The 106,251-nt window shown below is 43.3% G+C and carries 115 protein-coding genes, 1 pseudogene, 2 riboswitches and 2 other annotated features; of the genes and pseudogenes, 98 read left to right on the top strand and 18 right to left on the bottom strand.

The genetic code is table 11. The features are described 5' to 3' along the window. Positions 1–86 precede the first annotated feature (86 nt). Positions 87–1,003: pseudogene (gene hprK / locus R2B77_RS13930) on the top strand (HPr(Ser) kinase/phosphatase). Positions 1,004–1,053: 50 nt separating this feature from the next. Here the strand turns inward: hprK and R2B77_RS13925 are convergent. Beyond that, entirely contained in the window at positions 1,054–1,833 is a 780-nt protein-coding gene (locus tag R2B77_RS13925; RefSeq protein ID WP_203247809.1) for a Cof-type HAD-IIB family hydrolase, read from the bottom strand. A 469-nt stretch (positions 1,834–2,302) separates the two neighbouring features. On the opposite strand from R2B77_RS13925, the gene R2B77_RS13920 reads away from it, so the two are divergent. After that, positions 2,303–2,839 (top strand): histidine phosphatase family protein, encoded by a 537-nt coding sequence (locus R2B77_RS13920; protein ID WP_203247810.1) that lies wholly within the window; start codon positions 2,303–2,305, stop codon positions 2,837–2,839. A gap of 406 nt (positions 2,840–3,245) precedes the next feature. After that, positions 3,246–4,922 (top strand): ribosomal protection-like ABC-F family protein, encoded by a 1,677-nt coding sequence (gene abc-f / locus R2B77_RS13915; RefSeq protein WP_203247811.1) that lies wholly within the window; start codon positions 3,246–3,248, stop codon positions 4,920–4,922. Positions 4,923–5,018: 96 nt separating this feature from the next. Here the strand turns inward: abc-f and thiW are convergent, their stop codons facing one another. The 5 genes from thiW to tenA are packed head-to-tail and all read right to left on the bottom strand — an operon-like array spanning position 5,019 to position 8,421. After that, the gene (thiW, locus tag R2B77_RS13910) at positions 5,019–5,516 is read right to left on the bottom strand and encodes an energy coupling factor transporter S component ThiW (RefSeq protein ID WP_322555728.1); all 498 of its coding nucleotides are present in this window, start codon (positions 5,514–5,516) and stop codon (positions 5,019–5,021) included. Continuing rightward, complete coding sequence (thiE, locus tag R2B77_RS13905; RefSeq protein WP_203247813.1) at positions 5,513–6,196, bottom strand: thiamine phosphate synthase; 684 nt, start codon at positions 6,194–6,196, stop codon at positions 5,513–5,515. The genes thiW and thiE overlap by 4 nt, the downstream gene beginning before the upstream one ends. Further along, entirely contained in the window at positions 6,159–6,995 is an 837-nt protein-coding gene (gene thiD / locus R2B77_RS13900) for a bifunctional hydroxymethylpyrimidine kinase/phosphomethylpyrimidine kinase (RefSeq protein ID WP_203247814.1), read from the bottom strand. The genes thiE and thiD overlap by 38 nt, the downstream gene beginning before the upstream one ends. Next, positions 6,992–7,735 (bottom strand): hydroxyethylthiazole kinase, encoded by a 744-nt coding sequence (thiM, locus tag R2B77_RS13895; protein ID WP_203247815.1) that lies wholly within the window; start codon positions 7,733–7,735, stop codon positions 6,992–6,994. The genes thiD and thiM overlap by 4 nt, the downstream gene beginning before the upstream one ends. Then, entirely contained in the window at positions 7,732–8,421 is a 690-nt protein-coding gene (tenA, locus tag R2B77_RS13890; RefSeq protein WP_203247816.1) for a thiaminase II, read from the bottom strand. Before tenA ends, thiM begins: the two co-directional genes overlap by 4 nt. Before the next feature lie 94 nt (positions 8,422–8,515). Next, a riboswitch (TPP riboswitch) is annotated at positions 8,516–8,622 on the bottom strand. Positions 8,623–8,827: 205 nt separating this feature from the next. On the opposite strand from tenA, the gene R2B77_RS13885 reads away from it, so the two are divergent. From R2B77_RS13885 to glpK, 12 genes are all read left to right on the top strand, one after another. Further along, positions 8,828–11,029, top strand: coding sequence for a choice-of-anchor I family protein (locus tag R2B77_RS13885; RefSeq protein ID WP_203247817.1), 2,202 nt, complete (start codon positions 8,828–8,830; stop codon positions 11,027–11,029). A 234-nt stretch (positions 11,030–11,263) separates the two neighbouring features. After that, positions 11,264–12,949 (top strand): methyl-accepting chemotaxis protein, encoded by a 1,686-nt coding sequence (locus R2B77_RS13880; protein ID WP_203247818.1) that lies wholly within the window; start codon positions 11,264–11,266, stop codon positions 12,947–12,949. A gap of 268 nt (positions 12,950–13,217) precedes the next feature. Then, a complete protein-coding gene (locus R2B77_RS13875) occupies positions 13,218–14,114 on the top strand; it encodes a DMT family transporter (RefSeq protein ID WP_203247819.1) in 897 nt (298 codons plus the stop codon). A 51-nt stretch (positions 14,115–14,165) separates the two neighbouring features. Continuing rightward, positions 14,166–14,717, top strand: a complete 552-nt coding sequence (locus R2B77_RS13870; protein ID WP_203247820.1) for a hypothetical protein — start codon at positions 14,166–14,168, stop codon at positions 14,715–14,717. 54 nt (positions 14,718–14,771) lie between these two features. Next, entirely contained in the window at positions 14,772–15,206 is a 435-nt protein-coding gene (locus R2B77_RS13865) for an SRPBCC family protein (RefSeq protein WP_203247821.1), read from the top strand. 87 nt (positions 15,207–15,293) lie between these two features. Next, positions 15,294–16,181: a hypothetical protein gene (locus tag R2B77_RS13860; RefSeq protein ID WP_203247822.1), complete on the top strand. Its 888-nt coding sequence runs from the start codon at positions 15,294–15,296 to the stop codon at positions 16,179–16,181. Between the two features lie 15 nt (positions 16,182–16,196). Further along, positions 16,197–16,487 carry a DUF3238 domain-containing protein gene (locus R2B77_RS13855; RefSeq protein ID WP_322555726.1) on the top strand — a complete coding sequence of 97 codons (291 nt, stop codon included), beginning with the start codon at positions 16,197–16,199 and terminating at the stop codon, positions 16,485–16,487. A gap of 133 nt (positions 16,488–16,620) precedes the next feature. Further along, positions 16,621–17,232: an alpha/beta hydrolase gene (locus R2B77_RS13850; protein WP_203247824.1), complete on the top strand. Its 612-nt coding sequence runs from the start codon at positions 16,621–16,623 to the stop codon at positions 17,230–17,232. 209 nt (positions 17,233–17,441) lie between these two features. Continuing rightward, on the top strand, positions 17,442–19,091 hold the full coding sequence (locus tag R2B77_RS13845; RefSeq protein ID WP_203247825.1) for a glycerol-3-phosphate dehydrogenase/oxidase: 1,650 nt from the start codon (positions 17,442–17,444) through the stop codon (positions 19,089–19,091). A gap of 28 nt (positions 19,092–19,119) precedes the next feature. Beyond that, the gene (locus tag R2B77_RS13840; protein WP_203247826.1) at positions 19,120–19,689 is read left to right on the top strand and encodes a glycerol-3-phosphate responsive antiterminator; all 570 of its coding nucleotides are present in this window, start codon (positions 19,120–19,122) and stop codon (positions 19,687–19,689) included. 189 nt (positions 19,690–19,878) lie between these two features. Continuing rightward, on the top strand, positions 19,879–20,709 hold the full coding sequence (locus R2B77_RS13835) for an MIP/aquaporin family protein (RefSeq protein WP_203247827.1): 831 nt from the start codon (positions 19,879–19,881) through the stop codon (positions 20,707–20,709). Positions 20,710–20,737: 28 nt separating this feature from the next. Then, the gene (gene glpK, locus R2B77_RS13830) at positions 20,738–22,231 is read left to right on the top strand and encodes a glycerol kinase GlpK (RefSeq protein WP_203247828.1); all 1,494 of its coding nucleotides are present in this window, start codon (positions 20,738–20,740) and stop codon (positions 22,229–22,231) included. Positions 22,232–22,292: 61 nt separating this feature from the next. On the opposite strand, the gene R2B77_RS13825 is transcribed toward glpK, so the two are convergent. From R2B77_RS13825 to R2B77_RS13800, 6 genes are all read right to left on the bottom strand, one after another. Then, positions 22,293–22,832, bottom strand: a complete 540-nt coding sequence (locus R2B77_RS13825; protein ID WP_203247829.1) for a hypothetical protein — start codon at positions 22,830–22,832, stop codon at positions 22,293–22,295. A 142-nt stretch (positions 22,833–22,974) separates the two neighbouring features. Then, positions 22,975–23,844, bottom strand: coding sequence for a peptidylprolyl isomerase (locus R2B77_RS13820; protein WP_203247830.1), 870 nt, complete (start codon positions 23,842–23,844; stop codon positions 22,975–22,977). Positions 23,845–23,915: 71 nt separating this feature from the next. Beyond that, positions 23,916–25,322, bottom strand: coding sequence for a HAMP domain-containing sensor histidine kinase (locus tag R2B77_RS13815; RefSeq protein ID WP_203247831.1), 1,407 nt, complete (start codon positions 25,320–25,322; stop codon positions 23,916–23,918). After that, positions 25,319–26,020, bottom strand: a complete 702-nt coding sequence (locus tag R2B77_RS13810) for a winged helix-turn-helix domain-containing protein (protein WP_203247832.1) — start codon at positions 26,018–26,020, stop codon at positions 25,319–25,321. Before R2B77_RS13810 ends, R2B77_RS13815 begins: the two co-directional genes overlap by 4 nt. Before the next feature lie 168 nt (positions 26,021–26,188). Continuing rightward, positions 26,189–27,838, bottom strand: a complete 1,650-nt coding sequence (locus R2B77_RS13805) for a peptide ABC transporter substrate-binding protein (protein WP_203247833.1) — start codon at positions 27,836–27,838, stop codon at positions 26,189–26,191. A 60-nt stretch (positions 27,839–27,898) separates the two neighbouring features. Continuing rightward, complete coding sequence (locus R2B77_RS13800; RefSeq protein WP_212391575.1) at positions 27,899–28,843, bottom strand: dipeptidase; 945 nt, start codon at positions 28,841–28,843, stop codon at positions 27,899–27,901. 188 nt (positions 28,844–29,031) lie between these two features. On the opposite strand from R2B77_RS13800, the gene R2B77_RS13795 reads away from it, so the two are divergent. The 5 genes from R2B77_RS13795 to R2B77_RS13775 all read left to right on the top strand — a co-directional run bounded on the left by R2B77_RS13795 (position 29,032) and on the right by R2B77_RS13775 (position 35,051). Next, complete coding sequence (locus R2B77_RS13795; RefSeq protein ID WP_203247835.1) at positions 29,032–30,039, top strand: asparaginase; 1,008 nt, start codon at positions 29,032–29,034, stop codon at positions 30,037–30,039. Positions 30,040–30,110: 71 nt separating this feature from the next. Next, positions 30,111–31,046 (top strand): ABC transporter permease, encoded by a 936-nt coding sequence (locus R2B77_RS13790; RefSeq protein ID WP_203247836.1) that lies wholly within the window; start codon positions 30,111–30,113, stop codon positions 31,044–31,046. A gap of 5 nt (positions 31,047–31,051) precedes the next feature. Then, a complete protein-coding gene (locus tag R2B77_RS13785) occupies positions 31,052–32,008 on the top strand; it encodes an ABC transporter permease (protein WP_212391556.1) in 957 nt (318 codons plus the stop codon). Between the two features lie 25 nt (positions 32,009–32,033). Beyond that, the gene (locus R2B77_RS13780; RefSeq protein WP_322555725.1) at positions 32,034–34,040 is read left to right on the top strand and encodes an ABC transporter ATP-binding protein; all 2,007 of its coding nucleotides are present in this window, start codon (positions 32,034–32,036) and stop codon (positions 34,038–34,040) included. 63 nt (positions 34,041–34,103) lie between these two features. Next, on the top strand, positions 34,104–35,051 hold the full coding sequence (locus R2B77_RS13775) for a hypothetical protein (protein ID WP_203247837.1): 948 nt from the start codon (positions 34,104–34,106) through the stop codon (positions 35,049–35,051). Between the two features lie 117 nt (positions 35,052–35,168). On the opposite strand, the gene R2B77_RS13770 is transcribed toward R2B77_RS13775, so the two are convergent. Then, complete coding sequence (locus R2B77_RS13770) at positions 35,169–36,395, bottom strand: S1C family serine protease (protein ID WP_203247838.1); 1,227 nt, start codon at positions 36,393–36,395, stop codon at positions 35,169–35,171. A gap of 272 nt (positions 36,396–36,667) precedes the next feature. On the opposite strand from R2B77_RS13770, the gene adh reads away from it, so the two are divergent. Both adh and R2B77_RS13760 read left to right on the top strand, forming a co-directional pair. Beyond that, positions 36,668–38,209 carry an aldehyde dehydrogenase gene (adh, locus tag R2B77_RS13765; protein WP_203247839.1) on the top strand — a complete coding sequence of 514 codons (1,542 nt, stop codon included), beginning with the start codon at positions 36,668–36,670 and terminating at the stop codon, positions 38,207–38,209. 21 nt (positions 38,210–38,230) lie between these two features. Next, positions 38,231–38,587 carry a DUF779 domain-containing protein gene (locus tag R2B77_RS13760; RefSeq protein ID WP_203247840.1) on the top strand — a complete coding sequence of 119 codons (357 nt, stop codon included), beginning with the start codon at positions 38,231–38,233 and terminating at the stop codon, positions 38,585–38,587. Between the two features lie 141 nt (positions 38,588–38,728). Here the strand turns inward: R2B77_RS13760 and R2B77_RS13755 are convergent, their stop codons facing one another. Next, a complete protein-coding gene (locus tag R2B77_RS13755; protein ID WP_203247841.1) occupies positions 38,729–39,121 on the bottom strand; it encodes a thiol-disulfide oxidoreductase DCC family protein in 393 nt (130 codons plus the stop codon). A gap of 175 nt (positions 39,122–39,296) precedes the next feature. Here R2B77_RS13755 and R2B77_RS13750 point away from each other — a divergent pair, with 175 nt between their 5' ends. Further along, positions 39,297–39,485, top strand: a complete 189-nt coding sequence (locus R2B77_RS13750) for a hypothetical protein (RefSeq protein WP_203247842.1) — start codon at positions 39,297–39,299, stop codon at positions 39,483–39,485. A gap of 397 nt (positions 39,486–39,882) precedes the next feature. After that, entirely contained in the window at positions 39,883–40,284 is a 402-nt protein-coding gene (locus tag R2B77_RS13745; protein WP_203247843.1) for a hypothetical protein, read from the top strand. A 144-nt stretch (positions 40,285–40,428) separates the two neighbouring features. Here the strand turns inward: R2B77_RS13745 and metH are convergent, their stop codons facing one another. Next, positions 40,429–43,881 (bottom strand): methionine synthase, encoded by a 3,453-nt coding sequence (gene metH / locus R2B77_RS13740; protein ID WP_203247844.1) that lies wholly within the window; start codon positions 43,879–43,881, stop codon positions 40,429–40,431. A 99-nt stretch (positions 43,882–43,980) separates the two neighbouring features. Next, a riboswitch (SAM riboswitch) is annotated at positions 43,981–44,088 on the bottom strand. Between the two features lie 161 nt (positions 44,089–44,249). Between metH and R2B77_RS13735 the strand changes: the two genes are divergently transcribed. From R2B77_RS13735 to R2B77_RS13390, 70 genes are all read left to right on the top strand, one after another. Beyond that, positions 44,250–44,435, top strand: coding sequence for a hypothetical protein (locus R2B77_RS13735; protein ID WP_203247845.1), 186 nt, complete (start codon positions 44,250–44,252; stop codon positions 44,433–44,435). 136 nt (positions 44,436–44,571) lie between these two features. After that, entirely contained in the window at positions 44,572–46,254 is a 1,683-nt protein-coding gene (locus tag R2B77_RS13730; RefSeq protein ID WP_203247846.1) for a hypothetical protein, read from the top strand. 189 nt (positions 46,255–46,443) lie between these two features. After that, entirely contained in the window at positions 46,444–46,914 is a 471-nt protein-coding gene (locus R2B77_RS13725) for a CtsR family transcriptional regulator (RefSeq protein WP_203247847.1), read from the top strand. 30 nt (positions 46,915–46,944) lie between these two features. Beyond that, on the top strand, positions 46,945–47,499 hold the full coding sequence (locus tag R2B77_RS13720) for a UvrB/UvrC motif-containing protein (RefSeq protein WP_203247848.1): 555 nt from the start codon (positions 46,945–46,947) through the stop codon (positions 47,497–47,499). Then, positions 47,489–48,577: a protein arginine kinase gene (locus tag R2B77_RS13715; protein WP_203247849.1), complete on the top strand. Its 1,089-nt coding sequence runs from the start codon at positions 47,489–47,491 to the stop codon at positions 48,575–48,577. Before R2B77_RS13720 ends, R2B77_RS13715 begins: the two co-directional genes overlap by 11 nt. A 182-nt stretch (positions 48,578–48,759) precedes the next feature. Beyond that, a complete protein-coding gene (locus tag R2B77_RS13710) occupies positions 48,760–51,219 on the top strand; it encodes an ATP-dependent Clp protease ATP-binding subunit (RefSeq protein WP_203247850.1) in 2,460 nt (819 codons plus the stop codon). A gap of 206 nt (positions 51,220–51,425) precedes the next feature. Next, positions 51,426–52,799, top strand: a complete 1,374-nt coding sequence (gene radA, locus R2B77_RS13705; RefSeq protein WP_203247851.1) for a DNA repair protein RadA — start codon at positions 51,426–51,428, stop codon at positions 52,797–52,799. Between the two features lie 162 nt (positions 52,800–52,961). Continuing rightward, the gene (locus R2B77_RS13700) at positions 52,962–54,065 is read left to right on the top strand and encodes a PIN/TRAM domain-containing protein (protein WP_203247852.1); all 1,104 of its coding nucleotides are present in this window, start codon (positions 52,962–52,964) and stop codon (positions 54,063–54,065) included. A gap of 38 nt (positions 54,066–54,103) precedes the next feature. Further along, positions 54,104–54,784, top strand: coding sequence for a 2-C-methyl-D-erythritol 4-phosphate cytidylyltransferase (ispD, locus tag R2B77_RS13695; protein ID WP_203247853.1), 681 nt, complete (start codon positions 54,104–54,106; stop codon positions 54,782–54,784). Between the two features lie 59 nt (positions 54,785–54,843). Next, entirely contained in the window at positions 54,844–55,320 is a 477-nt protein-coding gene (ispF, locus tag R2B77_RS13690; RefSeq protein WP_203247854.1) for a 2-C-methyl-D-erythritol 2,4-cyclodiphosphate synthase, read from the top strand. A 75-nt stretch (positions 55,321–55,395) separates the two neighbouring features. Further along, positions 55,396–56,856, top strand: a complete 1,461-nt coding sequence (gltX, locus tag R2B77_RS13685; RefSeq protein ID WP_203247855.1) for a glutamate--tRNA ligase — start codon at positions 55,396–55,398, stop codon at positions 56,854–56,856. A gap of 76 nt (positions 56,857–56,932) precedes the next feature. Beyond that, positions 56,933–57,150 (top strand) — a binding site (T-box leader). Between the two features lie 91 nt (positions 57,151–57,241). Next, the gene (gene cysE, locus R2B77_RS13680; protein WP_203247856.1) at positions 57,242–57,904 is read left to right on the top strand and encodes a serine O-acetyltransferase; all 663 of its coding nucleotides are present in this window, start codon (positions 57,242–57,244) and stop codon (positions 57,902–57,904) included. Further along, a complete protein-coding gene (gene cysS, locus R2B77_RS13675) occupies positions 57,901–59,301 on the top strand; it encodes a cysteine--tRNA ligase (protein ID WP_203247857.1) in 1,401 nt (466 codons plus the stop codon). The genes cysE and cysS overlap by 4 nt, the downstream gene beginning before the upstream one ends. A 5-nt stretch (positions 59,302–59,306) precedes the next feature. Further along, on the top strand, positions 59,307–59,729 hold the full coding sequence (locus R2B77_RS13670; protein WP_203247858.1) for a Mini-ribonuclease 3: 423 nt from the start codon (positions 59,307–59,309) through the stop codon (positions 59,727–59,729). Then, on the top strand, positions 59,726–60,484 hold the full coding sequence (gene rlmB / locus R2B77_RS13665) for a 23S rRNA (guanosine(2251)-2'-O)-methyltransferase RlmB (protein ID WP_203247859.1): 759 nt from the start codon (positions 59,726–59,728) through the stop codon (positions 60,482–60,484). Before R2B77_RS13670 ends, rlmB begins: the two co-directional genes overlap by 4 nt. Continuing rightward, a complete protein-coding gene (locus R2B77_RS13660) occupies positions 60,481–60,996 on the top strand; it encodes an NYN domain-containing protein (protein ID WP_203247860.1) in 516 nt (171 codons plus the stop codon). Before rlmB ends, R2B77_RS13660 begins: the two co-directional genes overlap by 4 nt. Positions 60,997–61,097: 101 nt before the next feature. Then, on the top strand, positions 61,098–61,718 hold the full coding sequence (gene sigH / locus R2B77_RS13655) for an RNA polymerase sporulation sigma factor SigH (protein ID WP_203247938.1): 621 nt from the start codon (positions 61,098–61,100) through the stop codon (positions 61,716–61,718). A gap of 79 nt (positions 61,719–61,797) precedes the next feature. Then, a complete protein-coding gene (rpmG, locus tag R2B77_RS13650; RefSeq protein ID WP_203247861.1) occupies positions 61,798–61,947 on the top strand; it encodes a 50S ribosomal protein L33 in 150 nt (49 codons plus the stop codon). A 53-nt stretch (positions 61,948–62,000) separates the two neighbouring features. Beyond that, positions 62,001–62,186 (top strand): preprotein translocase subunit SecE, encoded by a 186-nt coding sequence (secE, locus tag R2B77_RS13645; RefSeq protein ID WP_203247862.1) that lies wholly within the window; start codon positions 62,001–62,003, stop codon positions 62,184–62,186. A gap of 158 nt (positions 62,187–62,344) precedes the next feature. Next, positions 62,345–62,878, top strand: a complete 534-nt coding sequence (nusG, locus tag R2B77_RS13640; protein ID WP_203247939.1) for a transcription termination/antitermination protein NusG — start codon at positions 62,345–62,347, stop codon at positions 62,876–62,878. Between the two features lie 170 nt (positions 62,879–63,048). Beyond that, positions 63,049–63,474 (top strand): 50S ribosomal protein L11, encoded by a 426-nt coding sequence (gene rplK / locus R2B77_RS13635; protein WP_203247863.1) that lies wholly within the window; start codon positions 63,049–63,051, stop codon positions 63,472–63,474. A 120-nt stretch (positions 63,475–63,594) separates the two neighbouring features. Further along, a complete protein-coding gene (gene rplA / locus R2B77_RS13630) occupies positions 63,595–64,296 on the top strand; it encodes a 50S ribosomal protein L1 (protein WP_203247864.1) in 702 nt (233 codons plus the stop codon). A 42-nt stretch (positions 64,297–64,338) separates the two neighbouring features. Further along, positions 64,339–64,486 (top strand) — a sequence feature (ribosomal protein L10 leader region). A 33-nt stretch (positions 64,487–64,519) separates the two neighbouring features. After that, positions 64,520–65,020: a 50S ribosomal protein L10 gene (gene rplJ / locus R2B77_RS13625; RefSeq protein ID WP_203247865.1), complete on the top strand. Its 501-nt coding sequence runs from the start codon at positions 64,520–64,522 to the stop codon at positions 65,018–65,020. Positions 65,021–65,085: 65 nt separating this feature from the next. Then, the gene (gene rplL, locus R2B77_RS13620) at positions 65,086–65,451 is read left to right on the top strand and encodes a 50S ribosomal protein L7/L12 (RefSeq protein ID WP_212391562.1); all 366 of its coding nucleotides are present in this window, start codon (positions 65,086–65,088) and stop codon (positions 65,449–65,451) included. 129 nt (positions 65,452–65,580) lie between these two features. After that, positions 65,581–66,183 carry a class I SAM-dependent methyltransferase gene (locus R2B77_RS13615; protein WP_203247866.1) on the top strand — a complete coding sequence of 201 codons (603 nt, stop codon included), beginning with the start codon at positions 65,581–65,583 and terminating at the stop codon, positions 66,181–66,183. A gap of 400 nt (positions 66,184–66,583) precedes the next feature. Further along, positions 66,584–70,126 (top strand): DNA-directed RNA polymerase subunit beta, encoded by a 3,543-nt coding sequence (gene rpoB / locus R2B77_RS13610; protein ID WP_203247867.1) that lies wholly within the window; start codon positions 66,584–66,586, stop codon positions 70,124–70,126. A gap of 128 nt (positions 70,127–70,254) precedes the next feature. Further along, positions 70,255–73,857 (top strand): DNA-directed RNA polymerase subunit beta', encoded by a 3,603-nt coding sequence (rpoC, locus tag R2B77_RS13605; RefSeq protein ID WP_203247868.1) that lies wholly within the window; start codon positions 70,255–70,257, stop codon positions 73,855–73,857. A 124-nt stretch (positions 73,858–73,981) separates the two neighbouring features. Beyond that, the gene (locus R2B77_RS13600; protein ID WP_203247869.1) at positions 73,982–74,230 is read left to right on the top strand and encodes a ribosomal L7Ae/L30e/S12e/Gadd45 family protein; all 249 of its coding nucleotides are present in this window, start codon (positions 73,982–73,984) and stop codon (positions 74,228–74,230) included. 101 nt (positions 74,231–74,331) lie between these two features. Then, entirely contained in the window at positions 74,332–74,754 is a 423-nt protein-coding gene (rpsL, locus tag R2B77_RS13595; protein ID WP_203247870.1) for a 30S ribosomal protein S12, read from the top strand. Between the two features lie 72 nt (positions 74,755–74,826). Next, on the top strand, positions 74,827–75,297 hold the full coding sequence (gene rpsG, locus R2B77_RS13590) for a 30S ribosomal protein S7 (RefSeq protein WP_067407705.1): 471 nt from the start codon (positions 74,827–74,829) through the stop codon (positions 75,295–75,297). A 113-nt stretch (positions 75,298–75,410) separates the two neighbouring features. Then, the gene (gene fusA / locus R2B77_RS13585; RefSeq protein ID WP_203247871.1) at positions 75,411–77,489 is read left to right on the top strand and encodes an elongation factor G; all 2,079 of its coding nucleotides are present in this window, start codon (positions 75,411–75,413) and stop codon (positions 77,487–77,489) included. A gap of 123 nt (positions 77,490–77,612) precedes the next feature. Next, the gene (tuf, locus tag R2B77_RS13580; protein ID WP_203247872.1) at positions 77,613–78,800 is read left to right on the top strand and encodes an elongation factor Tu; all 1,188 of its coding nucleotides are present in this window, start codon (positions 77,613–77,615) and stop codon (positions 78,798–78,800) included. 367 nt (positions 78,801–79,167) lie between these two features. Then, entirely contained in the window at positions 79,168–79,476 is a 309-nt protein-coding gene (rpsJ, locus tag R2B77_RS13575; RefSeq protein ID WP_042478628.1) for a 30S ribosomal protein S10, read from the top strand. A 43-nt stretch (positions 79,477–79,519) separates the two neighbouring features. Then, complete coding sequence (gene rplC / locus R2B77_RS13570; RefSeq protein WP_203247873.1) at positions 79,520–80,149, top strand: 50S ribosomal protein L3; 630 nt, start codon at positions 79,520–79,522, stop codon at positions 80,147–80,149. 25 nt (positions 80,150–80,174) lie between these two features. Next, a complete protein-coding gene (gene rplD / locus R2B77_RS13565) occupies positions 80,175–80,798 on the top strand; it encodes a 50S ribosomal protein L4 (protein WP_203247874.1) in 624 nt (207 codons plus the stop codon). Further along, a complete protein-coding gene (gene rplW / locus R2B77_RS13560; RefSeq protein ID WP_203247875.1) occupies positions 80,798–81,082 on the top strand; it encodes a 50S ribosomal protein L23 in 285 nt (94 codons plus the stop codon). Before rplD ends, rplW begins: the two co-directional genes overlap by 1 nt. A gap of 44 nt (positions 81,083–81,126) precedes the next feature. Then, positions 81,127–81,957: a 50S ribosomal protein L2 gene (gene rplB / locus R2B77_RS13555; RefSeq protein ID WP_203247876.1), complete on the top strand. Its 831-nt coding sequence runs from the start codon at positions 81,127–81,129 to the stop codon at positions 81,955–81,957. 60 nt (positions 81,958–82,017) lie between these two features. Beyond that, a complete protein-coding gene (rpsS, locus tag R2B77_RS13550; protein WP_203247877.1) occupies positions 82,018–82,296 on the top strand; it encodes a 30S ribosomal protein S19 in 279 nt (92 codons plus the stop codon). Positions 82,297–82,315: 19 nt separating this feature from the next. Then, positions 82,316–82,660 carry a 50S ribosomal protein L22 gene (rplV, locus tag R2B77_RS13545; RefSeq protein ID WP_203247878.1) on the top strand — a complete coding sequence of 115 codons (345 nt, stop codon included), beginning with the start codon at positions 82,316–82,318 and terminating at the stop codon, positions 82,658–82,660. Positions 82,661–82,663: 3 nt separating this feature from the next. Next, a complete protein-coding gene (gene rpsC / locus R2B77_RS13540; RefSeq protein WP_203247879.1) occupies positions 82,664–83,323 on the top strand; it encodes a 30S ribosomal protein S3 in 660 nt (219 codons plus the stop codon). A 1-nt stretch (position 83,324) separates the two neighbouring features. Then, positions 83,325–83,759 carry a 50S ribosomal protein L16 gene (gene rplP / locus R2B77_RS13535; protein WP_203247880.1) on the top strand — a complete coding sequence of 145 codons (435 nt, stop codon included), beginning with the start codon at positions 83,325–83,327 and terminating at the stop codon, positions 83,757–83,759. Continuing rightward, positions 83,749–83,949: a 50S ribosomal protein L29 gene (gene rpmC / locus R2B77_RS13530; RefSeq protein WP_025783856.1), complete on the top strand. Its 201-nt coding sequence runs from the start codon at positions 83,749–83,751 to the stop codon at positions 83,947–83,949. The genes rplP and rpmC overlap by 11 nt, the downstream gene beginning before the upstream one ends. 17 nt (positions 83,950–83,966) lie before the next feature. Next, complete coding sequence (gene rpsQ, locus R2B77_RS13525) at positions 83,967–84,230, top strand: 30S ribosomal protein S17 (protein ID WP_322555724.1); 264 nt, start codon at positions 83,967–83,969, stop codon at positions 84,228–84,230. A 39-nt stretch (positions 84,231–84,269) separates the two neighbouring features. Further along, entirely contained in the window at positions 84,270–84,638 is a 369-nt protein-coding gene (gene rplN / locus R2B77_RS13520) for a 50S ribosomal protein L14 (RefSeq protein WP_067204773.1), read from the top strand. Positions 84,639–84,674: 36 nt separating this feature from the next. Then, a complete protein-coding gene (gene rplX / locus R2B77_RS13515) occupies positions 84,675–84,986 on the top strand; it encodes a 50S ribosomal protein L24 (protein WP_203247882.1) in 312 nt (103 codons plus the stop codon). 26 nt (positions 84,987–85,012) lie between these two features. Further along, entirely contained in the window at positions 85,013–85,552 is a 540-nt protein-coding gene (rplE, locus tag R2B77_RS13510; protein WP_203247883.1) for a 50S ribosomal protein L5, read from the top strand. Between the two features lie 19 nt (positions 85,553–85,571). Beyond that, positions 85,572–85,757, top strand: a complete 186-nt coding sequence (locus tag R2B77_RS13505) for a type Z 30S ribosomal protein S14 (RefSeq protein ID WP_203247884.1) — start codon at positions 85,572–85,574, stop codon at positions 85,755–85,757. 30 nt (positions 85,758–85,787) lie between these two features. Continuing rightward, the gene (rpsH, locus tag R2B77_RS13500) at positions 85,788–86,186 is read left to right on the top strand and encodes a 30S ribosomal protein S8 (RefSeq protein ID WP_203247885.1); all 399 of its coding nucleotides are present in this window, start codon (positions 85,788–85,790) and stop codon (positions 86,184–86,186) included. Between the two features lie 30 nt (positions 86,187–86,216). Beyond that, complete coding sequence (rplF, locus tag R2B77_RS13495) at positions 86,217–86,756, top strand: 50S ribosomal protein L6 (RefSeq protein ID WP_203247886.1); 540 nt, start codon at positions 86,217–86,219, stop codon at positions 86,754–86,756. Between the two features lie 34 nt (positions 86,757–86,790). Next, a complete protein-coding gene (gene rplR / locus R2B77_RS13490) occupies positions 86,791–87,153 on the top strand; it encodes a 50S ribosomal protein L18 (RefSeq protein WP_203247887.1) in 363 nt (120 codons plus the stop codon). 22 nt (positions 87,154–87,175) lie between these two features. Next, on the top strand, positions 87,176–87,676 hold the full coding sequence (rpsE, locus tag R2B77_RS13485; RefSeq protein ID WP_203247888.1) for a 30S ribosomal protein S5: 501 nt from the start codon (positions 87,176–87,178) through the stop codon (positions 87,674–87,676). A 13-nt stretch (positions 87,677–87,689) separates the two neighbouring features. Further along, entirely contained in the window at positions 87,690–87,872 is a 183-nt protein-coding gene (rpmD, locus tag R2B77_RS13480; RefSeq protein WP_203247889.1) for a 50S ribosomal protein L30, read from the top strand. 32 nt (positions 87,873–87,904) lie between these two features. Then, positions 87,905–88,345 carry a 50S ribosomal protein L15 gene (gene rplO / locus R2B77_RS13475; RefSeq protein WP_203247890.1) on the top strand — a complete coding sequence of 147 codons (441 nt, stop codon included), beginning with the start codon at positions 87,905–87,907 and terminating at the stop codon, positions 88,343–88,345. Further along, entirely contained in the window at positions 88,345–89,637 is a 1,293-nt protein-coding gene (gene secY / locus R2B77_RS13470; protein ID WP_203247891.1) for a preprotein translocase subunit SecY, read from the top strand. Before rplO ends, secY begins: the two co-directional genes overlap by 1 nt. Positions 89,638–89,686: 49 nt before the next feature. Further along, a complete protein-coding gene (locus tag R2B77_RS13465) occupies positions 89,687–90,340 on the top strand; it encodes an adenylate kinase (RefSeq protein ID WP_203247892.1) in 654 nt (217 codons plus the stop codon). A gap of 610 nt (positions 90,341–90,950) precedes the next feature. Further along, positions 90,951–91,169: a translation initiation factor IF-1 gene (gene infA, locus R2B77_RS13460; protein WP_060203457.1), complete on the top strand. Its 219-nt coding sequence runs from the start codon at positions 90,951–90,953 to the stop codon at positions 91,167–91,169. Between the two features lie 38 nt (positions 91,170–91,207). Further along, positions 91,208–91,321 (top strand): 50S ribosomal protein L36, encoded by a 114-nt coding sequence (gene rpmJ / locus R2B77_RS13455; protein WP_084212378.1) that lies wholly within the window; start codon positions 91,208–91,210, stop codon positions 91,319–91,321. A 24-nt stretch (positions 91,322–91,345) separates the two neighbouring features. Continuing rightward, a complete protein-coding gene (gene rpsM, locus R2B77_RS13450; protein ID WP_192596926.1) occupies positions 91,346–91,711 on the top strand; it encodes a 30S ribosomal protein S13 in 366 nt (121 codons plus the stop codon). 25 nt (positions 91,712–91,736) lie between these two features. Further along, positions 91,737–92,126, top strand: coding sequence for a 30S ribosomal protein S11 (gene rpsK, locus R2B77_RS13445; RefSeq protein ID WP_203247893.1), 390 nt, complete (start codon positions 91,737–91,739; stop codon positions 92,124–92,126). Positions 92,127–92,260: 134 nt separating this feature from the next. Beyond that, positions 92,261–93,205: a DNA-directed RNA polymerase subunit alpha gene (locus tag R2B77_RS13440; RefSeq protein ID WP_203247894.1), complete on the top strand. Its 945-nt coding sequence runs from the start codon at positions 92,261–92,263 to the stop codon at positions 93,203–93,205. 32 nt (positions 93,206–93,237) lie between these two features. After that, positions 93,238–93,618 (top strand): 50S ribosomal protein L17, encoded by a 381-nt coding sequence (rplQ, locus tag R2B77_RS13435; RefSeq protein ID WP_203247895.1) that lies wholly within the window; start codon positions 93,238–93,240, stop codon positions 93,616–93,618. Positions 93,619–93,968: 350 nt separating this feature from the next. After that, entirely contained in the window at positions 93,969–94,814 is an 846-nt protein-coding gene (locus R2B77_RS13430; RefSeq protein WP_212391593.1) for an energy-coupling factor ABC transporter ATP-binding protein, read from the top strand. Then, the gene (locus tag R2B77_RS13425) at positions 94,790–95,665 is read left to right on the top strand and encodes an energy-coupling factor ABC transporter ATP-binding protein (protein WP_203247897.1); all 876 of its coding nucleotides are present in this window, start codon (positions 94,790–94,792) and stop codon (positions 95,663–95,665) included. The genes R2B77_RS13430 and R2B77_RS13425 overlap by 25 nt, the downstream gene beginning before the upstream one ends. Beyond that, positions 95,659–96,456 carry an energy-coupling factor transporter transmembrane component T family protein gene (locus R2B77_RS13420; RefSeq protein ID WP_203247898.1) on the top strand — a complete coding sequence of 266 codons (798 nt, stop codon included), beginning with the start codon at positions 95,659–95,661 and terminating at the stop codon, positions 96,454–96,456. Before R2B77_RS13425 ends, R2B77_RS13420 begins: the two co-directional genes overlap by 7 nt. Positions 96,457–96,469: 13 nt before the next feature. After that, positions 96,470–97,216 carry a tRNA pseudouridine(38-40) synthase TruA gene (truA, locus tag R2B77_RS13415; protein ID WP_203247899.1) on the top strand — a complete coding sequence of 249 codons (747 nt, stop codon included), beginning with the start codon at positions 96,470–96,472 and terminating at the stop codon, positions 97,214–97,216. A 171-nt stretch (positions 97,217–97,387) separates the two neighbouring features. Next, positions 97,388–97,825, top strand: coding sequence for a 50S ribosomal protein L13 (rplM, locus tag R2B77_RS13410; protein WP_203247900.1), 438 nt, complete (start codon positions 97,388–97,390; stop codon positions 97,823–97,825). A gap of 19 nt (positions 97,826–97,844) precedes the next feature. Beyond that, positions 97,845–98,237 (top strand): 30S ribosomal protein S9, encoded by a 393-nt coding sequence (rpsI, locus tag R2B77_RS13405; RefSeq protein ID WP_203247901.1) that lies wholly within the window; start codon positions 97,845–97,847, stop codon positions 98,235–98,237. Positions 98,238–98,414: 177 nt separating this feature from the next. Beyond that, the gene (gene modA / locus R2B77_RS13400) at positions 98,415–99,191 is read left to right on the top strand and encodes a molybdate ABC transporter substrate-binding protein (RefSeq protein ID WP_203247902.1); all 777 of its coding nucleotides are present in this window, start codon (positions 98,415–98,417) and stop codon (positions 99,189–99,191) included. A gap of 21 nt (positions 99,192–99,212) precedes the next feature. After that, entirely contained in the window at positions 99,213–99,896 is a 684-nt protein-coding gene (gene modB / locus R2B77_RS13395; RefSeq protein WP_212391601.1) for a molybdate ABC transporter permease subunit, read from the top strand. 12 nt (positions 99,897–99,908) lie between these two features. After that, positions 99,909–100,544: an ATP-binding cassette domain-containing protein gene (locus R2B77_RS13390; protein WP_203247904.1), complete on the top strand. Its 636-nt coding sequence runs from the start codon at positions 99,909–99,911 to the stop codon at positions 100,542–100,544. On the opposite strand, the gene R2B77_RS13385 is transcribed toward R2B77_RS13390, so the two are convergent. Continuing rightward, positions 100,525–101,466 carry a substrate-binding domain-containing protein gene (locus R2B77_RS13385; protein WP_203247905.1) on the bottom strand — a complete coding sequence of 314 codons (942 nt, stop codon included), beginning with the start codon at positions 101,464–101,466 and terminating at the stop codon, positions 100,525–100,527. The genes R2B77_RS13390 and R2B77_RS13385 overlap by 20 nt on opposite strands. Before the next feature lie 144 nt (positions 101,467–101,610). On the opposite strand from R2B77_RS13385, the gene R2B77_RS13380 reads away from it, so the two are divergent. The 3 genes from R2B77_RS13380 (at position 101,611) to R2B77_RS13370 (ending at position 103,860) form a co-directional block, all read left to right on the top strand. After that, a complete protein-coding gene (locus tag R2B77_RS13380) occupies positions 101,611–101,907 on the top strand; it encodes a rhodanese-like domain-containing protein (protein ID WP_203247941.1) in 297 nt (98 codons plus the stop codon). 101 nt (positions 101,908–102,008) lie between these two features. Continuing rightward, complete coding sequence (locus R2B77_RS13375; RefSeq protein ID WP_203247906.1) at positions 102,009–102,722, top strand: N-acetylmuramoyl-L-alanine amidase; 714 nt, start codon at positions 102,009–102,011, stop codon at positions 102,720–102,722. Between the two features lie 76 nt (positions 102,723–102,798). Continuing rightward, positions 102,799–103,860, top strand: coding sequence for an Mrp/NBP35 family ATP-binding protein (locus tag R2B77_RS13370; protein ID WP_203247907.1), 1,062 nt, complete (start codon positions 102,799–102,801; stop codon positions 103,858–103,860). 18 nt (positions 103,861–103,878) lie between these two features. On the opposite strand, the gene gerD is transcribed toward R2B77_RS13370, so the two are convergent. Further along, complete coding sequence (gerD, locus tag R2B77_RS13365) at positions 103,879–104,508, bottom strand: spore germination lipoprotein GerD (protein WP_203247908.1); 630 nt, start codon at positions 104,506–104,508, stop codon at positions 103,879–103,881. 144 nt (positions 104,509–104,652) lie between these two features. Between gerD and R2B77_RS13360 the strand changes: the two genes are divergently transcribed. Continuing rightward, positions 104,653–105,321, top strand: coding sequence for a KinB-signaling pathway activation protein (locus tag R2B77_RS13360; protein ID WP_203247909.1), 669 nt, complete (start codon positions 104,653–104,655; stop codon positions 105,319–105,321). An 85-nt stretch (positions 105,322–105,406) separates the two neighbouring features. Here the strand turns inward: R2B77_RS13360 and R2B77_RS13355 are convergent, their stop codons facing one another. Further along, positions 105,407–106,069 (bottom strand): polysaccharide deacetylase family protein, encoded by a 663-nt coding sequence (locus tag R2B77_RS13355; RefSeq protein WP_203247910.1) that lies wholly within the window; start codon positions 106,067–106,069, stop codon positions 105,407–105,409. Positions 106,070–106,251 lie beyond the last annotated feature (182 nt).

The following is a 106,251-nucleotide window of genomic DNA, read 5'->3' as shown; positions in this document are numbered from 1 at the left end:
TTACGAAGGTGTTCTTAGGAATCCCCCACTTCTAAATGAAGTGAAGGTGGGGGTAGTTCAATAATGGAGAAGAATAGAGGGCTGTCATGAGGACCATTACGATTGAAGAGGTTAGCCAAAAGTTTTCGTTAGAAGTGTTGAGCGGACAGGACCAATTGCAGCGTGTGATAAAAAGAACTAGAGTCCGTCGTCCTGGGTTAGAGTTTATGGATAAATTCGATTTCATGGGAATGGAATACATCCAAGTGCTAGGCAAGAATGAAGTGAACTATTTGCATACGCTGACAGCTGAAGAACGAAAGTTACGGATTGCTAATATTGTTCAATATGCTCCGCCTTGTATGATCATTACGTCTCAGCAAAAGGAGCCATTGGGCTTGATTGAGTATTGTGAGCAAGAAAAATTCCTGTGTTACGAACTGGGGATTCCATGAGTGAGTTGGTCGCCAAGTTGGATGCATATACAGTGAAAGCGATGGCTCCAGAAATTGCGGTACATGGCGTTTGCCTCAATGTATCAGGGATTGGAATTTTGTTGCGTGGTAAGTCTGGCTTAGGTAAAAGTGAGACGGCGCATACGTTGATTTGTCGTGGACATCGGCTTATCGCGGACGATATCGTCGTGCTGAAAAAGCTGAGTCCCCAAACGCTTATTGGTACGCATGATGAAAAAAACAAAGAATTCCTTGCACTGCGTAGCATTGGTTTGTTAAATGTAGTGCGTCTTTACGGGCAAGCTGCTTTCCAAGAAGAAACGCGAATTGCACTGGATATTGAATTGACTGAGTGGGAAGACAATGCGTTAAATAATGAGTTAGAATTGGAGAACAAATTTGTGGAATACATGGACGTGAAAATTCCGTATATCCAAATACAACTCCAGCCTGGTCGTGATATTGCGAGCTTGATTGAAGCGGCGGCGAATAACTGGTATCTTCACCAGCAAGGTTATAGTGCTGCGGAGGAATTTATCAAGCGGATTGAAGAGGATATGGCAGAATAAAATAGGTCCCTCGTTCTAAAAGACTTTTTAGAATGAGGGACCTTCTATTGTTAATCGAGTAAACCAACCATCTTTAAACCGTTGACAATACCGTCTTCGGTGACATTTGTTGTGACATGTTTTGCTGCTTTTTTTGCTTCTTCCCTTCCGTCGCCCATTGCAACGCTATTGACAACGGTTTTAAGCATTTCGACGTCGTTTAAACCATCACCGAATGCGTAAATATTTTCAGGGGCGATACCTAACTGATCGATAACTTTTTGAATGCCTTTTGCTTTCGAACCTCCAGCAGGTATGATATCGACAGCGAATGGATGCCAGCGGATGAAATCGAATTCGGGAAATAATTTTTCATATTCCTTATCTTTGGGATCCTGGCAAAATAATAGTGACTGATAGAGTTCGCGTCCTTCATGAAATGCTGGGTCATGTGCTGGGAAGTGGCTGATTTTCAACGACTGGATACCCGCAGCGATATGTTCATGGTCCAATGTGTTTGTTTTCATGTCCTCGTGGTCCATATAGACAATGGGATGCTTATTCTCTTCTGCAAGAGCGGCTAGACGAAGAAGTGCCTCTTTGTCTAGTGCGTTTTTATAAATTGGTTCGCCTTTAAATACGACATATTGTCCGTTGTAGCTGACGAATGTTTCAATCCCGAGTTCCTCTAGTAAATCTTCAAACATAAATGGCGCGCGTCCTGTGGCAATCGCTACCTCATGTCCTTTTTCCTGTAATTGGAGAATGGCCTTTTTGGTTGAAGCAGGTAGTTTTTTATCGTGATCGTATAATGTACCGTCTATATCGAAGAAAATTATTTTTTTAGTCATGTGTTGCTCCTTTGTACTTTATTTGTTGAGTATAGCTTAGCAGACATTGTTTGATAGAACAATTTAAGCGTTTAGAGTCAAATTTAAAACAGGCTGATTGCATGTCAGCCTGTTTAGGAGTGGTAGGAATTGTTATCTCATTAGATCATTTATGATGACGCCGGCGATAATAATACAAGCCCCTAAAAGACTGAGCCACATAGATTTGTCAGGGTTGTAAGGTCTATGATCCGTATCATGCTCATGCATAGTGATGCGCCTTCTTTCGATTAGTTGATATACATGTATTGTTCCCTTATGGTTAGTGAAGTAAACGATTGAATAGGGACTTTATGTGAAACACCAACAACTTTATTGAAAAGGAATCGACGGGTGGATGTTGTTATAACCAATTTTTGATGTTTTATCGAAGATTACAAGGGAAAAAGAATAGAGAGGTAGACATTTTACGAATGGGGGTAGAGGCATTTTGGAGAAAATAATTTACATTGTGCGCCATTGTTCAGCGGAAGGGCAACCGCCGCATGCGGATTTGACCGCTAAAGGTGTTTTGCAGGCCGAAGAGCTTGGGAAATTTTTTGACGGGATTGAGGTCAATCGTATTATTTCGAGTCCGTTCAAGCGGGCACGACGCTCAGCTTGGCCAATTGCTGAAAGGAAAAAGCTGCATGTAGAAGTGGATAGCCGACTTACGGAGCGTGTGCTAAGTTCACGTGATTTCGGAGATTGGTTGGTGAAGCTGGAGGATACTTTTTCTGACCAAGACTTGAAATATGAGGGCGGGGAGTCTTCTAGCGAAGCAATGTCACGCGCATGTAATGTGGTTGATGAGCTAGGGGCTGGCTCCCGAACTGTGCTTGTGACGCATGGGAATTTGATGGCGTTGTTGTTAAAGCGTTATGATGAGCAGTTTAGTTTTGAGGGGTGGCAAGCACTGTCGAATCCGGATGTATATCGGGTGCGAATTACGGATGATGGAGCCGAAGTGAAGAGGATTTGGCATTAATTTTTAATACCCGTAATACTATGATATACTTTCTGTAATTGATTGAGAAGGGAATGACGGGTGGACGATGGATAACTAATCTTTGATTCCGAGAAATTGAATTTTTTATCTTCATACGGAAAATAGGATTAGTCTGTCTACTTTTAAGTCATTTCATTTCTCATTGCGCATGCAACGGGTTTTTTTAGAGAACTTTTAACTTGATTCAGCAGAAGTTCACTGCTGAATCAAGTTAAAGCCTCCGGCGGATGTCACAGATTTTGAAGGGAGTTACTTGAGCTTTGCTCAATTCAAAATCTGGACGCAAATCCGCCAAGGCGTATTTGATTTGGGCACATAGCGACTAATCCTTCCGATTACTTTTTCGGAGGGATTTTTTAATCTCTCCGTACTTGGAGGAATGGCTATGCTTTTAGGAACATTGCATCAATTGTCAGTTGTATACGGTGAGACGGTGATTTTGGATCGGTTGTCTGCGGATATTCCGGAGGGAGCTTGTATTGCCATTGTTGGTGCGAATGGTGCGGGTAAAACGACATTGTTATCGCTGTTGGCAGGGGAGATATTACCGACTTCGGGCTCGATTGGTTGGAGTAATAAGGCACCGTCTATTACGTATTCCAGGCAGGAGCAGGAAGACGAGGGGCAAGTGAACTGGGAACAGTCAGAGATGCATTTGTATCGTAGCAAGTGGAAGTTGCCGGAGCGGGCGGAGTATGTGTCTGCAAGTGGTGGTGAGCGGATGAAGATGAGGCTTGCGGTGGCACTTGCTGATGAGAGTCAGCTTGTTTTGTTGGATGAGCCGACGAATCACTTGGACAGTGACAGTGTGGAGGAATTGATTCGGATTATTAATGAAGGTAAGCGGACGTATATGATTGTTTCGCATGATCGGCATTTCATTGACCGAACGGCGGATATTGTTTTTGAGATTGAGCACGGCAAATTGACGGTGTATACGGGGAATTATTCGGATTACCGCAAGAAGAAAGAGGCGGATCGAGAAGCGCAACAGAAGCATTACGAGCAGCAGCAACGGAAAATTGCACTAGTGGAGGAACAGATTGAGGCGTTAGGAAATTGGTCAGCGAAGGCGCATGCGGAATCGACGAAAAAGGGCGGAGGAGTGATGGGAGGAAAGGAATACTTTCGGATGAAGGCGAAAAAGCGTGACGTGCAGATTCGCTCGAAACGAAAGCGGCTGGAAGGAGAATTGGAGAAAAATCGTATCGATAAGCCAGAAGACGAAATTGGCGTGTCTTTTGACGTCAAGGGGCGCAAGAAGAAAGGAAAACGGGTGCTGGAGTTGAAGGGGGTTCGAAAGGTATTTGGGGGGCAGGAATTGTTTGCAGATGTGTCGTTTACAGTTCAGGCTGGTGAGCGTATTGGTCTTATTGGTTCGAATGGTGCCGGGAAATCAACACTATTTCGGATGATACTTGGTGAAGAGGCGTATGATGGAGACTTATGGACAACGGCTGGAATGACGATTGGTTATTTGAGTCAGACGGTGCTGGATTTGCCTGAGGACATGACGATGGCGGAGTATTTTTATGTCGATACGTTTCAGGAACGGGGATTGATTCGCACCAATTTGATGAATCTTGGGTTTACGAAAGAGCATTGGCAATTACCATTGTCGGCGTTAAGTATGGGGGAGCGCGTGAAGGTGAAGCTGATGCAGTTTATCCTTGAAGGAGTAGATGTATTGGTGTTGGATGAGCCGACGAATCATCTGGATTTACCATCGAGGGAAGAACTTGAAAAGACGTTGGAGTCGTTTCCGGGAACGCTGTTGTTTGCCTCACATGACCGTTATTTTACGGAACGGATGGCAGGCGGGTTATTGGTATTTAACAAGGGAACGATACGAAAAGTACCAATGACGTTGGCGGAGTGGCAAGCACGTGGGACTATGGTGCGACCGGAAGAAACGGCGCAGGAGCGATTGCGTCTGGAAACAGAATTACAGGCGGTGCTTGGACAGTTGAGTTTGATGAGGCCGGGGGATAAGAAGTATGTGGAGTTGGATAAGGTTTTTAATGAATTGAGTAGGCGGTTGAGAGAACTACCTGGGAAATAATTTTGGGAAACGATAGATTTCACAAGTAAATATTTACGTTGAGCAAGCAGCCGCCCAGTTATAATGAGGCGGCTGCTTGTTTTTATTGAAATAGATCTACAAAGTATCCCCAATCCTACCGCCAACCCGCGTATGTTGTAACCGTACGACAAGCACTAAACCAAGTGCTGCACCACTGATACTTGATACAAGAAATGGCGGTACAAAAAAGAACGCAGTCATTGTTGTACCCATTAGTATTTTGGCGTAGGGAACGGCAATAAGTGACGCAATGCCGCCGGTCCCGATGACTTCACCGATGGCTGCGAGCCAAGTTTTGCCGAACTGCTTATACAAAATGCCAGCTAGGAAAGCCCCAATCATACCACCTGGAAATGCGAGCAATGAGCCCGTGCCAGTGAGGAGGCGAACGAGCCCGGTCACAAAGGCGATCATGACGGCGGGGATAGGTCCAAGCATAATAGCGGCAACGACATTGACCGCATGTTGAACAGGATAGGCGCGTGCGATGCCTGCTGGGAATGATACGAATGTGGAGCCGGCAACCGCAATGGCAACGAACATCGTCATAATGACCATTTTTCTAGTTGTTATGATGAAAAAACCTCCTTGCTTATCGCAATCTTGAAACGGCGAACTGTGATATAGGGATCAATAGCTGAGGCGATGGCTGAAATAATGGAGACGCCCGAAGCACCTGCTTCTAAGACTGGTTCAAAGTTAGCGACTGTAATGCCGCCAATCCCGACAATCGGCATAGCGGGATAAAGGCTACTCATTTGTTGGATAAGAGCTGTCCCGCTGACGGGTTTTGCGTCTGCTTTGGATGAAGTTATATAGACTGGTCCCATTCCAACATAATCAGCACCCACCTTGATTGCCGCTAACATTTCAGACTCATTGTGCACGGAAACGCCTAGTATTTTATCTTTACCAATCCGCTCCCGTACTATTGCGGCTGTTTCGTCATCCTGTCCGACGTGCACGCCATCTGCATTGATGGCAATTGCCAACTCCACATCATCATTGACGATGAATGGCACATTGTAGTGCTGACAAAGTGTTTGACAGGCTTCAGCAAATGCCCGTTTTTCATTACCAACTAAAGCGTTGTTGCCTTTTTCCCGTAATTGAAAACAAGTTACGCCACCCCGCAGTGCTTCCTCCAATACTTTCAGCGGGTCAGACACCCCGGTATTGACACTGCCCATGATGAAATACAATTGTAGTTGTTGTTTAATCAATGAACACTGCCTCCTTTTTCGCCGCTGCATTCTGTTGTTGATATGCCCAGTGATTGGTGGGTCCATGTCCTGCCGAGCCAAGAGTTAGCCCGTCTGAAATGGCTGCTTGGATAAACCGTTTGGCATCGATAACCGCCTTGGAAATGGGCATGCCTTGCGCAACCCGTGCGGTAATCGCAGCAGAAAAGGTACAGCCAGTGCCATGTGTATTTTGGGTGTAGATCCATTCGGAACGAAGGGCAAGGCGTTCACCATCTGCAGATAACAATAAATCCTCCGCATAGTGAGCCCCTTGTCGATGTCCGCCTTTCATGACAACCGCTCCTGCTCCTAGCTGCAAAATGCGGTTCGCGGCTTCCTCGATATCTTCATCCGATTCGATTGTCATCCCGGCAAGCACTTCCGCTTCTGGAATGTTCGGTGTGATGACAGACGCCATTGGGATTAAAAATGTTTTCAATGCATCGACCGCCTCCTCTAATAAAAGTGAAGCGCCACCTTTCGCTATCATGACAGGGTCGATAATGAGCGTGGGGGAGTCGTATGATTGTAGTGTTTCTGCCACAGCACGGATGATGTCTGCAGAAAACAGCATGCCTGTTTTCACTGCTCCAACATTGAAGTCGTCTAGTACTGCCCGTATTTGTGCGGTCACACCAGCCGCATCAATCGGATAAACACTGTGTACGCCGAGTGTGTTTTGTGCCGTTACAGCTGTCAAGGCAGATGTACCAAAGACGCCTAACTCTTGAAAGGTTTTCAAATCGGCTTGAATGCCTGCGCCGCCCCCACTATCGGAGCCTGCAACTGTTAAAGCGATAGCTGTCATCCGGCTTCACCTCCAAGAGCATTCAAAAACTGAACTTGAAAATCGCCAGGTCCCTCGGATTTTTCAGCCGCCTGTTGTCCAGCTTGTTTATAAAAAGTACATGCAGTTACCACTGCACCTAACTGATTTCCATTGGCGACAGCCAAAAATGCCCCTGCAACGGCACTTAGTAGGCAGCCGCTACCTGTAATTTTGGCCATCAATGGATGCCCGCCTGTAATGTGAAGCGTTTTGTTGCCGTCGGTGACAATATCGACCACGCCAGTAACGGCAACGATACAATGATGCCTATGCGCAACTTCTTCTGCAAGTGCCGTCAAATCTGCCTCACCTTCACCTGCATCGACGCCTTTCGCCTCCCAGTTTGCACCCGCAATCGCCGCCAGCTCACCCGCATTACAGCGGATGAGCGTGACATCGACTTCATCTAAAATCCCTAAAACGGATTCTTTACGAAAAGCGGTCGCTCCCGCACCGACAGGATCGAGGACGATAGGTTTTCCATGCTGATTGGCACTTTTTCCAGCAAGCAGCATCGCTTTTACGGTTTCTCGTTTTAATGTACCGATATTCAGCACGGTACAAGACGAGATGCTAGCGATTTCGGCAGCTTCCTCTACGGCGTCCGCCATGACAGGAGAAGCGCCGAGTGCTAGAAGACCGTTCGCTTGGAAGTTAGCAACGACAATATTTGTGATGCAGTGTATGAGTGGTTGATTGTCCCGTAGTTTTTGTATCATTGGCTTGCCGCCACTTCGTATGAGTGAATGGCCCACTGTTGTTGTGTCCAGGCCATTTCCCAGAACTGCCATTCATAATAGCTACTCTTGCGGAAATGTTCTTTAAGCTGAGTACGTCTTTCAGGTGAAACGGCTTCCGCAAGTTCATTCATCCGAGAAATTTGTTCTTGTACAAGCTCCGCGAACCATTCTGAACCGTATGTTTGAATCCATTTATCGTAAACAGGGTGATTTGGTTTCGCGTCTTTGAGTCTTTCGCCAATTTCATAATACAACCAGTAACACGGTAACAATGCAGCAAGTGTATCCGCCAAATCACCTTCATGAGCTGCACGGTACATATGCGAAACGTATTGATAAGCTGTCGGTGCAGGTTGGAACGTCGAGCGTTCTTCCTCGGTTATTCCTAACATGCCGAAAAAAGACTCATGCAAGGACATTTCTGCACTACACGTCTGCTCCGCATGAGCTGCAAAACGTTGTGTTGTCAATAAATCCTGTGCTTTTACTGCACCAAGCGCCTGGATTTTTGCAAAATGTGATAAATAATAAGAATCCTGTTGCACATAAAACTTGAACACATCTAACGGCAACGTGCCGTCCGCAACTCCTTTGACAAATGGATGGTCAAAACTCCCTTGCCATAACGCATCACATTCTGACCGCACTTCTTCACAAAATGTCATCCTGTCCACTCCCTATATTTCTTATATTGAAAATGAAAAAGCCGCCTCCTGAATTAGCTCAGGAAGCGGCCCACGATGGTTTGGTTCATAAATAAACAGCGCGGTCCCACTTCCCTACGCTGGTATGATCCAGATCAGGTTCCAAGGGTCCGCATATCTATATGCGTCTCAGCCTTTTACAAGACTCCCCTAGTGGCGATAAATATTCGATTTTCATCACAACTATAACATAATTCGGACAATTAGCAAGGTATAAAACGATTGTTTGTCGTTTTGCCACTCCGAATAAAAAGTTACTAAACGCTTCTGGCACCTACGCATGAAAAAACACAATAAATTAATACTAGCTTAATAATAGACAGCTAGAATTGGTGATAGGAAGATAACATATTTGGAGGGCAAACAGATGACAATGAGAAAGAAAATAATTACAGGCATTGCGGCAGCGAGTATTCTTTTTGGTGCAAGTCAGCCACATAATGTATTTGCGGAACAATCGTCTTTATTTCAATATAAAGGGGATGATTTGAAGGTGACGCAAATTGGTCAATATGACAGCACTGTAGGCATTGGCGGTACTGAAATTATGGCTTATGATGAGACACTAAAACGTGCCTTTGTAACAAATGGTGTCGTATCTGGAATTGATATTCTTTCTTTTGAATCATTAACGTCTGGTGAATTTACAAAAGTAAGAGCATTAAAACGCATATTTTTAGCGGAGTTTGGAATTGAAAATGTAACAGATATTACGAGCGTGGCATCACACCCGACAAAAGATTTAGTTGCTGTTTCTGTTGTGAGCAATCCGAAAACAGACCCTGGTTATATTGTTTTTCTATCGAAAGACGGGGCATACATATCGAACGTGCAAGTCGGTTCGTTGCCTGACATGGTGACATTTACACCGGACGGAACAAAGGCCATCGTTGCAAATGAAGGAGAGCCGAGTGATGATTACGCGGTTGATCCGGAAGGTACGATTTCGATCATTGACGTCACGAAAGAACCAAGTGATTTCACAGCAAATACGCTTTCATTTAAAGATGTAGAAATCGATGGAAAAGTTCGAGTGAATTCTAAAGGCACAGTTCTTCAACAATTGGAGCCTGAATATGTAGCGGTTTCAGAAGACAGTAAACTAGCGTATGTATCGATGCAAGAAAATAATGCCATCGCTACAGTTGACCTTGTAGCAGAAAAAATCCTTCATGTGAAAGGGCTTGGGGTGAAGGACCACTCCATTCCTGGGAACGAGCTCGATGGGAAGCGCAATGATGAAACAACAATTGAACGCCTTCCACTTCTAGGTTTTTACATGCCAGATGCCATTGATACGTTTACCTCCGGTGGAAAAACGTATATTTTAACACCTAATGAAGGAGACGCCCGAGATTACGATCCGTATTCTGAAGAGGCGGAAATCGGTGATATCGCTGATAAGATTAAATTGAATGCCAATCATTATAAAGGGTTCACCCAAGAAGAACTCGATCAGTTAGTGGCAGATGGATTATTTGATGAAATGAAGAAAACAAAAATTACACTCGAGCAAGGTATGACTGCAGATGGTTCTTACGAGGCCCTTCATTCGTACGGCGGACGCAGTTTCTCGATCTTTAATGCTGAAACAATGGAGCTCGTTTTTGATAGTGGAAGTGAATTCGAGAAAATTACAGCTGAGGCACTTCCTAAGTTTTTTAATACGGATAACGAGGAAATTGCCTACGACAAACGGAGCTCGGCAAAAGGTCCAGAACCAGAAACTGTTGTCAGTGGAGAAATTGACGGTAAACAGTATGCATTTATCGCTTTGGAGCGAGTGAGCGGAATTATGGTCTATGACCTCGCAAACCCATTGAAACCCGAATTCGTTACATTTATAACAAGTAGGGATTATAGTGGGGATATTAAAGGGGATGTATCACCTGAAGGCTTGCGCTTTATTTCAGCTGATAAGAGCCCTACAGGTCATGCCCTATTAGCGGCGACTCATGAAGTGTCCGGCACTGTCGCAATCTATGAATTTGGCGGAAAAGACATGAACAAATCGAATTTGTTTGAAGATGTTGGAGAGAGCCACTGGGCACATCCATTTATTAATGACCTGTACCAACGCGGAGTTATCAGAGGCAAAACGGAAACGACTTTTGCACCTCAAGAATCCGTAACGCGCGCACAGTTTGCGGTTATGTTAGCAAATGCCCTTGATTTAAAGCCCGCTTCTAATGGTCAACAATTTTCTGATGTTCCAAGCTGGGCGCAGGATGGGGTACAAGCTGTTTTTGAAGCGAAAATTAGTAACGGTAAATCAGAAAGACGATTTGATCCAAGTGCAAAACTTACACGTGAACAAATGGCTGTGATGGCGATAAATGCATATGAATTTGCAACAAAAACAACAGTTCCAGTGGCGGGTAAACAGAACTATAACGATCTAAAAAGCGTGAGTGATTATGTACGTGAAGCTGTTCAAAAAGCATATACGCTAGGGATAATGGAGGGCGAAGGGAATAAGTTCCAACCGAAAGAATCTTCTACGCGTGCACAAGCTGCAAAAGTGATGTCAACTTTGCTGAAGCAAATAGAAAGTGAACCGCAAAAGTAATAGTTAGTGCCTGCCACCCTTCGAACCTACGATGTGGACAGGCACTTTTTTATCTGGATTGATGACTATGCTTTTGGATGAAAGGATAAAGAGGAATTGTGGCAGGGGTGCAAGATATGAAAAGGATTTGTAAAAATTATTTCAAATAGATACTTAGGTCCCTTTTATTCCTCCCGATTTGATATAATTCCTTAGGCCTGAAAAAGCCATGAAAACAGATTGGGGAGAGAAAATATGCGCATCAAGACGCGGCTTATACTTGTGATTTCTATCTTGATTTTATCGATTTCGATTGTGGGGATATTATCTACACGGTCTTTACAAGATAATGTAGAAGGCAATAAGAACCTGAATACGTTGATGGACATGCAAACTATTTCAAAGCATATTCAATATCGACTGGCAGGTCTTTCAAACGATGAAAGAGCTCTGCTAATCACGGGAGATGAAACGTTTGCGGAGCAAATGGAAGAAAAGTCAATGGACATACTCGCTCAATTTGATAAATTAAGTGAGCTATCCAAAACCTCTTTGGATAAAGAGAGAGTTGATGAAATAAAGAGGAATTATGAAACATATTGGTCTCAAAGTCAATCGGTTATCAAGACGTTTGCTACAAGTCCAGATAAAGCGAAAGAAATTCATTTTGGAGAAGAGCGAAGAATTCGCAAAGAAGTGTTAGATCCATCCTTCGAAGGTTTTATTGCAGAATTGGATCAAGAGACAGCCTACGTCGATACGAGTATTCATGATCAATCCAAAGTAAGGTTGGTTATTTTGGTTGTCATTACGGTTGCAGCAATATTGTTTGGCCTAATAGTAGGCGCACTCCTTTTGAGAGCCATTGTCATTCCTTTGCGTCAGTTGAAGGAGCAAATGAATGATATTTCTAACGGTGACGGTGATTTGACAAAGACAATCCATGTGAAAGGTAAAGATGAATTGGGGGAAGTAGCAGGCTCGTTTAACCAATTCCTTGGTTCGTTAAGAGACATGATTATGCAAATTGGCGAATCTTCTCAGCAAGCGGCCGCTTCGTCACAACAGTTCTCGGCGAGTGCAGAAGAAACAAAATTCTCAGCGAATCATATAACGGATCGCCTGCAAACAATCTCTACAAGCATGGATCAGCAATCAGAATTCCTTGATGAGAGCTCACATGCTGTTGAGGAGTCTTTACAAAGATTACTTCGCATGACATCTCGCACAGCAAAGGTTGCGGATGCCACTTCTGTAGTGACGGAGCAAGCCGGTCGTGGAGAGAAGTCTGTGGAGGAAATCGTTGCATCTATGGAATTTATTCACCAATCCGTAGCTGAGGCAGATGACAATATTAACTCATTAGCTGAGGATACAGTAAAGGTTGGAGAAATTACAACCATCATTAATGACATTGCGGCACAGACGAATCTATTAGCTTTGAATGCAGCAATTGAGGCAGCTCGGGCAGGGGAGCATGGAAAAGGCTTTGCAGTTGTAGCAGAAGAAGTCCGTACATTGGCTGATCAATCGAGTCAATCAGCGAATGAGATTCGACAATTAATCACACGCATACAAGGGACAACAAATGATACCGTTCATACCATTAACATTGTCAAAGAGAATGTTAATGAAGGGAATCGTTTAACGACGGCGACTTCTGTTCAATTTAGCGAAATATTGAATTCAATCTCCGATGTATCCGTAAAAATACAGGAAATTGACGCATCGACTGAACGGCTCACTGCAGATTTCAAGATGGTGGCTGAAAAACATGAGGATGTATCGAGATTATCTGAGGAAAACGCTAGGAATACAAATGAAATTGCTGCCGCTTCTGAAGAGCAGGTAGCTTCTATGGAAGAAATTCAATCTGCTTCGCATTCTTTAAGCGAGATTTCAGAGGCATTGAACGAGATGGTTCTGCGTTTTAAAATTTAACTTGATTTAGCCGGGGTCCCCCCGGCTAAATCAAGTTAAAGCCTCCGGCGGATGTCACAGATTTTGTAGGGAGTCAATTGAGGAAGCTCAATTCAAAATCTGGACGCAATTACGCCGAGGCGTGATTGATCTTAATTCAGCCGAAGCCCCCACTTTTAATATAAGTAGGGGCTTTTATAATTGCCGCTTCGCTTACAGTGAATAAGTTTGTTAACAATGATATTGTTAGAGTATTATGAAAGTATTAATGAAGTATAGGGTGATCAATATGAATGGAGTTCCGATGCTACAAATGACACTGGCGATGGCGATTTTTGGTTCAATCGGATTTTTTACGGGCAAGACGGGGATTCCAGCGGCTGAATTGGTATTTGTTCGGTGTATTTGTGCCACACTTTTTTTAGGTTTTTGTTGGATTGTCGCAGGTCAGCATAAAGTGGAGGTTTGGCGAAAACGGGAAATTGTACAAACGATTATTTGCGGTGTTTTCTTAGTTTTGAATTGGGTGTTTTTATTCAAAGCATTCGAAGAAATGTCCATTACGGTTGCTATTACACTCTATAATTTAGCGCCCATTTTCGTGCTGATCATAGGGAGCTTGTTTTTGAAAGAGAAGATGACAGTAACGGCTTTGCTAGCGATTGTTACTTGTTTTTTAGGAAGTGTCTTCATTATCGGTATACAAAGTTTCACTTCACTGACGGATTTCGTTAGTTCAGGTTTTGGCTGGGCCATCCTCTCGGCTGTGTGCTATGCAATGACGATGCTAATTGGGAAGGGAATCACGGGACTAAGTGCGTACGCGATGACATTTGTTCAAACTTCAATCGGCATTTTGATGTTATTCCCGTTTATGAACTTTACTGTATTTATAGGGTTAAGTGATGCGAATTGGCTGTACATCATTGGGACAGGCTTAATACATACGGGATTTGTCTATTATTTATTTTTCAATAGCCTTCGGAAATTAACGACAGTCGTCATTTCTGCTTTAGTATTTGTCGACCCAGTTGTTGCCATTCTATTGGATGTCATTATTCTAGATTTCCATCCATCTATTTTACAAACGGTTGGCATCCTTCTGATTTTCGGAGGAATTGTCTATACAATAATAGGGGCACCTGTACGAGAAATAAAAACAGAGTCTGCTTCTAAAGTAATGTAGCATTGATCCAGAAACATTACCAAAAACTTAGTTAGGAGATGGCGTCATAACATGGATAAAATCATTCAATCTTATTTTGAAAATTTAGAGGTCGAAGACAAAGATGCTCAATTCGAGGCCTTTGAAAATATCGTTGCGGCTACAAGTAAAGAAGTAGATTGGGCCTATGAGGTTTGGGACTCATTAAAGGAGTGGCTAACAGACTCCGATAATCACCGAAGGTCTAGAGGTGCTCAATTCCTTTGTCGGTTAGCAATTAGTGACCCGGAAAAACGAATCCTCGCTGATTATCAGGCGATTTGGGAAGTAACAAAAGATAAAAAATTCGTCACTGCAAGACATACTCTACAAGCAGTTTGGAGAATTGGTCTAGCGGGCACAGAGCAAAAAGTGCTGGTCGTAAAAAGCCTAATCGACCGGTTTGTAAATGGAACGGATGAAAAAAACTATACATTAATTCGTTATGATATTCTTCAAGGTCTTCGGAATTTGTATGATGAAATAAAGGACGAGGAAATAAAGAAGATCGCTTTAGATTTAATTGAACAAGAAGAGGATCCAAAATATAAAAAGAAGTATGCGACTGTGTGGAAAAAGGCGTAAACTTTTGACCATGCTATTTAGTGATAATACATCGAAAGCAGGAGGGTTCAGGTTATGAACAACGTTACGAAATTTAACATAGTAAAGCCAGCCAATGAAGTATTTGAAGCATTCGTAGATCCCTCGAAAATCGGGAATTTTTGGTTCTCGTCGAGCTCTGAAAGATGGGAACAAGGCAAGACGATTACATTGCGATATGACGAATACGATGCACAAGGGGATATAGAAGTATTGGAAATTGTAGTAAATCAGAAAATCGTGTTCCGATGGGGTGCTAATGGGGAAGGTCATATTGTTACGATTACATTAACAGAGCTGGATAAATCGAGCACACTCATTGAAGTTGTTGAGTCGGGTTTTGTTGAAAATGATGAAGAATTTATAAGTCAATTGATCGATAACAAAGAGGGCTGGGTTTACATGCTAACTTGTTTAAAGGGTTATTTGGAATTCGGGGTCAAGGAATTGAGAGCAGGAATCGTTAAATAATTGGGTGTTTAAGTAAGCCCCACTTTCAATATATCTGTTTAGCTGACGCTAAAATGTCTCACACTTGGCATAAGGAAGGTGAGTGCATTGTTTTTTGAAATGAAAACCGTTATGCATCAGACAGATGTTATATCATTCGCGTGGAATGATATAGGTGGGGTTTATCACGTTTATAAAGATGGAAATCATGTTTACGAGGGAACTGTACCCGAATTTAATGACGGTGATTTTAAGCACGCAAGATTGTATAACTACGCGATTGAACGCACGGAAGATGGCGAAGTGGTCGATGTTATCGCGCTGCAAACATCGGCGTTTGCTGAACAAAAAAGTAAGGATAATCCCCTTCAATCGCTCGTCATGACAACGATTGTTGCGAGGTCACAAATCGCATTGTCGTGGGAGGAAATTAGCGATGTAGATGAATATGAAGTGTTTCGAAATGGTGTGCATATGAAAACAGTGAAGGAGAATTACTATAGCGACCGGGATTTTTCATTGGATGAAACCTATCGCTATACCATTCGTTTGAAGCGCCCGATTGCTAGATCGGAAGACCGATTTAATAGGAGTAAATCAATGTCTTCAACCATTTTTGGTATGTTGAATCCGGTAGCATCGAAAGAAGAGGCGGCTGTTGAGGTGTTTGAGGTGACAAAGTGGATTGCGCAGCCGCAACAATTATTGACGCCTATTCAAGATCGAATTCGCCGTCCGAATGTGGACAGATGGAAATTGCGCTATACGACTTTTTTGGCTGATAAATGGGTGGAAAATCCAAATGTCTTGGCATGGAATCATTATTTTAAAGGGGATGGCAGAGGTTTTGATGTAGATGGGGAGGGCTTTCGAACTCGCGTTCATATTGAACTGGCATATGATCAGCCAAATGCGCCATTGACGTTTACAAAAGCTGTTGGACCATCGATTGCCTATAGTCGTTTGAAGCGATTCCGTGAACAAGCGACTGCTTAGCATGAAGGAATTGTTTTGAAACGTTTGGATTATGGACGGGGAGAATCGGGGTTTACACTCACACATGCAGTCGGTAATCCCTTGACGCCTGCACCGAAAATAGACTATGAAATGCAGGCTGTTTTACGACGAGATGGACCGTTTGATATGACAGGTTACCATGACCAGGCGCCACATCACGAAGTTTATATGATGCGCGGCGAAGGAAATGAGTGGCTGCCGATTCACCAGGCGGAAAGTAAAGGCCTTGCCTGGCTTTCACCGGTCATCGCTTGGCAATATTGGCGTTGCTCGAGTTTTGGCTGAAGGTTAATTGTCAGAGTAAAAGTCGGAACTGTGAGCGCGATGCCAAGCAGGCTCTTTGACAATTGTAATTCTATTTGATAAAGTTATCTTGAATTCAAGATAAGTATTTTATCCGAAATAGGAGTGATAGATCATGAAACATATATTCAAACAAGGAACGAATGCTTCGAAACCAGTGTTGCTAATGCTTCACGGAACAGGTGGAACTGAAAATGATTTGCTGCCACTTGCAGATTTGATTGACCCGGAAGCGTCAGTACTGAGTGTGCGAGGAAATGTCCTTGAAAATGGGATGCCACGCTTTTTCCGAAGATTAGCGGAAGGTGTTTTCGACGAGGAGGATTTGATTTTCCGAACGAAGGAATTGAATGAGTTTCTCGATGAAGCAGCTCAAAAATATGGTTTCGACCGATTGAATATCATGGCAATTGGTTATTCCAATGGAGCGAACATTGCGGCGAGCCTGTTGTTCCATTATGCAGGCGCTTTGAAAGGTGCGATTTTACATCACCCGATGGTGCCAAGGCGTGGCATTGACTTGCCAGATTTGACTGGCACTCCGGTGTTTATTGCCGCTGGGAAAAATGATCCGATGTGTTCCGCGGAGGAATCTGAGGACCTGGACGAACTATTGACAGCTGCAGGGGCACAAGTGAAGGTGCATTGGGAAATGAATGGTCATTCGTTGACGCGAACAGAAGTGGACGCAGCAGCGGAATGGTATCGAGCACTATTTAACGATTGAAGAAGTAAAAATGTGGCACTATTGAAAAACGATTCAAAGCGAGGGAGTTTCCAAAATCGTCTGTATATGCTAGACTGAAATTAAGTTAATAGAAACGGTTTGAGCCAATGAGAGACCTGACGACATTATTGCGAATATGCAGTAGTATGCGTTCAGGTCTCTTTTTGTTAAATAAAATACTAAATAGACAGCAAAAGGAGACGATTAATATGGGTACATTTTCGGCGCTAGAAAGACAGGCTACGTTTGACAGAATGGCAGACGAATCATTCGATTTACTCGTCATTGGTGGAGGAATTACGGGCGCGGGTATTGCTTTAGACGCCGCAACCCGCGGTTTGAAGGTGGCGCTCGTGGAGATGCAGGATTTTGCATCTGGTACGTCAAGTCGTTCGACGAAATTGGTGCATGGGGGATTACGTTATTTAAAGCAGTTTGAAATTAAGGAAGTGGCGGAGCTCGGTAAAGAGCGTGCGATTGTTTACGAAAACGGTCCTCATGTGACGACGCCAGAATGGATGTTATTACCGTTTCATAAAGGGGGTACCTTCGGCAAATTGTCGACGTCATTTGGACTGCGTGTTTATGACTTTTTGGCGGGTGTTAAGAAACAGGAAAGAAGAACAATGCTGTCGCTAGCAGAAACCATTCGTAAGGTGCCGATTGTCAAAAAAGATGGCTTACTTGGCGGTGGCGTTTACGTGGAATACCGCACAGATGATGCACGCTTGACGATGGAAGTAATCAAGGCGGCAGTGGAAAATGGCGCAGTGATTACGAATTATGCCAAGGCGGCGCAGTTTATTTACGATGATAGGGAGCAGGTAATAGGTGCTGATATAAAGGATATGCTGACGGATAAGACAGTGTCAGTGCAGGCAAAAAAAATTGTCAATGCAACAGGACCATGGGTAGATGACGTACGAGAAATGGATGGCTCTAAGAGCGAAAAGCACTTGATTTTATCCAAAGGAGTCCACTTGGTGTTCGATCAATCTACCTTCCCATTGCAACAAGCGGTCTATTTCGATACGCCTGACAAACGCATGGTGTTTGCAATTCCTCGGGATGGCAAAACGTATGTAGGGACGACGGATACATTTTACGATGCGAGCCGTGCGACGATCAAGATTACGACAGATGATCGCGCGTATATTATGGGGGCGATTCACTATATGTTCCCAGATTTACAAATTGCAGAAAAAGATATTGAGTCGGGCTGGGCAGGGATTCGTCCGCTCATTCACGAAGAAGGTAAAAGCCCTTCTGAAATTTCAAGAAAAGATGAAATTTGGCAATCAGATACAGGATTAATTACTATTGCAGGTGGGAAATTAACGGGTTATCGTAAAATGGCAGAAACCGTAGTGAGCATGGTTGTAGAAAATATGGCTGCAACAGACAATAAACAATTTGGTCCATGTGTCACCAAACATTTCCCGATTTCTGGCGGAGATGTTGGCGGTTCGGCAAGGCTGCAACAATTTTTATACGCCAAGAATAAGCAAGCGCAGCGTTTAGGGTTGAATGAACAGCAAGGCCTCAAATTGGCGAAGATGTATGGGTCCAATGTCGATACGGTGTTTGGTTATGTGGAGGTCAATGATACGTTGCTTCCCCCTGTGTTATATGCTCAATTAATGTATGCGATTCATCATGAAATGGCCGTTAAGCCAACTGATTTCTTTATTAGAAGGACGGGGGCTTTATTATTCGATATTGCTACTGTTATGGAATGGAAGGAGCAAGTGATGGCAGAAATGGCGACAACTTTTGGCTGGACTACAGATCAGCAGACACGCTATGCGAAAGAATTACAGCAAGAAATCGTGTGTGCGACGACTGCGGTCGAGGTATAATAAGGCTCGGAGGGAGAGGGGAAATACAATGCCTTTTCGTGAACAAAAAATCTTACCTGCTTTGCGTAATCTGAAGCAGCTCGAACCATTGCTGAGCAGCCCCTATGAGTATATTGTCTTGTTGGAAGTGCATATAAGTAATCTCAAAACGATTAAAAATGAGGCAGATCGCTATTGTAAAAAGATTATTATTCATGCGGATTTAATTCAAGGGTTAAAAACAGATGATTTTGCCGCAGAGTTTCTTTGTAATGATATTCGGCCAGCGGGTATTATTTCTACCCGGTCGAATATGATTATGAAAGCGAAGGCCAAAGGGATTATTGCGATTCAACGAATGTTTTTATTGGATACGATTGCTTTGGAAAAGAGTTATTCGCTCATTGAAAGGACGAAGCCAGACTATATTGAAATTCTTCCTGGTGTCATTCCCCAAATCATTAGTGAAGTTCATGAAAGAACGGGGATTTCAATTATTAGTGGGGGACTTATTCGGTCAGAAGACCATGTCCGTGCTGCATTGGATGCGGGTGCAAAAGCTGTAACGACGTCCAATCAACAGCTGTGGGCAGCGTTTGCGAAAGATAGAAAAGCGTAATGTTCATATTATTTTTAGAAAAGTATTGACAATAGTTTGAATCTTTACTAGACTATGGATAGGTTAATAAAAAGTGGTTGAGCATTGAGGTCCACATTTATTCATTCCGCACAAAGCGGGTGATTAAATGTGGACTTTTTTATGATTCCACACGTAACCGCTTACAAAAAATCAAAGGAGGAAGAGGAAATGACACCATTTTTAGGGGAGTTAATTGGTACAATGATTTTAATCATCTTTGGAGCGGGTGTAGTCGGCGGAGTGTTAATGAAAGATTCGAAGGCTGAGGGTGCTGGCTGGATAGTCATTACACTTGGATGGGGGCTTGCTGTGACGATGGGCGTTTATGCAGTTGGAAATTTCAGTGGAGCTCATTTGAACCCAGCGGTTACAATTGGATTGGCATCTATCGGAGAATTTCCATGGGCTGATGTTCCAAACTATATATTTGCACAAATGACGGGAGCTATTCTAGGGGCAGTCATCATTTATTTCCAATACCTACCTCATTGGAGTAAGACAGAGGACCAGGGTGCGAAACTCGCGGTGTTTGCAACGTCGCCTGCAATTCGTCATCCACTATCGAATTTAGCGAGTGAAATGATTGGTACGTTTGTCTTGCTATTAGGTCTGTTGATGATTGGTGCAAATGAATTTACAGAAGGATTGAACCCGTTAATTGTCGGTGCACTTATCGTTGCAATTGGTATGTCACTGGGCGGAACAACTGGTTATGCGATTAATCCGGCACGTGATTTAGGGCCAAGAATTGCTCATTTCTTCTTGCCGATTGCGGGTAAAGGATCATCAGACTGGAGTTATGCATGGGTACCTATCGTAGGACCAATTCTTGGCGGTGCGTTCGGTGCGCTATTCTATCAACAATTTTTCACGGGTGTAAATAGTGTTGCGTTTTGGGTAGTTGGAGCTGTTGTATTAGTAGTTCTGTTGGGCGCTCAATTTACGCTTAAACAAGAAACTGCAGTAGTCGTAAAACAAAGAGTTGCAAAAGGGGCATAAGACTAAAAAATAGAGGGGGAGAACAAATATGACTGAGAAATATATTTTAGCACTTGACCAAGGGACGACGAGCTCACGAGCCATTTTATTTGATCAACAAGGAGAGATTTTTCATACCTCTCAACAGGAATTTACGCAATATTTCCCACAGTCTGGGTGGGTTGAGCATCGAGCGGATGAAATTTGGAGTTCGATTTTAGCTGTTATTGCAGGTGTGTTGTCTGAGAAAAATATCAATGCCAATCAAATTGCGGGGATTGGTATTACGAACCAGCGTGAAACGACTGTTGTGTGGGATAAGCATACAGGTGATCCTGTTTACAACGCAATCGTTTGGCAATCGCGACAAACGGCTGACATCTGTGAAGCGTTAAAAGCGCAAGGGCATGATGATATGGTTCGCGATAAGACGGGTCTACTCATTGATGCTTACTTTTCAGGCACGAAGGTGAAGTGGATTTTGGACAATGTTGAGGGTGCAAGAGAAAGAGCGGAGCGGGGCGATCTGTTATTTGGCACAATCGACACATGGTTAGTTTGGAAGCTATCCGGTGGCAAGACACATGTGACGGATTATTCCAATGCTTCAAGAACACTAATGTACAATATTTACAATTTAGAATGGGATCAAGAATTGCTCGATATGTTAGGTGTACCGGCATCCATGCTTCCGGAAGTTCGCCCATCCTCTGAGGTCTATGCACATACAGATGAGGATTTATTCTTTGGTCACGCGGCTCCACTTGCGGGCATCGCAGGCGATCAGCAGGCGGCACTATTTGGTCAGGCGTGTTTCGATAGCGGTATGGTGAAAAACACATACGGAACAGGTTGCTTTATGCTCATGAATACGGGTGAAAAAGCAGTGAAATCGGAGCATGGCTTATTGACGACGCTTGCATGGGGAATAGATGGCAAAGTGGAATATGCACTTGAAGGTAGTATCTTTGTTGCAGGCTCAGCGATTCAGTGGCTACGAGATGGACTGCGGATGTTCAGAGATTCGGCAGAAAGTGAACGTTATGCTAATCGCGTAGAATCAACAGAAGGTGTTTACGTTGTACCTGCATTTGTTGGATTAGGTGCACCCTATTGGGACAGTGATGTAAGAGGAGCTGTATTTGGATTAACGAGAGGTACATCGAAAGAGCATTTTGTTCGGGCAACGTTGGAATCACTTGCTTATCAGACGAAAGATGTATTGGATGCAATGGAAGCAGATTCCGGGATTTCATTGAAAAAGTTACGTGTAGATGGCGGAGCAGTTGCGAATAATTTCTTAATGCAGTTCCAAAGTGACTTGTTGAATGTACCAGTGGAACGTCCAGTCATTAGTGAAACAACGGCATTAGGTGCAGCCTATTTAGCCGGTTTGGCAGTTGGATTCTGGAAGGATCGTTCAGAAATTGCGAAGCATTGGCATCTCGATAAACAATTCCAGCCTGAAATGGAGCAAGACGTGCGTGAAGAAATTTATGGCGGCTGGCAAAAAGCCATTCGTGCGACGATGGCTTATAAATAACTTGAAAAGGCTAGCAAGTATCGCTTATAGCGTGCTTGCTAGCTTTTTTTCAATAGATATATTAGGCTTTCTTAGGCCGAGGCCAAATAAAATATGAAATGGAGATGACGAGGTCGATGCCAAGGACGATGGCCCATACTTTCAGCGTTCCGGATAATGCTTCTGTTTTTGTTGGATTATCGATGAAGTAAATCATGGCCATTAGGAATGCGGCACCAATGATATAGGCGAGTCCATGCTGCAGGGAGCCTTTCAAAGAATGACGGGCGTGTGCCAATCCGGTTTTCCTTATCGGTTTTTGTCCCTGTTTCTGAATATAATAAACAAAACGTTCATCTGCCCAGCGAATCATACTTTTTCCGAAAGCGACGGATACCCCGAGGTAGATAGCCGCAAGAGCATGTACTTGGGTGGCAGTTGCTCCGTTGTATAGGTTAGTTGCTGTGACGATCAGTAAAATTAAATCAATAACGGGTGTTAAAGCGAGCAAGAAAAAACCGAGTTTTTCACGCTTAAATAGATAACGTGTGATAAGTCCGAGTAAGATGACGACCCAAAATCCGATTTCACACGCGACGATTGTCCATGCGATGAAATTCATATGAATACTCCTTTTTAACCTATTTGTATTGAATAATCCTATATTACCATTTCAATTCAATTTGTAGCGAATAATTTGGTGTATGACCGACACTCAAAAAAAAACGGAAAAGCCACTTTAGCTTTTCCGTTTCATTGTTCATTTATTTCCCTACCAATGAATTCTCAATATCATATTTCTCTTTCACTTCGTCTAGCCAGTCAGTATACGCTGTCTGCATTTGCTCCTCGACTAACAGCTTTTGGATGTCTTCTTTCTTATCCTCATAAACAGCCTCTTTCGCCGCTTTTTTATCGGTGACATGAATGATATGGTAGCCATGTTCTGTTTTCACGGGCTCACTAATTGCATCAATCTCCATTGAAAATGCAGCCTCTTCAAATTCGGCAACCATTTTACCATGGCCAAAGTAGCCTAATTCGCCACCTTTTTCTGCACTACCTGTATCCGTCGAATATTCTTTCGCCAGTGTTGCAAAATCCTCGCCATCTGCCAGTTTTTTCGCAACTTCTTTTGCTGTGGCTTCATCCTCAACTAAAATATGACTCGCTTCAACCTGATCCTCTGTGCTAAGTGTTTCCTTGTTTTCATCGAAATAAGTTTTAGTATCCTCGTCTGTTATGTCGATGCGTGGTTCAACCACTTTTCGAATCGATAAATATTCAGTGATACTCGCTTTGAATTCCTTCTCAGTGATACCGCCTTGCTCCAATGCAGCAGCAAAGGCTTCCTCTCCGCCGGCGCTTTCAATTTGCGTGACAAGCTCGGCTTCTACTTCCTCATCAGAAACGGTCACTTTTTCTTTTTTCAGCTCCATAGCAATGACTTTATCTTCAATCATCATATCAAGGGCTTGTTGTCCGGAAGCTTTGACAAGTGTGTCATATAATTCTTCCTTAGTGATTTTTTCATTGCCCACTTTCGCTACGACTTCTTCGTTCCCTTTTGAACACCCCGCTACCATCACAAGGATGACGGCAATTATTAGTGGGTATAGCCATTTCTTAGACATGTATTCTCCTCCAAAATCTTTGATTACTCATATGGTACATCGTAAATATGAACAAATTATTACGGAGGAGGTTAGTTCGGTAATAAAATCGTAAATTTCGTGCCTTTCCCTTGTTCACTAAACACTTCAATTGTCCCATTATGCATGGTGACGAGCTGTTTGACGATGGATAGACCGAGCCCAAATTCTCCATATGGATTCGTAGTCCGTGACACAATCGCCTTATAAAACCGTCCCCAAATTTTTTCGACATCTTCTGGATCAATGCCGACACCGGTATCTTCAATTTCAATCACGGTCATATCGTTCTGCACATAGCCACGTAAAAAGATAGACCCGTTTTCAGTAAATTGAATACTGTTTTTCGTAATGTTAATCAAAATCTGGGTGAGCCGATCATAATCAGCATGTACAGTTACGTGAGGTGCTACATCGACGATTATCCTATCCTGCTGTTCAACCGCGACTCCTTCAAGCTGATCCTTAATAATTTCTAATAGTTCAGCGAGCTGGATGTCTTGTTTAAATAATGTAATTTGGTTGGAACGTATTTTTTCATAATCCAGGTTTTCATTGACGAGGCGGATGAGTCGCATCGTTTCATTACTGGCGAGCTGGAATCCTTTTTCTTTTTCCGTTTCTGAAATCATGTCATTTCTCATGCCCTCGATGATGCCGCGGATCGTTGTCAGTGGTGTTCGTAGTTCATGGGAAACATCTGCCATGAACTGGCGTCGACGGTTTTCTAGGCTTTCGATTTCTTCCATGGATATATTTAATGTCTCGACCATTTTGTTGAAATCCTCGGCAAGTTCACCAATCTCGTCGACATTAGCCGATGGAATACGGACAGAGTAATCTCCTTGTGCCACAAGTGAGGTTGCTTCACGAAGCCGCTTGATACGCTTCCCATGGAAATTCGATAAAATCCAGCTGAGTAATAGTGCGACCGCAAGCGCGAGCACCATTGTGAATAGCAAATAGGTATTCATCTGCGTAATAACTTCCTTTGAGCCTTTAATCGGCGACGTCAATAGAATGCCCCCGACAAACTGGTTGTTTTGGACATAGGGAAGTAGGACGAAGGTGACCGCTTCGTCGAAACGCTTGAAATCCTGTTTAACTGTGACTGTTTTACCGTTTTTAATCTCCTGCCATTCGTCCTCACTTAATAGTCCGATGACAGGTGCCTTTAGCTCGGTGGTATAAATGATAGCAGATTGCTCGTCGAATAAAATGTATTGAATATCACGGCCGTTTAACACATGTTCATAGGCTTGTAGCGTACTCGTCGAATTGCGAGGGTTGCGATTTAGGTCGCGTAAAATAGTTTGTCCATACGTCGCCAGTTCTTCCGTTTTATTGTTATAGACAAATTGTTCAACATAATGAGTGAATAGCACACTTAGTATTAAAAAGGCGATGACGATAACGCTGACATGGCTCGCGAGCTGCTGGTATAAGTATTTGACTTTCACTTGGACTCACCTATTGTTTCATCAAAACGATAACCGACGCCCCAAACGGTGTGGAAAAAGGGTTGCTCCTCTGTCGCGATTTTCGTGCGAAGTCGCTTAATATGGACGTCCACGGTACGGTCATCCCCGTAGAAATCATAGCCCCAGACGTTGTCTAATAATTGCTCGCGTGAAAAGACTTGTTTCGGGTGTTGGGCAAAATGGGACAGTAAATCAAATTCTTTTGGCGTTAAGTTAAGGACGGGCTTGCCGTCTAATCGCACTTCGCGTGTGTTGTGATTGATGTTGAAATGCACGGTTTCGATGATGCCTTCTTGCTGCTCATTGACTTGTTGAGGTGTGTACCTGCGTGTCACGGCTTTAATACGTGCCATGAGCGCGAGTGGGCTAAACGGTTTCGTGACATAATCATCCGCTCCCATCTCAAGTCCGAGTACTTGGTCAGATTCACTGTCCTTGGCGGTTAGCATAATCATCGGGCCTGTGTAATTGTCTTGTCTTAATTTTCGGCAAATCGAAACGCCATCCATTCCGGGGAGCATCCAGTCGACAATGAGGCAGTCCCAATTCTCCTCACTTGCACGGCGATAGCCTTCTAAACCGTCTTTGACGAAATGTCCTTCGATGCCTTCTTTGGAGAAAAAGAGTTCAATCATCGAAGAGACACTTTCGTTGTCTTCAATTACTAAGATTTTCATAAAATCGCCTCCGCTTTAGCAATATCTTATATCCATTATGATAGCGAATGTTACAAGGCTGCAACCGTAAATACTTACGAACTTAAATAAGGGCGGCTAAATTGAAACAATCCGCCTCCGATGCATGCCAATGGTCATGCTCCGAAAGTGGATTGTGTGTTAAAAGGCTTATTCAACGAATTTAATTGTTTTCAATTCAATGGAAGCACCATATGGATGGATGATTACATCTTTCACATGTGGTTTTTGCAAATATGCTTTACCCTCAAAATAGAGTGGTCCTAATGCGCCGTCATCTGCGAGCATTAATTCTTCTGCATCAATCAACATTTGGAGTCGTTTGCTTTCATCGGGCTCTACAAGTGCATTATCGATAAGATTTTTAAAGTCCTCATTATAGTAGTTTCCGCGAAGTCCTTTTAACGGTTCTCCAATCCAAAGACTTAAAATATCCATTGCATCGTTATAATCGGCGCCCCAACGGGAAATTCCCATTTGGAACTCATTTGCTCTCATTGCATCTAAGCGGCCGCTATATGGTTTCGTTTCAATTTGCACGTCAATACCAAGATTTTTTTTGAATTCACTCTGAAGGAAAATGGCAGTGTCTTTGGCAATCGTATCATCCGCCGTTAAGATTTTGAGTGCTGGTAGTTCACCGATTTCTTCCAGTCCTTTTTCCAAAAACTCATTTGCTTTAGCGACGTCCATCTTCACGTGATCACCACTTAACTCGCGGAACGTTTTGTTTCCATCGCCGTGTACGCCAGCAGCGACTAGTCCATAAGCAGGTGCCGATCCATTATTAAGGATTGTTTTCGTTAATATATCTTGATCATATGCTAGTTGGAACGCTTTTCTAATATTCAAGTTGTCGAACGGTTTTTCGAGGAAGTTAAATTGTAGATACCAAGAGATGAACTCGGTTTCTGTTCCGAACTCATCGCTATTACTGTACGAATCAACGTCCGATGAAGCTAAATAGACTCGATCCAGTTCTCCGGCTTCGTACAGATTTAATGCTGTGCTTTGTTCTTTAATGACCTTCATCGTAACTTTATCAAGGTCAACATTGTCTAAATCCCAGTATTCTTTGTTTTTTAATAAAGTGACGCCCTGTGCTTGGTTATATTCTGTCATGACAAAAGGACCGTTGTATAAAATGGTATCGTAGGAAAGTGCAAATTTGTCTTCGCCTACTTCATTGATGAAATTTTCGTTCAATGGGAAGTACGTAACAAAAGCTGTTAGACCAAGAAAGAATGGCGTAGGCGATTTGATTGTCACTACTAACGTTTTATCATCCTGTGCTTCAATTCCGACAGCAGATTCATCCGCCTCTCCATCTGCAAATTCCTGGCCACCAACGATGTAATTGGCAAGAATGTCAAAGTAAGCGCCCGCTGTGTCTGGATGCATTGCACGTAACCATGAATATTGAAAGTCATAAGCTGTTACAGCCTCTCCATTACTCCACTTAATGCCATCACGAAGGTGGAAGGTGTACGTTAACTTGTCGTCGGAAATATCAACGCTTTTCGCCATAGCTGGTTGTGGCTCATTATTCTTATCTAATCGGAAAAGTCCCTCCATGACATTATTCAAAACAGAGAAAGAGATACCATCTGTCGTTAATACTTGGTTCAAGTCGGGAATATCATTGGCTAAACTTAAATTTACAACCTTTTCTTTCGCGCTACTTTTGGATTCATCTGTTTTACCCTCGTCCACTTTCGGTGAATCAGTAAATCCACACCCGCTCAAAAAGACTGCTAATACAAGCGATAACGCCATTACTAAATTGAATCTTTTCTTCATAGAAATTTCCCCCTCTTTTTTAAATAAAATTGCATCGTATTGAAGTAGCATCTAACTTCCTTATTTGTGGCTAACAGTCAAACCGGGACGATGATCCAAAAAGTTTTGATAAGCAAATCCTTTCACTTCGTCCTCACTGAATTTCTTCAACAACTCATTTATCAAATTGGGATGCATCGACGCATCTTCCAAACTGACAATCTTTCTTGAAATTCCATCGAAATCAGAGCCTAACCCAATTTGCTGTATGCCGCCAAGTGAACAGAAGTGGTCGATATGCTCAATTAAGTCGGAAATGGATACTGATTCTTTTTCATTTACAAAAGGTGGGTTATAGACAACGTGAATCATACCCTTTTTATCAAACATCGCTTTTGCTTGCTCATCCGTTAAATTTCTGATGTGGTTGCATAACGTTTTCGAGTTTGAATGACTTGCAATCGGGAATTTTGCCTCGTTCATGACATCCCAAAATGCCTTTTCACTTAGATGGGAGACATCAGTAAGGATTTTATGGTCGTTATTGAATGCGATGATTTCACTGCCAAATGAGGTGATGCCTGCACCACGTTTTTCACCGGCGCCATCCGCGGCTAAATTTGCATTGTTCCAAGTCAATCCAATCGAACGAACGCCTAATTCGTAAAGGATTGATAATTTATGCATGTCGTTTCCGATTGCATCGACCCCTTCAAGAGTCAAAAAGGCACCTATTTCATGCTCTTTCAGATGATCGAAGTCTGTCCATTCTTTCAAGATTTTCATGTTCGGATTTTTTCCGAGAACTTCTGTATAGAAATAATGGACCTGATCCAAAGCAGCTTGAAACTTATGGTCGGACTTAACAGAAGGGGAAATGAAAATAGCGAATGCTTGAACTTTCACACCTCCTTTTTTGAGCTTTTCATAGTTTGCATCGAGTTCGGAAGCATTTTGGAAATTCAATTCCCCCTGCCCTGAAGCTAAACGTAGCAGGACATCGCAGTGTAAATCGATAATTTGCATAGTCAATTTCTCATTCCTTTCCAATTGATTTTGTAATAGTCTGACGACTGAGTTGTTATAACCTTATCAAACCTGAAAGAACCTTTCAACATATTTTTTAATTATTTAAAATTATATGAATATATGGTTGTAATGGGGTGTTCTAGGGTTTATACTAATTTGAAAATGAAGAAAGTAGGGGTGAGAATATGTCATCAGAAGTACTTGTAAATGTAGAACGAGGCGACCTCGTCGAAAGTATCCACAGGGGTCATATTGTAATTGTCAATTCAAAGGGGGAGGTAGTTGCTTCGAAGGGGGATATAAACAAGGTTGTGTATGCACGCTCCTCTATGAAACCATTGCAAGCAATCCCAATTGTTGAAACAGGGGCAATGGATCACTATGATTTCGATGAATGGGACTTGTCGCTTACCTGTGCTTCGCATAACGGAGAAGATCAACATACGGATAGGGTCACTTCGATATTGCAACGATTGGATTTGGGTGCATCGGATTTACAATGCGGAATGCACAGTCCACGTTGGCCGGAAGCCTATGAAAATCTAATTAAATCGGGTAAGAAATTAACGCCAGTTTATAATAACTGTTCCGGCAAGCATAGCGGAATGCTAGCAACGGCAAAGCATATGCATGAGACGCTAGAAGATTATTATAAACTTGACCATCCAGTACAACAGAGAATCCTTTCGGTCATCAGCGAAATGACGGAGACTTCACGTGATGACATTGCGATTGGAATCGATGGATGTGGCGTACCAGTTCATGGAGTACCTTTGAAAAACTTAGCAGTTGGATTTGCGAAGTTAGCAGATCCAAGCGAACTGAGTGAGGCAAGGCAGCAAGCGATTCAGAAAATTACTTCAGCGATGATGAAGACTCCGGAAATGGTCGGCGGAACAGAGCGTTTTTGTACAGATTTCATGAAAGTAATGCAAGGAAAAATGTTCGGAAAGTCGGGTGCTGAAGGCGTGTATTGCATCGGAGTGCCGGAAATGGGCATTGGAATCGCATTAAAAATTGAAGATGGTAATGGTCGGGCTACTTCGTCAGTCGCAATTGAAACGCTTAGTCAACTGAATTTAATAAATGAAGAAGAGAAAAAGCAATTAGAAATCCACCATCTCCCAAAACTTCTGAATGCAAGAAAAGAAATCATTGGATTATTGAGACCGGTTTTTTCCATCAATCGATAATTCACGAAGATCTAATCTTTTTAGTCCAATCCACGAATGTACTTCATTATTTATATAAAGAGGTGAATCGTTTGAAAAAGTTTATCGCGGTAAGAGTAGTGAACATCATCTTGACATTACTTGTCATTGCTACGGCCACGTTTTTTCTTATGAAGTTATTGCCGGGATCGCCGTTCGATGAAGAGAAACTAGCTGGCCTGTCGGATGAGGCGCGAATGGAGTTCTATACGAGATACGGACTGGATAAACCGGTATTTGTGCAATACGGTAAATATATGGGGAATCTCGTTCAAGGCGACTTGGGGACTTCCTTTTATTTTAAAGGACAAAAAGTGGAATCCCTTATCAAAAGTAGGATCGGTCCCTCTGCTTTGTTGGGTTTACAAGCAGTCCTTTTAGGTATGTCGATTGGTCTTCTATTAGGGATGATAGCTGCATTTCGGCATAATACGGCATGGGATTACTTCACGATGTTTATCGCAGTGATAGGTGTATCCATTCCAAACTTTGTATTTGCGGCATTGCTGCAATATTATGTCGGATTGAAGTGGGGGATTTTTCCTGTAGCATTTTGGAACAGTTATAGTAGTTCCGTTTTGCCGACCATTGCCCTTTCGATGATGGTAATCGCACTTATTGCCCGTTTCACTCGAAATGAAATGTTAGAAGTTTTGCAACAAGATTATATTTTAACCGCTAAAGCTAAAGGTTTATCGCAGTGGAATGTGATTTTTCATCATACGTTGCGGAATTCGTTGATCCCGATTATTACCATCTTGGGACCGATTACAGTTAGTTTGTTGACGGGCTCACTTGTCATCGAAAATATCTTCGGAATTCCTGGTATAGGAAGTCTGTTTGTTGATTCGATTAAAGTGAATGATTATACAACGATTATGGGACTGACACTTTTCTACAGTGCCTTTTATATTTTGATAGTACTCATTGTAGACCTACTTTATGGGGTTATTGACCCACGAATACGCTTAACTGAGTCAAAGGGGTGAGGCAGATGGCGAACAACAGTCTAAAAGAATATGAACTTAATCATGATGACTTGATTCGGGAAGATTCGTTTAAGGTGGTTGGTGAGAAGAAAGATTCACAAGATCTTGTATCAAGACCCCAGATAAGTATGGCGAAAGAAAGCTGGCTGCGTTTAACAAAAAATAAAGGGGCCATTTTAAGTTTGTTCATACTAGCTATTCTCATCGTTTTGGCTATTGTGGGTCCTTACATGAATGATTACACCTATGAACAAACCGATTATGACCAGGTTTTCCAAAAACCAAACAACGAGCACTGGTTAGGCACTGATCGGTTTGGACGAGATCAGTGGACGCGTGTTTGGGAAGGTACACGAATTTCGCTTTATATTGCTCTATTGGCGACAGCTCTTGATTTGATGATCGGAGTAGCATATGGTTCCATTTCTGCCTTGATTGGTGGACGTGTTGATAATGTTATGCAACGTGTAATCGAGGTATTGGTCGGGATTCCGAATCTTATTCTTATTATCTTACTAATCATGCTTATGAGACCGGGTATTATGACAATTACAATCGCCATGGTTATTACAGGGTGGGTGAATATGGCAAGGCTTGTTCGGTCGCAAGTATTCAAATTGAAAACACAGGAATTCATCTTGGCTTCCAGGGCATTGGGAGCTTCGAATAGTAGGCTTATCAAGGAGCATTTTATTCCGAATACGCTAGGCCTTATTATTGTCAACATGATGTTTACGATTCCGGCAGCTATTTTTACCGAAGCGTTTCTTAGTTTTATTGGTCTAGGGTTACAGGAACCGTTAGCGTCATTGGGCGTATTGATTAATGATGGATTTCAGGCAATGCGAAATCACTTTTATCTGTTGTTATTTCCAGCCCTTGTCATAGTCGCTTTAATGGTCTGTTTTAATTTACTAGCGGATGGTCTACGGGATGCTCTCGACCCTAAAATGAGAAAATAATACATCAACTTGGAGGTGATAGATGATGAAGCCATTATTAGAAGTGAAGGACTTGCATATTTCTTTTCATACTCAGTCAGGCACTGTAAAGGCGGTACGGGGTGTGAATTTCACTATGAATAAAGGTGAAACCTTGGCGATCGTTGGGGAATCAGGATCTGGGAAATCGGTTACCTCTAAAGCGATTATGCAGTTACTTCCATCCCAATCGGCGACTTACGATCGGGGACAAATCTTATTTGAAGGACAGAATCTTTTGGAAGTCTCAGATAAAAAGATGGAATCGATTCGCGGTTCGGAAATAGCGATGGTGTTTCAGGATCCGATGACGGCACTTAATCCTACCATGACAATCGGAAAGCAGGTTGCGGAAAGTGCGGTTAAACACGGGGGAGTTTCGAAAAAAGATGCGCTAAAAAAGGCGATTGAAATATTGGAGCTCGTCGGAATTCCTGAGCCATCAACGAGGGTGAATCAATATCCTCATCAATTTTCTGGTGGCATGAGACAGCGTGTTGTCATTGCGATTGCGATTGCTTGCAACCCTAGGCTACTCATTGCGGATGAACCCACAACAGCATTGGACGTGACGATTCAAGCGCAGATTTTAGATTTGTTAAGAGATATTCAAAAGAAAATGGACACTTCGATTGTGTTAATTACCCATGATTTAGGTGTCGTTGCAAATATGGCTGACAAGGTTGCGGTTATGTATGCAGGAAAGATTGTGGAGGAAGGCACTGTTAACGAAGTTTTTTACGAGTCACAACACCCATATACTCGGGGGTTGCTCAAATCGATACCAGACTTAAGTTCAAATATGGAACTCTATTCAATTCCTGGGTCTCCTCCGGATCTTATGAATCCGCCTCAAGGTGATGCATTTGCCGCTCGAAATGAGTTTGCCCTTGCAATTGATTATGAAGTTCAACCTCCAATGTTTAAAGTATCTCAGACACATTCCGCTGCAACATGGCTATTGCATCCAAAAGCGCCAAGTCTCTCTTCGATTGTTAAAGTGAGAGAGAAAGAAGTAGTTGCGGTAGAAAAAAAGAAAAGAACCGACTTTTCTGCTACAGATTCCATTATCCAAGTGCACAACTTGCAAAAGCACTTTCATATCTCCGGAGATACATACTTGAAGGCTGTAGACGGGGTATCTTTTGATATTAAAAAAGGTGAGACACTCGGTTTGGTTGGAGAGTCGGGCTGTGGGAAATCGACAATTGGGCGGACCATTATACGATTATATGAACCTACTGGCGGTGAAGTCTATTATAACGATAGTCCGATACACGGTCATTTAAAGAAAGAAAGTGAAAGTAGAATTAGGCAAAAGCTTCAAATGATCTTCCAAGACCCCTATGCTTCACTGAATCCTAGGAAGAAAGTGATTGACTCAGTTGCTGAAGGAATTGACATCCATCAATTAGCTGCGAGCCCAAAAGATCGAAAAGATATTGTACAAAACTTACTGGAAATTGTCGGGTTGAATAAAGATTTTATGAATCGGTATCCGCATGAATTCTCGGGTGGTCAAAGACAGAGGGTCGGAATTGCACGTGCATTGGCAGTCAATCCGGAAGTCATTATTGCGGACGAGCCTATTTCGGCACTGGATGTTTCGATTCAAGCTCAAGTAGTGAATTTGTTAAAAGATTTACAACACGAAAAAGAATTGACATATTTATTTATAGCACATGATATTTCAATGGTGAAATACATTAGTGATCGCATTGGAGTCATGTACCTAGGAAACTTGGTTGAACTTGCTTCAACGGATGATTTAAGTAGAGAACCGTTACATCCGTATACACAGGCACTCATGTCGGCGGTTCCTGTCCCGGATCCGAAAATAGAGCGGGAGCGTGGACGAATTGTGTTAACTGGAGATCTTCCAAACCCGATGAATCCGCCAACGGGTTGCCGATTCAGAACGCGTTGTCCGTTTGCTATGGATAAATGTAAGGAAACGCCGGTTTGGAAGGAAGCGCAACCGAACCATTGGGTAGCTTGCCATCTTATTGAATAGAGGATGGATCATTGATAGTATCATGGAAAATAGTTGAGTTATGCAGGAAGACGAGGAGAAATAATGAAAAAGAAAATTCATATCATCTCGATTCAAGAAGGATATTTAACAACAATCTCTAAGCAATTGGAGCTTGTATTTGGAGATAGAGCATCTATTTCCAAGCTAATTGTGAAGGATCTTGAAATGGGAATGATTGCCGAGAAGGATCTTGTCATTTTATCAAGATCTATTCTAATGGGGGTTGCTCGCCCTTTTATCCCGAAATCATGCAGTATCATTTTTTCGACCAGGGAAGTAAATATTGCGAATGCAAAAAGAATAATAGATCTACCGCCGGGTCAAAAAATGTTAGTTATCAATGATACGATGGAAAATGCTCAGGAGACGGTAGATTCGTTGCAAAATCTTTTCTTCACTCACACGTATTTTATGGTTGATGAAACGAATCCAAATCAAAGTATTCCAGAGGATATTGATTATATTATTACACCTGGTGAAATGGATTATGTCCCGAATCAATTCTCCAATGTCATTGATATTGGACCGAGATTATTATCCTACGGCACATTGTGGGAAACTGCCCAAGCCCTAAATGAAGATTTCACGCATGAACAACTCGTGAATCGTTTTGTTAAATCACAGGTATTTCTTGCTGAAGAAGGATTCAATGATAAGGAGGGAACTTCGGGGTCAAATGAGGCTTCTCCAAGAATTAGACTTACCAATGCCGAAATTCAAACGATAAACCTGAAAATTGAGGAGCATGGATTCTTGGAGGAAAGTGTCAGAATCCTAGAGCTTTATGCGGAAGGAAAGCGTAGTTTAAAAACGTTCGGACGCTTGAAATTGAAAGACCTACTAGAGGAGTACACTATTTTTCTGTCCGAGCAGCAGCTAAGACTGCGCTTAGAAATTCTTCAAGAGCTAGGGTTGTTGAATGCCCGACAAGGAAGAGGTGGTACAATGATTACCGCCTTGGGAGAAAATTATTTGCAAAATAGGATGTAGATTATATATAAGTATGTACACGAAGCACCCCCAGCCTTTATTGAGGGGGAGGTACTTCGTGTTTTTTCTAGTGGTGGGAATATTTAAATCCTATGTTCCCGGCGGGACGTATGCGCGTTATTTTGCCATGGATTGGTTGCTTGTGAGTGTGATGGCGATTGTTTTTAATTCCGCGCCGCGGTAAATCGTAAACGTAGCTGTATCGCCAACCTTTAGTTGTGCATATAGAAACTTGCGTAGTTCCGTTGGGTTATTGATATTAGTGCCGTTAATGGCGGTGATCACATCTTCCACTTCAAGTCCAGCTTTGCCAGCAGCAGATAAAGGATCGACGTTTGCGACCATTACGCCACCTTTTACTTCTTGAGGAAGCTGTTGTAGGTACATAGGCGGTACTTGTGCAAGGTCAGCAAGTCCAATACCGATGTAAGGACGTTCAATTTGTCCATGCAATGTCATTTCTTCAATCAGTGGAATGACTTCGTTACTTGGAATGGCAAAGCCAAGTCCTTCAACGCCGTTTTCGGCAATTTTCAAGCTGTTAATGCCGATGACTTGTCCCGCTGAATTCAGTAGCGCACCACCACTATTCCCAGGGTTAATGGCTGCATCTGTTTGAATGACGTTCATCTCCCATTCACCAGCGGATGTATTGACGTTAATGGCCCGATTGACTGCACTAACAATCCCTTGCGTTACAGTACCAGAAAAATCAAGTCCAAGCGGGTTACCGATGGCAACGACTGCATCACCTGCGCGTAATTGATCAGAGTCCCCGAATTCAAGAACGGACTTGGCGTATTTTGCATCGATCGTTAGTACAGCCAAATCGCTTAGTGCGTCTTTACCGACTAGTTCTGCTGTTGTCTTTTCTCCACTTTCTAACGAGACTTCAAGTTTTTCAGCTCCTTCAATGACGTGATTGTTTGTGACGATGTAAGCTTTATCGTCGACGATTTTGTAAACAACACCTGAGCCTGTGCCGCTTTTCACTGCCTCAGAATTTTGGGCGAAGCGATTAACGGAAGTTTTGTAATTGACAATTCCGACGATTGCACTGGATGCCTGTTCTACCATATCTGCTAGTGACGTTGGGTCTTTTACGGTTGTTTGCTGCACATTATAAGGAGCAGTAGTTGAAGTAACAGGAACGGTTCCTTCAGAACTTGCCTGTAGGAGATCGGTATTGGTCACGACCCCCAATGTTAGCATAGACCCGATGATACCAGCTCCAATTGTTGATAAAAAACGTTTACCTGACTTGTTTTTGTTCTTTGGGGGTTTCACTATTTCTTGTACAGTTTCTACCTCAGTTTCTTGAATTGTTTCTAACTCTTTATCCATCATTTATTCCTCCCGTTCAATCTGATTATTTTCATTCTAAAAGGAAAATATGAACAAACTATTACCGAGAGGTTAACAATTGGTGAATAAATGTACGGCTTGTCGAAATATCACAAAAACAAATAGTTGAACCATTCAATAGAGGCGTGGGGCAATCCTGTTTTATTGAAAGTGTATTGGTCGTGTTTATCTTACGATTGATGCATATTGAGGGAGTTTGCAACGTATAGTGTCGGGGGGTAACAAATACAACTCACAAGGAGGAATGGAAAATGGTTCAAGCGGTAGAAAACCTAGTTTATGCTTTTCCGAACACAGAAGGAGCAAAGGTGAATTTTAAAGAGCGATATGAGAATTTTATCGGTGGTAAATGGACATCCCCGATGAATGGCCAATACTTTGACAATCCAACTCCAGTGACAGGGAAGGTATTTACACAAGTAGCTCGATCAACTGCAGAAGATATTGAATTAGCGTTGGATGCTGCACACGCCGCAAAAGATGCTTGGGGGAAAACGTCTGTTACAGAACGCTCCAATATTTTATTAAAAATTGCAGATCGTATGGAGAAAAATCTAGAAATGCTGGCCGTTGCTGAAACGTGGGAGAATGGTAAAGCGGTTCGTGAAACATTGAATGCGGACTTGCCACTTGCCATCGACCATTTTCGCTATTTTGCTAGTGCGATTCGGGCACAAGAAGGCGGCGTCAGCCAGATTGACAATGACACAGTGGCGTACCATTTCCATGAGCCGATTGGTGTTGTTGGACAAATTATTCCGTGGAACTTCCCAATTTTAATGGCCGTGTGGAAGCTTGCACCCGCACTCGCCGCAGGAAATTGCGTCGTGTTAAAACCAGCAGAACAGACACCGGCATCGATTTTAGTGTTGATGGAACTCATTGAAGACTTGTTGCCGGCAGGTGTTGTTAACATTGTAAATGGTTTTGGTTTAGAAGCTGGAAAGCCGCTTGCGTCAAGCTCGCGCATCGGTAAAATTGCGTTTACGGGTGAAACGACGACAGGTCGTCTCATCATGCAATACGCTTCACAAGCTGCTATTCCTGTAACGCTTGAGTTAGGTGGAAAATCACCAAATATTTTCTTTGAAGATGTGATGGATCAGGACGATGCATTTTTGGATAAAGCTGTAGAAGGCTTTGTCATGTTTGCCCTAAATCAAGGGGAAGTGTGCACATGCCCTTCACGTGCGTTAATTCAAGAATCGATTTACGATAAATTTATGGAACGCGCACTCGAGCGAGTGAAAGCTATTAAAGTGGGGAATCCACTGGATCCGACAGTGATGATGGGCGCGCAAGCCTCAACGGAGCAGCTGGAGAAAATTCTATCCTATTTAGATATTGGTAAACAAGAAGGTGCAGAGTGCCTAATTGGTGGTGAGCAAAATCAACTAGAAGGCGAGTTAGAGGGTGGCTATTACGTTAAACCAACCGTCTTTAAAGGAAATAATAAAATGCGGATTTTCCAAGAAGAGATTTTTGGCCCTGTCGTGTCTGTGACGACGTTCAAAACGAAAGAAGAAGCCCTTGAAATTGCCAATGATACACTATATGGGCTCGGTTCAGGTGTTTGGACGCGCGATATGAATACAGCGTATCGTTTTGGCCGCGGTATTCAAGCGGGGCGTGTGTGGACAAATTGCTATCATGCTTACCCAGCGCATGCTGCATTCGGTGGCTATAAAGCTTCGGGGGTCGGTCGTGAAAATCATCTTATGATGCTGAATCATTACCAGCAGACGAAAAATATGCTTGTTAGTTATAATGAAAATAAACAAGGCTTCTTTTAAAAGAAAAGGTGGCGAGTGTGGATGACTGAGCGTGTAATAGCGACTGATGCTGCACTTGAACTTATGGAGCTTTTGAAGAGAAAACACGGTCCGCTGATGTTTCATCAATCCGGGGGCTGCTGTGACGGCTCATCGCCGATGTGTTATCCGGATGGGGAACTCATTATTGGCAATCAAGACGTTCTACTTGGACATATTGGAGGAGCTCCATTTTATATGCATAAAAACCAATTTGACTATTGGCGGCATACACAGCTTATTATTGACGTTGTCGATGGGCGTGGCGGGATGTTTTCACTCGAAGGGGTTGAAGGCAAACGTTTTTTGACAAGATCCCGAGCGTTTACTGCGGAGGAGAATAAAGAACTGCAAGTGTGAATAACAAAAAGGGTCATCTCGTTGTGGTTGATGAGATGGCCCTTTTATCAGCAGACAAACTGGAATAGTAATGGTAATTAAGTTCATGGTGGTGATAAATCGCTCGTGGCGGCGATAACGCCGTGGAAAACTCGATTCCGTTCAAATGAACCTTTTCCTAATCTCAGGAGGCGGCAGCATACAGGCATCTTCCTTTTTACCAAACCATTTGTAGCGATTTTTTGCCACATAGTCATAAACGCCGTCACGGATTTTACGTGGGACGAGTATAAATAGGAAGAACAGATGCCATAAGCCATCCAATTTTTTCGCAATACGCAATGCAGCGGAGGATTTTGTGAATGCCTTGCCATTTTCAATTAATACCAAGCTGTCGACATCTGCGGGAATATTATATTGCTTCACAAGCTCGACACCTTTGTCGCTTTGCAATGAAGTGAACAGAAAATGGGCGGCGGGGTCACGTTTAATAATGAACTGCACACTTGAATCACAAAAGTTGCAATCACCGTCAAATAATACAATGCGTTTCATGGAATGACCTCCCTCTTTATTGTAAGTATAACCTTGTTGGACAAATATTAACACGATGTAGGCGCAAGTATTTACGTATGACAGAAAATTTAGTATAATGGTAGAAAGGGTAGAGTAAGTGAGTTGTTTTCCATCGCATGTAGCCGCGGTTAATATGTTGAGGAGGATGATTTGAATGGAACGTTTACCTATTGAGCCAGCAGAAGTAGAGTTACGGCATAATCGAGATTTCATCGCTTCGCTAAAAATGATTGGTGAAGGTGCTCCGATTTATGAACGTTATGAAGAAGATGAGCCAGTCGTGAAAAAACGGCAAGAACAGGATGGCTTTGACGAAGAAGATTTGCCGCGCGACTACCAATAACCGTAATCCCCACAGAGATGTGGGGATTTTTCTATGGAATCGATACTCTGTAATGGAGTGATAGTCGCTTTGTTTTCCTAAAGGTAGTCGAGTTTGGTAGCTAGGTAGTTCAGTTTTGTCATAAGGTAATTGAGTTTGCGGAAAAGGTAGTCCGGTTTCCGCAGGGTAGTCGAGTTTGGCGGATAGGTAGCTCAGTTCTGCTAGAGGGTAGTTGGGTTTGTAGAAAGGGTAGTACAGTTTTCTAAAGGTAGCTATCAGTAAACCTAATTCGCTCATTAGCATATGCATTGTTGAATGCGAATGACGCAGTCACGAGTCTGGCATTTTCCCTCCGCTCTAGTTGCTCGCCCGTTTGTCCTCTTTCTTTTGACATGTAATAGAAGGAGGAGGTGAGAGTATGATGCAACATGGACAGTGGAACTCTAACCAGATGCAGGGAATGTGTGGGTGTAATCGGATGCATGGTCAGTGCAATTGTAATCAAATGCGACCAAGCAACCAAATGCAGCCAATTGTGTGTCCAACACAGTATAGATGTCACGATACGTTTGTACCGCGTGAAGTTCCTGTTATTCATCCAATAGTCAACGTGAACCGTCAGCATACCGTGGTAGTGCCGCGTAACTATGTGACGGAAACGACTAGAACAGTGCCGGGCTCAACAGTATTCGCTAGACCTGGTCAGCAGTTTGGTGGCGGTTTTGGAGGACCTGGTCCAGGATTTGGTCCAGGTTTCGGACCGGGCTTTGGTGGTCCTGGTCCTGGTTTTGGCGGATTCGGACGTGGATTTGGCCGATAACAATGGAGATAAATGAGTCATACATGTGATGTTCTCGCCAGCTCTTAGCATTTTGGAATCAAAGACGAGTAGAACCTTTGAAAAAGTTAAAAAGAGGCGTTCTCGTCAGTCGGTAAATCGATTGATGAGACACCTCTTTTTTAATTAATCCACATTAAAATATCTTGCATCTGGATGGGCAAAAACAATTGCAGAAACCGATGCTTCTGGCTCCATCATGAATTCCTCTGTTAGATGGACGCCGATATCTTCCGGTTTTAACAGTTTGAATAATTTAGCTTGGTCTTCCAGATTCGGACATGCAGGGTAGCCGAATGAGAAGCGTTGTCCCGTATATTTTGCCGCAAAGCGGTCGAGCATTGTAAAGTCCGTTGCATCTGGAGTGCCCAAGTGGTCGCGCATTTCTTGGTGAATTCGTTCTGCAAATCCTTCTGCAAGTTCAAGTGCAGTTGCTTGGAAAGCGTGACTCTCCAAGAACTTGCCTTCTTCTTTAAATTTATTAGCAAAATCTCGAACGCCGTGCCCTGCCGTCACTTGCATGAAGCCGACATAATCCATCACACCACTAGAGACTGGTTTCAAATAGTCAGCTAGGCAAAGGAATGGCTCTTTGCTTTGACGTGGGAATGTGAAGCGTTCAATTTCTGTTTTTGCATCTTCTGGATCGTACACAATGACATCATCGCCATCGGATTGTGCCGGGAAAAATTGATAGAGTCCAGAAGCAGATAAATTATCCGACTCCAAAAATTCAGTGACCATTTCATGCAGTTCCACAGCGCGTGGCTCTTTATTTTCAAGCATTTTATTGACATTGCCACGTAGACCAAGATGGTGGCCAATTAATGTCCGCATGTTGACGTATGGATAGAGATGCTTAATAGAATAATCTTTTTGAATGCGGCGACGCAAGTCCTTTGGAACTTGGACAGGGACATCTTCGCGCACGGTTTTAACAGGTCGTGGCGCAATCTCTTCCGCATCTGGATTGGCTGCTTTTTTCGCGGCTTTAATGGCATCATTTTCCGCTCGTTTTTCACGTTGTTCATCCAATTCGATGAGCAAAGCTGCTTTTTCGTCCTTATCTTGAAGACGATTCGCCAATTCAAGTCCGAACATCGCATCTTTAGCATATAGCACTGGACCGTCATACTCTGCGGCGATTTTTGTGTCCGTAAATCGGCGGGTCAGTGCAGCCCCACCAACCATAATCGGCAAATCAATGCCTGCTGCTTTAAAGTCTTGAGCGGTGATGACCATTTGTTGTGCAGATTTAACGAGTAGTCCAGACAAGCCGATAATATCGGGCTTTTCTTTGCGAATGACGTCAATTAGTGTTGAAGGTGTTACTTTAATACCGATATCGACAACTGTAAAACCGTTGTTGCTTAAGATAATCTCTACTAAGTTTTTCCCGATATCATGGACATCGCCTTTAACAGTCGCCAAAACAATTTTCCCTTTACCTGTGTCACCCTCAGCTTTATCCATGAATTGCTCGAGGAACGCCACGGATGCTTTCATTACGCCAGCGCTTTGTAGTACTTCGGCAACAATTAGTTTGTTCGTATTGAATAAATGTCCAACCTCGGCCATTCCATCCATTAAAGGTCCATTGATGATGTCGAGGGGCGCATCATACATCTTAAGAGCAGCTTCTAAGTCAGGGATTAAGCCCTCTTTTGTACCTTCGACTATATAATAGCTCAGGCGTTCAGGAACGGTTTTCGGGATATCGTCCTCTGTTTTCTCTTTTTTCTTGCCCCGATAAAAATTAGTGAACTCGGCAAGTGTTTCATCCGTTGTATTGAATAGTAAATCATTGGCCATGTTAATTTCCGCTTCGGGGATAGAAGCATAACGCTCTAGTTTCTCCGTATTGACGATTGCGTAGTCAAGCCCTGCCTGTGTACAGTGATATAAATACACAGCATTCAATACTTCACGACCGACAGGAGGAAGACCGAATGATACGTTACTGACACCGAGAATTGTCAGTGCGCGTGGCATTTTTTCTTTAATGAGACGAATGCCTTCAATTGTTTCTACGGCAGATCCGATGTATTGCTCGTCTCCTGTGCCGACTGGGAAAACAAGTGGATCGAAAATAATATCTTCCGGCGCAAGTCCCCATTTATTGACGAGAAGGTCATAGGAACGCTGTGCAACTTCGAGTTTTCGTTCACGCGTAACCGCCATTCCGGGTTCGTCGATTGTTCCAACAACGACAGCTGCCCCGAACTTTTTGACCAGTGGCAGTACAGCATCGTAGCGGTCTTCACCGTCCTCCAAGTTAATGGAGTTAATGATCACTTTCCCTTGTGAATATTTTAAAGCCTCTTCAATTACCTTCTCGTCTGTGGAATCAATGACGAGAGGCACTTTCACTTTTTTGACGACTTCCTTCATGAATTTCGTGACATCCTCTAGCTCGTCGCGATCTGGATTAGCTAGACAAATATCGATGACGTGTGCGCCACCTTTTACTTGTGCACGCGCAATTTCGGATGCTTCTTCAAATTTGCCATCAACGATCAGCTGTTTGAATTTCCGAGAACCTATGACGTTTGTTCGTTCGCCGATTAATAGCGGACGCATAGAGTCGTCATACAACAAAGGCTCAATGCCTGATATAGCATGACCATGAACAGTTTCGGGACCTTGACGAGGTTTTTTATCAGCTACGACTTCACGAATAGCACGGATATGCTCAGGTGTTGTTCCGCAACAGCCGCCAACAATATTTAACCAACCTTTATCAGCAAAGCCTTGTAGTTTTTTAGAGAGAGACTCAGGTGATTCGTGATAATGACCTTCCTCGTCTGGGAGACCAGCATTTGGATAACAACTGACATAGCTAGTTGCTAACTCTGATAGCGAACGGAGATGATCTGTCATGAACTCTGGACCTGTTGCACAGTTCAGACCAACAGATAGAGGTTTTATATGCTCGATTGAAATATAAAATGACTCGATGCTTTGACCTGCTAATGTCGTCCCCATAGGTTCAATTGTCCCGGAAATCATCACGGGCAATTCTTTCCCTGTTTCTTCAAATGCACGCTTTATACCGAGTGTGCCAGCTTTGACATTCAGCATATCCTGGCTCGTTTCCATCAATAGCAAATCGCAGCCACCTTCAATCAATGCTTTTGCTTGTATGTAAAAGTCATTGGTTAAACCATCAAATGTAGCTCCTCCTGTAACAGATAATGTTTTTGTCGTTGGTCCCATTGCACCTGCAACGAAACGCGGCCATTCAGGAGTAGAAAAGTCTTCCGCACACTTTTTAGCAAGCTGTGCAGCATGGAAGTTAATATCATGTGCTTGTTCACCTAAATCATAGTCATCCAAAACGATTGGCGTACCACCAAATGTATTCGTCGAAATAATATCTGCCCCAGCCTCTAAATATTCACGATGAATGCGATCTAGGACATCGGGTTTTACAATATTTAAATACTCATTACAGCCATCGTATTCTTCGCCGCCGAAATCCTCGGGAGAAAGGTTGGCGTTTTGTAGCATGGTCCCCATCGCGCCATCCATAATGAGTATTCTTTTCTGTAGTTGTTCTTCAATAGGATGTTTCGGCATCGCAAATCACTCTCTTTCTTTCCGTCAAGTATTTTGTAGCTTTTAAGAAAATAAAAAAAGCCTTCAAAAGAAGGCTTTACGAGTATACGTAGGTGTCCCTTCTCATCTTCAGGATCATGGATAGATCCCACTGGAATTAGCACCAGTCCTTTCGGCAGGTTGCTGAAGCTTCATAGGGCCAGTTCCCTCTGCTTCTCTTGATAAGAATATAGTATGCAGTTGTAGTAAACTTTTTCGTCAATGAAGTATTGATCGAATAATTGAAATCATCATAACGTTATAATTTGCTTCCGTCAAGTCGTCCTTTGCAGAATGCTAGAAATTCTGTGGTAAGATGGAGATAATATGATAAACAGAAGGTGAACGAGTTGAGAGCTTTTACATATATTATTCCGATCATGATGATTGTTGGGACAGTTAGTATTATGATGTTGAATAAAAGTCACCAAGGTGTTCCACCTATGTCTCGCATTTATATTACGTTAGGTGCGATGGCTGTCAGTGGGATTTTAACTTATTTTTTATTTCCAAAAGACGAAGAAAAGAATAAATGACAAGAAATCGCTAGCGAATTTTGCTAGCGTTTTTTCATATAAACACGAATCAATTTCATAAAAAGTGAAACGATTCCATCGTTTAAACGTATAAAAGCTATGGAAAAAATCTTAGTAATAGAAAAGAGTGTTTTAGATGGTTAATTTACTTATCTTCTCAATCATTACAGGGGTTGTGTCTAGTTTAATTATTGTCCCGTTTGTGTTGAACACAAAGGAGACGAAAGTGGCTGTCCCGTTTAACAAGGTTGCGGCAATGGCAAGCACTGCTGTGTTAAGCACAATCATCGTGTTTGTCTTTTATTATCTAACCAATATGGATCGCAACTGGACGTCTTTATGGGGGCCGTTGCTCGTAGTGACTTTATTAGGTGCGGTTGTTGCGGGGAGTAAAGATCGCAAACTGAAGATCGTTTTATTTTTAGGGGCTTTAGCGTTTGGCGTCTATATTCTGAGCGCGCCATTATTCAATGCCAATGAAAAATATAAGGCAGTTGAAATGGATCAGCAGGTAGAAATCAAAGCGTTTGATGAAACAAAAACACCGGCAAGCGTACCGCCGAAGTTTGCGCGCAATAAGATGAAAAAAGCGTTCGGCCAAGTGCCGAATACGAGTTATTATGAACTTGGTAATCTGCAAATTCAAAAAGTAGGCGAGGATTTTGTCTACATCGCACCTGTTGAATTTTCGGGTCTTTTCAAATGGTGGACTGGGAAAACGACACCAGGCTATTTCACGATGAGTGCGACTGATTCGGCAGACAATCCGAAATTCGTGAAGGCTGAAATGGCTTATACGCCGTCGTCCTATTTCCATAAGCAAGTAGAGCGTCATATGCGGATGGAAATGCCACATCTTATTTTCTACGGGGATGTCCAGCTGGAAATTGATGATGAGGGGAAACCGCATTATATTCGCACATACGGGAACTTTATTTCAGCACGTGACGGCTTTGATGTACAAGGGGTAGTTGTAGCGGATCCGGCAACAGGTGATATGAAGCAATATGCACTTGTGGATGTACCAGCATTTATTGACGGTGCAGTTTCTCCTGAGGCGGTTAGCCTGCAAAACAGTTATTTTGGTAACTACATTCATGGATTCTGGAACTCGGTATTCGGGAAAAAAGATGTGAAACTGCCTTCGGATGAAGGAACGGAAGCGAATGTGAGTCCAATTTTCGACGAAAATGGTCATATGTATTATTTCACTGATTTTACAAGTCCGAAAGAGGGTGTCGATTCGATGCTTGGTTATGCCTTAACGGATGGTCGGACGGGTGAAGCGACGTATTACACGGGCAATCTGGAAGAGTCCTACATGGATTCGCAAGGTGCTCTTCAAATTATTGAAAAGAAATTTATCGAAAAGAAATGGTCTGGTGAAATGCCTGTACTGTACAACTTTTACGGGGAAGCGAGTTGGTTAACGCCGGTGCTCGATTCGAATGGCTTCTTGCAAAATTACTTCATCGTATCTGCTGCGAATCCGGAAATATCGGTGTATGGAAATACTCCGAACGAAGCGCTGAAATTGTATAAAACGGCACTTCAACGCGGAGGAAGTACTGTCGATGGTAGTTCGGGCGCTGAAGAGGCACAAGCGTCGGTGACTGTCGTACGTGTTTTCAAGGAGCGTGTCGGTGACTTTACGGTAGTGTCGTTTTTGGCTGCCGATGGACGGAACTTTAGCGTGTCGTCTGAAACAGTGCCACTTGCTATTTATATCCAAGAGGGCGATCAATTGGCGATTACGTATATAGAGACAGGTGAGTTATTCTTACCAGTGAAAGCATTGACAAATAGCAGTATGAAATAGTATGTAACGGAGTACAGGGGAATTTCTCTTGTGCTCTGTTTTTAATTGGATGATTAAATGTCACTTATTCACGCCGATACTGCTGAAGTATAGTGCTTTTCAATTGCAGATTAATCGGTGCGTCATGTACAATTAAGTCAAAGATAGTCAAAGTCAACGGCTTATCACCCGGATGAAAGAGGTGAGGACATGCGAAATATTTCTGACATTATAGAAGGTTATTTAAAGGCCATAATCGAAGAAGAACAGAAAGGTGCAATTGTCATTAAGCGCAGCGAAGTTGCAGAGAAATTCCAATGCGTTCCTTCTCAAATCAATTATGTGATTAAAACCCGTTTTACGGTTGAACGTGGGTACGCGGTTGAATCGAAGCGCGGTGGCGGTGGATATATTCGGATTTTTCGAGTGCAGACCAATTCGCGTAAAGAATTGATTGAACATATTTTAGAAGGAATTCGAACGGGAGTCTCCTTTACAATGGCTGAAGATATTGTTTATCGGTTGATGGAGGAGGATGTCATATCGGAGCGTGAATCGAGGCTTATTTTAGCCGCAGTCGATCGTGCAACACTCTATCAGCCGCTTCCAGAACGTGATATTCTTCGGGCTCGCATTTTACAGGCGATGCTCGTAACGCTTATTTATGAGCAACTAGATTGAATGCCAATTTAACTACAATGAGGTGATTGTGTGATATGTGAAAATTGTAAGGAACGACCAGCCTCCGTCATTATTACGCAGGAAAGTGTAGCCGGTTTGGTGGAGCGTCATTTATGTGATAAATGTGCTTTCCAAACACAGGCATTCCACTTCGACCCAAACCAGGAACCATTGTCCATTCAACAATTTCTGTCACATTGGTTTAGCGGGACGGACCCATTTCAAGCACAGCAGCAAGCGCGTGATAGTTCACAAATCGGACTTGAATGCCCATCATGTGGCTTAACATTCCAAAAGTTTCTCGAAATCGGCAAATTTGGTTGTGCAACATGTTACGACACATTCCGTGGCAAATTACCGCATGTATTAAGAAAGCTTCACAATGGTCATTCAACTCATGTAGGGAAAATTCCAGTGTCATTCAATAAATTGTATGCGGTTAAAAAGAAAATCGAAGAGATTCGCGTGAAAATGCAAGCAGCTGTCGAGGCGGAGCATTTTGAAGAAGCGGCAGCTTTACGTGATGAGGCGAATACACTAAAGCAACACCTTGCCAATGGAGGTGAAACGAGCGATGTCGATTGAAAAGTTCATGCGCAATGCGGTGACGGGTTGGATGACGGCTCATGGCGAGCATTCTGACATTGTTATGTCAACGCGGATTCGTTTAGCTCGCAACCTAACGGGTTATCATTTTCCGATTGCATTTAAAGAGGAGGATGCAATGGCTGTCGATAAGGCTGTTGCTGGTGTCCTGCTCGATTCGGATGAAAGTTCGTATACCTATACGAAAATGGCGGATCTTCCGGCACTTGAGCGTCAAGTACTTGTTGAGAAGCATTTAATTAGCCCGCATTTGGCTAATCCAGATCGTCAAGGGGCAGTCATTCTATCGCAGGATGAAACCATTAGCGTCATGGTCAATGAAGAGGATCATATTCGCATCCAATGTATCTACCCGGGGCTTCAGCTCGAGGACGCCTATAATCAGGCGAACCGCGTAGATGATCACCTAGAAAAAGAATTGCCATATGCGTTTGATGAGGACTTTGGCTATTTAACAAGTTGCCCATCGAATACAGGAACGGGTATGCGGGCTTCTGTCATGATGCATTTGCCAGCTCTCACGATGACTAAGCAAATTGATCGTATTATCCCAGCTATTTCGAGACTCGGTATGGTCGTTCGAGGGAGCTATGGTGAAGGCAGCGAGGCACCTGGCAACGTATATCAAGTGTCGAATCAGACGACACTTGGAAAAACGGAGCAGGAAATCCTTGTCGATTTAGGCAATATTACATCGCGTTTAATCGCCCACGAACGGAATTCACGTGAATTGCTATTGGCGAAATCACGAATTGCACTCGAAAACAGGGTTTTCCGTTCGCTCGGTACAATTAGCTATGCTCGTCTATTGCCGTCGGGCGAGGCAGCGCGCTGTTTGTCAGATGTTCGATTGGGCATCGATATTGGTATTATTGAAGATATAGACATGTCCATTTTGAATGAACTACTGATTTTTATGCAAACAGGATTTTTACAGCAATATGCCGATGTGGAATTATCACAGGAAGAACGGGATATATTTAGAGCGAAACTATTTCGTGAACGACTCCATGCCGAGCGTGTATCGGCTTCGGCAGAAAAAAGTAAGGAAGAATGAGCAGGTACTTTGCGCATTTTATTTCACTTTAGTAAAGTTAAGTCAAAGATGGTCAAAGTCGATTTGGAGAATAAAGGAGTTCTCGTATGTCCGGTTGAATACCTATAAAAGAGGATACATTTCATCCCCTCTTATAAATGAGAACTTTGATTGATTATATAAAGAGAAGGAGAGGACTGAATATGATGTTTAATCGATTTACACAGCGCGCACAAAAAGTGTTGCAACTTGCCCAAGAAGAGGCGATTCGGATGAAACACGAATCCATCGGAACAGAACATATTTTACTTGGACTGATTCGTGAGGGCGGGGGCATTGCCGCAAAAGCGCTTGAAGCGATAGATGTTAGCTTTGAAACGATCGAGCAAGGTGTGGAAAAACTTGTCGGTGCAGGGTCAAAGGAAGTCGGTCCAATCGTTCATTATACGCCGAGGGCTAAAAAGGTCATTGAATTATCGGTAGATGAGTCACGCAAGCTAGGGCATTCCTATATCGGTACGGAGCATATTTTACTCGCCCTCATTCGTGAAGGTGAAGGGGTTGCAGCGCGTGTCTTAAACAATGCAGGAGTCAGCTTGAACAAAGCGCGTCAACAGGTGCTACAGCTGCTCGGTAGCAATGATAGCTCGGCGGGCAGTCAAGGTGTTGCAAATTCAGCATCAACACCCACATTGGACAGTCTTGCACGCGATTTAACAGAAATTGCACGCGAAGGTACGCTCGATCCCGTCATCGGACGTAGCACGGAAATTACACGTGTGATTGAAGTGCTGGCACGTCGTACAAAAAACAATCCTGTGCTTATCGGTGAACCAGGTGTAGGGAAAACGGCGATAGCAGAAGGGCTCGCACAACAAGTCGTGAATAATGAAGTGCCGGAAATTCTTCGTGACAAGCGAGTCATGACACTTGATATGGGAACTGTAGTTGCTGGAACGAAATATCGTGGTGAGTTTGAAGATCGCATGAAAAAAGTGATGGAAGAGATTCGACAAGCGGGTAATATTATTCTGTTTATCGATGAGTTGCATACACTAATCGGTGCAGGTGGAGCTGAAGGAGCAATTGATGCATCTAATATTTTGAAACCTTCTCTCGCACGTGGTGAATTGCAATGTATTGGTGCTACAACACTTGACGAATATCGTAAATATATCGAGAAGGATGCCGCACTTGAAAGACGTTTTCAGCCGATTCAAGTCGACGAGCCAACTGTCGATGAGACCATCCAAATTATTTACGGATTGCGCGACCGGTACGAAGCGCATCACCGTGTGAAAATTACGGATGCTGCGGTCGAAGCAGCAGCGAAAATGTCGGATCGTTATATTTCTGACCGTTTCCTTCCGGATAAGGCCATTGATTTGATTGACGAAGCAGGCTCAAAAGTACGTCTTCGTTCCTATACAACACCGCCTAATTTGAAGGAACTTGAATTGAAATTGGAAGCCATTCGTTCTGAAAAAAATGCGGCTGTCCAAAGTCAGGAATTCGAAAAGGCTGCTTCTTTCCGTGATAAGGAACAGAAGATGAAAGAAGAGCTTGAGACGACGAAAACAGCTTGGAAAGAAAAACAAGGGCAAACAGAATCGGAAGTAACGGTCAACGAAATCGCCGAAGTAGTGGCGATGTGGACGGGTATTCCGGTCTCGAAAATCGCCGAAACAGAAACGGCGAAATTGCTCAATATGGAAGAAGTGCTACACGAGCGTGTCATTGGTCAAGCGGAAGCAGTGACGGCTATTTCCCGGGCAATACGTCGAGCGCGTGCTGGATTGAAAGATCCGAAACGTCCAATTGGGTCGTTCATTTTCCTAGGGCCTACAGGTGTCGGGAAAACGGAATTAGCAAGAGCGCTTGCAGAAGTCATGTTTGGGGACGAAGATGCGATGATTCGTGTCGACATGTCTGAGTACATGGAAAAACACTCTACGTCACGCCTTGTTGGTTCGCCTCCGGGCTATGTCGGCTATGATGAGGGAGGACAGCTGACGGAAAAAGTTCGTCGCAAACCGTACTCTGTTGTCTTACTCGATGAGATTGAAAAGGCGCACCCAGATGTCTTCAATATTCTGTTACAAGTATTGGAAGACGGTCGTTTGACAGATTCAAAAGGTCGTACAGTCGATTTCCGCAACACGGTTGTCATTATGACATCCAACGTAGGTGCGCAGGCATTGAAGAAAAATCGTTACGTCGGCTTTAATTTACAGGAGCCAGGACGCGATTATGAAGGTATGAAAGAAACGATGCTTGGTGAGTTGAAGAAGGCATTCCGACCGGAGTTCTTAAACCGTGTAGATGAAATGATTGTATTCCACTCACTTGAAAAAGAGCATTTACGTGAAATTGTTACACTGATGTCTAACGAATTGACGAAACGTCTCGGAGAGCAAGATATTGAACTTGTGTTAACAGATGAGGCGAAACTGAAAATTGTGGATGCCGGGTATGACCCAGAGTACGGTGCTCGTCCATTGCGTCGCGCCCTTCAAAAGCACGTCGAAGATCGATTGTCTGAGGAACTTCTTAAAGGGACAGTTTTGACAGGTGGAAAAGTGCTCGTCGATGTGGAGGACGGAGAATTTACCGTCAAGACCGTTACCGATAAAAAGAAAAAGCAAGTTACAGCGGAAAAATAATAAGTGAATGGGATAGTCTGTCCGTCGAAGGTGTTTTTCGATGGAATTGGGCTGTCCTTTTCGTCTTCATTCATCTAAGGTTAAACTTCAGATAAATAAAGACGAAGGAAGGAAACTTAAGTGCGCCGTGTTCTGTGGGGTACTTGCTTGATTCGAAATCTGGACGCAATTACGTCGAGGCATAATGGATAGATGTGGAGGGCAATATGGCAAAAAGAAAAACGAAATTCATGTGTAGGTCCTGTGGCTATGAATCGCCGAAGTGGATGGGGCGCTGCCCGGGGTGTGGGGAATGGAATACGATGGACGAGGAAGTTGAAATTGTTCAAAAAGGCCCGCGAGGTGCATTCCAGCATACCGATAATGTTCGTCAGAAGGCTATGCCAATCAGTGCCATTGAAACGGTAGAGGAGCCGCGGATTGACACGGATTTAGAGGAATTAAACCGGGTGCTTGGCGGCGGAGTTGTCCCGGGCTCGCTTGTCCTTATAGGTGGAGATCCGGGAATTGGTAAGTCCACGCTGTTGCTGCAAGTCTCATCGTTACTTGCCAATAAAGGGCAGCGCGTGCTGTATATTTCGGGCGAGGAATCAATTCGTCAGACGAAGCTCCGTGCAGAGCGGCTTGGTGTAGCGTCAGATGAGCTTTATATATTTGCAGAAACAGATTTAAGTCAAATTCATGAAACAATTTCTAGCGTAGAGCCGCAGTTTGTTATTGTAGACTCTATTCAAACGGTTCATCACCCAGAGGTGACATCGGCGCCGGGAAGTGTGTCGCAAGTACGGGAATGTACAGCGGAATTGATGCGTATTGCGAAGACGAAGAATATCGCTATTTTCCTTGTTGGGCATGTGACGAAGGATGGCCAAATTGCAGGGCCAAGACTGCTAGAGCATATGGTGGATACCGTTCTTTATTTTGAAGGGGAAAGGCATCATACATACCGTATTTTGCGTAGTGTAAAAAATAGGTTTGGCTCAACGAATGAGATTGCTATTTTTGAAATGCTACAGGCTGGATTAAAAGAAGTGTTAAATCCTTCGGAACTATTTTTACAGGAACGCTCGCAGGGAGGGGCAGGCTCAACGGTCGTTGCCTCGATGGAGGGAACGCGTCCGATTCTTGTGGAAATACAAGCGCTTGTCACGCCATCGAGCTTCAATTACCCGAAACGAATGGCGACAGGGCTTGATCAAAATCGTGTGTCCTTGCTCATGGCAGTGTTAGAGAAACGAATAGGGATGCTGTTGCAGGCACAGGATGCTTATATTAAAGTGGCTGGCGGTGTAAAGTTGGATGAACCGGCCATTGACCTAGCGGTGCTGATGAGTATTGTTTCTAGCTATAAAGATACGGCAGCTGGTTTGTCCGATTGTTTTATTGGCGAGGTTGGGTTGACGGGGGAAGTGCGTCGAGTTTCTCGTATCGAACAACGTGTGACGGAAGCAGCGAAGCTAGGCTTTGAGCGTGCTATTATTCCCGCATCCAATCTAGGGGGCTGGGATTATCCGAAAGGTATTCAAGTAGTGGGTGTAGAAACGGTTAGTGATGCTTTAAAACTTGCCTTTTCGAACTAGCAGGAATGAAGGAGTGTCAAGAAGGCAATTATGTGAACAGCGAAACTTCTATATGTGATTCGGAGTCCTATCACATATAGAAGGAAATTTTCGTACATTTAATGCTTATCAAGGCAGCTTGTAGGGAAAACATGTATAATTACAAAAAAGGAGGTGGTTCATATGTTGAAAAGAGTAGTTCAAGTTTCATTACTGCTTATCGGTGGAACACTTGGCGTTTTATTTTTACCGCATTTATTCACATTATTTTCCTTTACTTCGAATCCGTTCATCAATAATCCTTACGTATCCGCCATTCTTGGAGCAACAATTTTATTTGTGCTAAGTCTTTTTATAACTGAACCAATTGTTAATTTTATTAAATGGCTAGAAGACCGTTTACTGAAGGCACCGATTTTTGATTTACTGTTTGGGACGATTGGGCTTATGGTTGGTTTAAGCTTGGCGTTTCTTGCTAGTTTTGGTTTAAGCAGTATGCAGATTCCGTTTATCACATCGATTGCACCAATTTTATTATCCATTCTTCTCGGTTACTTAGGTTTCCAGGTTGGTTTTAAAAAGCGTGAAGAATTCATAACGGCTTTGCAATCTACAAAAAATAGTGGTTTAAAGAAGAGAGACGCGGAAGAGGCGTCTTCGAAAAAAAATAGTAATTTTAATAAAATATTGGACACAAGCGTGATTATTGATGGTCGAATTGCTGACATTTCAGCGACTGGTTTTCTTGAAGGTGTGCTCGTTGTACCCCAGTTTGTTTTAACGGAATTACAACATATTGCAGATTCTTCCGATACGTTAAAGCGAACGAAAGGTAGGCGTGGCCTGGATGTTCTGAAGCGAATGCAAACGGATGATGGACCGAATATTCTCATTACGGATGAGGATTTTGCAGATGTGTCTGAAGTTGATTTGAAGCTTGTTCGCTTAGCTAAAAAAATGGGCGGTCTCGTTGTTACGAATGATTTTAATTTGAATAAGGTGGCAGATTTACACGGCGTATCCGTGTTAAATATTAACGACTTGGCGAATGCGGTGAAGCCGGTAGTTATTCCGGGTGAGGATATGCATGTGGTCGTTATTAAGGATGGCAAGGAGTATAATCAAGGAATTGCTTACTTAGATGATGGGACGATGATTGTCGTGGAAGAAGGAAAATTCCATATTGGCAATGCGATTGATGTAGTTGTGACGAGTGTGCTACAAACATCGGCAGGAAGAATGATTTTTGCGAAGCCGAAAAACGGTAAACCTGCAAAAGCGAATTAAGAGTTGTAGCAAGTAAAGAAAGAAGAGGAAGATCAGTCGTGAAGTATACAGTTATGATGCCGGCAGCAGGAAGCGGACAGCGGATGGGTGCCGGTTACAATAAGCTTTTTTTGAGATTGAATGATAAGCCGATACTTGCACATACACTTACTGTGTTTGAAGGAGATCCAGCTTGCGAGGGGATTATTTTGGCGGTGAAAGCGGATGAGCGCGATGAAATTCAAACGATGCTCGAACAGTTTTCCATAACGAAAGTAACAGCGATGGTAGATGGTGGAGGCGAACGGCAAAATAGCGTTGCGGCTTGTATTCAAGCGTATGATGGAAATGGCATTGTCCTTGTCCATGACGCGGCTAGGCCGTTCATCCGCCGCTCGGTTATTAATGAGCTGGTCAAAGTTGCAGCTGAGCATGGGGCGGCAATTGCGGGTGTTCGTGCGAAGGACACGATGAAAGTTGCTTCGGCGGGTGTGGTGGAAGAAACGGTAGATCGGAATATACTATGGATTATTCAGACGCCACAGGCATTTCGCTACGCTTTATTGCAGGAGGCCTCTGCCGAGGCTGAGGCTGAAGGCTTTTTAGGGACGGATGAATCCATGCTAGTGGAACGGCTAGGTCATCCTGTCAGAATCGTCGAAAGCACGTATGATAATGTTAAGATGACGACGCAGGAAGATCTCGTTTTCGGAGAGATTTTATTAAAATCCAGCAGATGATGCGCCACTTTTATAAGTGGCGGGATTGATTAAATAGACAGTAGGAGTAGGTGGAGAAAATGATTCGAATTGGACAAGGATTTGATGTGCACGAGTTCGGAGAAGGTCGTCCGCTCATTATTGGTGGAATTACAATTCCGTATGATCGAGGGCTGACAGGACATTCTGACGCGGATGTACTGTTGCATACCATTACCGATGCGGCACTTGGCGCAATTGGTGAAGGAGATATCGGACGACATTTCCCTGATACGGATGAGGCGTTTAAAGATGCCGATTCTGCAGTGTTATTAGAAAAAATTTGGGCACTTGTAGAAGATAGAGGTTACAAATTGGGTAATATCGACTGCACCATTATGGCGCAAAAGCCGAAAATGGCACCTCATATTGGGGAAATCCGTGCACGTGTGGCACAGCTGTTACGTGCCGATGTGACACAAGTGAATGTCAAGGCAACGACGACAGAGAAATTAGGCTTCGTAGGACGCGAAGAAGGCATCGCATCGATGGCTACAATTCTACTGTTAAAGTCATGATGAGGCGTAATTGATAACAATCTTAGCAAGTGATAGAATGGCATGTAATTAAATTAGAACGGAGATGTACGAACTATGACAGCAGAAGTACGTGTACGCTATGCGCCAAGCCCAACTGGCCATTTACATATTGGAGGAGCGCGAACGGCGCTTTTTAACTATTTATTTGCACGTCATCACGGTGGGAAATTCATCGTGCGGATTGAGGATACGGATACAGAGCGTAACATTGAAGCTGGCGAGTTATCTCAGCTCGACAATTTGAAATGGCTAGGTATCGACTATGATGAGTCTGTCGATATCGGGGGGCCATACGGTCCTTATCGTCAAATGGAGCGCCTAGATATTTATACAAAGCACGCGAAAGAAATGCTTGAAGGCGGACAGGCTTACAAATGTTTCTGTACGACAGATGAGCTGGAAGTTGAGCGTGAAAAACAGAAAGCATCTGGCATCGCTGCGCCGATGTATGGCGGAACATGTCGTCATTTGACAGCCGATGAAGTGGCGGAAAAAGAAGCTGCTGGCATTCCGCATACAATTCGTATGAGAGTTCCAGAAAATATTACGTACAAAGTGGAAGACCTTGTTCGTGGTACAGTCGCATTTGAGTCGAAGGATATCGGTGACTGGGTACTTGTCAAAGCGAATGGCATTCCGACCTATAACTTCGCGGTCGTCTTCGATGATCATTATATGAAGATTTCCCACGTTTTCCGTGGTGAGGAGCATTTGACAAACACACCAAAACAATTGATGATATTCGATGTTTTTGGATGGGAATACCCACGTTACGGTCATATGACGTTGATTGTTAACGAAGATCGCAAAAAGCTTTCAAAACGTGATGAGTCTATTATTCAATTCATTTCACAATATAAAGATCTCGGCTATTTACCACATGCGATGTTCAATTTCTTTGCGCTACTGGGGTGGTCGCCGGGTGGAGAAGAGGAGATCTTCTCACACGAGGAGCTGGTTAAGTTATTCGATGAAAGTCGTTTGTCTAAATCACCTTCAATGTTCGATAAACAAAAGTTGACATGGATGAACAATCAATACATGAAGCAGATGAGCCTTGATGAAGTGGTTGACTTTGCCTTGCCACATCTGCAAGAAGTAGGTCTAGTGAATAAAGAAATGACGGCAGAGGAAGCTGCGTGGGCACGCGATTTGATTGCCCTTTATCACGATCAACTGAGCTTTGGTGCTGAAATTGTTGAATTGTCCGCCCAGTTCTTCACGGAAGAGCTTGAATACGATGAAGAATCCCAAGCTGTGCTGGCGGGTGAGCAGGTGTCTGAAGTAATGGCTTCATTCCGAGCTCAATTAGAAGCGCTTGAAACGTTTGATGCTGCGTCTATCAAGGATGCCATCAAAGCCGTTCAGAAGGAAACTGGTCACAAAGGGAAAAACTTATTTATGCCAATTCGTGTTGTGACGACAGGTCAAATGCATGGGCCTGAATTGCAGTCTTCGATTGCGCTCATCGGTAAAGAGAAGTCGATTGCACGAGTTGCGAAGTACGCGAAGTAATTGCATTGACTTTACAGCTTGTCAGCATGTAATATAAATGATTAATAGCTATAAGAAGAATAAACACAATTTAAAATAGACTGCTTTGATAAGGAGAAGTACATATTGCAAGCTCTTCAGAGAGGATCATCACCGGCTGTAAGTGATCCGTGCCGCTGCAATGTGGAAATGCACCTTTGAGTGCCGTGCCGAACGTGAGTAGGCCGGACGCATCGTCAGCGTTATGGACGTCAAGCGGGAAGGGGAAAATACCTTCCAAGCGGAGTGGAACCGCGCATTCAATGCGTCTCTGTCATTTTTGGCAGAGGCGTATTTTTTATTTGAATTCAGCGAAAAAACCATCTGCTGAACACGGATTTTTAGAGAAAAAAAGGAGGAGAGAATATTGTTTCAACGCATGAAGGAAGACATTCAGTGCATATTTGATCAAGACCCGGCCGCGCGTAGTACATTGGAGGTTGCGCTTACTTATTCAGGTTTACACGCCATTTGGTCTCACCGTATTGCACATGCACTATATAAAAAGAAATTATTGTTTTTAGCACGAGTTGTGTCACAAATTAGCAGATTTTTCACAGGGATTGAAATTCATCCGGGTGCAACGATTGGGCGTCGATTTTTTATCGATCATGGTATGGGTGTCGTTATAGGAGAGACGTGTGAAATTGGTAATGACGTCACAATTTACCAAGGTGTGACGCTAGGTGGAACGGGTAAAGAGAAAGGAAAGCGGCATCCGACGCTTCGTGATAATGTGCTTGTTGCATCAGGTGCAAAGGTGCTTGGTTCTATTATAATTGGTGAGAACAGCAAAGTGGGGGCGGGATCAGTTGTGCTCAAGGATGTTCCAGCTGATTCCACCGTTGTTGGCATTCCGGGGACGATTGTCGTCGCGAATGGTGTTAAGGTGAAAAATAAGTACGACCACCAAGAAATGCCGGATCCAGTAGCCGATAAATGTGAGATGCTTGAAAATGAGCTCGAACAGTTAAAAGGGCGACTTGTTGAAATAGAGAAATCTGCTGAAAAGGAAGGAAACTTATTATGACCATTCAAATTTATAATACATTAACGCGAAAAAAAGAGCCTTTTATTCCGATGGAAGAAGGAAAAGTGAAGATGTATGTATGTGGGCCAACGGTTTACAACTACATCCATATTGGTAATGCCCGTCCCGTGATTGTTTTCGATACGGTTCGACGTTATTTGGAATATAGAGGTTTTGATGTATCGTACGTTTCGAATTTTACGGATGTTGACGATAAAATTATTAAAGCGGCCAATGAGTTAGGGGAAGAAGTAGGAGAGCTAACGGATCGGTTTATTAACGCCTATTTTGAAGATGTTGGTGCGCTTGGTTGCGGTAAGGCTGATGTTCATCCACGTGTGACGGATCATATCGAAGACATTGTTGAATTTGTTCAAGTGCTTATTGATAAAGGATTTGCTTACGAATCACAAGGGGATGTCTATTATCGTACGCGGAAATTTGTAGGATATGGCAAGTTGTCACAACAATCGACAGATGAGCTGAAGATTGGTGCGCGGATTGAGGAAGGCGTTAAAAAAGAAAATTCTCTTGATTTTGCATTGTGGAAAGCGGCGAAGGAAGGCGAAATTTCATGGGAAAGCCCATGGGGGGCAGGACGTCCCGGCTGGCATATCGAATGTTCAGTGATGGCGCGTGAGCATCTCGGCGATACGATTGATATTCATGCAGGTGGTCAAGACTTAACATTCCCGCACCATGAAAACGAAATTGCGCAATCGGAAGCAATGACGGGCAAGCAATTTGCGCGTTACTGGATGCATAATGGGTATATTAATATTGACAATGAAAAAATGTCGAAATCACTGGGGAACTTTGTGCTCGTCAACGATATTCGTAAACAGATTGATCCGCAAGTGTTGCGTTTCTTTATATTATCTGTTCATTACAGACATCCAGTCAATTTCTCACAGCATCTTGTTGAAGGTGCCGCAAATGGTTTAGAGCGTATTCGTACGGCGTACAATAATTTGGAGCACAGACTTGCGACGTCCGCCGACCTCGGAGACCAGAAAGATGTCTGGTTACACAAAGTGGATGAACTCAAGCAAACATTTGAATTGGCGATGGATGATGACTTTAATACGGCCAACGCAATTGCATCGATTTTCGAACTTGTGAAGTTAGCGAACGTCTATTTATTAGAGAAGAATACGCAATCGGAAGTACTTCAGCACTTCATCCAGACATTTGATAGTTTATTATCAGTTCTCGGGCTACCGTTTACTACGGGGGCCGAGCTATTGGACGAAGACATCGAGGCGTTAATCGAAGAGCGGTTAGAGGCACGTCGCAACCGAGATTTCAATCGTTCAGATGAAATTCGAGATGAATTGAAGGCGAAGGGAATCCTTTTAGAAGATACAGCGCAAGGTACGCGCTGGAAGAGGGATTAAACGGGATGTACAACTTGCGTGATATAGACGTTAAACAATTAAATCCTTTAGCTCTTGCGTATATGGGAGATGCGGTGTACGAACAAGCAGTTCGTGAGCATCTCCTGCGCTCGGGGCGTGTGAAACCGAATGTGTTACATAAAGAGGCCACAAGTTATGTGTCTGCAAAATCACAGGCGGCAGTTGTGAAAATGATGCAGCAATCAGGTTTTATGACAGAGGAAGAGGAAGCGGTCATGAGACGGGGGCGCAACGCCAAGTCAGGTTCAGTTCCTAAAAATACCGATGTTGTGACGTATAATTATAGCTCGGGATTCGAAGCGGTAGTTGGATGGCTCTATTTATTAGGCAGAACAGAGCGGGTAGCAGAATTTATAGGTGAATCCATTGCATTTATAGAGAAAGTAAAGGAGGAGGGGAAACCATGACGGAAATAGAAGCGGAATTGATTGGTGGTAAAAACCCTATTGTCGAAGCGTTGCGCTCAGGTAGAGAATTGAACAAGATTTGGATTGCTGAAGGACTTAATAAAAAAAGTATCGGGGAAATTCTGGCGCTTGCCAAAGAGGCTGGGGTTATCGTTCAAGCAGTGCCGAAGCAGAAATTGGACGGCATGTTGGATATGAACCATCAAGGGATTATTGCATCGGTTGCAGCCTACGAGTACGCAGAACTTGAAGATCTTTTCAATGTTGCAAAAGATCGTGGGGAAGACCCATTTTTCATAATTCTAGATGAGCTTGAAGATCCTCATAACTTAGGGTCAATCCTACGGACGGCAGACGCGTCAGGCGCACACGGGATTATTATACCGAAACGTCGTTCTGTTGGTTTGACAGGTGTTGTGGCGAAGGCGTCGACGGGTGCAATTGAACATATCCCTGTCGTTCGTGTAAATAATCTTTCGCAGACAGTGGAGGAATTGAAAAAGCGCGGTGTTTGGATCGCGGGGACAGATGCAGCTAAATCAGTGGATTACAGGTTGATGGACGCAACATTACCACTTGCCATTATTATCGGCAGTGAAGGGAAAGGGATGTCGCGTATATTGAAGGAAAAATGTGACTTCCTTTATCATTTGCCGATGGTAGGACACGTGACGTCATTGAATGCTTCTGTTGCTGCTTCGCTTTTGATGTATGAAGTGTTACGTAAACGTCAACCGCATCAGTCTGGAAGATGAAAAAGGATGTACTTCTTGTTGACGGCTATAACGTCATCGGTGCGTGGCAGGAGCTGCGTAAGCTGAAGGAAAAACGATTGGCAGATGCCCGTGACCGTCTCATTGAGAGAATGGCAGAATACAAGGCGCATACGGGATGGCGTGTCATTATCGTTTTTGATGCGCATCTTGTCCCAGGCGTGGAAAAGAAGAAGAAGCATCATGATGTTGAAGTTGTGTTTACAAGAAAAAAAGAAACTGCTGATGAAAGGATTGAAAAGCTAGTTTCTGAATTAGGCGGACGGCGTATACAAATTCATGTGGCGACATCAGATTTAACGGAGCAATGGGTTATTTTTGCGCAAGGAGCTCTTCGAAAATCGTCTAGAGAATTAGAAATTGAAATGGATGAGATTGATAAAAAAATCACGGGAAAAGTGAAGGAGTTCCAAGAGCAGCGGCCAATTTCAAAGATCCCTTTAACGGACGAAGTTGCAGAAATATTTGAAAAATGGCGGCGTGGAAAGAAATGAACGGTTGACGCAAAAAAAATCTATACGGTATACTTGTAGAATAATAGTGATAGCGAACCGGGGTGATCCAGTTGGTGGAGAGAACATACGTTGAAGGTAGCATATCGGATTTCACCGGGTTATCAGACGGGGAAGTCATTGCAATCATCCACGAAGGGAACACGGATGCACTCGATTTTCTTATTACAAAGTACCAATCATTTGTTAGATTGAAAGCGCGCTCATATTTTCTGATTGGTGGAGATCGGGAAGATATCATCCAAGAAGGTATGATTGGTCTATACAAAGCGATTCGGGACTTTAAAGAGGATCGGTTAAGTTCATTCAAGGCGTTTGCGGAACTGTGCATCACGCGGCAAATCATTACAGCTATTAAAACAGCGACGAGGCAAAAGCATATTCCACTCAATACATCGGTATCATTAGACAAGCCGGTATTTGACGAGGAGTCAGATCGTACCTTGTTGGATGTGATTGCAGGGCCGATTTTGGACGACCCTGAAGGGCTTATGATTCATAAGGAAGACTTTACTCAAATGGAAGAAGAGATGAATAAAGTATTGAGCGGCCTTGAGAAGCAGGTGCTTGCCCTGTATTTGGACGGGCAGTCCTATCAGGAGATTTCGGAAGAATTAAATAGGCAAGTGAAGTCTGTCGATAATGCACTTCAGCGGATTAAACGTAAGCTTGAGCGCTATATGCAAGTCGACGCAGTGCGTTAAGACGAATTTCCATCGTATTGACACCATTAAAATTAGGTGGTACTCTTTAGCAAGACTATGAGTCGTATAGGGTGAGAAAATGTCTAAAAAAGTTATTTTAAGTTGCGATATATGCGGATCACGAAATTATTCCGTGCCGGCACAGAGTAATAAGTCTACGGACCGACTGTCACTCAAGAAGTTTTGTAGCCATTGCAATAAACATACAATGCATAAGCAGACGGCATGAAGTAGACAGGTTTGCTAGCAGCATCATATTTGTATTCGGAGGTTTGCGGTAAAATGAGCAAGTTAAGCGGTTTTTTTAAAGACGTCGTCTCGGAAATGAGAAAAGTCAGCTGGCCGAAACGTAAAGAATTGACACGCTATACAATCGTTGTGCTTTCAACAGTTGTTTTTATGGCGGTGTACTTCGGACTCATCGACCTTGGCATTTCGCGAGTAATGGAATGGTATCTTGCGTTATAATAAGCAACATGAATAAACACTTTGAAAAATATCCCGTCTGACAGTATGAACGGGTTTTTTCAATTGTCTGAACATAAAGGTCTGGGTAGGCTACTTTACTGGGTTTTAATTATGTGCGAAAAAGGAGGGACGGACGAATAGTCCTCGTTATTATGGATATGGAGAAAAATTGGTATGTTGTTCATACGTATTCCGGTTATGAAAATAAGGTGAAAGCCAATCTGGAAAAACGTGTAGAAACGATGGGTATGCAAGATAAAATTTTCCGCGTCGTCATTCCGGAAGAAGAAGAAACGGACTTCAAAGACGGCAAAAAACGGGTAATGATGAAAAAGACATTCCCGGGCTACGTTTTGGTAGAGATTATCATGACGGATGATTCTTGGTATGTCGTCCGAAATACACCTGGTGTGACGGGCTTCATCGGTTCTTCGGGTGGCGGAGCTAAACCAACGCCGTTACTACCCGAAGAGGTAACATTCATCCTTAAACAGATGGGTGTGAAGGAACGCAAGATTGAAGTTGATTATGTCATTGGCGAAATGGTGCAAGTACTTGAGGGGCCGTTTGCGCACTTCCAAGGTAAAGTGGAAGAAATTGATGGAGACAAAGGTAAAGTTAAGGTTACTGTCGATATGTTCGGTAGAGAGACTAAAATGGAGCTGGACTTCGAGCAAGTAGAAAAATTATAATCGAAAATTACTTGCGTGTACTATGTAATTGTGGTATCATTTCAAAGGTCAGACTATGAACAAGTATTCTGAACGGATTAACCAAAATCTACCGGCGTAAGCCGGCAGGCACATATTGAGTGGGAGGGGTAACCCTATTACCACATCACGGACTTAAGGAGGTGTGTCTCGTGGCTAAAAAAGTTATTAAAGTTGTTAAATTGCAAATTCCTGCTGGAAAAGCGAACCCGGCTCCCCCAGTTGGACCGGCGTTAGGTCAAGCAGGTGTGAACATCATGGGATTCTGTAAAGAATTCAACGCGCGTACAGCTGATCAAGCAGGTCTAATCATTCCTGTTGTGATTTCTGTATTCGAAGACCGTTCATTCACTTTCATTACAAAAACTCCACCGGCAGCAGTATTGCTGAAGGTTGCAGCTAATCTTCAAAAAGGTTCAGGTGAGCCGAACAAAAAGAAAGTTGCTACTGTTAAACGCGATAAAGTTCGCGAAATTGCAGAAACAAAGATGCAAGATTTAAATGCAGCATCAGTTGAAGCGGCGATGGCAATGGTTGAAGGTACTGCACGCAGCATGGGTATCACGATCGAAGACTGATCTTGATCTTATGAAGTGATGTTTTTTTGTAGTGGGGGTTGCGCTTGTTCTCTGGAACACGCAACCCTTATTCGTGGGAGGTTTAACCCGTTAAAACCACAATCGAGGAGGAAATTTCAAATGGCTAAAAGAGGTAAAAAATTCACAGAAGCGGCAAAGCTTGTAGAACGTTTGAAAGCTTATGACGTAAACGAAGCGATTGAACTTGCGAAAAAGACTAGCACAGTTAATTTTGACGCGACAATCGAAGTTGCATTCCGTCTTGGAATCGACACTCGTAAAAATGATCAACAAATCCGTGGGGCGGTAGTGCTTCCGAACGGTACTGGTAAAACTCAACGTGTTCTTGTTTTCGCAAAAGGTGAAAAACTTAAAGAAGCTGAAGCTGCTGGTGCAGACTACGCTGGAGACGCGGAGTATATTACTAAAATCCAACAAGGTTGGTTCGATTTCGACGTTATCGTTGCAACGCCTGACATGATGGGTGAAGTAGGTAAAATTGGTCGTGTTCTTGGACCAAAAGGACTTATGCCGAACCCGAAAACAGGTACAGTAACATTTGATGTTACAAAAGCAATCGAAGAAATCAAAGCAGGTAAAGTTGAATACCGTGCAGACAAAGCTGGAATTATCCACGCTCCAATCGGTAAAGTTTCATTCGACAATGAGAAACTTGTAGAAAACTTTGTAACTGTATTTGAAACGGTTCAAAAAGCAAAACCTGCATCAGCAAAAGGCACATACATGAAGTCCGTTAACGTGACATCTACAATGGGGCCTGCTGTTAAAATTGACCCTTCAAGTGTAGTTGTTAAAAACTAATATTGACAAATAGATAGTCCTCTGGTAAGATGACTTTTGTTGTGAATATTACCATTTGTACCGTAGACAGTAGGTGCGGCTTGCCGCTTAAAATTCCTGCCGAGGACAAGACGCTCTTTTATTTAAAAGATGACGACTTTTCTGCCCTCGTGTCTACATGATGTAGATGTGAGGGCTTTTTCATATCGGTATAAGTGACCCCAAATTTTTAGGAGGTGTCCAGATGAGCAAGATACTAGAAGCTAAACAAGCAGTAGTTGGTGAGATTACGGATAAGCTGAAAGCAGCAGCGTCAGTTGTTGTTGTTGATTACCGTGGTCTTGATGTGAGCCAAGTTACAGAACTTCGTAAACAACTTCGTGAAGCAGGTATTGACTTTAAAGTTTACAAAAACTCAATGTCACGCCGTGCAGCTGAAGCTGTTGGACTTGAAGGGTTGAACGAAAGCCTTACAGGACCAAACGCAATTGCATTCTCAAACGAAGATGTTGTTGCTCCTGCAAAAATCCTTAACGATTTTGCAAAGAAAAACGACAAACTAGAAATCAAAGCCGGTATCATCGAAGGTGTAGTTGCATCAGCAGATGATATTAAAGCGTTGGCGGAACTTCCATCACGCGAAGGTCTACTTTCTATGCTTCTCAGCGTACTTCAAGCTCCAATGCGCAACTTCGCGTTGGCAACAAAAGCTGTTGCAGACCAAAAAGAAGAACAAGGCGCTTAATCAAGCAGCCTGAAATACAACTTGCGGGTTAGCCCGACAAAAACAACTATTAGGAGGAACTTATAATGACTAACGCACAAATCCTTGAAGCAATCAAAGAAATGACAGTTCTTGAACTAAACGACCTTGTAAAAGCAATTGAAGAAGAGTTCGGCGTAACAGCTGCAGCTCCAGTTGCAATGGCTGGAGGAGCTGGTGGCGGAGACGCTGCTGCTGAGCAAACTGAATTCGACGTTGTTCTTGCATCTGCTGGAGACCAAAAAATCAAAGTTATCAAAGCTGTTCGTGAAATTACTGGCCTAGGCTTGAAAGAAGCGAAAGAAGTAGTTGATAACGCACCAAAAGCAATCAAAGAAGGCGCTTCTAAAGAAGAAGCAGAAGAAATGAAAGCTAAACTTGAAGAAGTTGGCGCAGTAATCGAACTTAAATAATTTTCTGAATAAATGAAGGGAAGCTCGTCGGATATGGACGGGCTTTTCTTCGTTTTTTTATCTGCGGGTAAGGGGAATCTGGACACAATCACGCTGAGGCGAGATTGATTATTCGAGAGGAGGACTAACATGTCTGAACATTATTACTCGAGAGATCCTAAGGTGAAAAGTGATCCGAAAGAGTGGTCTGCGGTATTACGCGGAAAAACACTGAGATTCAAGACGGACGCTGGGGTATTTAGCAAAGGTGAAGTGGATTTTGGTTCGCGGCTCCTCGCTGAAGCTTTTGTTTTGCCGGAATCGGAAGGAGCTATTTTAGACGTCGGTTGTGGCTATGGTCCAATCGGATTGTCGATTGCCGCATCTTTTCCGGAACGGAGTATTCACATGGTTGACGTCAATGAACGAGCACTCTCTCTCGCAGCGCATAATGCGGGGCAAAATACGATTGGGAATGTGGAAATATATCCGAGTGATGCCTTGTCTGCGGTTGTGACAAGTGGATTTGCTGCAATTTTGACAAATCCTCCAATCCGTGCAGGAAAAGAGACGGTATTCAATTTTTATGAGGGTGCTTTTTTGAAACTTGTTGCTGGTGGTGAGCTGTGGGTCGTTATCCAGAAGAAGCAGGGGGCACCTTCGACAATTGACCGTTTACAAGAACTTTTCGGTAACGTCGAGACAGTTGTAAAAAAAAGAGGTTATTATATATTAAGAGTCGTAAAGTCTTGACTTGAGAGTATTGATATGGTAATGTTGTAAAATGCATAAATTATTATAATGCGTTCGTATGCCCATTTTGTATGAGTAATGGAAATGATAGGCATACTGGCGATGTATAAAAGATTGTCAAACCGAAAATGAGCTCTTACCGGAACTCGTTTTCTTTTTGTTTTTTTCGATATCATACACTATTTTTATGGTTTCGCAAAGGACTAATATTTTTTTATCTTCATTCAGCAGAAGATCCCACCGCTATATGTGGCGGGACGAATGTGGTTTGAATTTCTGTTCAGGGGGTGTTTCCAACTCCCGCTGAACGATGATGAAGCCTCCGGCGGAAGTCGCGAATTTTTTCGAGCGGGCTTGAAAAAATCCGGACGCAATTCCACCAAGGCGAAATTGATAAGGGGTGAAAGAGTTGACAGGTCATTTAGTTCAGTATGGTCAACACCGTCAGCGTAGAAGTTTCGCACGGATCAGCGAAGTGCTGGATCTGCCGAATCTGATTGAAATCCAGACGGCATCTTATGAGTGGTTCATGGAAGAAGGACTACGAGAAATGTTCCGCGATATTTCTCCGATTCAAGACTTTACGGGAAATCTTTCGTTGGAATTCATTGACTATCAGTTGGGAGATCCTAAATATCCCGTTGATGAATCAAAAGAGCGTGACGTTACTTTTGCAGCGCCGCTACGTGTGAAAGTTCGCTTGCATAACAAAGAAACAGAAGAAGTAAAAGAGCAAGACGTTTTCATGGGTGATTTCCCACTTATGACAGAAAACGGAACTTTTGTTATCAATGGTGCGGAGAGGGTAATCGTATCTCAGCTTGTCCGCTCGCCAAGTGTTTATTACAGTGATAAGACAGACAAGAACGGTAAACGTGGCTTTGGTGCAACTGTTATTCCAAACCGTGGTGCTTGGTTGGAATATGAAACAGATGCAAAAGATGTCGTTCATGTCCGCATTGACCGGACACGTAAGTTGCCAATTACAGTACTTCTTCGTGCACTCGGATTTTCATCCGATCAGGAAATCATTGAGTTAATCGGTGATAACGAGTACTTACGCAACACGCTTGAAAAGGACAATACGGAAACTTCTGAAAAAGCATTGCTTGAAATTTACGAACGCCTCCGTCCAGGAGAACCGCCAACACTTGATAGCGCGAAGAACCTCTTGTTCTCTCGTTTCTTCGATGCGAAAAGGTATGACCTAGCAAACGTTGGACGTTATAAAATGAATAAAAAATTGCATGCACAAAACCGTTTGTTCAATCAAATTGTTGCGGAAACATTAGTTGATCCTGAAACAGGTGAAATTTTACTGGAAAAGGACCAGCTTATAGATCGTCGTGCATTAGATCGCCTTCTTCCGCATTTAGAAAAAGGAATCGGTTTTGAAGAAATTACGCACGCAAGTGGAGTACTGGATGAAAAGATTACAATCCAGTCAATTAAAATATATTCTCCGAAAAGTGAAGAGAAACAGGTTATCAATGTTATTTCTAATGCTTATGTAGATGAGTCTGTCAAGCACGTAACACCTGCGGATATCGTTGCATCTATTAGTTATTTCTTTAATCTTCTTCACGGTGTCGGCAATACGGATGATATCGATCACCTCGGTAATCGACGTCTTCGCTCGGTTGGGGAACTTCTACAAAATCAGTTCCGTATTGGGCTTTCCCGTATGGAGCGCGTTGTAAAAGAGCGTATGTCCATTAATGACACGCAATCTATCGTACCGCAGCAACTGATTAATATTCGTCCAGTTATTGCATCGATAAAAGAGTTTTTCGGTAGCTCTCAACTTTCCCAGTTTATGGATCAGACGAACCCACTTGCGGAACTGACACATAAACGTAGGCTATCAGCACTCGGACCCGGTGGTTTGACACGTGAACGTGCCGGAATGGAAGTACGTGACGTTCACTACTCCCACTATGGCCGTATGTGTCCGATTGAAACGCCAGAGGGACCGAACATTGGACTAATCAACTCGTTGTCAACATTTGCGAAGGTGAATAAGTTCGGCTTCATTGAAACACCTTACCGGAAAGTTGACCCGGAAACAGGACGCGTTACAGCGCAAATCGATTACTTGACTGCGGACGTGGAAGATAACTACGTCGTGGCACAAGCGAATGCGATTCTTGCGGAGGATGGCTCTTTCGTCAATGAAGGCGTCGTCGGTCGTTTCCAAGGGGATAATACAGTATTTAAACGTGAACAAATTGATTATATGGACGTTTCACCTAAGCAGGTAGTTTCTGCGGCGACGGCGTGTATCCCATTCCTTGAGAATGATGACTCCAACCGTGCGCTTATGGGAGCGAACATGCAACGTCAAGCAGTTCCTTTGCTCAATCCAGAAGCTCCTTTTGTAGGAACAGGTATGGAGCACGTGTCAGCGCGTGACTCAGGTGCTGCGGTTCTTGCGAAATACGACGGGATTGTTGAACATGTCGAGGCGAAAGAAATTCGTGTACGCCGCATTGAAACTGTGGATGGCAAAGAAGTGAAGGGTGACCTGACGATTTATCGTTTGGAAAACTTCATCCGTTCGAACCAAGGAACATGTTATAACCAACGTCCGATTACAAGTGTAGGAGATCGAGTTAAGCCGCTTGATATTTTGGCGGATGGTCCATCTATGGAACAAGGAGAACTTGCTTTAGGGCGTAACGTTCTAACTGCGTTCATGACTTGGGACGGTTTCAACTATGAGGATGCTATCATTATGAGTGAGCGTCTTGTAAAGGATGACGTATTTACTTCGGTTCATATCGAAGAATACGAATCTGAAGCACGAGATACGAAACTCGGACCTGAGGAAATTACACGTGATATTCCAAACGTTGGTGAAGATGCACTTCGTAATCTTGATGACCGGGGAATCATTCGTATAGGTGCTGAAGTTCGTGATGGCGATATCCTAGTTGGTAAAGTGACTCCAAAAGGAGTTACGGAGCTAACAGCTGAAGAAAGACTGCTACATGCAATCTTCGGTGAAAAAGCACGTGAAGTTCGCGATACATCTCTACGTGTACCACATGGTGCTGGTGGGATTGTTCTTGACGTGAAAGTGTTCAACCGTGAAGACGGTGACGAATTGCCACCAGGTGTGAACCAACTCGTTCGCGCTTATATCGTTCAGAAACGTAAAATTTCTGTTGGAGATAAAATGGCCGGACGTCACGGAAACAAAGGGGTTATTTCTCGTATCTTGCCGGAGTCGGATATGCCTTACTTACCAGATGGCACACCGATTGACGTCATGCTTAACCCGCTTGGTGTACCATCACGTATGAACATCGGACAAGTTTTGGAAATGCATCTTGGTATGGCTTCCCGCAGCCTTGGTATTCACATGGCTTCTCCTGTATTTGATGGAGCCAATGAAGAAGATGTGTGGGAAACGATGGAAGAGGCTGGAATGGACCGTGACGGAAAAACAATCCTGTATGATGGTCGTTCTGGTGAAGCCTTCGACAACCGTGTATCTGTTGGTGTCATGTACTTGATTAAACTGGCGCATATGGTTGACGATAAGCTTCATGCCCGTTCAACAGGACCATACTCACTTGTTACGCAACAACCGCTGGGTGGTAAAGCTCAGTTTGGTGGCCAGCGTTTCGGGGAGATGGAAGTGTGGGCACTCGAGGCATATGGTGCAGCTTACACGCTTCAAGAAATTCTAACTGTGAAATCCGATGACGTCGTAGGACGCGTGAAAACGTATGAAGCGATTGTCAAAGGTGAAAGCGTTCCTCAACCAGGTGTTCCAGAATCGTTCAAGGTTCTTATTAAGGAACTTCAAAGCCTTGGGTTGGACGTGAAGATGTTGTCACTCGATTTAGAAGAAATTGAGTTACGCGATCTTGATGACGATGATGATATGCAACCAACAGACGCTTTGAATCTTATAAAAGAGGATCAGCCTGTCTGATTTGCCTAGTGATGATATAACTGATTGTTAAGGGGGATAATGTTTCCCCCTTAAGTATGTTTGATTAAAAGTGTGCGCTTGCTCGGAAAAGCCAAAAGCAGCGATAAGACTAAAGGGAGGTAGGCTCCTTGATAGATGTAAACAATTTTGAGTATATGAAAATCGGCCTAGCTTCACCAGATAAGATTCGTTCATGGTCCTATGGAGAAGTAAAAAAGCCAGAAACAATCAACTACCGTACGTTAAAACCTGAAAAAGATGGTCTATTTTGTGAACGTATTTTCGGACCTACAAAAGATTGGGAATGTCATTGCGGGAAGTATAAACGTGTACGCTACAAAGGCGTCGTTTGTGACCGTTGTGGAGTAGAAGTAACTCGTCAAAAAGTACGCCGTGAACGTATGGGGCATATTGAACTTGCAGCCCCTGTTACACATATTTGGTATTTCAAAGGGATTCCAAGCCGTATGGGACTTATCCTTGATATGACACCACGTGCTTTGGAAGAAATCATCTACTTTGCATCTTATGTTGTTGTAGATCCTGCGGATACACCGCTTGAAAGAAAGCAATTGCTTTCTGAACGGGAATATCGTATTTATCGTGAAAAGTATGGTTCTAAATTCCAAGCACTTATGGGTGCAGAAGCGATTGAACGTCTGTTAATGGCGATCGATCTCGATAAAGAAATGGAATTCTTGAAAGAAGAATTGAAAACTGTTCAAGGGCAGCGCCGTACACGTGCGATTAGACGTCTTGAAGTTGTTGAATCGTTCCGTAACTCAGGTAACAAGCCTGAGTGGATGGTCCTTGAAGTACTGCCGGTTATTCCGCCAGAACTACGCCCGATGGTACAACTTGACGGCGGACGATTTGCAACTTCTGACTTGAATGATCTATATCGTAGGGTTATTAACCGGAATAATCGTTTGAAACGTCTACTTGACCTTGGGGCACCTGGAATTATCGTTCAAAACGAGAAGCGGATGCTGCAAGAAGCGGTCGATGCGCTCGTGGATAATGGCCGTCGTGGTCGTCCAGTTACAGGACCAGGTAACCGTCCGTTGAAATCTTTGTCTCATATGTTGAAAGGTAAGCAAGGACGATTCCGTCAAAACTTACTTGGAAAACGTGTTGACTATTCTGGTCGTTCCGTTATCGTTGTTGGACCTAACTTGAAAATGTATCAGTGTGGTCTGCCGAAAGAAATGGCGATTGAATTGTTTAAACCATTTGTGATGAAAGAACTCGTTGAACGAGGACTTGCACACAACATTAAGAGCGCTAAACGTAAAATCGAACGCCTTCATTCGGAAGTATGGGACGTTCTTGAAGATGTCATTAAAGAGCATCCGGTCCTTCTGAACCGAGCACCAACTCTTCACCGTCTTGGAATTCAAGCGTTTGAGCCGATTCTTGTAGAAGGGCGTGCAATCACACTGCATCCACTCGTCTGTACAGCTTATAACGCTGACTTCGATGGTGACCAGATGGCTGTTCACGTTCCTTTATCAGCAGAAGCACAAGCAGAAGCACGTTTACTCATGCTAGCTGCACAAAACATTTTGAACCCGAAAGACGGTAAACCAGTCGTTACGCCATCCCAGGATATGGTTTTAGGAAACTACTACCTGACATTGGAGCGTAAAGGTGCAACCGGTGAAGGAACTGTATTCCATAATGCGGACGAAGCACTTATCGCTTATCATAATGGTCACGTGCATCTTCACTCACGGATCGCTATTCAAGCAGGTTCGTTGAATAACCCGACATTTACGGAAGAACAAAATAGCCAATTGTTATTAACGACGGTTGGGAAAGTAATTTTTAACGAAATTTTACCGGAATCGTTCCCGTATATTAACGAACCAACTGATTCCAACTTGGAAGTTGAAACGCCTGCTCATTATTTCGTTCCAGGAACTGTAGATGTGAAAAAACATTTCGCGGAAATGGAACTTGTGGAGCCGTTCAAGAAGAAAATCCTTGGGAATATCATCGCGGAAATTTTCAAACGTTTCCACATTACAGAAACGTCAAGAATGCTTGACCGCATGAAAAACCTAGGATTCAAATATTCAACGCGTGCAGGAATCACAATCGGTATCTCGGATATCGTTGTTTTACCTAACAAAGGCGATATTTTGCAAGAGGCGCAAGATAAAGTTGATAAAGTGATGCAACAGTTCCGCCGTGGTTTGATTACAGAAGAAGAGCGATATGATCGCGTTATTTCTTACTGGAGTCATGCGAAGGATGTCATCCAAGCGAAACTGATGGATTCTCTTGATCACTCGAACCCGATTTACATGATGAGTGACTCAGGGGCACGGGGTAACGCATCTAACTTCACGCAGCTTGCGGGTATGCGTGGTCTGATGGCCAACCCGGCTGGTCGTATCATTGAACTTCCAATCAAATCTTCATTCCGTGAAGGACTGACAGTACTTGAGTACTTCATCTCTACACACGGTGCGCGTAAAGGACTTGCGGATACAGCCCTTAAAACAGCTGACTCAGGTTACTTAACACGCCGACTCGTCGACGTTGCGCAGGATGTTATCGTTCGTGAAGATGACTGTGGAACAGACCGTGGTCTGGAAATCAGTGCATTGATGGAAGGTACGGAATTGATTGAAGGTCTGGATGAGCGTATTGAAGGTCGTCACACGAAGAAGACAATTTATCATCCTGAAACTGGCAAGTTAATTCTTGAAAGAGACGGACTTATTACGGCGGATGCTGCGCGCAACATTCTTGATGCGGGTATTGAAACTGTGACAATTCGTTCAGCATTTACATGTAATACGAAGCATGGTGTTTGTAAGAAATGTTACGGCATTAACTTGGCTACTGGCGAAACGGTTGAGGTTGGTGAAGCGGTTGGTATTATCGCTGCACAATCTATCGGTGAGCCAGGTACACAGCTTACAATGCGTACATTCCATACAGGTGGAGTTGCAGGGGATGACATTACACAAGGTCTTCCTCGTATCCAAGAGATCTTCGAATCGCGGAATCCGAAAGGGCAAGCGGTTATCTCAGAAATCAAAGGTAGCATCATTGAAATTGATGAAATCCGCGAAGGTCAGAAGGAAATTACTATTCAAGGTGAAGTGGAAACGCGTAAGTATCTTGCGCCGTACAATGCTCGCCTGAAAGTTCAAGTTGGCGATACGATTGACCGAGGCGATGTTATTACAGAAGGTTCTATCGATCCGAAGGAACTGATTGTTGTAAAAGATGTAGCCACTGTTCAAAATTACCTCTTGAAAGAAGTTCAAAAAGTATACCGTATGCAAGGTGTTGAAATCGGTGATAAACACGTAGAAGTAATGGTTCGCCAAATGCTTCGTAAAGTGCGCATCATCGAAGCAGGAGACACGGATCTATTGCCGGGCTCATTGTTAGACATCCATCAATTTGCAGATGCGAATGCAGTCGTGCTGAAAGCTGGAAAAGTTCCAGCGACATGTCGTCCTGTCATTCTCGGTATTACAAAAGCGTCACTTGAAACAGAATCCTTCTTGTCTGCAGCGTCATTCCAAGAAACAACTCGTGTCTTGACAGATGCAGCAATCAAAGGGAAAACTGACGAACTACTTGGTTTGAAGGAAAACGTTATTATCGGGAAACTTGTACCAGCTGGAACGGGAATGCAACGTTACCGTCACATCGTTATGGAGCAAGGTGGAGAGAAAACTTCAGCTAAGAAGGTTACAGCTGAATAATTCGATACTAAAACGGGGGATTTAAATCCCCCCGTTTTATCCTTTATGTGTTGACAATTTTCTTTGCAGGTGATAATATACAAAAGGTTGATAGTTGAATGTCTGTACTTTGGAGGATATGGAAATGTCTTATGAAAAAGTCGAGCGGGCAAAGAAGACAATCATCGGTACAAAGCAGACAGTGAAAGCGATCCGTGCAGGGGTAGTGACTGCCGTCATTATCGCGCAAGATGCTGAAGAACGGGTTGTTGCTCCTGTAAAGGAGGAAGCCGCGCTTCATGGCGTCCAAGTGACATATGTTGATTCGAAAGAAAGACTCGGAAATGCATGTGGAATTCAAGTCGGTGCAGCCGTGGTTGCGATTACTGGATAATGGTTTTTGTGTGAAGAAGCACAAAGACTTTGTTTTTACCCCAAAAATGAACCACCTGGATGTGTGGTCTTACAAAACAAGTACGAAGGGAGGAAAATCCGATGCCTACAATTAACCAATTGGTCCGCAAACCACGTAAACCAAACGTGACAGGATCTAAAGCACCAGCACTCGGGAAAAGCTATAACAGCTTCAAAAAGTCAATGACGAACGTGAACTCACCACAAAAACGAGGTGTTTGTACACGTGTTGGTACAATGACACCGAAGAAGCCAAACTCGGCTCTTCGTAAATATGCACGTGTTCGTTTGACGAACCAAATGGAAGTCAATGCGTACATTCCTGGTGAAGGTCATAACCTACAAGAGCACAGTGTCGTACTTATTCGCGGCGGACGCGTAAAAGACTTACCGGGTGTTCGTTACCATGTTGTTCGTGGAGCGCTTGATACTGCTGGAGTTACTGGCCGTATGCAAAGCCGTTCTATGTACGGTGCTAAAAAACCTAAAGTTAAAAAAAGCTAATTTAAACAAAAATTATGATTGATAGTTATTTAAGCGGAAAAAGCTTAAAAACTTTGAAAGGAGGAAAACAACATGCCTCGTAAAGGTCCTGTTGCAAAACGTGACGTACTTCCGGATCCGATTTATAATTCGAAACTCGTCTCACGTCTTATCAATAAAATGATGGTTGACGGTAAAAAAGGTACATCTCAAAAAATCCTCTATGGTGCGTTCGAGCTTGTGAAAGAACGTTCTGGTAAGGATCCAATTGAAGTATTTGAAGCTGCACTTAACAACGTAATGCCGGTACTTGAAGTACGTGCACGTCGTGTTGGTGGAGCAAACTACCAAGTGCCAGTTGAAGTACGCCCGGAGCGTCGTACGACTCTTGGACTACGTTACCTTGTAAACTACTCACGTTCACGTGGTGAGAAAACAATGGAAGAACGTCTTGCGAATGAAATTCTTGACGCTTCTAACAATACAGGTGCATCCGTTAAACGTCGCGAAGAAATGCACAAAATGGCAGAAGCGAATAAAGCATTCGCTCACTACCGCTGGTAATATTCGGCAATATCATCAAATGCGCCTTGGCGTATTTGTGTTTGCCGGAGGCATAAACTTTATTCCGCGAATAAAGTTCATACTCTAATCCGAAACGGAAGGAGATCAACAACATGGCTAGAAAATTCTCCTTAGAGAATACACGTAATATTGGTATCATGGCTCACATCGATGCTGGTAAAACAACTACGACTGAGCGTATCCTTTATTACACTGGTAAAATCCACAAAATCGGAGAAACGCACGAAGGTGCATCTCAAATGGACTGGATGGAACAAGAGCAAGAACGTGGTATCACGATCACTTCCGCTGCAACAACTGCAGAATGGAAAGCTCACCGCGTAAACATCATTGACACACCAGGTCACGTAGACTTCACTGTTGAAGTTGAACGTTCACTTCGTGTTCTTGATGGTGCTGTAACGGTACTTGACGCTCAATCGGGCGTTGAACCACAAACAGAAACAGTTTGGCGTCAAGCGACAAACTACGGCGTTCCGCGTCTAGTTTTTGTCAACAAAATGGACAAAATGGGTGCAGATTTCCTTTACTCAGTAGGTACACTAGTTGAGCGTCTTGGTGCAAACGCACATCCAATTCAATTACCAATTGGTGCAGAAGATTCTTTCGCTGCAATCATTGACCTAGTTGAAATGAATGCTGTTTACTACGGCGATGACACAGGTCTAAATGCTGAAATAAAAGAAATTCCAGAAGAACATCGTGCGAAAGCAGAAGAATACCGTGAAAAGCTAATTGAAGCGGTTGCTGAATTCGACGAAGATCTTATGAACAAATTCTTGGATGAAGAAGAAATTACGAAAGAAGAAATCAAAGCTGCAATTCGTAAAGCTACGCTTGCAGTTGAATTCTACCCTGTCGTATGTGGAACTGCATTCAAGAACAAAGGTGTCCAACTCGTCCTTGACGCAGTAATCGACTACCTCCCATCACCACTTGATATCGCTGCTATGAAAGGGACGAATCCTGAGACTGATGAAGAAGTAGAACGTCACTCAAGCGACGAAGAGCCGTTCTCGGCACTTGCTTTTAAAGTAATGACAGACCCTTATGTAGGTAAACTTACATTCTTCCGTGTGTATTCTGGTGTTCTTCAATCAGGATCATACGTGCAAAACTCTTCAAAAGGTAAGCGTGAGCGCGTAGGACGTATTCTACAAATGCATGCGAACTCTCGTGAAGAAATTGCTGAAGTACACGCAGGGGAGATTGCTGCTGCAGTCGGACTTAAAGATACAGGAACTGGCGACACATTATGTGACGACAAAGCACTTGTAATCCTAGAGTCAATGGACTTCCCAGAACCAGTAATTTCACTTTCTGTTGAACCTAAAACAAAAGCCGACCAAGATAAAATGGGTATGGCGCTTGCTAAGCTTCAAGAGGAAGACCCAACATTCCGTGCGCACACAGACCAAGAAACTGGAGAAGTAATCATCGCCGGTATGGGCGAGTTGCATCTTGACGTTCTTGTAGACCGTATGCGTCGTGAATTCAATGTTGAAGCGAACGTTGGAGCACCGCAAGTATCTTACCGTGAAACATTCCGTGCTTCAGCGGAAGTTGAAGGTAAATTCGTGCGTCAATCCGGTGGACGCGGACAGTTTGGTCACGTTTGGATCGAGTTCTCTCCTAACGAAGAAGGAAAAGGATTCGAGTTCGTCAATAATGTTGTCGGAGGATCTGTTCCACGTGAATATATTCCGGCAGTTGAAGCAGGTATCCGTGATTCACTTGATAATGGTGTAATTGCTGGTTATCCTTTAATCGACATTAAAGCTCGTCTATTCGACGGTTCTTACCATGACGTTGACTCCAACGAAATGGCGTTCAAAATTGCTGCATCTATGGCATTGAAAAACGCTGTATCGAAAGTTAACCCAGTTCTACTTGAACCAATGATGAAAGTAGAAGTTCAAATTCCAGAAGAATACATGGGCGATATCATGGGTGACGTTACTTCACGCCGTGGCCGTGTAGAAGGAATGGAAGCTCGTGGTAATTCACAAGTAGTTCGTGCAATGGTTCCACTTGCGAACATGTTTGGTTATGCAACATCTCTTCGTTCTAACACACAAGGACGCGGAAACTTCTCAATGGTATTCGATCACTACGAAGAAGTGCCGAAATCAATTGCTGAAGAAATCATCAAGAAAAACAAGGGCGAATAATTATAATTTGAACTTGTTTCTATAGTAAATTACTTGTAAGATATGGGTAGGTGGAGGGCCCTCCAACACCTGTAGCTTCAAAAAAACTAAAAAAACTTTTATATTTTAAGGAGGAATTCCCAAATGGGTAAAGAAAAATTCGATCGTTCCAAAACACATGCTAACGTTGGAACAATTGGTCACGTTGACCATGGTAAAACAACTCTAACTGCAGCAATCGCAACAGTTCTTTCTAAAAAATTAGGTGGAACAGCACGTTCATACGCTGATGTTGATAACGCACCTGAAGAAAAAGAGCGTGGTATTACTATTAACACGTCTCACATCGAATATGAAACTGAAACTCGTCACTATGCACACGTTGACTGCCCAGGTCACGCCGACTATGTTAAAAACATGATCACTGGTGCTGCTCAAATGGACGGCGGAATCCTAGTTGTTTCTGCAGCTGATGGTCCAATGCCACAAACACGTGAGCACATCCTTCTTTCACGTCAAGTTGGTGTTCCTTACCTAGTAGTATTCATGAACAAATGTGACATGGTTGATGACGAAGAACTTCTTGAGCTTGTTGAAATGGAAATTCGTGATCTTCTTTCTGAATATGACTTCCCTGGCGATGACATTCCTGTCATTAAAGGTTCTGCTCTTAAAGCACTTGAAGGCGACGAAGCATACGAAGATAAAATCATGGAACTTATGACTGCTGTTGACGAGTACATCCCAACACCACCACGTGATACTGAAAAACCATTCATGATGCCTGTTGAGGACGTATTCTCAATCACAGGACGTGGAACTGTTGCTACTGGACGCGTTGAGCGTGGAGTAGTTAAAGTTGGAGATGTTGTTGATATCATCGGTATCGTTGAAGAAGCAAAATCTACAACTGTTACAGGTGTAGAAATGTTCCGTAAACTTCTTGATTATGCAGAAGCTGGTGACAACATCGGTGCACTACTTCGTGGTGTAGCTCGTGATGACATCCAACGCGGACAAGTACTTGCTAAACCAGGTACAATCGTTCCACACACAAAGTTTACATCTGAAGTTTATGTTCTTTCAAAAGAAGAGGGTGGACGTCACACTCCATTCTTCTCAAACTACCGTCCACAGTTCTACTTCCGTACAACTGACGTGACTGGCGTTATCGCTCTTCCAGAAGGCGTAGAAATGGTTATGCCTGGAGATAACATTGAAATGACAATCGAACTAATCGCTCCAATCGCTCTAGAAGAAGGTACGAAATTCTCTATCCGTGAGGGTGGACGTACTGTAGGCGCTGGCGTTGTAGCTTCAATCCTTAAATAATTTTAGATTCTTAAATCCCGCCCTTTGTGGCGGGATTTTTTCTCGCGATATCTTAAATGCTTCGATATGGAAGTGTTGTGCTACTCTTGTGCATAACTAATCAGTAAGAGGCTTGAGTTAAATGGTCTGACTATTAACATACAAGTTGCATTTCAAATCAAATAGAATTATAATAGTAAAGTTGAGAAAAGAAATTCCACAAAAGACTTGCGGAATTCTTTTTTTACGTGTATAATCTTTAATGTTGGTCTTTGACTGCGATGAAGCGAGAGGTTGCCGACACACCCGGCCGCTTTGCCATGGCATGTGTGTGGGAAATTTTCGTGGAGAATGTCTATAACAAAATAGGCGAAAAGGAGGGAAAATAATGGCAAAACAAAAGATTCGTATTCGTTTGAAAGCATATGATCACAGAATTTTGGATCAATCAGCTGAGAAAATTGTAGAAACAGCAAAACGTTCAGGTGCTAGTGTGTCGGGTCCGATTCCACTTCCAACTGAAAGATCTGTTTACACGATTCTTCGTGCGGTGCATAAATACAAAGATTCGCGCGAACAGTTTGAAATGCGTACACACAAACGTCTTATCGACATCGTTAACCCAACACCACAAACTGTGGATGCGTTAATGAAACTCGATTTACCATCGGGCGTAGACATTGAAATCAAACTTTAATTGCTACTAAATAAAACTTAAATTAATTCAGGAGGTGTGACAAATGACCAAAGGAATCTTAGGAAGAAAAGTCGGTATGACGCAAGTATTTGCTGAAAACGGCGACCTCATCCCGGTAACGGTAATTGCAGCTGGACAAAACGTTGTTCTTCAAAAGAAAACAACTGAAACAGACGGCTACGAATCAATCCAAATCGGTTTTGAAGATAAACGAGAAAAGCTAGCTAACAAACCTGAAAAAGGACATGTTGCTAAAGCTGCTACGGCACCTAAGCGCTTCATTCGCGAATTCCGCGAATTAGACGTGAACGGGTACGAAGTTGGTCAGGAAGTCAAAGTTGATACTTTCGCTGAAGGCGATATTGTCGATATTACAGGAACAACAAAAGGTAAAGGGTTCCAAGGTGTTGTTAAACGCCACGGTTATTCACAAGGACCAATGAGCCACGGATCACGTTTTCACCGCGCACCAGGTTCTATCGGATCTGTTGATGCTCAACGTGTATTCAAAGGAAAAAAACTACCAGGACGTATGGGTGGTAAAACAGTAACGATTCAAAATCTTGAAATCATACGAGTAGATGTAGAACGTAACTTGCTACTTGTAAAAGGTAACGTTCCGGGATCACGCAAGTCACTTCTACAAGTGCGCAGCGCAATCAAAGGGAACTGACCACTAAAGAAAGGAGGAAACAGGAATGCCTAAAGTATCCGTACTAAACCAGACAGGTTCTTCTGTCGGCGACATCGAACTAAACGATGCGATTTTTGGAATCGTGCCGAACGAAGCTGTCTTATTTGAAGCATTGGTTCAACAGCGTGCGTCATTACGCCAAGGGAACCATAAAGTAAAAACACGCGCGGAAGTCGCTGGTGGTGGACGTAAACCATGGCGCCAAAAAGGAACAGGACGTGCTCGTCAAGGGTCGATTCGTTCACCGCAATGGCGTGGAGGCGGTATCGTATTTGGTCCGAATCCAAGAAGCTATAGTTACAAACTACCGAAAAAAGTTCGTAGATTAGCTCTTCTTTCAGCACTTTCAACGAAAGTACGCGAAGAAGACATGATCGTTCTTGATGGACTTACATTCGATGCACCAAAAACAAAAGAATTCGTTAAAGTACTAGCAGCACTTTCAATCGAGAAAAAAGCATTGATCGTAACTGCAGACTTAGACGAAACAGTAGCATTATCAGCACGTAACATCCCTGGAATCAGTGTTGTTACTGCATCAGGACTTAACGTCCTTGACCTTATCGGCCATAACAAACTTGTTATGACGAAAGCAGCAGTTCAAAAAGTAGAGGAGGTGCTTGGTTAATGGAAGCACGTGATATTTTAAAACGTCCGGTCATTACCGAGCGTTCTTCTGAGCAAATGGAATTCAAAAAATATACTTTCGAAGTTGACACGCGCGCTAACAAAACACATGTGAAGCAAGCTGTCGAAGAAATTTTCGGAGTAAAAGTCGAAAAAGTCAACGTTCAGAACTACAAAGGTAAGTTCAAACGTATGGGTAAACACGCAGGCTATACAAACAAACGCCGTAAAGCGATTGTTACACTAACTGCTGATTCAAAAGACATCGAACTTTTTGAAATCTAATTTAATCACCTAAGCTAGTTAATTATACAAAGGAGGGAACACCAATGGCGATTAAGAAATACAAACCTACCTCCAACGGACGTCGTAACATGACTTCTTCTGACTTTGCTGAAATTACTACAGACAAACCAGAAAAATCATTGCTTGCACCGCTTAAACGGAAAGGCGGCCGTAACAATACAGGTAGGACTACTGTTCGTCACCAAGGTGGAGGCCATAAGCGCCAATACCGTGTCATCGATTTCCAACGCCGGAAAGATGGCATACCTGGACGCGTTGCTACGATCGAATACGATCCGAACCGTTCTGCGAACATCGCTTTAATCAATTATGTAGACGGGGAGAAACGTTATATCCTCGCACCAAAAGGATTGGAAGTTGGCATGACAGTTATGTCAGGTCCAGATGCGGATATTAAAGTAGGTAACACACTTCCACTTGAAAATATTCCAATGGGTTCAACTATCCATAACATCGAATTGAAACCAGGTAAAGGTGGTCAACTTGTACGTTCAGCAGGTACATCTGCTCAGCTACTAGGCCGCGAAGATAAATACGTTATCGTACGTCTTCAATCTGGCGAAGTTCGCATGATCCTTGCAACATGCCGCGCGACAATTGGTCACGTTGGTAATGAGCAACACGAACTTATTAATATCGGTAAAGCAGGACGCTCACGTTGGTTAGGCAAACGCCCAGCGGTTCGTGGTTCTGTTATGAACCCTAACGATCACCCACATGGTGGTGGTGAAGGACGTACTGGTATTGGTATGAAGTCACCAGTTACTCCTTGGGGTAAACCAACTCTTGGTTTCAAAACTCGCAAGAAAAACAACAAATCCGACAAATTTATTGTTCGTCGTCGTAAAAAATAATGTGAGCGCACTGCGGTTCAATGATTGGACCGTAGTACAAACACGGAGGGAGGTTCCGACATGGGCCGCAGCTTGAAAAAAGGACCTTTTGTAGATGATCACCTTATTAAAAAGGTTGAAGAACAAAAGGAATCCCAGAAAAAACAGGTTATTAAAACTTGGTCACGCCGTTCAACTATCTTCCCGTCGTTCATTGGAATGACGATTGCTGTCTACGACGGACGTAAACACGTACCTGTCTATGTGACTGAAGATATGGTAGGTCATAAACTAGGTGAATTCGCACCTACGCGCACATACAAAGGTCATGGCGCTGACGATAAGAAAACAAGACGCTAATTGAGAGGAGGTTAATCTGATGCAACAAGCAAAAGCTATTGCCCGCACAGTCCGTATTGCTCCTCGTAAAGTCCGTTTAGTCGTTGATCTTATCCGGGGCAAAAAAATCGGTGAAGCTGTCGCGATTCTACGCCTGACGCCGAAAGCGGCATCTCCGGTAGTGGAAAAAGTATTAAATTCAGCGATTGCAAATGCTGAACATAACTACGAAATGAATGTCGAAAACCTAATCATCAGCGAAGTATTCGTAGATGAAGGTCCGACAATGAAACGTTTCCGTCCACGTGCACAGGGACGCGCGAGTGCAATCAACAAACGCACAAGCCACATCACTGTAGTGGTATCAGAAAAAAAGGAGGGATAATTCGTGGGTCAAAAAGTACATCCTAACGGTTTACGGGTTGGTATCATCCGTGATTGGGAGTCAAAATGGTATGCTGAAAAAGACTATGCGACTCTACTACACGAAGATTTAAAAATCCGTGCTTATATTGAAAAACGTCTTGTAGAAGCTTCTGTTTCTAAAGTAGAAATCGAACGCGCTGCAAAACGAGTTAACGTTACTATTCACACTGCGAAGCCAGGTATGGTAATCGGTAAAGGTGGTTCCGAGGTAGAAGTACTTCGTAAACAACTTAATGATATCTCAGGCAAGCGTGTTCACATCAACATTATCGAAATCAAGCGTGCAGACCTTGATGCGAAACTAGTCGCAGAATCAATTGCACGTCAACTAGAAAGCCGCGTATCATTCCGTCGTGCACAGAAACAAGCGATTCAACGTACAATTCGCTCTGGCGCTAAAGGAATTAAAACACAAGTATCTGGACGTCTTGGCGGTGCAGACATCGCTCGTGCGGAACATTACAGTGAAGGTACTGTCCCTCTCCATACACTACGTGCAGACATTGATTATGCACACGCAGAAGCAGACACAACTTATGGTAAGCTTGGCGTTAAAGTATGGATTTACCGTGGAGAAGTCCTTCCAGTGAAGAAGAAGAACTCTGAGGAAGGAGGCAACTAATATGTTAATGCCTAAACGCGTTAAATATCGTCGTGTATTCCGTGGTAAAATGCGCGGAACTACAAAAGGCGGAGCAACGGTACAGTTCGGTGAGTTCGGTATCCAAGCTATGGAATCTGCATGGATTACAAACCGTCAAATTGAAGCTGCACGTATTTCGATGACACGTTATATGAAACGTGGCGGTAAAGTTTGGATCAACATCTTCCCGCATAAATCATATACGAAAAAGCCTCTTGAAGTCCGGATGGGTTCCGGTAAAGGTGCTGTAGAAGGCTGGGTAGCAGTTGTTAAACCTGGCAGAGTTATGTTTGAAATCGCAGGTGTGTCAGAAGAAGTTGCACGTGAAGCACTTCGCCTCGCATCTCACAAGCTTCCTATCAAGTGTAAGTTTGTAAAACGTGAAGAAATTGGTGGTGAATCTAATGAAAGCTAATGAAATCCGTGACTTAACAACTGCAGAGATTGAGCAAAAAGTGAAATCACTGAAAGAAGAGCTTTTCAACCTACGCTTCCAGTTAGCGACAGGTCAATTAGAAAACACTGCACGCATCCGTGAAGTACGTAAATCGATTGCGCGCATGAAAACTGTAATACGTCAAAGAGAAATCAGTGCAAATAACTGATGAAGGAGGTTGCAGCCATGACTGAGCGTAACCAGCGCAAAGTGTATACAGGCCGTGTAGTATCCGACAAAATGGATAAAACAGTTACTGTAATGATCGAAACACAAAAGAAGCACGCTTTATACGGTAAACGTGTAAAGTACTCTAAGAAATTCAAGGCCCATGATGAATTGAATGAAGCGAAAATCGGTGATGTTGTTCGTATTATGGAGACTCGTCCATTATCAGCAACAAAACGTTTCCGTGTTCTAGAAATCGTCGAAAAAGCGGTCATCATCTAATAACGTTCGGAGATATAAATCCGGGAGGAGGTAGCCTCAATGATTCAACAGGAAAGTCGCATGAAAGTCGCTGACAACTCAGGCGCTCGTGAAGTACTTACAATTAAAGTTTTAGGCGGTTCAGGCCGTAAAGTAGCAAACATCGGTGATGTAGTCGTGGTTACGGTTAAAAAAGCAACACCAGGTGGCGTTGTTAAAAAAGGTGAAGTTGTAAAAGCTGTTATCGTTCGTACGAAAAGCGGGGTACGTCGTAAAGATGGTTCATACATTACGTTTGATGAAAACGCATGTGTTATCATCCGTGACGATAAGAGCCCACGTGGAACACGTATTTTCGGACCAGTTGCTCGCGAACTCCGCGACAGTAACTTCATGAAAATCATTTCACTAGCTCCAGAAGTTCTTTAATTCACATGACAGTGCCAATCAAGGAGGTGCGACAGAATGCATGTTAAAAAAGGCGATAAAGTTATGGTGATCACAGGTAAAGATAAAGGCAAAACAGGTGTGATCCTAGTTGCTTATCCTAAAAAGGATCGCGTACTTGTGGAAGGTATCAATATTGTTAAAAAACATACGAAACCTAACCAAGAAAATCCTCAAGGTGGAATCATTAGCCTAGAGGCAGCGATTCACGTATCAAACGTCATGGTGATCGATCCTAAGACAGGCGAGCCCACTCGTGTAGGATACAAGATTGAAAATGGCAAAAAAGTTCGTGTTGCTAAAAAATCCGGTGAAAACCTGGATAAATAAGTAACGGATGAAAGGAGGTCCAACAGATGAGCCGTCTAAAGGAAAAGTTTAAAAGTGAAGTCACACCTGCTCTTATGAGCAAGTTTGAATATACGTCAGTTATGCAAGTACCAAAAGTCGACAAAATCGTCATCAACATGGGTGTTGGTGATGCTGTTCAAAACACGAAAGCACTAGACGCAGCAGTAGAAGATCTTACAATCATTGCTGGTCAAAAACCGGTCATCACAAAAGCGAAGAAATCAATCGCGGGATTCCGTCTCCGTGAAGGGATGCCTATCGGAACTAAAGTTACACTACGCGGTGAGCGTATGTATGAGTTCCTTGATAAGCTAATCTCGGTTTCGTTACCTCGTGTACGTGATTTCCGTGGTGTTTCAAAGAAAGCATTCGATGGTCGCGGAAACTATACGCTTGGAGTTAAAGAGCAACTTATTTTCCCTGAAATCGACTACGATAAAGTTTCTAAAATACGCGGTATGGATATCGTCATCGTTACAACTGCAAACTCCGATGAAGAAGCACGTGAGTTATTAACGCAGTTCGGCATGCCGTTCCAAAAGTAAATAAGAGGGAGGCGTAAACGTGGCTAAAAAATCAATGATCGCTAAACAACAACGTACACCTAAGCACCCAGTGCAGGCATACACACGCTGTGAGCGTTGTGGTCGTCCGCATTCTGTATATCGTAAATTCAAGCTTTGCCGTATTTGTTTCCGCGAACTAGCGTACAAAGGACAAATTCCAGGCGTTAAAAAAGCCAGCTGGTAAACCCGGCAATTTGGGAAGGAGGTAAATGGAATGACAATGAGTGATCCGATCGCAGATATGCTTACACGCATCCGTAACGCGAACATGGTTCGTCACGAGAAGCTTGAAGTACCTGCTTCAAATATGAAAAAAGAAATTGCAGAAATCTTGAAACGCGAAGGTTTCGTCCGCGAAGTTGAATTCGTAGAGGATAGCAAACAAGGTATCATCCGCATTTTCCTTAAATATGGTCAAAACAACGAGCGTGTTATCACAGGTCTTAAACGTATTTCAAAACCTGGTCTTCGTGTTTACGCAAAAACAAATGAAGTACCTAAAGTTTTGAATGGTCTTGGCATCGCCCTCGTTTCAACATCACACGGTGTCCTTACTGATAAGGAAGCACGTGCTAAACAAGTAGGCGGAGAAGTAGTCGCTTACGTATGGTAATTTGTAACAAATGAATGGAGGTGCAATTGAATGTCCCGTATTGGCAAAAAGCCGATTGAGGTACCTGCAGACGTAACTGTAACCATCGCTGATGGCAACTTCGTTACTGTTAAAGGACCTAAAGGCGAACTTACAAACACATTTAACTCTGATATTAAAATCGAGCAAGAAGCTAACGTGATCACTTTGGTCCGTCCTTCTGAATCTAAAGAACATCGTTCTATTCACGGAACGACACGTTCATTACTCGATAATATGGTGACAGGCGTTTCAAAAGGTTTTGAAAAAACTCTTGAACTTGTTGGGGTAGGTTACCGTGCATCACTTCAAGGTACAAAACTTGTATTGAACGTAGGTTACTCACATCCGGTTGAATTCACACCGGAAGCAGGAATCGTAGTTGAAGTTCCTGCAAACACAAAAATCATTGTACGCGGTATTAACAAAGAACGCGTTGGTGCTCTAGCATCGAACATCCGACAAGTACGCCCACCAGAGCCGTATAAAGGCAAAGGGATTCGTTATGAAGGCGAAATCGTACGTCGTAAAGAAGGTAAAACAGGTAAATAATGCCGCTTAAGGCATCCCGGAAGGAGTGACCACGATGATCACGAAACAAGATAAAAACGTTACTCGTAAAAAGCGTCATGTACGCGTACGTACGAAAATTAGCGGAACTGCAGCTCGTCCACGTCTAAACGTCTTCCGTTCAAACAAGCATATCTATGCTCAATTGATCGATGATGTAAATGCCGTAACGATTGCAAGTGCTTCTACAATGGATAAAGACTTCGGTTCTGATTCCAAGGCAGACACTGCAGCAGCGGCTAAAGTCGGCGAGTTGATCGCGAAAAAAGCTGTTGAAAAGGACGTCAAGGCGGTAGTTTTCGACCGTGGCGGTTACCTATTTCACGGCCGTGTGAAAGCTCTTGCGGACGCAGCACGTGAAAACGGTCTGGAATTTTAATTAAGAAGGAGGGACACATTTCATGCGTCGTAATGATCAGAAACAAAGTGAATTCGAAGAACGCGTAGTTACGATTAACCGCGTAGCGAAAGTTGTAAAAGGTGGACGTCGTTTCCGCTTTACAGCTCTCGTCGTTGTCGGAGATAAAAATGGTCGTGTAGGTTTCGGTACAGGTAAAGCACAAGAAGTTCCAGATGCAATCCGTAAAGCTATCGAAGATGCGAAGAAGAATTTGATCGTTGTACCAATGGTCAAAGGAACGACTCCACACCAAGTACTTGGACATTTTGGTGCAGGAAAAATTCTTATCAAACCTGCAGCACCTGGTACTGGAGTAATCGCTGGTGGACCTGTCCGTGCGGTACTTGAACTTGCAGGTATCACGGATATTCTTTCCAAATCCCTAGGTTCAAGCACACCAATCAATATGGTTCGTGCAACAATCGAAGGATTGACGAATTTGAAACGCGCTGAAGATGTAGCTAAATTGCGCGGCAAATCCGTAGAAGAACTGTTAGGTTAAGGGGGGAAACACAATGGCGAACAAACTTGAAATCACCCTTACAAAAAGCGTAATCGGTTCAAAGCCAGCACAACGTAAAACTGTTGAAGCGCTTGGACTACGTAAATTGAACCAAACGGTAGAACACCAAGATAATGTTGCAATTCGCGGCATGATCAACAGAGTGGACCACCTGGTTACTGTCAAGGAACAATAATTCCGATTTTTGAATAAGGAGGTGCCAAAGAAATGAAATTACACGATATGAAACCAGCTGAAGGTGCTCGTAAAAAACGTAAACGTGTTGGACGTGGTACAGGTTCTGGTCATGGTAAGACTTCTGGTAGAGGTCATGATGGTCAAAACTCACGTTCGGGCGGTGGCGTACGTCTAGGATTCGAGGGTGGACAGATTCCACTTTTCCAACGTCTTCCTAAGCGTGGATTTACGAACATTAACCGTAAGGAATATGCAATCGTAAACCTTGATACACTTAATCGTTTCGATGCTGGAACGGAAGTAACTCCCGAGCTACTACTCGAATCAGGCATCGTGAGCAAAGCCAAATCAGGAATTAAGATTCTTGGAAACGGAACTCTTGATAAAAAGATCACTGTCAAAGCTCACAAATTCTCTGCTTCTGCTGTTGAAGCGATCGAGAAAGCGGGCGGGCAAACCGAGGTGGTTTAATGTTTCAGACAATCTCCAACTTTATGCGCGTTAGAGATATACGGTCTAAAATCTTTTACACATTACTTGTGCTGATCGTTTATCGACTAGGGACATTCATCCCAGTTCCAAACGTTGACGCAACTGCTTTACAACAATCTGATAATAATCTGATTGGGTTAATGAATGTATTTGGCGGGGGAGCTCTTGCTAACTTCTCTATCTTAACGATGGGGATTATGCCATACATTACAGCATCTATTATCGTGCAATTATTGCAAATGGATGTTGTGCCGAAATTTTCTGAATGGGCGAAACAAGGGGACGTTGGAAGACGTAAACTTGCTCAGTTCACAAGATATTTCACAATAATCCTAGCTTTTATTCAAGCGATTGCCATGTCATTTGGTTTCAACCGGATGTACGACGGTACGCTAATAACTAGCGAAGGTGTTTCGACATATGTGGTCATTGCGATCGTATTGACGGCAGGAACTGCATTTCTTCTATGGCTTGGCGAGCAAATTACGGCAAAAGGTGTTGGAAATGGTATTTCCATCATTATCTTTGCAGGTATTGTTGCAGCGATTCCAAATGCAGTCAACCAACTTTACGCAACTCAGATCCAGGATGCAGGCGACGCGCTATTCATTAGAATTGCGATGATGCTTCTGTTACTCCTAGTGGTCATTGCAATAACTGTTGGGATTATCTACTTCCAAGAAGCACTACGGAAAATTCCAATCCAATATGCGAAGCGTGTCACTGGCCGCGGTCCTTCGACTGCAAGTCAACAGACACATTTACCATTGAAACTTAATGCTGCGGGAGTTATCCCGGTAATCTTTGCGGCAGCATTTTTCATGACGCCACAATCATTGGCTGCTTTCTTTGGAACAAATAGTGTGACGACAACAATTACGACTGTATTCGATTATACGAAACCGGTTGGTATGGTCTTCTACATCGCATTGATTGTTGCATTCACGTACTTCTATGCGTTTATCCAAGTGAATCCAGAAAATATTGCGGATAATCTTAAAAAGCAGGGTGCGTATATCCCGGGCATTCGTCCAGGACAAAACACTCAAAGCTACTTAACGAAAACTTTGTATCGACTGACATTTGTAGGAGCAATTTTCCTTTCAGTTGTATCAGTCATGCCGATATTCTTTATCAATTTTGCAAACCTTCCACAGGCCGCGCAAATTGGAGGAACAAGTCTAATCATCGTCGTTGGGGTTGCCCTTGAAACGATGAAGCAGCTTGAATCACAACTTGTGAAAAGGCATTACAAAGGTTTCATGAAATAAGAGTTACAACTTTTTGTAGCTCGGATGTGAAAATGGGAGGGCAAGACGTATGAATATCGTATTAATGGGTCTGCCAGGTGCTGGTAAAGGTACACAGGCAGACGGAATTGTCGAAAAGTACGAAACCCCTCATATTTCTACAGGCGATATGTTCCGTGCAGCTATTCAAGAAGGTACGGAACTTGGAGTCAAAGCAAAATCGTTCATGGATCAAGGCGCTCTTGTTCCTGATGAAGTAACAATTGGCATTGTGCGTGAACGATTAAGCAAATCCGATTGTGATAATGGTTTTCTACTCGATGGATTCCCGCGTACAGTTCCACAAGCAGAAGCGCTTGATGGTTTACTCGCTGACATGGGACGAAAAATTGATCATGTACTCAATATCCAAGTTGAGAAAGAAGAACTTATCGCAAGGCTAACTGGCCGTCGTATTTGTAAAGTTTGCGGCTCATCTTATCATCTTCAATTCAACCCGCCAAAGGTTGAAGGGAAATGTAATAAAGATGGTGGCGATCTTTACCAACGTGCGGATGACAATCCCGAAACTGTAACAAACCGTCTGGAAGTAAATATGAACCAAACGGCACCGCTATTGGCTTATTATGATGCCAAAGGCGTGTTGGCTAACATTGATGGACAACAGGACATCAGTGACGTTTTCAAAGATCTGGACGCTCTTCTTCAAAAAAGCGGACAGTAAGCTTTTTCAGCCGTAGATATTATTGGTCATTTTTGGGCATAGTAGTAATATGGTATGAAGAGGTAATTCAACGAGCTGCAAAAGCATTTGATGCCCGGTATAGGAACTAGTCGGAGTTCTGCGGGCGTAGGTTCTGAATCCTCATAAGTGCATTTAGCTACAAAAGTAGGTATAATCATTTAGTGGAAAGAACTGTATAGCGCAACTAGGAACTCATCCACGGCAATCTGGACAGTCGTGTCCATTCCGACGCGATTTTCCACAACAAGAGGTCGGGGACTGACTTAAGGGAAACGAAATGTGACAGACGTCTTTCGAACATCACTCATGCAATCCAGACATATGTTGAAGGAAGCTTTAACTTGATTCAGCTAAGTCCACCATTTCAATATGTGTTGGAGTGAATGCCGGCTATAACTATATCAGTGTGAGTTCAAATACGCGCTGATTCAAGTTAAGCCACCGGCGGATGTCATGGATTTTGAGGGGAGTTAAATGCGCAAAGCGCATTTCAAAATCCAGACGCAATTATGCCAAGGCATAATTGATTTGAGACTGATGCCGCTCGATGGTGAGAACCTTTATTGGATATAGAAGGGAGACAGGATTGATGGCGAAAGACGATGTAATTGAAGTTGAAGGAACCGTAGTCGAAACGTTGCCAAACGCGATGTTCAAAGTAGAGCTGGAAAACGGCCATACGATTCTTGCGCATGTATCAGGCAAAATTCGTATGCACTTTATCCGCATCCTGCCTGGCGACAAAGTGACAATGGAACTTTCGCCTTATGATTTAACACGTGGTCGTATCACATACCGTTTTAAATAAACTTTTGCACTCCGGAATATTGAAGGAGGTTGGGTAAGATGAAAGTAAGACCATCTGTAAAACCGATCTGTGAAAAATGTAAAATTATTCGCAGACGTGGCCGAGTAATGGTAATCTGTGAAAATCCGAAACATAAACAAAGACAAGGTTAATTCAGAAGGAGGTGCACAATCTATATGGCACGTATTGCTGGTGTAGACGTTCCGCGCGATAAGCGCGTTGTAATTTCATTGACTTACATTTTCGGAATCGGAAAAACAACTGCTCAGAAAGTATTGGCAGCAGCTGGAGTATCTGAAGAAGCACGCGTACGCGATCTTACTGATGCTGAGCTTGATAAAATCCGTGAGGAAATTGACGGCTTAAAAGTTGAAGGGGACCTTCGTCGTGAAACTTCTCTTAACATCAAACGTTTGATGGAAATTGGTAGCTTCCGTGGTATCCGTCACCGTCGTGGATTACCTGTTCGTGGACAAAACACGAAAAATAACGCACGTACTCGTAAAGGTCCAAAGCGGACAGTTGCGAACAAGAAAAAATAATAGGTAAAGGAGGTATCTTCTTAACATGGCACGTAAACAACAAACTCGTAAACGTCGCGTGAAAAAGAATATCGAATCAGGTATTGCACATATCCGTTCGACGTTTAACAATACAATCGTTACAATTACTGACATGCAAGGTAATGCATTATCTTGGTCAAGTGCTGGTGCACTAGGTTTTAGAGGTTCCCGTAAATCTACCCCGTTTGCTGCACAGATGGCTGCTGAAACAGCTGCAAAAACATCTATGGAGCACGGCTTGAAAACATTGGAAGTTACTGTTAAAGGTCCAGGTGCTGGACGTGAAGCAGCAATTCGTTCACTACAAGCAGCAGGTCTTGAAGTTACTGCAATCAGAGACGTTACACCGGTTCCGCACAACGGATGCCGTCCGCCAAAACGCCGTCGTGTATAATGGCTTGTACTCCATTTGATTGAGAAACACAATTATTGTCAAAAATGAATTGTGCGATTGCAAATTGCCGTCTGTGAAACTCGATTTCAATATGGAACGGCCTATACATTCGACGTTTAAAGGAGGGTAAATAAATGATCGAGATTGAGAAACCGAAGATTGAAACAGTTATGATCAGTGATAATTCCAAGTTTGGTAAGTTTATCATCGAACCACTTGAGCGTGGATATGGTAATACGCTAGGGAATTCCCTGCGCCGCATCCTATTAAGCTCATTGCCTGGAGCCGCTGTTACATCTATCCAAATCGATGGTGTACTTCATGAATTCTCTACAATTGAAGGTGTCGTTGAAGACGTCGCAACAATTATTTTGAACGTGAAGAAACTAGCTCTTAAAGTCTATTCAGATGAAGAGAAAGTGATTGAAATAGATGTGAAAGGTGAAGGTACGATTACGGCTGCTGACATTACACATGATAGTGACGTAGAAGTATTGAATCCTGAACTACCTATCGCAACACTTGGTAAAAACGGACACTTGCGCATGCGTATGTATGCTGTACGTGGTCGAGGTTATGCACCTTCTGATCAGAACAAACGTGAGGATCTTGCGATTGGTGTTATTCCGATTGACTCTATTTACACTCCAGTTTCACGTGTTAACTTCCAAGTGGAAAACACTCGTGTTGGTCAAATGACGAACTTCGATAAGTTGACATTGGATGTTTGGACAGATGGAAGCATTGGTCCGAAAGAAGCTGTTGCGCTTGGAGCAAAAATTCTTACTGAGCACTTAAATATATTTGTCGGCATGACTGACGAAGCACAAACTGCTGAAATCATGGTGGAAAAAGAGGAAGATCAAAAAGAGAAAGTACTTGAGATGACGATTGAGGAACTCGACCTTTCTGTTAGATCTTACAACTGCCTGAAACGCGCAGGCATCAATACTGTTCTTGAACTTGCTAGCAAGTCTGAAGACGAAATGATGAAAGTGCGAAATCTCGGCCGTAAATCACTTGAAGAAGTGAAAGCAAAATTGGACGAGCTTAACCTAGAGTTACGCTTAGAAGATTGAGCCAATTTATAGATTGAGGAGGGAAACTTCTAATGGGATACAGAAAACTTGGACGTACAAGTTCACAACGTAAAGCGATGCTTCGCGACCTAGCGACAGACCTTATCGTACATGAGCGTATTCAAACAACTGAAGCACGCGCGAAAGAATTGCGTTCTGTAGTTGAAAAAATGATTACACTTGGAAAACGTGGAGACTTGCACGCACGTCGTCAAGTTGCACAATTCATCCGTCGTGAACTCGTTTCAGTAACGGACGAAGAAGGCAAGGAGACAGAAATCTTTGCCATCCAAAAACTTTTTGATAATGTGGCTCCACGCTACGCTGAGCGTCAAGGTGGATACACACGTATTATGAAAATGGGACCTCGCCGTGGCGATGGTGCACCTGTAGTCGTAATCGAATTAGTTTAATTTAATTCGGTAGGGGTTCCCCTGCTTAATTGATTTACTTTTAAAGAGGGTATGGCTGTGCGTAAGCCAGACATACCCTTTTTCAATACACTGTAAGGATTTATACGACAACTTTAAAAGCTGAGTGTTATGATCAGCGGGGAGTTTCTCCGACTGGTCTAGCTCTACGCACCTCGTCCGCGATACTGGATTGAGCACCCAGTATTAGTCATAGATATGAGCGCATTTCTTCGGATGAGGTGCGCGCTTTTTTTTATTCAAAAATAAGTTTTGACATGATAGAAGGGGATTCCTTAGCGTATTGCAAGGAATCCTTCGTATTATACATATAGCTGGAGGTGTTAGGTGTGATGAAGGAAATCCTGTCCATTGATCATGTGAGCTTTTCTTATCCAACTGAGGATGAGGAAGTGAAGAAGGCCATTGATGACGTGTCATTCACGGTGCAGGATGGTGAATGGATTGCGATTGTCGGTCATAATGGTTCTGGCAAATCGACCCTTGCAAAATTGATGATTGGACTACTGTTCCCGGACGAGGGAAATGTCAATGTGTTTGTCGAGAAGCTGACGGAAGAAAATATCTGGGATATTCGATCTCAAATGGGCATTGTTTTTCAAAATCCAGATAATCAGTTTGTTGGTTCGACAGTCCAAGATGATGTGGCGTTTGCTTTAGAGAATAATGGTGTTTCTTTCGAGGAAATGACAATTCGGGTCCACGATTCACTTGCGCAAGTGAAGATGAGTGATTTTCTTAATCATGAGCCGCACCATTTATCTGGCGGACAAAAACAACGCGTTGCGATTGCGGGCGCATTGGCACTTGAACCTCGTCTACTAATCATGGATGAGGCGACTTCTATGCTAGACCCGCAAGGTCGTGACGAAGTCATTCGCATTGTTGAGGAACTCAAGCGGAAGACAGGTCTGACTGTTATTTCAATCACACATGATTTGGAAGAAGCGTTACTGGCAGATCGTATTATCGTTATGAATAAAGGGAAAGTGTTAACCGTTGGAACGCCCGAGCAAATTTTCGCTCGAGGGGATGAATTAGAAGCGATTGGATTGGATTTACCGTTTGCGTTAAAGGTATCTAATTTACTTAGACAGTTTGGATTAGAGCTTGATGGTGAACATATGACAGAAGAAGAGTTGGTGAATGAATTATGGACATCTCACTTCAGCAAGTAGGCTATTTATATGGAAAAGATACGCCTTTTGAGAAGAGGGCATTGCAAGGTGTAGACGCCACAATCCGTTCCGGCTCTTATTCGGCAATCATTGGGCATACGGGTTCTGGCAAATCGACGTTACTGATGCATTTGAATGGTTTATTGAAACCGTCAGAAGGGGTTGTTCAAATTGGTAAGACAACCATTTCTGCGGGTACGAAGGCAAAGGGTTTGAAGGATGTTCGCAGGCATGTGGGAATCGTCTTTCAATTTCCGGAGCATCAGCTGTTTGAAGAAACGGTTGAAAAGGATATTATGTTCGGACCGATGAATTTTGGTGTGCCTGAGGAAGAGGCAAGGAAGCGAGCGCATGAATTGATTGCGCTCCTTGGATTGCCACCTGAAGTTGCACAGAAGTCGCCATTCGATTTATCGGGTGGGCAAATGCGCCGGGTTGCCATTGCAGGTGTGTTGGCGTTTAGACCGTCCATACTGGTATTAGACGAGCCAACAGCTGGACTTGATCCAAGAGGTCGACAAGAAATTATGGAGCTGTTCCATCGGCTGCATGTCGAAGAACAGCTAACGATGATCCTTGTGACACATAGTATGGAGGATGCCTCGCGTTATGCAGATAATATTATTGTCATGCATGATGGCCGCTCTGTGCTATCAGGGACGCCACAGGAAGTGTTCGGGGATGAAGAGAAATTAAAATCCTTCAGACTGGGCTTACCGCGGTCTGTGAAGTTCCAGCGTGATATTGAGAAGATGATAGGTCGTCCTTTGCAAACATTAGCTTTAACAGAGGAACAGCTTGCCGAGGCCATTGTCCAAGCGACGAAGGAAGAAGGTGACCGAGAATGTTAGAAAAAATGATTTTCGGACGCTTCATACCTGGGACGTCATTTGTGCATAAGCTGGATCCACGCTCGAAGCTCTTATTCGTTTTTTTATTCATCATTACAGTGTTTTTGGCAAATAATGCGTTGACGTATGGACTATTACTAGGGTTTACGTTACTGGTTATTTTTAGTTCACGGATTCGTTTATACTTTTTAATGAATGGCTTAAAGCCGATTTTATTCTTAATTATTTTCACGTTTCTCATGCATATCTTTTTCACAAAAGAGGGTGCATTGTTGCTGGATTGGAAATTCATTAAAATTTATGAGGAAGGATTGAGACAAGCTATTTTCATCTCGATTCGTTTCCTTGTGCTTGTGTTAATGACGTCCGTACTGACGTTAACAACCTCGCCTATTTCAATTACGGATGGACTAGAGGATTTATTAGGTCCATTTAAACGTTTTAAATTGCCCGTGCATGAGTTGGCGCTGATGATGTCGATTTCCTTACGATTCATCCCAACGTTGATGGATGAGACAGATAAGATTTTGAAAGCGCAGTTGGCTAGAGGCTCGGATATTAGTACAGGCTCTATTAAGCAGCGTATCCGTGCAGTCATTCCGTTGCTTGTTCCTTTATTCGTCAGCGCCTTTAAACGTGCTGAGGATCTTGCGGTTGCGATGGAGGTTCGTGGCTATCGTGGGGGCGAGGGAAGAACGCGCTATCGGCAGTTGAGGTGGCATTGGCGCGATACGTTGGTCATGGTGTTATTTGTTATTCTCGTAGTAGTGCTTGTGCTTGCGAGAGGGTAGGAGGTAGTTGCATATGACACGTGTGAAAGCAGTTGTTTCTTATGATGGGACAAACTTTGCAGGGTATCAGTCCCAACCGGGTATGCGGACGGTGCAATCGGAAATCGATAAGGCATTGGTGAAGATTCATAAAACGATGCCTGTGCATTCGGTGGCAAGTGGACGAACGGATGCGGGTGTTCATGCAAATGGACAAGTCATTCATTTTGATACAGCGCTTGGGCTCCCTCTGGATCGCTGGCAGCGGGCATTGAATGTTTTATTACCTACGGACATAAGAATTATGGGCGTTGAATATGTCGATGAGGATTTTCATGCGCGTTATTCAGCAAAGGGTAAGACGTATAGCTATCGCTGGTCATATAGTGAGGTGCACAGCCCTTTTGACCGTAATTTTTCGGTTCATCTTGGCGATTTACGACCTGATGTGGCACGTATGCAGGAGGCGGCACTTCATTTAATTGGCAAGCATGATTTTACAAGTTATTGCTCATCCAAAACCGCAACGTCCAATAAAGTACGTACAGTCAGGCAACTGACCCTTGAAAAGCAAGGGGAGTATCTGATCATGACGATTGAGGGCGATGGATTCTTGTACAACATGGTCCGTACCATCGCGGGAATGCTTTTGGCAGTTGGCAGAGGGTGGAATAGTCCAGATGATGTCAAGCGGATTTTGGAATTACGCGATCGTAATGAAGCAAGCAAAACCGCACCGGCACACGGTTTGTACTTAGAAAGTGTAACCTACGGGGACTGAGGCAACTTTTCCTGGTGTTTTTAAGAAAGGTGCTTGACTTATTGTGGCATTCGATGTAAGATGAGTAATGGTATTTCAATAACCCCACAAAAAAGCCCCGGAAGGTTAATTGTGTTTAGGGATAGAGAAAACGGAACAATTGAATTGATATTCATTTAGGAGGATAAAAACATGCGTACAACATTCATGGCTAAAGGTCACGAAGTAGAGCGTAAATGGCTCGTTGTCGACGCTGAAGGACAGACGCTTGGTCGTCTTGCTTCTGAAGTTGCATCACTTTTGCGCGGCAAGCATAAACCTACGTTCACACCACACGTTGATACAGGTGATCACGTTATCATTATCAATGCAGAGAAAATTGAACTTACAGGTAACAAATTGAAAGACAAATTGTATCACCGTCACTCAGGTTACACTGGTAGCCTTAAATCACGTACAGCGCTAGAAATGCGCACGAACTACCCAACAAAAATGCTTGAATTGGCTATCAAAGGAATGCTTCCAAAAGGTCCTTTAGGTCGTCAAACATTCAAGAAATTGAACGTATATGCTGGAGCGGAACATCCGCACGCAGCACAAAAACCGGAAGCATACGAGCTTCGCGGATAATTAAGAGGAGGAAACACCTTTGGCACAAGTACAATATCTCGGCACTGGCCGTCGTAAAAGTTCAGTAGCTCGTGTTCGTTTGGTTCCTGGAGATGGTAAAATTATCATCAACAACCGCGACGCAGAAGACTACGTACCATTTGAAACACTTCGTGAAATCATTAAGCAACCATTAGTAGCAACAGAAACTCTTGGAAGCTACGATATCCTTGTAAACGTCCACGGTGGCGGATACACAGGACAAGCAGGCGCAATCCGTCACGGCGTTGCACGTGCACTTCTAAACGTAGATCCTGATTTCCGTCCAACGTTGAAATCAGCAGGACTACTTACGCGTGATGCAAGAATGAAAGAGCGTAAAAAACCAGGTCTTAAAGGCGCACGTCGTGCACCACAGTTCTCAAAACGTTAATATTTCAAATCAAAGCCCTTTTCCATTCGTGGAGGAGGGCTTTTTTATGTCGTATTCATCATATAGGGATTTCCCTATTAGTTGGATAATTTCTTGACCTGTAATATGCACTTACTTATAATTAGTTATATCCAGTTATAACTAATTATATATAGTGTTTCGGCAGGGGGATTTTTATTGAAAAATAGAGTATGGCTTTTGGTAATTAGTTGTTTGTTACTTTTCTCTGCAGGTTGTTCTGCTGAGAGTGCGGATAAGTCGGCTGAACCGGTTGAAATAATGGTATCAGCCGCTGCTAGTTTAACGGATGCTTTAACGGACATGAAAACTAGCTTTGAACAGCAACATGAAAATATTATAGTCACTTTTAACTTTGGTAGCTCTGGAAAGTTAGTGCAGCAAATTGAGCAAGGTGCTCCATCGGATTTGTTCTTATCTGCGAGTTCAAAAGATATGAATACATTGGATGAAGGGGCGTTGTTAGTAGAGGAAACCCGCATTAATTTTGCGACAAATGAATTGGTGTTAATTACAAATAAAGACGAATCATTCACTGTGGATTCGTTTGAAGATATTGATCCGTCAACGATTGCTCATTTTGCTATTGGTGAGCCTGAAAGTGTGCCAGTTGGGCGTTATACAAAAGAGGTGTTAGAGAATATTGGTTCATGGGAGTCGTTGCAGGATAAGATGGTGTTAGGCTCGGACGTACGCCAAGTATTAACGCATGTGGCAATGGGCAATGCAGATTTAGGCGTGGTTTATTCAAGTGATGCGAAAATTTCGGACAAGGTAAAAGTGTTGGCTACAGCTAGTGCTGAATGGCATGGACCGATTGTCTACCCTGGAGCGGTTGTTTCAGAAACTAAACATCCGGAAGAGGCTAAGGCTTTTTTGGCATACTTAACGGGTGACGAAGGAAAAGAAATTTTGAAGAAATACGGTTTTAAGTAAGTAGGGGGAATACTTGTGACTATGACTGACAACACGCCATTGATGTTATCGTTAAAAATAGCGGGGATCTCCACTGTTATTGTGTTCATAACGGGTGTGTTTTTTGCGCATGTATTGTCTAGGAAACAGTTTTTTGGGAAAAGCATTGTCGAATCATTGTTTCTATTACCGCTAGTGCTACCGCCGACGGTTGTTGGTTTTGGGTTGCTCATTCTGTTTGGTAAAAAAGGATGGATCGGTAGTTGGCTAATCGAGTGGTTTGATGTCCAGATTGTGTTTACGTGGATTGGCGCGGTCATTGCTTCGGTTGTTGTTTCTTTCCCGTTGATGTATCAAAGTGCTAGCGCGGCGTTTGATAGTTTGGATAGTCGGATGGAAAATGCGGCACGGACGATGGGAGCCTCGGAGTGGAAGGTATTTAGAACGATTACCTTTCCGCTCGCCTGGCCAGGATTGCTTGCGGGCTTGGTGCTGTCTTTCGCACGTGGGCTTGGTGAATTTGGTGCGACATTGATGTTGGCGGGCTATATTCCTGGTAAGACGGATACGATTCCGATGGCGATTTACTTTGCAGTTGAATCGGGCCAAATGGAAAAGGCTACTTTTTGGGTAGTCATTATCGTGGCACTCGGTTTTAGTACAATTATGTGGTTGAATTGGTGGAGTAGGCGCAATATGCAACGGTATAAAAATGGACATACGTAAGAAGGTGATTAGATGTTAGACGTGCGAATTAAAAAAGCGTTGGCGCACTTTTTGGTGGATGTCCATTTGAAGGTGGAGAACGAAATTGTCGTTCTAGTTGGTCCTTCGGGGGCAGGGAAAACGACGATTTTAAATGTCATTGCCGGACTTGATCAACCAGATGAGGGTTTGGTTACGTTAAATGAGCAAGTGTACTTTCAAGGGAAAGGTCAATCACTGCCGCCGCAGAAAAGAAATGTCGGTTATCTATTCCAAGACTATGCACTATTTCCGCATATGACGGTGGAAAAGAATATTAGCTATGGCGTTAAAAATAAAATAGCACTGTCGCGCAGTGACCAGCTGATTAGCGTACTGGGCATCGGGCATTTGATTAAAAAATATCCCCACCAGATTTCCGGCGGGGAAAAGCAACGCGTTGCGTTGGCACGTGCATTGGCGACGGAGCCCTCTGTTTTATTATTGGACGAGCCATTGTCTGCCTTGGATCGAGAAACACGTCTTGAGTGCCAGGACGAACTACTGAGACTCCATGAAATGTGGAAAATTCCATTCATTATTGTGACGCATGATATGGATGAGGCTGAAAAGTTAGGTGATCGCATTCTATTCCTTGAACAAGGGGTCATTAAGGAGTCTCGTACATAATTTCCCCTGTTCGTGATAGATCATAGCCTCCAATGGCTGCGAGCTCATTTTTGAAGGACTCTGATTGCACAATACTTTGCAATAGCTCGATGAATTCGGTATTTTGTGCTGCCTTCATGATGACTAAGTCATAATGCTCTTGAATAATGGGGATAAAGTCGACGTCGACGAGGCGGGCGGCTTTTTCAATGCCTACGCCTACATCGGCTTGTCCACTAACTACCTTACTTGCGACTCCAATATGGCTCGATTCCTCTGCGTAATAGCCCTGAACGTCATGAGGGGAAATGCCAGCCAATCGTAATTGTTCATCAATCAATACTCTTGTGCCTGACCCTTTTTCTCGGTTTACCATTGTGATTCCTGAGGTTATAAAGTCCGCCCAGGTTTGAATGTTATGGGGATTGCCTTTTTTAACATAAAATCCTTCCCAACGTGACAGAAGATTGATGACGATATAGGAATGCCCGACTAACATTCTGCGGATATAGGGGAGGTTATAGGAACCAGTATCCCCGTCGTATAAGTGCGTGCTTACAACGTCTGCTTTCCCTTGGTACATGGCGACTAAGCTATTCAAGCTACCTGTATAGGAACGTAGCGGGCGGATGGTTGTTGAGCTTTTCTCGATATAGTTGGCTAGAATATCTAAGCTAATATCCTGCCCGCTAATGATGACTTGTCGAAGTGAACTGGACAATGATTCGGGGCTTTCAATCAGTGGCGACGCTAGATTCATGGTCGAGTGTCCACTTTTCATTTGTTCTTTATAAGCGTTGAGATCGTGGGCATCAACACGTATTTGTCGCCCGACACGGTAGGAAGGCAACAGCCCTTTTTTGATTAAATCATAAACGGTTAATTTCGATACTTTTAAAATATGGGCAATTTCTTCAGTTGTATAGGAAATAGATTCAGTCATGCAAGTGTCGGCCTCCTTGGAAGAGTCTTGTCTCATAAGTATAGCAAAGCGTATAGGTATCGCCTAATTGGGTTTCGTTTTGTCGTAGAAAAGGGATAGCTATGGTAAAGTGAAGGGTAAGAAAAAGTTTGGAGGCGTTAAATGATGAAAGAAATTACGACGACTGAGTTACAGCAATTACTAGAGCAAGGGCAGGAACTGAATTTAGTGGATGTGCGCGAGGCGGATGAAGTGGCGCAAGGGATAATTCCAGGAGCGGTCCATATTCCTTTAGGAGAAGTAGTAGAGCGTCTGGATGAGCTGGACAAAGCAAAGCCTTATATTCTAATTTGCCGTTCTGGTGGACGTAGTGGGCGTGCTTCAGAATTTCTGGATGCGGAAGGCTATGACGTTACAAATATGGTCGGCGGTATGCTGGAATGGGCAGGCGCGACTGAATAATAGACCATTTTAAGGACCTTTCGAGGTTCTTTTTTTGATTCGAAAATAGGACATATCTTTCACGGACACTGCGTATAGTGAAGGAAAAAGGCGGTGTCCATATGAAACGATGGGTTATCATTGGTTTACTGTTTGTTTGTTCGTTAGGAGTCGTCCTCTATGGTGTCAAGGCATCGGATCGTAACTTTTTCATGCCGGAGGAGCTGGGCGGTGTGAAAATTGTTGTGGACCCAGGCCATGGAGGGTTGGATGGTGGGGCTTCAGCGGGCGATGTAGTGGAGCGCGATATTACATTGAGCATTGCGCATGAATTGAAAAAGAAACTTGAAAAGAAGGGGGCGACAGTGGTGATGACTCGGCTAAAAGGTGGCGACGCATTAGCCGAACATGCACCTGAGGAAAAGTTTAACACGACACGTCAACGGAAGATGGCTGATTTAAAGCTGAGGGAAAGCATCGCAATCGATGAAAATCCTGATATGTTCATCAGTGTGCACGTCAATGCCATTCCACAGGAGAAGTGGCGTGGATCGCAGGTGTTTTATCATCCTGAAGGTAATCCAGGGGGCGAAATGCTGGCGAAGTCGATACAGGACTCTTTTCGTGGCAATTTAAAAAATACAGAACGTGAAGCGATGGCAATTAAGGGAGTTTATTTGCTAAAGAAAGTCCCGATGCCTTCTGTGCTTGTCGAAACAGGCTTCCTATCTAATCCGGAGGAAAGAAGCTTATTGACAGACCCCGCCTATCAAAATAAAGTTGCAGACGCTATTTTACAGGGGATTATTGACTTTCATCAAATGGAAGAAAAATGAGCATTTACTAACTTTAACGGCAAGTTATTATGGTATACTTGGAGGCGAATGAATATACCTCCAAGGAGTGTCGGAATTGATCAATGAGCAAACAGTACGTGAATTGTTAGGCCAGTTGAAGGATCCGTTTTTACATAAAACGCTTGAAGAGACGCAGGGAATTACTGAAGTTTCCATCAAGCCAGAAAAGAATCATGTGAGTGTCAAAGTAGCGATTGCAAAAATAAATACAGCAGAGCAAATGCCACTGCAGATGAAGGTTGTTGAGCTATTGAAGGGTGCTGGAGCAGGTTCTGTCGGTATCCGTTTTGAGGAATTGCCAAGAGAAGTGTTGGAGCAATTCCGTGGGACGGCAACGGATGCAGAGGCACAGGATCTTTTATCTCCGCTAAGCAGTGTTGATTTTATATCGATCGCGTCTGGTAAAGGCGGCGTGGGTAAATCGACAGTGTCAGTAAACCTAGCAGTGGCGCTTGCGCGTCTTGGTAAAAGGGTTGGACTTATCGACGCAGATATATACGGATTCAGTGTACCGGATATGATGGGGGTAACGGAATTACCAGTCATTCGTGGCGACCGGATTATTCCTGTTGAACGTCTAGGCGTTAAAGTGATTTCAATGGGCTTTTTCGTCGAAGATAACGCGCCAGTTGTTTGGCGTGGCCCGATGCTCGGTAAAGCACTTGACCAATTTTTCCGCGATGTGGAGTGGGGCGATTTAGACTATCTATTACTCGACCTTCCACCTGGTACGGGGGACGTTGCGCTTGATATCCATCAAATGATCCCGATGTCGAAAGAGATTGTAGTGACGACTCCACATCCAACGGCTGCATTTGTTGCGGCGCGTGCAGGTGCGATGGCACTTCAAACGGATCACGAACTTCTAGGAGTTATTGAAAACATGTCTTGGTTCGAATCGAAAACGACTGGAGAGCGCGAGTTTGTCTTCGGTCAGGGTGGCGGCGTAAAGCTAGCAGAAGAACTACGTACGGAGCTACTCGGCCAGATTCCACTTGGACAACCGGACTGGAATGATGAGGATTTTGCTCCATCTGTCTATGCGGGAGACCATCCGATTGGACAAATTTACACAGGCATTGCAGAAAATGTTATTAGCAAAACAACAAAATCATAAGCTGAAGAAGCGGAGGGGCTACTTGCCCCCTCCGCTTCCTTTACTTCCGCCACTTCCACCCGAAGATTGATCCCCTCCTTGCCCACTACCTCCGGCTCCTCCCTCGCCACCTTCCGCTGGTTTTACCTCGCCAGCTTTTAAAATAAGTTCCTGCCATTTTGTTTGTAAAAGTGGACTATTGATTGTTTCTCCGACAACCTTCTCCAAATGTTTTTTCATATTTCCAGACTGCATAACCGTCTCCAGTTGCTTTTGCATATCGGGCTGGCCGAAAAACTCCTCAAGTTCTTTCTGGAAAGAAGAATCATCCATCAGTAGCTTCATAATTTCTTGCTGTTGTTCTTTCATGCTTTTTGCGATGGTTTCCGTGAACTTGGGATCTTCAAATGTTTTTTTCCAAAACTCTTCTCCTTTCTTCGATAATAATGTGTCTTCGATGGATTTTTTGACCTCGGGCTGATCCAAGATAAGAAGTTCTTTGAATTCAGGGTCTGCAAGCATTTGCTTGATGGCTTTTTTGCCATCCTCCGTTTGCAAGGTATCTGTCATCATTTTTTTCATTTCGTCGTATGAGGGACCGGATTGTTGTCCCGCGCATCCGGTTAAAAGCAAGAGTAGCAACAATAAATGAAAACACTTTTTTTTCATGGAAATCCTTTTCCCTTCAACAAGCATTTTCATTTATTGTTCACAAAATGACGGGGAATATGCATCGAATGTGTAAGTAAATAGATTTTTTGTCGAAACGTTGTTACACTAGTAAAAGCACTAAACAAACGGAGGATTATTGTTGTGACCATACGAAATTGGATAAAATTCTTTTTTAATGCATTACTAATCGGTGGAATTGTGACAGCGGTCATGGGATTGATTGTTCGCTGGGAATTCTTTTCGCAATATTTAACAGATGGCGAGTACTGGCAATTTACCGGCGCTCTTCTGTGGATGGTGTTTCTTGGGTTTACGATGAGCGTTGTTGCTCAAATGGGCTTTTTTGCTTATTTAACAATTCACCAATTCGGTGTCAATATGTTTAAAACATTGACGCTATGGAATTGGGTTCAGTTATTGATCATCGCAGTCGTTTTGTTTGACCTAATCTTTTTCCGCTTCCGTTTAACTTCTGATGATACAGGACGGACGTTGTTGTATATTGGTTTGTTGGCATCGCTAATCGGCGTGTCTGCAATTACTGCGTATTTCAAGGCGAGATGGACGAAAAAGCATACGCTCATTTCGGCGTTGTTTTTCATGATTGTCGTAACAACACTTGAATGGTTACCAGCATTGATGGTACGTTCAGGCAATATCGATACGTGGGTGACAATTTTACTATTCCCATTATTAGCGGTGAATGCTTATCAGTTACTGATGCTACCGAAGTACAATAGGCAGTCAGATGAGGATAAGATTAAGCTCGAAGAACGTAGAAAAGCACGGAAAACAGCGAAAGCGAAATAACAAACAGCGCAGTCCTTTTGGCAACTGCGCTTTTTTTATTTTCACACAGTAAATTAAATGAGGATGAAGCCTTGTGAGTAATTAATTAGTTCGGTATTTTTTTTGTTTTCACAGTCGTTTTGAATAACATATCTTCAATAGTTGAAAATGTCCGCCCTTTATACACTTTTTTCAGTTCGGTCAGTACGATATGATCATCGCGGTGATGGGGAACGGATATAATTTCACCTTCTACGATGGGTGGGGAATCACCACCATGCCAGACGATGGAAGAGCCGAGTGCATTGATTTCCGCTTCCAAAAGCTGTGTGTGAAGGGATTGAGGGAAAACTTCGTCGACTGTGCGGAACCAAAGTGGCCTCACCTCGAAAAGAGTTTCAAATTGCTCGAGCTGTGTGAGAAATAGTGAATTGTCTTGCTCGTAAGCATCGCCCTGATGACCAAGAAGTCCAACAGGGATATTTTTTTCACGGATGAGTCGCACGGTGCTTGGGAATCGTTCAGCCCAATCTATATCGACAAATAAAAGTGGATATGGCTTGGCTAATTGTTGAACCCACTGTTCGACTTCAACATCGCCGAATGAAATATTGACGGTCAAGACGGATCCGCTTGTCCCCCGCGTGATAACGGCAGGCTCGTCTGTCAGGCGAAAAACGCTCGTCAATGATGCCTGCTCAGGCAATGGGGGAAGAAATAAGGATAGTCCAAGGCAAGCGATGAAAACTAAAAAATATTTGCTACGCATATATTGTCCCCCTTGTGCACAATCTACTGTACGTTATGAAACAGATTTGACTAATATGCAAAAGATATGGTACTATGTAAAAGTTGCTGTCACGAATAAAGTTTTTTAAGAAAAACCTTGAAAAAGAATTTATTCTTGTTATAATAAAATTTGTCATGAATGACATAGATACAATTAATAGT

It is taken from the genome of Sporosarcina beigongshangi (assembly GCF_033485195.1).
Lineage (GTDB): Bacteria > Bacillota > Bacilli > Bacillales_A > Planococcaceae > Sporosarcina > Sporosarcina beigongshangi.
The sequence above is the reverse complement of the archived record's forward strand: the minus strand, read 5'-3'. Positions and strand labels throughout refer to the sequence as shown.

Coding starts and splice junctions, on each gene's coding strand:
- R2B77_RS13925 (WP_203247809.1), bottom strand. CDS start 1,833: ATGACTAAAAAAATAATTTTCTTCGATATAGACGGTACATTATACGAT.
- abc-f (WP_203247811.1), top strand. CDS start 3,246: ATGCTTTTAGGAACATTGCATCAATTGTCAGTTGTATACGGTGAGACG.
- thiE (WP_203247813.1), bottom strand. CDS start 6,196: ATGCAGCGGCGAAAAAGGAGGCAGTGTTCATTGATTAAACAACAACTA.
- thiD (WP_203247814.1), bottom strand. CDS start 6,995: ATGACAGCTATCGCTTTAACAGTTGCAGGCTCCGATAGTGGGGGCGGC.
- thiM (WP_203247815.1), bottom strand. CDS start 7,735: ATGATACAAAAACTACGGGACAATCAACCACTCATACACTGCATCACA.
- tenA (WP_203247816.1), bottom strand. CDS start 8,421: ATGACATTTTGTGAAGAAGTGCGGTCAGAATGTGATGCGTTATGGCAA.
- R2B77_RS13885 (WP_203247817.1), top strand. CDS start 8,828: ATGACAATGAGAAAGAAAATAATTACAGGCATTGCGGCAGCGAGTATT.
- R2B77_RS13880 (WP_203247818.1), top strand. CDS start 11,264: ATGCGCATCAAGACGCGGCTTATACTTGTGATTTCTATCTTGATTTTA.
- R2B77_RS13875 (WP_203247819.1), top strand. CDS start 13,218: ATGAATGGAGTTCCGATGCTACAAATGACACTGGCGATGGCGATTTTT.
- R2B77_RS13870 (WP_203247820.1), top strand. CDS start 14,166: ATGGATAAAATCATTCAATCTTATTTTGAAAATTTAGAGGTCGAAGAC.
- R2B77_RS13865 (WP_203247821.1), top strand. CDS start 14,772: ATGAACAACGTTACGAAATTTAACATAGTAAAGCCAGCCAATGAAGTA.
- R2B77_RS13850 (WP_203247824.1), top strand. CDS start 16,621: ATGAAACATATATTCAAACAAGGAACGAATGCTTCGAAACCAGTGTTG.
- R2B77_RS13845 (WP_203247825.1), top strand. CDS start 17,442: ATGGGTACATTTTCGGCGCTAGAAAGACAGGCTACGTTTGACAGAATG.
- R2B77_RS13840 (WP_203247826.1), top strand. CDS start 19,120: ATGCCTTTTCGTGAACAAAAAATCTTACCTGCTTTGCGTAATCTGAAG.
- R2B77_RS13835 (WP_203247827.1), top strand. CDS start 19,879: ATGACACCATTTTTAGGGGAGTTAATTGGTACAATGATTTTAATCATC.
- glpK (WP_203247828.1), top strand. CDS start 20,738: ATGACTGAGAAATATATTTTAGCACTTGACCAAGGGACGACGAGCTCA.
- R2B77_RS13825 (WP_203247829.1), bottom strand. CDS start 22,832: ATGAATTTCATCGCATGGACAATCGTCGCGTGTGAAATCGGATTTTGG.
- R2B77_RS13820 (WP_203247830.1), bottom strand. CDS start 23,844: ATGTCTAAGAAATGGCTATACCCACTAATAATTGCCGTCATCCTTGTG.
- R2B77_RS13810 (WP_203247832.1), bottom strand. CDS start 26,020: ATGAAAATCTTAGTAATTGAAGACAACGAAAGTGTCTCTTCGATGATT.
- R2B77_RS13805 (WP_203247833.1), bottom strand. CDS start 27,838: ATGAAGAAAAGATTCAATTTAGTAATGGCGTTATCGCTTGTATTAGCA.
- R2B77_RS13800 (WP_212391575.1), bottom strand. CDS start 28,843: ATGCAAATTATCGATTTACACTGCGATGTCCTGCTACGTTTAGCTTCA.
- R2B77_RS13795 (WP_203247835.1), top strand. CDS start 29,032: ATGTCATCAGAAGTACTTGTAAATGTAGAACGAGGCGACCTCGTCGAA.
- R2B77_RS13785 (WP_212391556.1), top strand. CDS start 31,052: ATGGCGAACAACAGTCTAAAAGAATATGAACTTAATCATGATGACTTG.
- R2B77_RS13780 (WP_322555725.1), top strand. CDS start 32,034: ATGAAGCCATTATTAGAAGTGAAGGACTTGCATATTTCTTTTCATACT.
- R2B77_RS13775 (WP_203247837.1), top strand. CDS start 34,104: ATGAAAAAGAAAATTCATATCATCTCGATTCAAGAAGGATATTTAACA.
- R2B77_RS13770 (WP_203247838.1), bottom strand. CDS start 36,395: ATGGATAAAGAGTTAGAAACAATTCAAGAAACTGAGGTAGAAACTGTA.
- adh (WP_203247839.1), top strand. CDS start 36,668: ATGGTTCAAGCGGTAGAAAACCTAGTTTATGCTTTTCCGAACACAGAA.
- R2B77_RS13760 (WP_203247840.1), top strand. CDS start 38,231: ATGACTGAGCGTGTAATAGCGACTGATGCTGCACTTGAACTTATGGAG.
- R2B77_RS13755 (WP_203247841.1), bottom strand. CDS start 39,121: ATGAAACGCATTGTATTATTTGACGGTGATTGCAACTTTTGTGATTCA.
- R2B77_RS13750 (WP_203247842.1), top strand. CDS start 39,297: ATGGAACGTTTACCTATTGAGCCAGCAGAAGTAGAGTTACGGCATAAT.
- R2B77_RS13745 (WP_203247843.1), top strand. CDS start 39,883: ATGATGCAACATGGACAGTGGAACTCTAACCAGATGCAGGGAATGTGT.
- metH (WP_203247844.1), bottom strand. CDS start 43,881: ATGCCGAAACATCCTATTGAAGAACAACTACAGAAAAGAATACTCATT.
- R2B77_RS13730 (WP_203247846.1), top strand. CDS start 44,572: ATGGTTAATTTACTTATCTTCTCAATCATTACAGGGGTTGTGTCTAGT.
- R2B77_RS13725 (WP_203247847.1), top strand. CDS start 46,444: ATGCGAAATATTTCTGACATTATAGAAGGTTATTTAAAGGCCATAATC.
- R2B77_RS13715 (WP_203247849.1), top strand. CDS start 47,489: ATGTCGATTGAAAAGTTCATGCGCAATGCGGTGACGGGTTGGATGACG.
- R2B77_RS13710 (WP_203247850.1), top strand. CDS start 48,760: ATGATGTTTAATCGATTTACACAGCGCGCACAAAAAGTGTTGCAACTT.
- radA (WP_203247851.1), top strand. CDS start 51,426: ATGGCAAAAAGAAAAACGAAATTCATGTGTAGGTCCTGTGGCTATGAA.
- R2B77_RS13700 (WP_203247852.1), top strand. CDS start 52,962: ATGTTGAAAAGAGTAGTTCAAGTTTCATTACTGCTTATCGGTGGAACA.
- ispF (WP_203247854.1), top strand. CDS start 54,844: ATGATTCGAATTGGACAAGGATTTGATGTGCACGAGTTCGGAGAAGGT.
- gltX (WP_203247855.1), top strand. CDS start 55,396: ATGACAGCAGAAGTACGTGTACGCTATGCGCCAAGCCCAACTGGCCAT.
- cysS (WP_203247857.1), top strand. CDS start 57,901: ATGACCATTCAAATTTATAATACATTAACGCGAAAAAAAGAGCCTTTT.
- R2B77_RS13670 (WP_203247858.1), top strand. CDS start 59,307: ATGTACAACTTGCGTGATATAGACGTTAAACAATTAAATCCTTTAGCT.
- rlmB (WP_203247859.1), top strand. CDS start 59,726: ATGACGGAAATAGAAGCGGAATTGATTGGTGGTAAAAACCCTATTGTC.
- R2B77_RS13660 (WP_203247860.1), top strand. CDS start 60,481: ATGAAAAAGGATGTACTTCTTGTTGACGGCTATAACGTCATCGGTGCG.
- rpmG (WP_203247861.1), top strand. CDS start 61,798: ATGTCTAAAAAAGTTATTTTAAGTTGCGATATATGCGGATCACGAAAT.
- secE (WP_203247862.1), top strand. CDS start 62,001: ATGAGCAAGTTAAGCGGTTTTTTTAAAGACGTCGTCTCGGAAATGAGA.
- nusG (WP_203247939.1), top strand. CDS start 62,345: ATGGAGAAAAATTGGTATGTTGTTCATACGTATTCCGGTTATGAAAAT.
- rplA (WP_203247864.1), top strand. CDS start 63,595: ATGGCTAAAAGAGGTAAAAAATTCACAGAAGCGGCAAAGCTTGTAGAA.
- rplJ (WP_203247865.1), top strand. CDS start 64,520: ATGAGCAAGATACTAGAAGCTAAACAAGCAGTAGTTGGTGAGATTACG.
- rplL (WP_212391562.1), top strand. CDS start 65,086: ATGACTAACGCACAAATCCTTGAAGCAATCAAAGAAATGACAGTTCTT.
- R2B77_RS13615 (WP_203247866.1), top strand. CDS start 65,581: ATGTCTGAACATTATTACTCGAGAGATCCTAAGGTGAAAAGTGATCCG.
- R2B77_RS13600 (WP_203247869.1), top strand. CDS start 73,982: ATGTCTTATGAAAAAGTCGAGCGGGCAAAGAAGACAATCATCGGTACA.
- rpsL (WP_203247870.1), top strand. CDS start 74,332: ATGCCTACAATTAACCAATTGGTCCGCAAACCACGTAAACCAAACGTG.
- rpsG (WP_067407705.1), top strand. CDS start 74,827: ATGCCTCGTAAAGGTCCTGTTGCAAAACGTGACGTACTTCCGGATCCG.
- fusA (WP_203247871.1), top strand. CDS start 75,411: ATGGCTAGAAAATTCTCCTTAGAGAATACACGTAATATTGGTATCATG.
- tuf (WP_203247872.1), top strand. CDS start 77,613: ATGGGTAAAGAAAAATTCGATCGTTCCAAAACACATGCTAACGTTGGA.
- rpsJ (WP_042478628.1), top strand. CDS start 79,168: ATGGCAAAACAAAAGATTCGTATTCGTTTGAAAGCATATGATCACAGA.
- rplC (WP_203247873.1), top strand. CDS start 79,520: ATGACCAAAGGAATCTTAGGAAGAAAAGTCGGTATGACGCAAGTATTT.
- rplD (WP_203247874.1), top strand. CDS start 80,175: ATGCCTAAAGTATCCGTACTAAACCAGACAGGTTCTTCTGTCGGCGAC.
- rplW (WP_203247875.1), top strand. CDS start 80,798: ATGGAAGCACGTGATATTTTAAAACGTCCGGTCATTACCGAGCGTTCT.
- rplB (WP_203247876.1), top strand. CDS start 81,127: ATGGCGATTAAGAAATACAAACCTACCTCCAACGGACGTCGTAACATG.
- rpsS (WP_203247877.1), top strand. CDS start 82,018: ATGGGCCGCAGCTTGAAAAAAGGACCTTTTGTAGATGATCACCTTATT.
- rplV (WP_203247878.1), top strand. CDS start 82,316: ATGCAACAAGCAAAAGCTATTGCCCGCACAGTCCGTATTGCTCCTCGT.
- rplP (WP_203247880.1), top strand. CDS start 83,325: ATGTTAATGCCTAAACGCGTTAAATATCGTCGTGTATTCCGTGGTAAA.
- rpmC (WP_025783856.1), top strand. CDS start 83,749: ATGAAAGCTAATGAAATCCGTGACTTAACAACTGCAGAGATTGAGCAA.
- rpsQ (WP_322555724.1), top strand. CDS start 83,967: ATGACTGAGCGTAACCAGCGCAAAGTGTATACAGGCCGTGTAGTATCC.
- rplN (WP_067204773.1), top strand. CDS start 84,270: ATGATTCAACAGGAAAGTCGCATGAAAGTCGCTGACAACTCAGGCGCT.
- rplX (WP_203247882.1), top strand. CDS start 84,675: ATGCATGTTAAAAAAGGCGATAAAGTTATGGTGATCACAGGTAAAGAT.
- rplE (WP_203247883.1), top strand. CDS start 85,013: ATGAGCCGTCTAAAGGAAAAGTTTAAAAGTGAAGTCACACCTGCTCTT.
- rpsH (WP_203247885.1), top strand. CDS start 85,788: ATGACAATGAGTGATCCGATCGCAGATATGCTTACACGCATCCGTAAC.
- rplF (WP_203247886.1), top strand. CDS start 86,217: ATGTCCCGTATTGGCAAAAAGCCGATTGAGGTACCTGCAGACGTAACT.
- rplR (WP_203247887.1), top strand. CDS start 86,791: ATGATCACGAAACAAGATAAAAACGTTACTCGTAAAAAGCGTCATGTA.
- rpsE (WP_203247888.1), top strand. CDS start 87,176: ATGCGTCGTAATGATCAGAAACAAAGTGAATTCGAAGAACGCGTAGTT.
- rpmD (WP_203247889.1), top strand. CDS start 87,690: ATGGCGAACAAACTTGAAATCACCCTTACAAAAAGCGTAATCGGTTCA.
- rplO (WP_203247890.1), top strand. CDS start 87,905: ATGAAATTACACGATATGAAACCAGCTGAAGGTGCTCGTAAAAAACGT.
- secY (WP_203247891.1), top strand. CDS start 88,345: ATGTTTCAGACAATCTCCAACTTTATGCGCGTTAGAGATATACGGTCT.
- R2B77_RS13465 (WP_203247892.1), top strand. CDS start 89,687: ATGAATATCGTATTAATGGGTCTGCCAGGTGCTGGTAAAGGTACACAG.
- infA (WP_060203457.1), top strand. CDS start 90,951: ATGGCGAAAGACGATGTAATTGAAGTTGAAGGAACCGTAGTCGAAACG.
- rpmJ (WP_084212378.1), top strand. CDS start 91,208: ATGAAAGTAAGACCATCTGTAAAACCGATCTGTGAAAAATGTAAAATT.
- rpsM (WP_192596926.1), top strand. CDS start 91,346: ATGGCACGTATTGCTGGTGTAGACGTTCCGCGCGATAAGCGCGTTGTA.
- rpsK (WP_203247893.1), top strand. CDS start 91,737: ATGGCACGTAAACAACAAACTCGTAAACGTCGCGTGAAAAAGAATATC.
- R2B77_RS13440 (WP_203247894.1), top strand. CDS start 92,261: ATGATCGAGATTGAGAAACCGAAGATTGAAACAGTTATGATCAGTGAT.
- rplQ (WP_203247895.1), top strand. CDS start 93,238: ATGGGATACAGAAAACTTGGACGTACAAGTTCACAACGTAAAGCGATG.
- R2B77_RS13430 (WP_212391593.1), top strand. CDS start 93,969: ATGAAGGAAATCCTGTCCATTGATCATGTGAGCTTTTCTTATCCAACT.
- R2B77_RS13425 (WP_203247897.1), top strand. CDS start 94,790: ATGGACATCTCACTTCAGCAAGTAGGCTATTTATATGGAAAAGATACG.
- R2B77_RS13420 (WP_203247898.1), top strand. CDS start 95,659: ATGTTAGAAAAAATGATTTTCGGACGCTTCATACCTGGGACGTCATTT.
- truA (WP_203247899.1), top strand. CDS start 96,470: ATGACACGTGTGAAAGCAGTTGTTTCTTATGATGGGACAAACTTTGCA.
- rplM (WP_203247900.1), top strand. CDS start 97,388: ATGCGTACAACATTCATGGCTAAAGGTCACGAAGTAGAGCGTAAATGG.
- modB (WP_212391601.1), top strand. CDS start 99,213: ATGACTGACAACACGCCATTGATGTTATCGTTAAAAATAGCGGGGATC.
- R2B77_RS13390 (WP_203247904.1), top strand. CDS start 99,909: ATGTTAGACGTGCGAATTAAAAAAGCGTTGGCGCACTTTTTGGTGGAT.
- R2B77_RS13385 (WP_203247905.1), bottom strand. CDS start 101,466: ATGACTGAATCTATTTCCTATACAACTGAAGAAATTGCCCATATTTTA.
- R2B77_RS13380 (WP_203247941.1), top strand. CDS start 101,611: ATGAAAGAAATTACGACGACTGAGTTACAGCAATTACTAGAGCAAGGG.
- R2B77_RS13375 (WP_203247906.1), top strand. CDS start 102,009: ATGAAACGATGGGTTATCATTGGTTTACTGTTTGTTTGTTCGTTAGGA.
- gerD (WP_203247908.1), bottom strand. CDS start 104,508: ATGAAAAAAAAGTGTTTTCATTTATTGTTGCTACTCTTGCTTTTAACC.
- R2B77_RS13355 (WP_203247910.1), bottom strand. CDS start 106,069: ATGCGTAGCAAATATTTTTTAGTTTTCATCGCTTGCCTTGGACTATCC.